The organism is Sphingomonas sp. BL-S-05, from assembly GCF_055521695.1.
Window position 1 is genome coordinate 7501 of record NZ_JBVFVS010000002.1, and the last position, 115343, is coordinate 122843.

At 67.4% G+C, this 115343-nt stretch carries 95 protein-coding genes, 1 pseudogene and 1 riboswitch (2 of these 97 only partly in view); of the genes and pseudogenes, 48 read left to right on the forward strand and 48 right to left on the reverse strand.

What is annotated here, in order from left to right; translation table 11 throughout:
• The 4 genes and pseudogenes from ACZ1JS_RS17575 to ACZ1JS_RS17590 all read left to right on the forward strand — a co-directional run.
• On the forward strand, positions 1 to 2231 hold the 3' portion of the coding sequence (locus tag ACZ1JS_RS17575; RefSeq protein ID WP_465168794.1) for a glycoside hydrolase family 95 protein. It extends 112 nt beyond the left edge of the window; the window shows 2231 of its 2343 coding nt (coding positions 113-2343); the start codon falls outside the window, past its left edge; it ends in the stop codon at positions 2229 to 2231.
• 16 nt (positions 2232 to 2247) lie between these two features.
• A complete protein-coding gene (locus tag ACZ1JS_RS17580) occupies positions 2248 to 3297 on the forward strand; it encodes an alpha/beta hydrolase (RefSeq protein ID WP_465168795.1) in 1050 nt (349 codons plus the stop codon).
• A 54-nt stretch (positions 3298 to 3351) separates the two neighbouring features.
• Positions 3352 to 3540: pseudogene (locus tag ACZ1JS_RS17585) on the forward strand (FAD-dependent monooxygenase); the annotation flags it as partial.
• Between the two features lie 26 nt (positions 3541 to 3566).
• Positions 3567 to 4067 (forward strand): DUF427 domain-containing protein, encoded by a 501-nt coding sequence (locus tag ACZ1JS_RS17590; protein ID WP_465168796.1) that lies wholly within the window; start codon positions 3567 to 3569, stop codon positions 4065 to 4067.
• Positions 4068 to 4082: 15 nt separating this feature from the next.
• On the opposite strand, the gene ACZ1JS_RS17595 is transcribed toward ACZ1JS_RS17590, so the two are convergent.
• From ACZ1JS_RS17595 to ACZ1JS_RS17605, 3 genes are all read right to left on the reverse strand, one after another.
• The gene (locus ACZ1JS_RS17595) at positions 4083 to 5609 is read right to left on the reverse strand and encodes a DHA2 family efflux MFS transporter permease subunit (protein WP_465168797.1); all 1527 of its coding nucleotides are present in this window, start codon (positions 5607 to 5609) and stop codon (positions 4083 to 4085) included.
• A 179-nt stretch (positions 5610 to 5788) separates the two neighbouring features.
• Positions 5789 to 6943: an EmrA/EmrK family multidrug efflux transporter periplasmic adaptor subunit gene (locus ACZ1JS_RS17600; protein WP_465168798.1), complete on the reverse strand. Its 1155-nt coding sequence runs from the start codon at positions 6941 to 6943 to the stop codon at positions 5789 to 5791.
• Positions 6936 to 8399, reverse strand: coding sequence for an efflux transporter outer membrane subunit (locus ACZ1JS_RS17605; protein WP_465168799.1), 1464 nt, complete (start codon positions 8397 to 8399; stop codon positions 6936 to 6938). The genes ACZ1JS_RS17600 and ACZ1JS_RS17605 overlap by 8 nt, the downstream gene beginning before the upstream one ends.
• Before the next feature lie 88 nt (positions 8400 to 8487).
• Here ACZ1JS_RS17605 and ACZ1JS_RS17610 point away from each other — a divergent pair, with 88 nt between their 5' ends.
• Positions 8488 to 9120 (forward strand): TetR/AcrR family transcriptional regulator, encoded by a 633-nt coding sequence (locus ACZ1JS_RS17610; RefSeq protein WP_465168800.1) that lies wholly within the window; start codon positions 8488 to 8490, stop codon positions 9118 to 9120.
• A 67-nt stretch (positions 9121 to 9187) separates the two neighbouring features.
• On the opposite strand, the gene ACZ1JS_RS17615 is transcribed toward ACZ1JS_RS17610, so the two are convergent.
• Complete coding sequence (locus ACZ1JS_RS17615; protein ID WP_465168801.1) at positions 9188 to 10621, reverse strand: sensor histidine kinase; 1434 nt, start codon at positions 10619 to 10621, stop codon at positions 9188 to 9190.
• Between the two features lie 82 nt (positions 10622 to 10703).
• On the reverse strand, positions 10704 to 11369 hold the full coding sequence (locus tag ACZ1JS_RS17620) for a response regulator (RefSeq protein WP_465168802.1): 666 nt from the start codon (positions 11367 to 11369) through the stop codon (positions 10704 to 10706).
• A gap of 97 nt (positions 11370 to 11466) precedes the next feature.
• Here ACZ1JS_RS17620 and ACZ1JS_RS17625 point away from each other — a divergent pair, with 97 nt between their 5' ends.
• From ACZ1JS_RS17625 to ACZ1JS_RS17670, 10 genes are all read left to right on the forward strand, one after another.
• Entirely contained in the window at positions 11467 to 12540 is a 1074-nt protein-coding gene (locus tag ACZ1JS_RS17625; protein ID WP_465168803.1) for an ABC transporter substrate-binding protein, read from the forward strand.
• Entirely contained in the window at positions 12537 to 14015 is a 1479-nt protein-coding gene (locus ACZ1JS_RS17630) for an OprO/OprP family phosphate-selective porin (RefSeq protein WP_465168804.1), read from the forward strand. Before ACZ1JS_RS17625 ends, ACZ1JS_RS17630 begins: the two co-directional genes overlap by 4 nt.
• 21 nt (positions 14016 to 14036) lie before the next feature.
• The gene (locus tag ACZ1JS_RS17635; RefSeq protein WP_465168805.1) at positions 14037 to 15338 is read left to right on the forward strand and encodes a CitMHS family transporter; all 1302 of its coding nucleotides are present in this window, start codon (positions 14037 to 14039) and stop codon (positions 15336 to 15338) included.
• A gap of 4 nt (positions 15339 to 15342) precedes the next feature.
• Complete coding sequence (locus tag ACZ1JS_RS17640; protein WP_465168806.1) at positions 15343 to 15999, forward strand: YjbE family putative metal transport protein; 657 nt, start codon at positions 15343 to 15345, stop codon at positions 15997 to 15999.
• Positions 16000 to 16048: 49 nt separating this feature from the next.
• A complete protein-coding gene (locus tag ACZ1JS_RS17645) occupies positions 16049 to 16714 on the forward strand; it encodes an alpha/beta fold hydrolase (RefSeq protein WP_465168807.1) in 666 nt (221 codons plus the stop codon).
• A gap of 190 nt (positions 16715 to 16904) precedes the next feature.
• Positions 16905 to 17561, forward strand: coding sequence for a LuxR C-terminal-related transcriptional regulator (locus ACZ1JS_RS17650; protein WP_465168808.1), 657 nt, complete (start codon positions 16905 to 16907; stop codon positions 17559 to 17561).
• Entirely contained in the window at positions 17558 to 18775 is a 1218-nt protein-coding gene (locus tag ACZ1JS_RS17655) for a hypothetical protein (protein ID WP_465168809.1), read from the forward strand. The genes ACZ1JS_RS17650 and ACZ1JS_RS17655 overlap by 4 nt, the downstream gene beginning before the upstream one ends.
• Before the next feature lie 6 nt (positions 18776 to 18781).
• A complete protein-coding gene (locus tag ACZ1JS_RS17660) occupies positions 18782 to 19276 on the forward strand; it encodes a sensor histidine kinase (RefSeq protein WP_465168810.1) in 495 nt (164 codons plus the stop codon).
• 139 nt (positions 19277 to 19415) lie between these two features.
• Positions 19416 to 22706, forward strand: a complete 3291-nt coding sequence (locus ACZ1JS_RS17665; protein ID WP_465168811.1) for a hypothetical protein — start codon at positions 19416 to 19418, stop codon at positions 22704 to 22706.
• Positions 22707 to 22885: 179 nt separating this feature from the next.
• On the forward strand, positions 22886 to 23791 hold the full coding sequence (locus tag ACZ1JS_RS17670; protein WP_465168812.1) for a LysR family transcriptional regulator: 906 nt from the start codon (positions 22886 to 22888) through the stop codon (positions 23789 to 23791).
• Between the two features lie 124 nt (positions 23792 to 23915).
• Here the strand turns inward: ACZ1JS_RS17670 and ACZ1JS_RS17675 are convergent, their stop codons facing one another.
• From ACZ1JS_RS17675 to ACZ1JS_RS17730, 12 genes are all read right to left on the reverse strand, one after another.
• A complete protein-coding gene (locus ACZ1JS_RS17675; RefSeq protein WP_465168813.1) occupies positions 23916 to 24890 on the reverse strand; it encodes a bile acid:sodium symporter family protein in 975 nt (324 codons plus the stop codon).
• Between the two features lie 28 nt (positions 24891 to 24918).
• Positions 24919 to 25260, reverse strand: coding sequence for a hydroxyisourate hydrolase (gene uraH / locus ACZ1JS_RS17680; RefSeq protein ID WP_465168814.1), 342 nt, complete (start codon positions 25258 to 25260; stop codon positions 24919 to 24921).
• Complete coding sequence (locus ACZ1JS_RS17685) at positions 25257 to 26666, reverse strand: FAD/NAD(P)-binding protein (protein ID WP_465168852.1); 1410 nt, start codon at positions 26664 to 26666, stop codon at positions 25257 to 25259. The genes uraH and ACZ1JS_RS17685 overlap by 4 nt, the downstream gene beginning before the upstream one ends.
• Positions 26667 to 26674: 8 nt before the next feature.
• Complete coding sequence (uraD, locus tag ACZ1JS_RS17690; protein ID WP_465168853.1) at positions 26675 to 27145, reverse strand: 2-oxo-4-hydroxy-4-carboxy-5-ureidoimidazoline decarboxylase; 471 nt, start codon at positions 27143 to 27145, stop codon at positions 26675 to 26677.
• 11 nt (positions 27146 to 27156) lie between these two features.
• Complete coding sequence (gene hpxZ, locus ACZ1JS_RS17695) at positions 27157 to 27537, reverse strand: oxalurate catabolism protein HpxZ (RefSeq protein ID WP_465168815.1); 381 nt, start codon at positions 27535 to 27537, stop codon at positions 27157 to 27159.
• Entirely contained in the window at positions 27534 to 28436 is a 903-nt protein-coding gene (gene puuE, locus ACZ1JS_RS17700) for an allantoinase PuuE (RefSeq protein WP_465168816.1), read from the reverse strand. The genes hpxZ and puuE overlap by 4 nt, the downstream gene beginning before the upstream one ends.
• Positions 28433 to 29614 (reverse strand): pyridoxal-phosphate-dependent aminotransferase family protein, encoded by a 1182-nt coding sequence (locus tag ACZ1JS_RS17705; RefSeq protein ID WP_465168854.1) that lies wholly within the window; start codon positions 29612 to 29614, stop codon positions 28433 to 28435. The genes puuE and ACZ1JS_RS17705 overlap by 4 nt, the downstream gene beginning before the upstream one ends.
• 37 nt (positions 29615 to 29651) lie before the next feature.
• Entirely contained in the window at positions 29652 to 30908 is a 1257-nt protein-coding gene (locus tag ACZ1JS_RS17710) for an allantoate amidohydrolase (protein ID WP_465168817.1), read from the reverse strand.
• Positions 30902 to 32485: a gamma-glutamyltransferase family protein gene (locus ACZ1JS_RS17715; RefSeq protein WP_465168818.1), complete on the reverse strand. Its 1584-nt coding sequence runs from the start codon at positions 32483 to 32485 to the stop codon at positions 30902 to 30904. Before ACZ1JS_RS17715 ends, ACZ1JS_RS17710 begins: the two co-directional genes overlap by 7 nt.
• On the reverse strand, positions 32482 to 33831 hold the full coding sequence (locus tag ACZ1JS_RS17720; RefSeq protein WP_465168819.1) for an AtzE family amidohydrolase: 1350 nt from the start codon (positions 33829 to 33831) through the stop codon (positions 32482 to 32484). The genes ACZ1JS_RS17715 and ACZ1JS_RS17720 overlap by 4 nt, the downstream gene beginning before the upstream one ends.
• Entirely contained in the window at positions 33828 to 33992 is a 165-nt protein-coding gene (locus ACZ1JS_RS17725; protein WP_465168820.1) for a hypothetical protein, read from the reverse strand. The genes ACZ1JS_RS17720 and ACZ1JS_RS17725 overlap by 4 nt, the downstream gene beginning before the upstream one ends.
• A 107-nt stretch (positions 33993 to 34099) precedes the next feature.
• Positions 34100 to 35647 carry an adenosine deaminase family protein gene (locus ACZ1JS_RS17730; RefSeq protein WP_465168821.1) on the reverse strand — a complete coding sequence of 516 codons (1548 nt, stop codon included), beginning with the start codon at positions 35645 to 35647 and terminating at the stop codon, positions 34100 to 34102.
• A 225-nt stretch (positions 35648 to 35872) separates the two neighbouring features.
• On the opposite strand from ACZ1JS_RS17730, the gene ACZ1JS_RS17735 reads away from it, so the two are divergent.
• Genes ACZ1JS_RS17735 through ACZ1JS_RS17760 form a run of 6 tightly spaced genes read left to right on the forward strand, consistent with a single transcriptional unit; the run spans position 35873 to position 44227 of the window.
• The gene (locus tag ACZ1JS_RS17735; RefSeq protein ID WP_242121767.1) at positions 35873 to 37225 is read left to right on the forward strand and encodes an NCS2 family permease; all 1353 of its coding nucleotides are present in this window, start codon (positions 35873 to 35875) and stop codon (positions 37223 to 37225) included.
• A gap of 4 nt (positions 37226 to 37229) precedes the next feature.
• Positions 37230 to 38636, forward strand: coding sequence for a xanthine dehydrogenase small subunit (gene xdhA / locus ACZ1JS_RS17740; protein WP_465168822.1), 1407 nt, complete (start codon positions 37230 to 37232; stop codon positions 38634 to 38636).
• Complete coding sequence (gene xdhB / locus ACZ1JS_RS17745; RefSeq protein ID WP_465168823.1) at positions 38633 to 40921, forward strand: xanthine dehydrogenase molybdopterin binding subunit; 2289 nt, start codon at positions 38633 to 38635, stop codon at positions 40919 to 40921. The genes xdhA and xdhB overlap by 4 nt, the downstream gene beginning before the upstream one ends.
• Entirely contained in the window at positions 40912 to 41835 is a 924-nt protein-coding gene (xdhC, locus tag ACZ1JS_RS17750; RefSeq protein WP_465168824.1) for a xanthine dehydrogenase accessory protein XdhC, read from the forward strand. The genes xdhB and xdhC overlap by 10 nt, the downstream gene beginning before the upstream one ends.
• Complete coding sequence (gene guaD / locus ACZ1JS_RS17755) at positions 41832 to 43121, forward strand: guanine deaminase (RefSeq protein WP_465168825.1); 1290 nt, start codon at positions 41832 to 41834, stop codon at positions 43119 to 43121. The genes xdhC and guaD overlap by 4 nt, the downstream gene beginning before the upstream one ends.
• Positions 43118 to 44227: a nucleoside hydrolase gene (locus tag ACZ1JS_RS17760; RefSeq protein WP_465168826.1), complete on the forward strand. Its 1110-nt coding sequence runs from the start codon at positions 43118 to 43120 to the stop codon at positions 44225 to 44227. Before guaD ends, ACZ1JS_RS17760 begins: the two co-directional genes overlap by 4 nt.
• On the opposite strand, the gene ACZ1JS_RS17765 is transcribed toward ACZ1JS_RS17760, so the two are convergent.
• Positions 44178 to 45113, reverse strand: coding sequence for a LysR family transcriptional regulator (locus ACZ1JS_RS17765; RefSeq protein WP_465168827.1), 936 nt, complete (start codon positions 45111 to 45113; stop codon positions 44178 to 44180). The genes ACZ1JS_RS17760 and ACZ1JS_RS17765 overlap by 50 nt on opposite strands.
• Before the next feature lie 341 nt (positions 45114 to 45454).
• Here ACZ1JS_RS17765 and ACZ1JS_RS17770 point away from each other — a divergent pair, with 341 nt between their 5' ends.
• From ACZ1JS_RS17770 to ACZ1JS_RS17780, 3 genes are read left to right on the forward strand one after another with little or no spacing between them, the layout of a single operon-like run.
• Entirely contained in the window at positions 45455 to 47830 is a 2376-nt protein-coding gene (locus tag ACZ1JS_RS17770; RefSeq protein ID WP_465168855.1) for a TonB-dependent siderophore receptor, read from the forward strand.
• Between the two features lie 59 nt (positions 47831 to 47889).
• The gene (locus ACZ1JS_RS17775; protein ID WP_465168828.1) at positions 47890 to 48990 is read left to right on the forward strand and encodes a purine nucleoside permease; all 1101 of its coding nucleotides are present in this window, start codon (positions 47890 to 47892) and stop codon (positions 48988 to 48990) included.
• Positions 48987 to 50348 (forward strand): 8-oxoguanine deaminase, encoded by a 1362-nt coding sequence (locus ACZ1JS_RS17780; RefSeq protein WP_465168829.1) that lies wholly within the window; start codon positions 48987 to 48989, stop codon positions 50346 to 50348. The genes ACZ1JS_RS17775 and ACZ1JS_RS17780 overlap by 4 nt, the downstream gene beginning before the upstream one ends.
• A 3-nt stretch (positions 50349 to 50351) precedes the next feature.
• On the opposite strand, the gene ACZ1JS_RS17785 is transcribed toward ACZ1JS_RS17780, so the two are convergent.
• Positions 50352 to 51740, reverse strand: coding sequence for a nucleobase:cation symporter-2 family protein (locus ACZ1JS_RS17785; protein WP_465168830.1), 1389 nt, complete (start codon positions 51738 to 51740; stop codon positions 50352 to 50354).
• A 190-nt stretch (positions 51741 to 51930) separates the two neighbouring features.
• On the opposite strand from ACZ1JS_RS17785, the gene ACZ1JS_RS17790 reads away from it, so the two are divergent.
• Both ACZ1JS_RS17790 and ACZ1JS_RS17795 read left to right on the forward strand, forming a co-directional pair.
• The gene (locus tag ACZ1JS_RS17790) at positions 51931 to 52968 is read left to right on the forward strand and encodes an adenosine deaminase (RefSeq protein ID WP_465168831.1); all 1038 of its coding nucleotides are present in this window, start codon (positions 51931 to 51933) and stop codon (positions 52966 to 52968) included.
• Positions 52969 to 52970: 2 nt separating this feature from the next.
• A complete protein-coding gene (locus tag ACZ1JS_RS17795; RefSeq protein WP_465168832.1) occupies positions 52971 to 53567 on the forward strand; it encodes a phosphoribosyltransferase in 597 nt (198 codons plus the stop codon).
• A 31-nt stretch (positions 53568 to 53598) separates the two neighbouring features.
• Here ACZ1JS_RS17795 and ACZ1JS_RS17800 read toward each other — a convergent pair whose 3' ends face one another.
• Positions 53599 to 54624, reverse strand: a complete 1026-nt coding sequence (locus ACZ1JS_RS17800; RefSeq protein WP_465168833.1) for a class 1 fructose-bisphosphatase — start codon at positions 54622 to 54624, stop codon at positions 53599 to 53601.
• 145 nt (positions 54625 to 54769) lie between these two features.
• Between ACZ1JS_RS17800 and ACZ1JS_RS17805 the strand changes: the two genes are divergently transcribed.
• On the forward strand, positions 54770 to 55024 hold the full coding sequence (locus tag ACZ1JS_RS17805) for a hypothetical protein (protein ID WP_465168834.1): 255 nt from the start codon (positions 54770 to 54772) through the stop codon (positions 55022 to 55024).
• A 46-nt stretch (positions 55025 to 55070) separates the two neighbouring features.
• On the opposite strand, the gene ACZ1JS_RS17810 is transcribed toward ACZ1JS_RS17805, so the two are convergent.
• The gene (locus ACZ1JS_RS17810) at positions 55071 to 56195 is read right to left on the reverse strand and encodes a glycoside hydrolase family 43 protein (protein ID WP_465168835.1); all 1125 of its coding nucleotides are present in this window, start codon (positions 56193 to 56195) and stop codon (positions 55071 to 55073) included.
• Positions 56196 to 56470: 275 nt separating this feature from the next.
• On the opposite strand from ACZ1JS_RS17810, the gene ACZ1JS_RS17815 reads away from it, so the two are divergent.
• Positions 56471 to 59518: a TonB-dependent receptor plug domain-containing protein gene (locus ACZ1JS_RS17815; protein ID WP_465168836.1), complete on the forward strand. Its 3048-nt coding sequence runs from the start codon at positions 56471 to 56473 to the stop codon at positions 59516 to 59518.
• Positions 59519 to 59747: 229 nt separating this feature from the next.
• A complete protein-coding gene (locus ACZ1JS_RS17820) occupies positions 59748 to 62651 on the forward strand; it encodes a TonB-dependent receptor (RefSeq protein WP_465168837.1) in 2904 nt (967 codons plus the stop codon).
• 56 nt (positions 62652 to 62707) lie between these two features.
• Here ACZ1JS_RS17820 and ACZ1JS_RS17825 read toward each other — a convergent pair whose 3' ends face one another.
• From ACZ1JS_RS17825 to ACZ1JS_RS17865, 9 genes are all read right to left on the reverse strand, one after another.
• A complete protein-coding gene (locus ACZ1JS_RS17825) occupies positions 62708 to 63103 on the reverse strand; it encodes a type II toxin-antitoxin system VapC family toxin (protein ID WP_465168838.1) in 396 nt (131 codons plus the stop codon).
• On the reverse strand, positions 63096 to 63344 hold the full coding sequence (locus ACZ1JS_RS17830; RefSeq protein ID WP_242121160.1) for an AbrB/MazE/SpoVT family DNA-binding domain-containing protein: 249 nt from the start codon (positions 63342 to 63344) through the stop codon (positions 63096 to 63098). The genes ACZ1JS_RS17825 and ACZ1JS_RS17830 overlap by 8 nt, the downstream gene beginning before the upstream one ends.
• 74 nt (positions 63345 to 63418) lie before the next feature.
• Positions 63419 to 64312, reverse strand: coding sequence for an aldo/keto reductase (locus ACZ1JS_RS17835; protein ID WP_465168839.1), 894 nt, complete (start codon positions 64310 to 64312; stop codon positions 63419 to 63421).
• Entirely contained in the window at positions 64309 to 65301 is a 993-nt protein-coding gene (locus ACZ1JS_RS17840; RefSeq protein ID WP_465168840.1) for a DUF1861 family protein, read from the reverse strand. Before ACZ1JS_RS17840 ends, ACZ1JS_RS17835 begins: the two co-directional genes overlap by 4 nt.
• 121 nt (positions 65302 to 65422) lie before the next feature.
• The gene (locus tag ACZ1JS_RS17845; protein ID WP_465168856.1) at positions 65423 to 66478 is read right to left on the reverse strand and encodes a glycoside hydrolase family 130 protein; all 1056 of its coding nucleotides are present in this window, start codon (positions 66476 to 66478) and stop codon (positions 65423 to 65425) included.
• Between the two features lie 15 nt (positions 66479 to 66493).
• The gene (locus ACZ1JS_RS17850; protein ID WP_465168841.1) at positions 66494 to 67333 is read right to left on the reverse strand and encodes a carbohydrate ABC transporter permease; all 840 of its coding nucleotides are present in this window, start codon (positions 67331 to 67333) and stop codon (positions 66494 to 66496) included.
• Positions 67330 to 68211 carry a carbohydrate ABC transporter permease gene (locus ACZ1JS_RS17855; protein ID WP_465168842.1) on the reverse strand — a complete coding sequence of 294 codons (882 nt, stop codon included), beginning with the start codon at positions 68209 to 68211 and terminating at the stop codon, positions 67330 to 67332. Before ACZ1JS_RS17855 ends, ACZ1JS_RS17850 begins: the two co-directional genes overlap by 4 nt.
• Positions 68208 to 69491, reverse strand: coding sequence for an ABC transporter substrate-binding protein (locus tag ACZ1JS_RS17860; protein WP_465168843.1), 1284 nt, complete (start codon positions 69489 to 69491; stop codon positions 68208 to 68210). The genes ACZ1JS_RS17855 and ACZ1JS_RS17860 overlap by 4 nt, the downstream gene beginning before the upstream one ends.
• A complete protein-coding gene (locus ACZ1JS_RS17865; RefSeq protein WP_465168844.1) occupies positions 69488 to 70738 on the reverse strand; it encodes a hypothetical protein in 1251 nt (416 codons plus the stop codon). The genes ACZ1JS_RS17860 and ACZ1JS_RS17865 overlap by 4 nt, the downstream gene beginning before the upstream one ends.
• 130 nt (positions 70739 to 70868) lie before the next feature.
• Between ACZ1JS_RS17865 and ACZ1JS_RS17870 the strand changes: the two genes are divergently transcribed.
• The 3 genes from ACZ1JS_RS17870 to ACZ1JS_RS17880 all read left to right on the forward strand — a co-directional run bounded on the left by ACZ1JS_RS17870 (position 70869) and on the right by ACZ1JS_RS17880 (position 73377).
• Positions 70869 to 71951 carry a LacI family DNA-binding transcriptional regulator gene (locus tag ACZ1JS_RS17870; protein ID WP_465168845.1) on the forward strand — a complete coding sequence of 361 codons (1083 nt, stop codon included), beginning with the start codon at positions 70869 to 70871 and terminating at the stop codon, positions 71949 to 71951.
• Entirely contained in the window at positions 71948 to 73018 is a 1071-nt protein-coding gene (locus tag ACZ1JS_RS17875; RefSeq protein WP_465168846.1) for an ABC transporter ATP-binding protein, read from the forward strand. The genes ACZ1JS_RS17870 and ACZ1JS_RS17875 overlap by 4 nt, the downstream gene beginning before the upstream one ends.
• 173 nt (positions 73019 to 73191) lie before the next feature.
• On the forward strand, positions 73192 to 73377 hold the full coding sequence (locus ACZ1JS_RS17880) for a hypothetical protein (RefSeq protein ID WP_465168847.1): 186 nt from the start codon (positions 73192 to 73194) through the stop codon (positions 73375 to 73377).
• 311 nt (positions 73378 to 73688) lie between these two features.
• On the opposite strand, the gene ACZ1JS_RS17885 is transcribed toward ACZ1JS_RS17880, so the two are convergent.
• Positions 73689 to 74516, reverse strand: a complete 828-nt coding sequence (locus ACZ1JS_RS17885) for an IS5 family transposase (protein ID WP_465165962.1) — start codon at positions 74514 to 74516, stop codon at positions 73689 to 73691.
• 168 nt (positions 74517 to 74684) lie between these two features.
• Positions 74685 to 74840, reverse strand: a complete 156-nt coding sequence (locus ACZ1JS_RS17890) for a hypothetical protein (protein WP_465168848.1) — start codon at positions 74838 to 74840, stop codon at positions 74685 to 74687.
• Positions 74841 to 75080: 240 nt separating this feature from the next.
• Here ACZ1JS_RS17890 and ACZ1JS_RS17895 point away from each other — a divergent pair, with 240 nt between their 5' ends.
• Positions 75081 to 77783 (forward strand): TonB-dependent receptor, encoded by a 2703-nt coding sequence (locus tag ACZ1JS_RS17895; RefSeq protein ID WP_465168849.1) that lies wholly within the window; start codon positions 75081 to 75083, stop codon positions 77781 to 77783.
• A gap of 48 nt (positions 77784 to 77831) precedes the next feature.
• Positions 77832 to 78044, forward strand: a complete 213-nt coding sequence (locus tag ACZ1JS_RS17900) for a hypothetical protein (RefSeq protein ID WP_465168850.1) — start codon at positions 77832 to 77834, stop codon at positions 78042 to 78044.
• A gap of 162 nt (positions 78045 to 78206) precedes the next feature.
• Here the strand turns inward: ACZ1JS_RS17900 and pelF are convergent, their stop codons facing one another.
• Genes pelF through ACZ1JS_RS17940 form a run of 8 tightly spaced genes read right to left on the reverse strand, consistent with a single transcriptional unit; the run spans position 78207 to position 91089 of the window.
• Positions 78207 to 79688, reverse strand: a complete 1482-nt coding sequence (pelF, locus tag ACZ1JS_RS17905) for a GT4 family glycosyltransferase PelF (protein WP_465168851.1) — start codon at positions 79686 to 79688, stop codon at positions 78207 to 78209.
• Positions 79685 to 80533, reverse strand: coding sequence for a hypothetical protein (locus tag ACZ1JS_RS17910; RefSeq protein WP_465168732.1), 849 nt, complete (start codon positions 80531 to 80533; stop codon positions 79685 to 79687). The genes pelF and ACZ1JS_RS17910 overlap by 4 nt, the downstream gene beginning before the upstream one ends.
• The gene (locus ACZ1JS_RS17915; protein ID WP_465168733.1) at positions 80530 to 81474 is read right to left on the reverse strand and encodes a hypothetical protein; all 945 of its coding nucleotides are present in this window, start codon (positions 81472 to 81474) and stop codon (positions 80530 to 80532) included. The genes ACZ1JS_RS17910 and ACZ1JS_RS17915 overlap by 4 nt, the downstream gene beginning before the upstream one ends.
• Positions 81471 to 82922, reverse strand: coding sequence for a hypothetical protein (locus ACZ1JS_RS17920; protein ID WP_465168734.1), 1452 nt, complete (start codon positions 82920 to 82922; stop codon positions 81471 to 81473). Before ACZ1JS_RS17920 ends, ACZ1JS_RS17915 begins: the two co-directional genes overlap by 4 nt.
• Positions 82919 to 84625: a hypothetical protein gene (locus tag ACZ1JS_RS17925; protein WP_465168735.1), complete on the reverse strand. Its 1707-nt coding sequence runs from the start codon at positions 84623 to 84625 to the stop codon at positions 82919 to 82921. Before ACZ1JS_RS17925 ends, ACZ1JS_RS17920 begins: the two co-directional genes overlap by 4 nt.
• Positions 84622 to 85503, reverse strand: a complete 882-nt coding sequence (locus ACZ1JS_RS17930; RefSeq protein ID WP_465168736.1) for an endo alpha-1,4 polygalactosaminidase — start codon at positions 85501 to 85503, stop codon at positions 84622 to 84624. The genes ACZ1JS_RS17925 and ACZ1JS_RS17930 overlap by 4 nt, the downstream gene beginning before the upstream one ends.
• Positions 85503 to 86900, reverse strand: coding sequence for an exopolysaccharide Pel transporter PelG (pelG, locus tag ACZ1JS_RS17935; RefSeq protein WP_465168737.1), 1398 nt, complete (start codon positions 86898 to 86900; stop codon positions 85503 to 85505). The genes ACZ1JS_RS17930 and pelG overlap by 1 nt, the downstream gene beginning before the upstream one ends.
• Before the next feature lie 37 nt (positions 86901 to 86937).
• Entirely contained in the window at positions 86938 to 91089 is a 4152-nt protein-coding gene (locus ACZ1JS_RS17940) for a cadherin domain-containing protein (protein ID WP_465168738.1), read from the reverse strand.
• A 408-nt stretch (positions 91090 to 91497) separates the two neighbouring features.
• On the opposite strand from ACZ1JS_RS17940, the gene ACZ1JS_RS17945 reads away from it, so the two are divergent.
• Both ACZ1JS_RS17945 and ACZ1JS_RS17950 read left to right on the forward strand, forming a co-directional pair.
• Positions 91498 to 92721 carry a threonine synthase gene (locus ACZ1JS_RS17945; protein ID WP_465168739.1) on the forward strand — a complete coding sequence of 408 codons (1224 nt, stop codon included), beginning with the start codon at positions 91498 to 91500 and terminating at the stop codon, positions 92719 to 92721.
• A gap of 62 nt (positions 92722 to 92783) precedes the next feature.
• On the forward strand, positions 92784 to 93248 hold the full coding sequence (locus tag ACZ1JS_RS17950) for a hypothetical protein (protein ID WP_465168740.1): 465 nt from the start codon (positions 92784 to 92786) through the stop codon (positions 93246 to 93248).
• Between the two features lie 392 nt (positions 93249 to 93640).
• Here the strand turns inward: ACZ1JS_RS17950 and ACZ1JS_RS17955 are convergent, their stop codons facing one another.
• The 3 genes from ACZ1JS_RS17955 to ACZ1JS_RS17965 form a co-directional block, all read right to left on the reverse strand.
• Positions 93641 to 94831, reverse strand: a complete 1191-nt coding sequence (locus tag ACZ1JS_RS17955; RefSeq protein ID WP_465168741.1) for a replication initiator protein A — start codon at positions 94829 to 94831, stop codon at positions 93641 to 93643.
• A 100-nt stretch (positions 94832 to 94931) separates the two neighbouring features.
• On the reverse strand, positions 94932 to 95975 hold the full coding sequence (locus ACZ1JS_RS17960; protein ID WP_465168742.1) for a ParB/RepB/Spo0J family partition protein: 1044 nt from the start codon (positions 95973 to 95975) through the stop codon (positions 94932 to 94934).
• Positions 95976 to 96118: 143 nt separating this feature from the next.
• Entirely contained in the window at positions 96119 to 97315 is a 1197-nt protein-coding gene (locus tag ACZ1JS_RS17965) for an AAA family ATPase (protein WP_465168743.1), read from the reverse strand.
• A 188-nt stretch (positions 97316 to 97503) separates the two neighbouring features.
• Here ACZ1JS_RS17965 and ACZ1JS_RS17970 point away from each other — a divergent pair, with 188 nt between their 5' ends.
• Positions 97504 to 97833 (forward strand): hypothetical protein, encoded by a 330-nt coding sequence (locus ACZ1JS_RS17970; protein WP_465168744.1) that lies wholly within the window; start codon positions 97504 to 97506, stop codon positions 97831 to 97833.
• A gap of 60 nt (positions 97834 to 97893) precedes the next feature.
• Here the strand turns inward: ACZ1JS_RS17970 and katG are convergent, their stop codons facing one another.
• The 3 genes from katG to ACZ1JS_RS17985 form a co-directional block, all read right to left on the reverse strand.
• The gene (gene katG, locus ACZ1JS_RS17975) at positions 97894 to 100113 is read right to left on the reverse strand and encodes a catalase/peroxidase HPI (protein ID WP_465168745.1); all 2220 of its coding nucleotides are present in this window, start codon (positions 100111 to 100113) and stop codon (positions 97894 to 97896) included.
• Positions 100114 to 100220: 107 nt separating this feature from the next.
• Positions 100221 to 102095: a glycoside hydrolase family 2 protein gene (locus ACZ1JS_RS17980; protein WP_465168746.1), complete on the reverse strand. Its 1875-nt coding sequence runs from the start codon at positions 102093 to 102095 to the stop codon at positions 100221 to 100223.
• A 150-nt stretch (positions 102096 to 102245) separates the two neighbouring features.
• Complete coding sequence (locus ACZ1JS_RS17985; protein WP_465168747.1) at positions 102246 to 103094, reverse strand: exonuclease domain-containing protein; 849 nt, start codon at positions 103092 to 103094, stop codon at positions 102246 to 102248.
• Positions 103095 to 103139: 45 nt separating this feature from the next.
• Between ACZ1JS_RS17985 and ACZ1JS_RS17990 the strand changes: the two genes are divergently transcribed.
• Positions 103140 to 103943 carry a DUF2306 domain-containing protein gene (locus tag ACZ1JS_RS17990; RefSeq protein ID WP_465168748.1) on the forward strand — a complete coding sequence of 268 codons (804 nt, stop codon included), beginning with the start codon at positions 103140 to 103142 and terminating at the stop codon, positions 103941 to 103943.
• Between the two features lie 7 nt (positions 103944 to 103950).
• Here ACZ1JS_RS17990 and ACZ1JS_RS17995 read toward each other — a convergent pair whose 3' ends face one another.
• Positions 103951 to 104553: a hypothetical protein gene (locus tag ACZ1JS_RS17995; RefSeq protein WP_465168749.1), complete on the reverse strand. Its 603-nt coding sequence runs from the start codon at positions 104551 to 104553 to the stop codon at positions 103951 to 103953.
• A gap of 198 nt (positions 104554 to 104751) precedes the next feature.
• On the opposite strand from ACZ1JS_RS17995, the gene ACZ1JS_RS18000 reads away from it, so the two are divergent.
• The 8 genes from ACZ1JS_RS18000 (at position 104752) to ACZ1JS_RS18035 (ending at position 112483) form a co-directional block, all read left to right on the forward strand.
• The gene (locus tag ACZ1JS_RS18000; protein ID WP_465168750.1) at positions 104752 to 105252 is read left to right on the forward strand and encodes a 2Fe-2S iron-sulfur cluster-binding protein; all 501 of its coding nucleotides are present in this window, start codon (positions 104752 to 104754) and stop codon (positions 105250 to 105252) included.
• A complete protein-coding gene (locus ACZ1JS_RS18005) occupies positions 105249 to 106238 on the forward strand; it encodes an FAD binding domain-containing protein (protein ID WP_465168751.1) in 990 nt (329 codons plus the stop codon). Before ACZ1JS_RS18000 ends, ACZ1JS_RS18005 begins: the two co-directional genes overlap by 4 nt.
• Complete coding sequence (locus ACZ1JS_RS18010; RefSeq protein WP_465168752.1) at positions 106235 to 108574, forward strand: xanthine dehydrogenase family protein molybdopterin-binding subunit; 2340 nt, start codon at positions 106235 to 106237, stop codon at positions 108572 to 108574. Before ACZ1JS_RS18005 ends, ACZ1JS_RS18010 begins: the two co-directional genes overlap by 4 nt.
• 119 nt (positions 108575 to 108693) lie before the next feature.
• Positions 108694 to 109995 carry a cation:proton antiporter gene (locus tag ACZ1JS_RS18015; protein WP_465168753.1) on the forward strand — a complete coding sequence of 434 codons (1302 nt, stop codon included), beginning with the start codon at positions 108694 to 108696 and terminating at the stop codon, positions 109993 to 109995.
• A 137-nt stretch (positions 109996 to 110132) separates the two neighbouring features.
• Positions 110133 to 111224, forward strand: a complete 1092-nt coding sequence (locus tag ACZ1JS_RS18020) for a DUF3182 family protein (protein ID WP_465168754.1) — start codon at positions 110133 to 110135, stop codon at positions 111222 to 111224.
• Positions 111221 to 111979, forward strand: a complete 759-nt coding sequence (locus tag ACZ1JS_RS18025; RefSeq protein WP_465168755.1) for an alpha/beta hydrolase family protein — start codon at positions 111221 to 111223, stop codon at positions 111977 to 111979. The genes ACZ1JS_RS18020 and ACZ1JS_RS18025 overlap by 4 nt, the downstream gene beginning before the upstream one ends.
• An 88-nt stretch (positions 111980 to 112067) precedes the next feature.
• The gene (gene rpsU, locus ACZ1JS_RS18030; RefSeq protein WP_055997902.1) at positions 112068 to 112268 is read left to right on the forward strand and encodes a 30S ribosomal protein S21; all 201 of its coding nucleotides are present in this window, start codon (positions 112068 to 112070) and stop codon (positions 112266 to 112268) included.
• An 11-nt stretch (positions 112269 to 112279) separates the two neighbouring features.
• A complete protein-coding gene (locus ACZ1JS_RS18035) occupies positions 112280 to 112483 on the forward strand; it encodes a DUF5818 domain-containing protein (protein WP_242121085.1) in 204 nt (67 codons plus the stop codon).
• 39 nt (positions 112484 to 112522) lie between these two features.
• On the opposite strand, the gene ACZ1JS_RS18040 is transcribed toward ACZ1JS_RS18035, so the two are convergent.
• Positions 112523 to 114112 carry a serralysin family metalloprotease gene (locus ACZ1JS_RS18040; RefSeq protein ID WP_465168756.1) on the reverse strand — a complete coding sequence of 530 codons (1590 nt, stop codon included), beginning with the start codon at positions 114110 to 114112 and terminating at the stop codon, positions 112523 to 112525.
• Between the two features lie 249 nt (positions 114113 to 114361).
• On the opposite strand from ACZ1JS_RS18040, the gene ACZ1JS_RS18045 reads away from it, so the two are divergent.
• Together ACZ1JS_RS18045 and ACZ1JS_RS18050 are read left to right on the forward strand one after the other, a co-directional pair.
• Positions 114362 to 114697 (forward strand): AprI/Inh family metalloprotease inhibitor, encoded by a 336-nt coding sequence (locus ACZ1JS_RS18045; RefSeq protein ID WP_465168757.1) that lies wholly within the window; start codon positions 114362 to 114364, stop codon positions 114695 to 114697.
• Between the two features lie 84 nt (positions 114698 to 114781).
• A riboswitch (cobalamin riboswitch) is annotated at positions 114782 to 115005 on the forward strand.
• A gap of 126 nt (positions 115006 to 115131) precedes the next feature.
• Positions 115132 to 115343, forward strand: partial view of a putative oxygenase MesX gene (locus tag ACZ1JS_RS18050; protein ID WP_465168758.1) — the beginning only. Its footprint extends 772 nt past the window's final position; the window shows 212 of its 984 coding nt (coding positions 1-212); the start codon lies at positions 115132 to 115134; its stop codon lies beyond the right edge, outside the window.

The window sequence follows — 115343 nt, forward strand, 5'->3', positions numbered from 1 at the left end:
CGACGCTATGGTATCGTCAGCCCGCGACTCTATGGACCGAAGCGCTGCCGGTCGGAAACGGCCGCCTGGGTGCCATGGTCTTCGGCGGCGTCGCGCGCGAGCGGTTGCAGTTGAACGAGGCGACCCTGTGGAGCGGTGGTCCCTATGATCCGGTCAATCCGGCGGCGCTCGCGGCCTTGCCTCAAGTTCGCGCCTTGATCGCGGCAGGGCGCTATGCCGAGGCGGAAAAACTGGCGAACGCCAAGGTCATGGCGACGCCCCTTACCCAAATGGCCTATCAGCCGCTCGGCGACCTCATTCTCGAACTGGCTAGGGCAGGGGAGGCGAGCGGTTACCGCCGCTCACTCGATCTCGCGACCGCGACGGCGGAAACGCAGTTCATAGTCGGGGGCACGCGGTTCCGACGCGATGTCTATGCCGCGCCTGACGACGATGTCATCGTGGTGCGGTTACGGGCGGACAAGCCGTTCAGCCTGTCGGTCGGCATGACCTCGCCGCAGGCGGACCTGGCCTTTTCAACGGTTGGCGGCGTCCTGACGATGACCGGTCGCAACGGTGCGCGGACCGGGATTGCGGGGGCGCTGCGCTTTGCGGCGCGGGCGCATGTCGCGGCGGGGCAGGGGCGGGTATCGTCCGGCAGCGACCGGATCGAGGTCACCCATGCCCGCAGCGTGACGATCCTGCTGACCATGGCGACCAGCTTTCGCCGGTTCGACGATGTCGGCGCCGATCCCGAAGCGATTACACACGACATGCTGGAGCGCGCCCGGGCGAAGGGCGAACCGGGCATTCGACGGCAGGCACTGGCATCGCACCGCGCGTTGTTCGATCGCGTGAAGCTCGATCTCGGCGAGACCCCAGCTGCCCGGAGGCCGACCGATGAACGCATCGCGGTCGACCGGATGGCCGACGATCCGGCACTGGCCGCCCTGTACTTCAACTATGGCCGTTATCTGCTGCTCGCTTCGTCGCGGGGAGGGGGGCAACCGGCGAACCTGCAGGGTATCTGGAACGACAAGGTCGATCCGCCGTGGCAGTCGAAATATACCGTCAATATCAACACCGAGATGAACTACTGGCCGGCCGAGGCCACCGCTCTGCCGGAATGCGTCGCGCCGTTCGTCGCAATGATGCGCGAACTGGCGGTCACCGGTGAGCGGACCGCGCGGACCATGTACGGCGCGCGCGGATGGGTTTGCCACCACAATACCGACCTTTGGCGCGCGACGGCGCCCGTCGATGGCGCGCAATGGGGGTTGTGGCCGACCGGCGGCGCCTGGCTGTGCACCCATTTGTGGGACCATTACGACTATGGCCGCGACCTCGATTTCCTGCGGTCGGTCTATCCGATCCTGCGCGGGGCGGCCCTGTTCTTCCTCGATACGTTGCAGGTCGATCCGGCGACCGGCGGATTGCTGACCAGCCCGTCGCTGTCGCCCGAAAACATTCATTCCAAGGGCGCGTCAATCTGCGCCGGGCCGGCGATGGACAACCAGATATTGCGTGACCTGTTCGATCAAGTCGGTCGCGCCGCGAAGCTGCTGAACACCGACGCCACCTTCGCCGCCGAGATCGCCGCCGCCCGCGCGCGCCTCGCCCCCGACCGGATCGGTGCAGCCGGACAGTTGCAGGAATGGCGCGAGGATTGGGACATGGCCGCGCCCGAGCCGAAGCATCGCCACGTTTCGCACCTCTATGCCCTGTTCCCGAGCGACCAGATCAGTCCCGACCGCACCCCCGACCTCGCCGCCGCCGCGCGCCGGTCGCTGGAATTGCGCGGCGACGAATCGACTGGTTGGGCGACGGCGTGGCGCGCGAACCTATGGGCGCGGCTGAAGGATGGCGACCATGCGCACCGCATCCTCGCCTATCTGCTGGGGCCGGCGCGAACCTACCCAAATCTGTTCGATTCGCACCCGCCGTTCCAGATCGACGGCAATTTCGGCGGTACGCGCGCCATCGCCGAGATGCTGATGCAGAGCCGCGACGACGAATTGCTGCTATTGCCGGCGCTGCCGCGCGCCTGGATGCAAGGATCGATCACCGGCCTCCGTGCGCGCGGCGGGTTGGGGGTCGATCTGCGCTGGCGGAGCGGACGACTCGACGAGGCGGTGTTGCGGCCGCGCATCGCCGGGCAGCGACAGGTCCGGCTGAACGACACCCGCATCGATATCAATTTGACCCCCGGCCGCATCGTCCGCCTGCGCGGCGAACGGCTGATCCCTGCCTGACCTTGGAGCTGGACGAATGAAGATCATCCTTGCCGCGTTCGCACTATTGTCGCCCGCCATCGCCACCGCGCAAGTCGCGACACCGGCCCCCGCCGCCGTCGTCGGTGCCAAGCCGATCAGCGTCGAACGCATCACCGTCCATTCGCAAGCGGTCGAAGGCAATCTCGAGGGCAACAGCGCCGACCGGCACGTCATCGTCCTGCTCCCGCCCAGTTACAAGACGTCGCCAAACCGCCGCTATCCGGTCGTCTATGCGCTGCACGGCTATTCGATCGGCGCCGAACAATGGGCGAGCGAGATCCATGTGCCGCAGACGATCGAGGCCGCCTTCGCCAGGGGTGCGCGCGAGATGATCGTGGTGCTGCCCGACACCAAGACCATGCATAACGGCAGCTTCTATTCGCGATCGGCGACGGTCGGCGATTTCGAGAATTTCATCGCCCGCGATCTGGTCACCTATGTCGACGGCCATTACCGCACCGTCGCCGATCGCCAGAGCCGTGGCCTCGCCGGTCATTCGATGGGCGGATATGGCACGACGCGCATCGGCATGCTGCACCCCGACACGTTCGGCGCGATCTATATCATGAGCCCGTGCTGCCTGCTGACCCGCGCGCTGGGCGTCACCGATGCCGAGCAGGAAAAGGTCTTCCGTGCGATGAAATCGCCCGCCGACAGCGAAAAGCTGAACTGGGGCCAGCGCGCCCAACTGGCGACCGCCGCCGCATGGTCGCCCAATCCGAAGGCACCGCCGCTCTATCTCGACCTGCCGATCAAGGACGGGGTGCCGCAGCCCGACGTGCTCGCGCGCTGGAACGCCAACACCCCGATCGCGATGTTCGACCAGCATGCCGGGGACCTGCGCCGCTACCGTGCGATCGGCCTCGACGTCGGCGACCGCGACGGGTTGAAGGAGGGCGCCGAACAACTGCACGCGGCGATGGACCGCTATGGAATCCGGCATCGCTATCAGGTCTATTCGGGCGACCATACCAGCGGCGTCGCGACGCAGATGCAGACGGTCGTGATCCCGTTCTTTTCGGAAGCGCTGGTTTTTCCGAAGTAAGGGCAGGGGACCGGAGCGCCCCTCGACCGTTAAGCGCGGCGAAGGAGAGCCGCCATGTCCCGTTCCGTTTCGATCACCGGCGCCAGCATCGCCGGCGATATCGTCGCGTGGTGGCTTGGCCGAGCCGGGTTCGACGTCACCGTTGCCGAGCGTACGGACGAATTTCGCGACGGCGGACAGAATATCGACGTGCGCGGACCCGGCCGCGAGGTGCTGCGACGCATGGGACGGGAACGCGTCGCGACGCGCATTTGGCAGGACGACAGGCGATGAGCCCCTGGCCGCACCCCGATCCCGCCGCGCCGGGGCAGGAAAGCGTCTGGGACTATCCGCGCCCCGCCATCGCCGTGCCGAGCGACCGCCATGTCCGTATCGAGCATCGCGGCGGCGTCGTCGCCGATAGCCGCTCCGCGATCCGCACCCTCGAAACCAGCCATCCGCCGAGCTGGTACATCCCGCCCGGCGATATCGCCCCCGGCGTGCTGCAACGGTCGCCCCGCCGGTCGCTATGCGAATGGAAGGGGCAGGCGGTCTACTGGCATCTCGTCATCGGCGATGAAATCCTGCGCGACGTCGCATGGAGCTATCCCGATCCGACGCCCGCCTTCGCGATGCTGCGCGATCATGTCGCCTTCTATGCCGCGCCGCTCGACCGGTGCAGCATCGACGGGCAGCGCGTCGTGCCGCAACCGGGTGGCTTCTATGGAGGCTGGATCACCCCCGACCTTGCCGGCCCGTTCAAGGGCGTGGCCGGAAGCATGGGGTGGTGAACGTCGGGGCCGCCGTCAGTGCGCCGCGCCCGGCCCCGCCACCCGTTGCGGCCGCGGCGCCAGCCAGATGATGAGCGCCGCGCCGGCAAAGATGATCGCCGACAACAGGAACATGTGGTTGATCGCCAGCGTGCTGCTTTCCTGCGTCACCGTCATCTCGACCGCCCCGCGCACCTGATCGATCGAGAAGCCTTGCGCGGTCAGCGCCTGCTGCGTCGCATCGGCGTTGAGGCGCGACACCATTTCGCTGCGCGCGACCGTCATGTTGTTGGCATAGAGCGTCATCGATACCGACGTGCCGATCGCGCCGGCCATCGTCCGCAGGAAACTCATGACGCCCGCCGCCGACGCCGTCTCCTTCGGATCGACCGCACCCAGCGCGATGGTGGTCAGCGGAATGAAGAAGAACGGCATGCCGAACCCCTGCAACATCTGCGGGAACGCCAGCGTCCAGAAATCGGAACCCGTCGTCCATCCGACGCGCAACAGGTTGCACCCCGCGATCCAGAAGATGCCGAAACACACCAGCGCACGCGGATCGCGCTTCTTCAGCATCTTCGCGACGAACGGCGACATGATGACCGCGCCCATGCCGTTGAACGCCGTCGCATAGCCGGCATAGGTCGATGTGTAGCCGAGGCTCGCCTGCAACCATTGCGGGATCAGCACGACCGATGCGAAAAAGGTGCCGAAGGCGAAGGATAGCGCCGCGACCGCCACCGTGAACCCCCGATGCCGGAACACCCGCAGGTCGACGATCGGCTGCCGCTCGGTCAGCTCCCATGCGACGAACACCGCCGCCCCGACCGCCGCGACGAGGGCGAGGACGACGATCGTCGGATCCTCGAACCAGTCATGTTCGCGCCCGATATCGAGCATGATCTGCAGCGCCCCGATCCACAGGACCAGCAGCGCGAGGCCGATCTTGTCGACCTTCAGCTTCTCGCGCTTCGTCTCGGCGGGTTTCAGCAGGCGCAGCGCCCCGAACACGCAGAAGATCGCGACCGGCACGTTGATGAAGAAGATCCAGTGCCACGACCAGCTGTCCGAAATCGTCCCGCCGAGGATCGGCCCCAGGATCGGCGCGGTAACGGTGGTCATCGCCCACATGCCCATCGCCTGGCCATGTTGTTCCTTGGGAAAGATGCGCAGCAGCATCGTCTGGGTCAGCGGCATCAGCGGCCCGCCGCATAGCCCCTGTCCGATGCGCGCGACGACGATCATCGCGAGGCTGGTCGACAGCCCGCACAGCACCGAGAAGATGCCGAAGCCGATCATCCCGGCGATGAAGGTGCGGACCGTCCCGAACCGTCCGGCCAGCCACCCGGTCAGCGGCACGCAGATCGCCTCCGCCACCGCATAGGAGGTGATGATCCACGTTCCCTGGCTGGTCGAAATACCCAGCGAGCCGGCGATATGCCCGACCGAAACGTTGGCGATCGTCGTGTCGAGCACGACCATGAAATTGGTCAGCGCCAGCACCATCCCGGCGAACAACAGCTTGCCGCCGGTATAGGGTTTGAAATCGTCCTGGCCGGTCATGCCGACTGCTCCCTTGGGTGGTATGGTTTAGCACCCGACCGTTCGTCGATGCCCGGCTGATCCGGGACGTCGCCCCAGCGCAGGCTGGGGCCTCGGGCGAATCCAGCCCCGTGCTATCACCGGAAGATCCCAGCCTTCGCTGGGATGACGTCCGGTTCGTTCGCGACGGATCATCCGGACTACCGCCCCGAAACATCCACCTCGGCAGTCATCGACAGCCCGACCCTGAGCGGATGCGCCGCCAGTTCCTTCGGGTCCAAGGCGACGCGCACCGGCAGGCGCTGCACCACCTTGATCCAGTTGCCGGTCGCATTCTGTGCCGGAATCAGCGCGAAGGCAGAGCCGGTCCCGCCCGAGAAGCCGACGACCCGGCCATGATATTCGACATCGTCGCCATAAAGGTCGGAGGTCAGCTTCACCGGCTGTCCCGGCTTGACCTTGGTCAGCTGGCCTTCCTTGAAGTTCGCATCGACATAGGCGCTGTTGACCGGCACGATCCGCATCATCGTCGTGCCCGCCGCGACGCGCTGTCCGACCTGAATCGTCCGGTTGGCGACGACGCCGTCGATCGGCGCACGGATGACGGTGCGGTCGAGATCGAGTTGCGCCTGCCGCACCCGTGCCTCCGCCGCCAGCACGTCGGGGGCGCTGTTCGACGTCGCCCCCTGGATCAGCGCCTGATTGGCCGCCAGATTGCCCGCCGCGGCGCTGCGCTGCGACGAAGCCTCGGCCACGGCCGCCCGCGCCTGTTCGAGCGTCGCGCGCGCCGCCGCCAGCGCATTGGTCGCAGCGGTCAATTCGTCACCCGACACCGCACCATTGGGGGCCAGTTTCTGCCGCCGGTTGAAATCGACCTGCGCCTTGTCGAACGACGCCTGCGCCGATGCCAGTTGCGCGCGAGCGCTCACGACCTCCGCGCCCTTGGCCTGCACCTGCGCCGACAGCGCGCCGCTGGTCGCCGACGTCTGCCCGAACTCGCGCCGCGCCTTGGCCAGATCGGCCTGCGCGCTCGCCAGCGCGATGCGCGTGTCGCTGTCGTCGAGCCGGACCAGCACGTCGCCGCGCTTCACGCCCTGCGTTTCCGATGCGCCGATCGCGATCACCTGTCCGGCGACCATCGGCGTGATCTGCGCGGTTTCGGCACCGACATAGGCATTGTCGGTCTCGACATAGTTGCTGCCGACCAGCGCGTACCAGCCACCATAGCCCGCGCCGGCGAGCAGCACGACGGCGGCGATGCCACCCAACAGTTTCTTGCGCTTCGACGGGGCAGGGGTGTCGGCCGCTGCCTTGGCATCGGCGAAGCTGCGGTCGGCGGGATCGGCATCAGCCATGGGTCAGGTCCTTGGTTTGCTGTGCGGTCGCCGGGGCGGTGAACCCGCCGCCCAGCGCGCGGACGAGCGCTACATCGAGAGTGAAGGCACGCGCCTGCAGGTCGGCGACGATCCGCCGCGCCTGCAACACCCGGTCCTGCGCGACCAGCACGTCGGTGAAGCGCGACAGGCCGCCTTCGAACCGTTGCCGCGCGACATCATAGCCGGCCTGCGCGTCAGCCAGCGAGCGTTGCGATTCGGTCAGCCGCGTCGTCAGCGCGCGCTGGCTGGTCACCGCATCGGCGACCGCGCGATAGGCATCGGTGACGGTCCGGTCGTAATCGGCGACCGCCGCGTCGAACGTGCCGCGCGCGACGCGGTACCGCCCCTGCAACGCGCCGCCACGAAAGATCGGCAGGTTGAAGGCCGGACCGACGCTGCCCGCGGTCGATCCGCCGTTGATCAGATTGCTCAGCCCCAGCGATTGCAGGCCGAACACCGCCGACAGGTTGAACGACGGGTAGAAATCGGCGCGTGCGACCTTGATCCGGCTCGCCTCCGCCTCGACCCGGGTGCGCGCCGCGACGATATCGGGGCGGCGCGCGATCAGGTCGGTGGTGACGCCGACCGGCAGCCCGCGCGGAACGATGGTCGCGGCGGGCGGGGCGATCGCCAGCCCCCGGTCCGGCCCCTTGCCGAGCAGCGCGGCGATGCGGTTGCGGGTCAGTGCGATCGCTTCGTCGGTTGCCGCGAGGTCGGCGCGCGCCGCCGGCACCGCCGAGTCCGCCTGTTTCTGTTCGGCGCGCGTATCCAGCCCGCCGGTCACCCGGTCGGCGGTCAGCTTCGCGGTCTGCTGCCGTACGTCGAGTGCCGCCAGCGCTACCGCGCGTTCGGCGAACAGCCGCGCCAGATCGGCATAGGCATCGGCGACATTGGTCGACAGCGTCAGCTGCGCCTGCGCCAGATCGAGCCGTGCGGCCTCGGTATCCGACCGCGCCGCCGCATAGGCCGCCCGGTTGCGGCCCCACAGGTCGAGGTCGAAGCCGAGTTCGCCCTGCACCCGGCCGGTGTCGTTCCAGCCCTTCGGCACGAAATCGGCGGGAATGCCGTTATTGTAGCTCTGCTTGGTCAGGCCGACATTGCCGGTCGCGCCCAGCGTCGGCAGCCGCGCCGCCCCCGCCTGCTGCGCATAGCCTTCGGCCTGTGCGATGCGCGCGGTCGCGGCGGCAAGATCGGGCGACCCCGCCAGCGCTTCTGTAACCAGCGCATCAAGTTGCGCATCGCCATAGCCCTGCCACCAATTCTGTGCCGGCCATGCCGCATCCGGGGTAGCGGCGAGGCTGCGATCGGCGGCGAAGCTGGCCGGGGTACGCGGCGTCGGCGCGTCCGCGAGGTGCGGCACGCTCGCGCACGCGGACAGGAACAGGACCGCAAGCGGCGCCAGGGGGCGGGCTTGCCGGAAGATCTGGCGGGTCATGACGAAAACCGTACTAGTGGGTACGCTTCGTTCCATGATCCGGCCGCTTGCGTCTGTCAACGATTATCTGTACCCGACGGTACAGTTTATGAGTAGCATCGAAGAACCCATTCTCGGCAGGCGCGAAGCCCGCAAACAGGATCGCCGCGACGCGATCGTCGCCGCCGCACGCCGATCGTTTCTCGAGGATGGCTATGCTGCCACGTCGATGTCGGGCCTGCTCAAGACGCTGGGCGGGTCGAAGGCGACGCTGTGGAGCTATTTCCGTTCGAAGGAGGAATTGTTCGCGGCGGTCATCGCCGACGTCACTGCCGGCTTTCGCCAACAGGTAACCGGCGAATTGCTGACGCCCGGCGAGATGGAAGCGACCTTCGTCAATTTCTGCCGCGTGTTCATGAACAAGACCGCGCATCCCGATGCGGTCGCGGCATGGCGTCTGGTCGTCGGCGAAAGCGGTCGTTTTCCCGAAGTCGGGCAGATTTTCTACGACCAGGCGGCGGGCCATATCGAACGTGCGCTCGCCACCTATATCGCCGAACAGATCGCGGCCGGCCGGCTGCGTGACGAAGGGGCGACCGACATGGCACGGGTGCTGATCGGCATGAGCGGCGCGCAGCAGAACCGGCGGCTTTGGGGCGTCGAAGCCGCACCCGCCGATGGCATGGAGGCGGAGGCGCGGCGCTTCGCCGGCTATTTCCTGCGGCTGTTCGCCACGCCCTGACGCCAAGCTGCGATCGTTCGCGTCGCCCACGCAGCAGCGAACCACAGTCCAATGCCGATAAGAAAGATTATGTAAAACCGATTAAGGTGTGCGCTGAGTCGAAGCGGAGCGTTACGCGCAGACCCGGTCGCGTATTGCGGAAATCGATCTGCGCACCGATCCGCCGTGCCGCGGAGCGGACGATCGCAAGGCCGAGGCCGCTGCCTTCCTGCCCGGCGCTGTTCGCCAACCGCACGAAGCGCTGGCCCACCCGGTCGAGGTCCGCGTCGGGCAGGCCGGGGCCGTCATCGGCGACGGCGATCGATACGATGCCGGCGTCCATCCCTATGGTAATCGTGACCATGCCGCCCTTGCGATTGTAGCGGATGGCGTTGTCGACAAGGTTCGAGAGGATTTCGAACAGCAGCGTGCGATGGCTGGCGATGGCGATCTCGCCATCCGGGGCATCGAGGTGGATATCCACCCCCGCCCCTATCACCTGGCCGATCCGGCGATTGATGATCGTCACGGCGACTTCGCGCACGTCCACCCGCTCGAGGGGGGGCGATACGCCCGCCTCCTCGGCGCGGGCAAGCGCGAGAAGTTGCGTCACCAGTCGTTCGAGCCGGTCGGCCGCATCGGCGATTTCGCCCAGTGCGGCCGGATCGCCGCGCCGGGCCAGCGCCACTTGCACCTTCAGCACGGCGAGCGGCGTCCGCATCTGATGCGACGCGTCGGCGGTGAAGCGCCGCATGCCCGCCGTAGCGCTGTCAAGCCGGGCGAGCAGATGGTCGAACGCTTCCGCCAGCGGGCGCAATTCGGCGGGAAGCGGACCGGTCTCCAGCGGCGAGAGGTCGGGCGTCGCCTGCGTATCCCGCGCCGCCACGACCGTGCGCAGCCGGGCGAGCGGACGCAGGCTCCAGCCCAGCGCCGGACGGATCAGCAGCATCGCCACGCCGACCAAGAGAACCTCGCCCAGCAGCAGCGCGACCAGCAACCGGCGTTGCAGCGCGTGACGGCCATCCAGCGTCTCGGCGACCTGTACGATCACCGGCCGATCGATCCGCGGCAGCGACCGGCGTACTTCGGCAATGCGGATCGGCTGATCGCGATAGCTGGCATAGCGGAAGCGCGGAGCGTCGACGGCGAGATCGGCGATGCGCGGCGCGGACAGGTCGGCATAGCCGGTCAGCAGCCGATCACCGACGGCGATGCGGTAATAGACATTGTCGCGTTCGCTATTCTCCAGCATGCCGAAGGCGGCGGCGGGCAGATCCATCGTCACCTCGCCGCGTTCGACCTGCACCGTCTCGGCAATCGCCCCCAGCGCACCGCCCAGCACGCGGTCGTTGGTCCGGCGCACGACATCGGCGATCAGCGTCGCGCCGGCCAGCCCCAGCAGGATGGCGATACCCAGCATCGGCGCGAGCATCGCCGCCAGCAACCGGGTGCGCAGCGCGACCGCCCGGCCACGGGATGGCTGGGTCACGGTGCCGGCCCGCTCCGCCACCCGACCACCCATAGCGTATCCTGATTGGGTAGCCGCGTGGGGGAGCGTGCCGGCACCGCCGAATTCGCCTTTCGGCGAATGCTCGAAAGACGCTTCAGCCGGCATCGAGCAGATAGCCGACGCCGCGCACGGTGCGGATGGCGGGGCCGTCGGGGGCGAGCTTGCCGCGCAGACGGGTGATGTTCACCTCGATCGCATTGGGGCCGACCGGTTCGTCATAGCCGAAGACTTCGGATTGCAGCGTCTCGCGCGGGACGATCTGCCCGGCGCGCGCCGCCAGCGCGTCGAGCACCGCCCATTCGCGTCGCCGCAGGTCGAGCAGGCGGTCGCCGATCCGCGCCTGTGCCCGCGATCGGTCGAGGATCAACGACCCGATCACCAGTTCGGGCGTCGGATCGCCGCCGCGCCGACGCCCCAATGCCCGGATGCGCGCCTCCAGCTCCTCGGGCGCGAACGGCTTGCGCAGATAGTCGTCGGCGCCGAGGTCCAGCCCGCGCACCCGGTCGTCGAGCGCGTCGCGCGCGGTCAGCATCAGCACCGGCACCCGGTCGCCGCGCCGCCGCAGCGCCTGCAACACGGCAAAGCCGTCGAGATCGGGCAGCCCGACATCGAGAACGACCAGCGCATAGGGTTCGTCGGCCAGCACCATCAACGCGTCCTCGCCCCCCGCCACATGGTCGACCGCATGGCCGACCCCGCGCAGCAACGCGACGATGCTGCGCGCCAGCGGCGCGTCGTCCTCGACGATCAATATCCGCATCGATGCCCGGCGCGGTGAAAGGCGGATGACAGGTTCGGTCGGTACGACATGCTGGAGAGCTTACCCGAACCCAGAGGCGGGAAGCGAGAGGATGTGCATGAAACGACTTCTGATCCTGTTCGCATTGCTGATCGGCCCCATGGGTCCGGCGATGGCGCAGCGTCCGGCGGGCTATCCCCGGTCCTATGACGACCTGATCGCGGCGGCGCAGGCAGAGGGCGGCGTGCGCGTCTATGGCAATGCCGATGCCACCGCGATGGCGGAGCTGATCGACGCATTCCGCCGCACCTATCCGCGCGTGCCGGTCCGCTACGACGATCTGGAATCGCGCGAAATCTATCGCCGGGTGGTGTCGGAGGCGCGGACCCGCGGCGCCGGTGCCGATCTGGTGTGGTCGTCGGGCATGGATTTGCAGGCGAAGCTGATCAACGACGGCTATGCCCGGGCCTACCAAAGTCCCGAAAAGCCCGCCCTTCCCGCCGACGCGGTGTGGAAGAATATGGGCTATGGCGTCACCGCCGAACCGGTCGCCTTCGTCTACAACCGCCGGCTGATCCCGCCGGGCCGCGTCCCGCGCACGCACGAGGCGTTCGAGGCGCTGCTCCGCGCCGGCCGGGTGCCGCTGACCGGCAAGGTCGCGACCTATGATCCGGCCCGCTCCAATGTCGGCTATCTCTATCTGACGCAGGATCATGCGATCACCCGCGATACCCGTTCGCTGGTAGAGGCGATGGCGGCCACCCGGCCATGGCTTTCGCCGACGACCGAGCCGATGCTGGAGGCGGTCGCCGACGGACGCATCGCCATCGCCTATAACGTCGTCGGGCCCTATGCGCTGACCGCCGCGCAGCGCGACCGCCGCATCGGCGTGGTATTCCCGCGCGACTATACGCTGATCGCGTCGCGCGTCGCCTTCATCGCCCGCGACGCGCCGCATCCGGCGGCGGCGAAGCTGTTCCTCGACTTCCTCTTGTCGCGGACCGGCCAGACGCTGCTCGCGAAGCAATGGCTGTTGCCGGTGCGGAGCGACGTGCGCGCGCCGCGTCTGTCGGCGCAGCAGCAACGCCCGATCCGCGTCGGCCCCGAACTTCTCGTCAATCTCGATACGATCAAGCGCCGGCGCTTCCTTGCCGAATGGCGCGCGATCCTGACCCAGGGAACCAAGCCATGATGTTGTTTCGTAGCGGCTGCGCGATCGCCGCGCTGATCTGCGCCACGCCGGCCCTCGCCCAGACGCCGACCCAGGAGGAACTGGCCGCGCTGGTCAAGGCGCAGGCGGCGGAGATCGCGGCGCTGCGGACCCGGCTCGACCGTCTGGAGGGCGTGCAGGCCGCTGCCGTTCAGCCGGCACCGGCGCCAGCGACGCCGCCCGTCGTGATGGCGCAAACGCCGTCGCAGACCGGCGGCAACGTCACCAGCCCGTTCGCGCCGCAGCTGGTGCCGCCCGGCCCGGCGGAGCGCGACGTGGCGCAGGCGCGACAGGCGAATGCGGCGGGGGTCACCACCGAATGGGGTGCGGGCCTGCCGGTGTTCCACTCGGCCGACGGCATCTATACCTTCAAACCGCGCGGGCGCATCCTGACCGATGTCAGCTCGACCTTCGGGTCCGATTATGCCGCGCGCAACATCACCACGACCGGCATGCGCGCGCTGCGCCTCGGCCTCGAAGGCGGGGTCGGCACGCATTTTTTCTATCAGTTCGAAACCGATTTTTCGGAGAACGAGGTCGACATCGTCACCGCGTTCATCGGGTGGCGCAACCGGATCGCGCCGGGCATCGATTACGACGTCCGCGCCGGCCACCTGTTCAACGACCGCGGGTTCGAAGGGTCGACGGGGTCGGATTCGACGCCGTTCATGGAACGCACCGTCGTGTCGACCGCGATCATCCCGCAGCGTGGCTTCTACGGCGTCGGGCTGATGCCGCGCCTGTTCTGGAAGACGGGTCACGCGTCGCTGACCGTCACCGGCGACCGGATCGACGGCAACCAGTCGGGCAATGACAGCCGCACCGTGCTGGCGCGGGCGCACTGGAACCCGATCAAGACCGGCAACAGCGTCCTGCACCTGGGGCTGTGGGGATTCGACGAGGGGCTGGCGGCGGGCGCCACGACGCTGACCCGCAACACGGTGATCGGCGGGCGGTTCAACGGTGCGCTGCGGGTGTCGTCGGGCGCACTCACCGGCGGCACCGGCACCACCGGCTATGGCCTGGAAGCGGGCGGCTATGTCGGCCCGGTCTGGCTGATGGGCGAAGCGGGGCAACGCCATGCGCGACTGGACGCCGGTCGCCCCGATTTCGTCAGCAAGGCGTGGAGCCTGTCGGGCGGATGGTTCGTCACCGGCGACCTGCCGCCCTACAACCCGCGTCTCGGCAGCTTCGGACAGCCGCGCGTGCTGCGTCCGATCTTCGATGGCGGTCCCGGCGCGATCGAGCTGACCGCGCGCTACGAGAATCTCGACTATTCGGACCTGCTGACCGGCGGGCAGGGCTGGGCCGCGACGGTCGGGGCCAACTGGTATCTCAACAGCTTCACCCGGTTCCAGTTCAACGTCGTCCACTGGAACACCGACAACCGCGCCGGTGCCTTTGTCGGTCCCGATGACGGGCAGACCGTCATGACCCGCATCGCCGTCACCTTCTGATCCCCCTTTCGGGAGCTTGCCATGAACCTCGCTTTGCTCGGCTTCCTGATGGTGGCCACCTTCATGACGCTCATCATGACCAAGCGGATGACGCCGCTGGTCGCGTTGATCACCGTCCCCACCGCCTTCGCGCTGTTCGCCGGTTTCGCCGGCGGCCTTGGCGACATGATGATCGACGGGATCAAGAACCTCGCGCCGACCGGCGTGATGCTGTTGTTCGCGATCCTGTTCTTTTCGATCATGACCGATACCGGGCTGTTCGATCCGCTGGTCAACCGGTTGCTGAAGGTCGTGCATGGCGACCCGCTGCTGATCCTGATCGGCACGGTCGTGCTGTGCGCGATCGTCAGCCTCGATGGCGACGGCTCCACGACCTACATCATCACCATCGCCGCGCTGCTGCCGCTGTACAAGCGCTACGACATGAACCGGCTGTATCTGTGCTGCCTGTTGATGAGCACCAGCGGCGTCATGAACCTGACGCCATGGGGCGGGCCGACCGCGCGTGCCGCCAGCGCGCTGAAGCTCGATCCCGCCACGCTGTTCCTGCCGCTGATCCCCGGCATGATCGCCGGTCTCGCCTTCCTGATCGGCCTCGCCATCTGGTTCGGGCGCAAGGAACGCCGCCGCATCGGCCATGTGAAGGCGAACGAGCCGACCGCCTTCACCGGCATGGCGGTGTCGCAGTTTCCGGAGGCGCGCCGCTATCACCTGCGCTGGTTCAACGGCCTGCTGACCGTGGCGCTGATCGCCGGGCTGGTGCTGGGCATCCTGCCGCTGTCGGTGCTGATGATGCTGGCCTTCGCGATCGCGATGATCGTCAACTATCCGCAGGTCGCCGAACAGAAGGAACGCATCGCCGCCCATGCCGGCAACGTGCTGTCGGTCGTGTCGCTGATCTTCGCCGCCGGTATCTTCACCGGCATCCTGTCGGGCACCGGCATGGTCGAGGCGATGAGCAAGGAAGTCGTCGGCTTCATCCCGCCCGTCATGGGGCCATATATGGCGCCGATCACCGCGCTGCTCAGCCTGCCCTTCACCTTCTTCATCTCGAACGACGCCTTCTACTTCGGGATGCTCCCGATCCTCGCCGAAGCGGGTGCACATTACGGCGTCTCGCCGATCGCCATCGCGCGGGCGTCGCTGATGGGACAGCCGGTCCATCTGCTCAGCCCGCTGGTGCCCTCGACCTATCTGCTGGTCAGCCTGGCGGGCATCGATCTGGCGGATCACCAGCGCTTCACGCTGATCCCGGCGACGCTGGTCTGCGTGGTGATGACGCTGGTCGGGATGATCGTGCTCGCCTTCCCGTTCGTGAGCTGATCGCGTGACCGAGCTTTGGAACCATATCGTCGCGGACTTCGCCAATATCGGCAGTCCGTCCGCACTCGCCGCCTTTGGGCAGGTCGTGCTGATCGACGTGATGCTCGCCGCCGACAATGCGATCGTCGTCGGTGCGCTCGCTGCTGGCCTGCCCGCCGACATGCGGCGCAAGGTGATCCTGATCGGGGTCGGCGCGGCGCTGCTGCTGCGCGTCGCCTTCGCGCTGGTCGTGACCCAGTTGCTGCAGGTCACCGGCCTCGTCTTCGCCGGCGGCTTGCTGCTGGTGTGGGTCGCGTGGAAGATGTGGCGCGAACTGCGCGACCATGACGATACGCCCGGCGAGGACGGGACGCTCAAGGCCGCCGCGCCGCGCAGCTTCGCCAGCGCCGCATGGGCCGTCGCCGTCGCCGACGTGTCGATGAGCCTCGACAATGTGCTGGCGGTAGCCGGTGCCGCGCGCGATCATCCCGGCATCCTTGCCATCGGCCTGATCCTGTCGGTCGCGCTGATGGGCGTTGCCGCCAATGTGCTGGCGCGGGTGATCGAACGCTATCGCTGGGTCGCCTATATCGGCCTCGCCGTCATCGTCTATGTCGCCTGCAAGATGATCTACGAAGGGCTGACCGACCCGTCGCGCGGGCTGATCGCCCTGTTCGCCTGAACCGGGGCGCCATGGAACGCGCCCCCCAATTTCGTTCGGAGAAGCCGTCATGAACACCAAAGCGATGCCGCTCGTCTTGCTGCCGGCCATGGGTTGCGACGGACAGCTATGGGCGCGACAGGTCGTCGATCTGGGCGATATCGCCCATCCCGAACTCGGCGACCTGAGCGTCGACGACAGCCTGTCGGCGATGGCCGCGCGGGTGCTGGCCCATGCCCCGCCGCGCATCGCGGTCGCGGGGGTCAGTCTCGGCGGCTATGTCGCGCTGGAGATGGTCCGCCAGGCGCCGGAACGGATCGAACGCGTCGCGCTGTTCGCGACGCGGGCGACGATGGCGATGCGGGCGCGCACCGTCGACGAACAGGGACTGCTCGCCACCGCGCCCCACGCCGATCCGATGCTGACGCCGATCGTCAGCGGCCCCGTCCAGGCCATGGCCGAACGCGTCGGCCGGCCGGTGTTCGAACGGCAGCAACGCGCGCTGCTGGCCCGGCCCGACCTCGACGACGCCATCGCTGCGGTGCGCGTGCCGACGCTGGTCGCGGTCGGCGATCGCGATCGCATCTGCCATGTCGAGGACGCCCGGGCGCTGGCCGATCGCATTCCGGGTGCCCGCTTCCACATCATCCGCAATTGCGGCCACCTCTCGCCGATGGAACGATCGGGCGAGGTGACGATGCTGCTGCGGCGCTGGCTCGACGATCGGCCGGACTGAGCGCATCGCGACGGATGCATAATAGCAATCCTGCCAGACAAAGTTGAACCGGAGGATCGCGCCCCCTTCCATTGCCTTTTCGCCGATCGATCAAGGTCTTTGACGGCACCGACCGGCCACTAAACCCTGTCGAATCAATTCAATACTTGGTTTTTGACAGGATCGGACCGCGGCCTGCTATGCTGGCACGATGCCGGAGTCGAGCAAGGTCGTGATCGTCGAGGACGACAGCGTCGTCGCCGCGCATGTCGCGCAGGGGATCGACGCGCATCCCGCGCTGCTGCTGGCGCACCGGGTGGCGAGCATCGCCGCCGCGCGTGCCGTCATCGCCCCCGATATCGCCCTGTTCATCATCGATCTCGGCCTGCCCGACGGCAGCGGCATCGACCTGATCGGCGAGATCCGTGCGCGGTTGGGTGCGACCCCCAGCATCCTCGTGCTGACCATGCTGGGCGATCAGGAATCGGTGATCGCGGCGATCATGGCCGGGGCCGACGGCTATCTGCTCAAGGATCCCGATGCGACCGATATCGCCCAGCGCGCGGCCGACGCGGTCGCGGGCGGCGCGCCGTTGTCGCCCAGCATCGCCTCCTATGTGCTGCGCCATCTGCGTGCCCAGCAGGGCGCGCCGCCCGGTGCGCCGGTCGAGGCGTTGCTGTCGCCGCGCGAGCTGGAACTGTTGCGGTTGTTCGCGCGCGGCTATGGCAACAAACAGGCGGCGGCGGCCCTGTCGCTGTCGCCGCACACGATCGGCGACTATGTGAAGTCGATCTATCGCAAGTTGCGCGTCGGCAATCGCGGCGAGGCGGTGACGCAGGCATTCCGGCAAGGGCTGTTGCGATCGTGAACCGTGAGGCAGGGCGGGCGGTGGCGCTGATCCTCATCCTGCAACTGCTGTTCTGGGGCTGTTACGCATTCGCCACGACGCTGATCCACCCGCCCGGCGTTCCGAACCTGCGCGTCGTCGACGGGCGGTTGTTGCGGATCGGCGACGGACGGCCGATGGCGGTGCTGGTCGCCGGGCTGGTCCGGCCCGCCGAATTGCGGCTGCCGGGGTGGCAGACGGTCCTGGTCGAGCCGCGCCATGCCATGTTGCTGTCGCCCGCCTCGGGCCCCCGCGACACCGGCGTGACGCTGACCTGCGTCGCGCCGGGATGTTCGGCCGATGGCGACATCGTCCTCGGCGCCGCCGCACGGGTCGGACGCGTCGCGCGCTGGGAATCGCTGGTTCGGTTCGACCTGCCGCGCGTCACCATCCTGTGCGCGCTGGTGCTGGGACTGGCGCTGCTCGGGCTGCTGCCGGTCAGCCGCTTTTCGCGGTTGCAGATGCTGACCGGCATGTTCCTGCTGCTGGTCGCGGCGGATGCGTATCTGTCGGGCATGGGGCAGGTCGACCTCTCGATCAACCGGTTCGAACTTCTCCGCTACACGGTCCAATATGGGCCGCTCGCCTTTGCCGCGCTGATGCTCAATGCGTTGGCGGGGTGGCAGGTGCGCAGCGCGCGCTGGATCCTGCTGCTGTGGCTGGCGGCGAGCATCGGCGTCGTCGCCTTGTGGTGGATACGGGCGCTGACCGCGGTACTGCCATGGCTGGACACGGCGGTGCTGCTCGCGCTTGCCGGCTATGGCGTCCATACCCTCCGCCGCCTGTGGAACGTCGCCCCGCAATCGGCGGCACGAGCCATGGCGCTGTTGCTGGTCGGGGTCGCTTCGGTGCTGTTCGACGTGGCCTATAACGCGACGCCCGGATATGTGATGCTCAACGCCAGCAACCTGTCGCCGCTGCTGATCATGATCGGGATCGTCGCCGAACTGGCGATCCAGGGGCACCGGCTGAACCAGGCGTCGGACGAGGCGCGCAGCGAACTGGCGCGGCAATTGTCCGAACAGGACGCGCATCTGCTGCGCTCTTCGACGCTGTTGCGCTATCAGGAGCGGCGGATCGCGATCGACGCCGAACGACAGCGACTGGTGCGCGACATGCACGACGGCATCGGCGCGACGCTGACCCATTTGCTGCTCGACCTGCGCGGCGGGCGGATCGGGCCGGCGGAGCTGTAGACGGGATTGCGCGCCGCGCTCGACGATCTGCGCAACATCGCCGGCGCGATCGACGGCAGCGACGGCCCGGTCGACCTTGCGCTCGCCGCCTTTTGCGAGCGGATGGCACCGCGACTGGAACGGGCCGGTATCGCGTTCGACTATCGCTGTACCCTGCCCGACCAGGCGCCGGTGCTCGATGCACGACGGCTGCTGAGCCTCCACCGGTTGTTGCAGGAAGCGGTCGGCAACGCGCTGCGCCATGCCGCCGCCGGGCGGGTGATGCTGACGCTCGCAGGGGCGGCGGACGATGCGCTGCTGGTAACGGTCGAGGATGATGGTCGCGGCTTCGATCCCGAACGGGCGGAAGGCGCGCCGGGCGAAGGACGCGGCCTCGGCAATATCCGCCGTCGTGCCGAGCAACTGGGCGGCCGCCTGTCGATCGCCAGCATGCCGGGACATGGAACCCGAATCACCCTTCATGTTCCGGTACGGGACGACCGGCGCGGCACGCGGCGCTGAAACCCTGTCAATCCCCCCGGTTTGCGGGGATTGTCGCCCGCCCTGCCCGCCCGGCAAAGCAGTCATATCTTTGGACGAGCGGCGGTGGCGACCCTCGATCGATGGGCGCATCCCGGCTCCATGACGGCAGGGGGTTGGCTTGACGAAATATACCGGAACCAATGGCGACGACGACGTCACGCTGGACGTCTATGACGAAGCCGGCGACGATTATGCGTTCGGAAAGCTCGGCAACGACAAGGGCGTATTTTACGTAAAGGAGAACAGTACCGACTTGATAACTACCGCTCCCGGTGAGGGGGAATTCCTTTCGAACGGTTTCGGGTATTTCCGATATACGAGCTTCGAGGACGTGACCCTCAGGCTCGGCGTTAGCGACGTGCAGGTTCAGGTCTCGGCGGACCAATGGTTCGGCAGCAGCCAGTCGCTCCACATCGAGTCGGGTGTCGCGGTCGGTAGTCCCGGCGGAACCGATGCCCTAACGGACGGGAACCTGCTGTCGATTCTGGGAGGCGTCAAGGCGCTCCGCGTGTCGCTGCTGGGCGGAGGAGCTTTGCCCGGCGACGGAGTGGTCGGCCCACTGGGGATCGAGAATACCAGCGTCACCTTTGATGTGGGGACGTTCCAAAGGTTGCAGATCTCGCATGAAAACTGGGACATCGATCCGGCCGTCCGCGATCCGATCAATTCGGCCGACGATCATATCGTTGGCGGCGACCGCAACGACGTCCTGGGCCTTGGCGGCGGCCAGAATTATGCCGAGGGCAATGGTGGCGACGACCGCATCTCCAGTTTTCCGATCCGTGGCACCTGGTCCGGCCAAAGCTGGATCCCCGTCGCGGGATCGGAGGACTGGAAGAATGAATTCTGGGGTGGCGACGGCAACGACACGCTGATCGCCGGCGGGATCAACGACCGGATCGACGGCGGCGACGGGTTCGATATATGGGACGGCGATTTAGGCTTTGCGTACCCGCAGACGTTCCAACAGAACAGCACCGCTGTTTTCTCGATCACGCAGACGACCGGTACCACGCTGGAGACCAGCGGCACGGGCAAGATCACCGGGATAGAGAGGGCGGTCATCAACGCGCCCTATTACACGGCCCGCAACGACGCCAGCTTCACCACCGGCATCGCCAGCATCGACTATACCGGTTCCTCGTCTGACTTGCGCGATCATCTGACGATCGACTGGTCGACCAAGTCGGCGGCGATCACCGCGACGCTGTTCGACGAAGGGCCGACCAATACACCGACGCAATATTCGGGGACGATAACCGACGGGACCGAGACGATCACGTTCAAATGGATCGAGTTCCCGAAACTGCTGCTGGGCAGCGGCGACGACCGCGTCGACGCGAGTGCCGCAAACCTGCCCTATCAGGGTTGGCAGACGATGGAGGTCGATGGCGGCGCGGGCGATGACGTGCTGATCGGCGGCCCGCGTGTGGTGACGCTGTACGGCGGGGAAGGCGACGACACGCTCAGCGGCCAGGGCGAACTCCATGGCGGCGACGGCAATGACGGGTTGACGGGAGGCTGGTTCCTCAACGCCGGTGCGGGTGACGACCGGCTGACGATCGAAGACCCGATGCCCGAGACGTACGCCTATACTGCCCTTGGCGGCGAGGGGACCGATACGCTGCGCCTCCCCGGCAATCTCCGCGACTATACGATCACCGCCGTCGAAGTCGGCGCCCATTATTATAATGCCTTCAAGGCGGAATGGGCCGATCCGTCGGACGGCTACGTCATCCATCTCGTCCGCAATCAGGGACAGGCGGACGAAAGGACCGTCAACATCAACGCGATCGAACGCCTGATCTTCGATGACGGAACGTACCTGATCGGCGAGAAGACCGAGATGGAATGGGACGGAAATGCATGGATCTGGCTGTACTCCGTCGAACTCGTGCCGGTACTCAGCAAGCCGACCGGGGCCGATGCCACCCTCGCGGTCAGAGAGGACGTGCCCTATGTCTTCACCGCCGCCGATTTCGGCTTCGTCGATCCGCAGGGCGATGCGCTGTCCGCGATAATCATCGACACGCTGCCCGCGGCAGGCAGCCTGACACTGGATGGCGCGGCCATCACCGCCGGCGAGCGCATCGATGCCGCCGACATAGCGGCCGGGTTGCTGCGCTATGCAGCCCCGATCGATGCATATGGCTACGTCATCGTCGGGTTCGCGATCGATTCGATGACGTTTCGGGTCGCCGATGAATTTGACGACACGAGCGAAACGGCGAACACGCTGTCGATCGACGTCGGCGTGACCTATGTCACCGGTACCGAAAGCGATGACGTGATATGGCCGGACTTTGGACCGGCCGGACAACCCCCTATCGACCGTTATCGGCCGAACTATGTCGTGGCGCTGGGTGGCAACGACAACATCCAGACCGGCTATAGTAACGACGTGATCGAGGCTGGCGATGGCAACGATTACATCGCGCCGCTTACCGGCCAAGACCAGATCGACGGCGGCGACGGTACCGACGAACTGGAGGTCATGGGCTACTTCTCGGCATGGGACATTGTCTATGATGCGTCCGGCGTCGTCAGGCTGGTCAGTGACTATTATGGTACGAAGACGTTGACGAGCATCGAAACCCTTCTTTTCTGGGGGGAAGGGGGCGATCGGTATGATTTCGATCCCATATCGGGTACCTACGTCCATCGGGATGGCAATACGCCCCCGATCAGCCCGGTCATCGGCCGCGCCGGTACCCAGACCGCGTCGAGCAGCGGCAGCGACACGCTGACCGGCACCGCCGCCGCCGAAACCTTCGTGATCGATGGCGGGGCGAGCGGCACGACCGGCGCGGACAGCATCACCGGCTTCGGCACGAACGACGTCGTCGTCGTCACCGAGAAGTTCGTCGACCGCAACGAAGACGGGATCATCACCTTCGGCCGCAACCGCAAGTTCGATTTCGACGGGCCGGACACCGGCACCGACAGCGTGGCGATCAACGGCGGGGCGGCAAAGGCGCTGCGTTATCTGGGCGAGGCGACCGACGGCTATTACACCTATGCCCTCGCATCGGTCCGGCCGAAACATGCGAAGGAAGGCTATATCTACAGCGACGACACGCTGTCGGGCGGCGCGGTCGACAACAAGCGTGACATCTTCTTCGCCGACACCGCGCTCGGCATCGATCTCGGCCACGACGTGTTCGCCAATTTCGGCGCGCGCGACCTGCTGGTGACGACCACGGCGCTGGCCGATCCGGATAGCGACGGCACCGTGGCGCTGTCGGGCGGGCTGGACCTTGCCGATGGCGGGTCGATCGCGGTCACCGGCATGAGCGGCGCAAGCGTCGACGCGCTGACCCTGTCGGCCACCGTCACCCGCGCCGGGGTGACCTATTATCTCTACGGCCTGCCCGGAAGTAGCCACAGCGCCGGAGAACTGACCTTCTAGGGGGGCGACGTGCCACCGCTCCCCTCCCCGACACGGGAGGGGAGCGGCAGGACCGTCCCCGCCCGTCGATCGCGCCACGGGGCTTGCCAAGGTCCGGCCGTTCGCGGATGAGCCGGGGAACGCGTGACAGGGGTTCCGGACGGCCCCCGATCGCCGCCGGTCCGCAGCGCAGGGCGACGATGGTCCTTATCAAGACGGGATTGCTTTATTTCGACCGCGCGATCCGCGAAGGGTCGATCCGCAAGGCGGCGGAGTCGCTCAACATCGCGTCGTCGGCGGTCAACCGCCAGTTGTTGCAGCTCGAGGAAGAGCTCGACGTGCAGCTGTTCGTCCGCATGCCGCGCGGCATCCGCCCCACCGCGGCGGGCGAGGCGCTGCTCGGCTATATCCGCCGCTGGAAACGCGAAAGCGTCGCGTTGCGCCACGAGATGCTGCGGCTGCGCGGCGGCGAGCGCGGGCTGATCCGCATCGCCGCCGCCGAAAGCCTTGCCGACGATCTCGTGCCGCGCGCCATCGCCCGCTATCAGCAACGCTATCCGCTGATCGAATTCTCGCTGCTGGCCGCCGACAATCACCGGGTGAAGGCGGAATTGCTGTCGAAGGATGCCGACGTCATCTGCGCCTTCGACCTGACCGGCACCGCGCGCACCGCCACCGTCGCCCATGTCCAGACGCCGATCGGCGTGATCGTGCCGCCGGGCCATCCGCTGGCTGCGCTCGACCGGGTGACGCTGCCCGACTGCATCCCGCATGCGGTGGTGACGCCGACCGACGACTGGCTGAAACAAAGCGTGCTGTTCGATTTGTTCGACCTGAGCGACGTGCCGTTCCGCCGCGTCGCCACCGTCGAGCGCATCGATACGCTCAAACGCCTCGTACGCGCCGGGGTCGGCATCGCCTTCCTCTCGCGCATCGGGCTGGAGCGCGAACTGGCGGCGGGCGAGCTGTGCTGGATTCCGCTCGCCGACGGGATCGTCCGCCCGGCCGGGGTGTCGATCCTGCTGCAACGCGGACGGGTGCTGCCGATTTATCTCAGCAGCTTCGTCGACCTGCTGAAGGAAGAATTCAGCGAACTGGCGGGGTAGACCGTGATCCACTTGCGTGGAAGCGGCACCGGCCCGCTCCCCCACCCGACCACCCACAGCGTATCCTGACTGGGTGGTCGGGTGGGGGAGCGGGCCGGTGCCGCCCTGATCCGGCTTTGCCGGATCAAACTCCGGCCGCGTCGGCCGCGTTGGCGAGCCTGCGCGCGAGGAAGGCGCAGGCGATCAGCTGCAACTGGTGGAACACCATCACCGGCAACAGCACGACCCCGACCTGTGCCGGCGGGAACAGCACGCCCGCCATCGGCACGCCGGTCGCGAGGCTCTTCTTCGATCCGCAGAAGCGCATCACCGCCGCATCGGCGGGGTCGAGCTTCATCGCCCGCGCGATCAGCCCGGTCAGCACCAGCACCACCGCCAGCAGCGCCGCGCACCATCCGACCAGTTCGGCCAGTTCGATCGCTCCGACCTGCGACCACAGCCCCTCGACCACCGCCGCGCCGAACGCGGTATAGACGACCAGCAGGATCGATCCGCGATCGAGCGTGGTGACCAGTCGCTTGCGCGTCACGATCCATTCGCCGATCCACGGACGCAGCAAATGCCCCGCGGCAAAGGGGACCAGCAATTGCAGCACGATCGTGCGCACGCTGTCGAACGACAGGTCGACCCCGCCGGTGCCGGGCAGCAGCAACGCCGCCAGCGCCGGCGTGACAGCGATGCCGAGCAGGTTGGACAGCGACGCGCTGCACACCGCCGCCGCGACATTGCCGCGCGCGATCGCGGTGAACGCGATCGACGACTGCACCGTCGAGGGCAGCAGCGTCAGGAACAACAGCCCCGTCGCGAGGTCGGGCGCGGGCAGGCCGCTGCCGGTAATGGCGAGGCCGAGGATCGGGAACAGCACGAAGCTGACCGCAAGGATGGCGAGGTGCAGCCGCCAGTGCCGCGCCCCCGCCAGCAACGCGCTGCGCGACAATTTCGCGCCATGGACGAAGAACAGCGCGACGATCGCGGTATCGGCGGCGACGTCGAAGATCGGCACCCCGACCCCGCGCGGCGGCAACACCGTCGCGATCAGCACCGTCGCCAGCAACATCAGGATATAGGGCTCGATCGTGGCGAGCAGTCGGCGGATCATCGGGGCACTCCGGTTACGCGAAACAGGATCAGCTGCCCCGGTAGGTCGAATAGCTGTAGGGGGAAACCAGCAACGGCACGTGATAATGGCCACCGTCCCCGGCAATGCCGAAATCGATCGTCACCCGGTCGAGGAACGGCGGATCGGCCAGCGTCACCCCGACAGCGCGGAAATAGTCGGCGACCGCGAAGCACAGCGCATGGCGCCCCGGCGACAGGCGCAGCGCGGCGAGCTCGGGACAGCGGCCATCGCCATTGGTCATGCCGGTGAACAACGGCACGCCCCGCTCGTCGAGCAGCGTGACCGCGATCCCCGCCGCCGGACGGCCATGCGCGGTGTCGAGCACATGCGTCGACAGCGTCGCGCTCATGCCGCCGCCTCGCCGCGCGGCCATGTGCCGACGAATTCGGGTTCGTCATAATCGAGATAGGCGGCGATCATCGCATCACGATCGTCGAGGAACAGCTGGTCCGCCACCCCCGCCACCAGACGCGGCAGCGCATGGCGCAGCCCCGACAGCGCCGATGCCGACAGGCCGAGGCTGATCAGCCCCGAATAGTTGAACGCGAACAGCCCGTGCAGCTTCGCCGACGCATCGGGATCGCGCGGCAGGAACTGGAAATTCGGCCCCAGATAGGGATGGGCGTCGATCAGCGGATTGGCCCCTGCCGCCGGGCGATACCGATCCGACCAGCGGGCGATGTCGTCGGCGACCAGCGTCAGTTCGGGCCTGAGCGCCGGATCGGTGACGAGGCCGGTCGACAGGACCAGAAAATCGAACGTCTCGACCCCGTGCGGCGTGGTGATCGCGACGCCGCCATCGGTCTCGGCGACGTCGAGCCATGGCGTACCGAGATGCAGGTGAAAGCCGGGCAGTGCCGATGCCCGGTCGAACGTGTCGTTGGTGGGTGGCTGGCTGCGATCGAAGAACGCGGCCATCATCCGGTATTTGGCGGCATCGTCCAGCGCGGGGAAGCGGCCGATGATGCCGCTGCGCTCCATATGCCGGATCGGGTTGACGCGGGGCAGTGCCGGACGGCGGACGAAGACATGCGCCTCCGCCACCCCGGCCGACAGCGCGGCATGGGCATTGTCGAACGCCGACGCCCCCGCCCCCAGCAGCGCGATCCGTTTGCCGGCCAGCGCGGCATAGTCGATCGCGGCGGAGGTATGGGCATAGCGGCTTGCCGGCAGCCGGTCGCGCACCAGCGGCGGGACATGCCAATGCCCCCCGCCCTGGATACCGGTCGCCAGCACCACCTTGCGCGCGAGCAGCGGCGCGCCCTCCGCCAGATGGATGCGGAACCGTCCGCCCAGCGGCTCGACCAGCGTGACCCGCGCTTCGTTGCGCACCGGCAGCTTCAGCACCGCCCGGTACCAGCGCAGATACGCCATCCAGTCGCGGCGCGGGATCTTGTCGAGCGCGTCCCAGCCCTCGGCACCATGCTGCGCTTCCCAATAGGCGCGGAAGGTCAGCGACGGGATGCCCATGTCGATCGCGGTCAGATGCTTGGGCGTGCGCAGCGTCATCATCCGCGCATAGGTATCCCACGGCCCTTCATAGCCTGCCGGATTCTCGTCGAGCACGAGGATGTCGGACACCCGTTCGCGCAGCAGCCCGAATGCCGCGCCCAGCCCGCTCTGCCCGCCGCCGACGATGACGACGTCATGGACATGACCGTCCGCCATGTCCTTCGGCATGGTCCAGGCCGGGCCGCCAAAGGCAAGCCGTTCGAGGTCGGTCGCGACCTGTTCCGCCAGCGCGGCAAGGCCGATGGGTCGGGTCATGGCAGCGTCTCCAGTCGCAGGCGGACGATATGGCCGATCTCGTCGATCGCGGTCGCCACTTCGGTCTCGGCATCGTTGGTCAGGCGATCGGCCATCGCCCGCACTATCCCCTCCCGGTCGGTCCGCCGGACGCAGATGACGAAGGGAAAGCCGAACCGCTCGCGATATGCGGCGTTGAGGCTGTGGAAACGTTCGAACGCCTCGGGCGTCATCCGGTCCAGCCCGGCCGATGCCTGTTCGCTCTGCGATGCGGCGGTCAGCGTGCCCGCGATCGCCGCGCGCCCGGCCAGTTCGGGATGCGCGCGGATCACCGACAGCCGTTCCTCGGGCGTCGCATCGGCCAGGACGGCAAGGATGCCCTCGGCCAGGTCGTCGAACGGCCGCCGCGCCGCCGCCCGTTCGACCACCCAGGGCGAATGCTCGACCACGCTTGCGTAGCGCGTGATGAAATCCCCGTCCGACAACATGTTGAAATCGGTCACGATCCGGTCCCCTCGATCGAGACATGCGCGGCGACGACCTTCCAGCCATCGGCGAAGCGGACCCAGCTCTGGCTCTGCCGCCCGCGCCGGGGGTCGCCCTCGCGGAAGAACTCCGCATTGGCAGTGGCGAAGTCGCGGCCGAAGGCATGGATCGCGACCGTGCCGAGCCGGCGTTGCGGCGATCCGCCGCGCCCCTTGCGGAATGCCCGGATCGCGTCGGCCCCATACAGCACCTCGCCCACGCCGTAGCGGATGGTGCTGGGATGGTCGTGGAACAGCCGGTCCATCGCCGCCACGTCATCGGCCATCAGGGCCGCTTCGTAGGCATGGAAGGCCGCCGTCACCTCGGCCACCACCTGCGGATCGTCGATCGTCATGCCGGGTGCACCTGTTGCCAATGTCGGGCGATATCGATGCGGCGCGCGATCCACGCATCGCCGCTGGCGATCACATGGTCGACGAAGCGGGCCAGCGCCGCCGCCCGACCGGGCCGCCCGGCGATACGCCCGTGCAGCCCGACCGACATCATCCGCCCGCCCTCGGCGCGCAACTGTTCGAAGGTATCGCGCAGATAGCGGAAGAACGGTTCGCCATCGGCAAAGCCGTTATAGGCGACGAACTTCATGTCGTTGGCGTCGAGCGTATAGGGCACGATCATCTGCGCCCGCCCGCCATTCGCCGCCGCATGGCGACGATCCCAATAGGGCAGGTCGTCGGCATAGCTGTCGGCATCATAGACGAACCCGCCCTCCGCCGCGACCAGCGCGGCGGTCGCCGGCGAGGTCCGCCCCTGATACCAGCCCAGCGGGCGCGTGCCGGTCAGGCGCCGGTGCAGCGCGATCGCCTCGGCGATATGCGTGCGCTCCACCTCGGGGGGGACATATTGGTAATCGATCCAGCGATAGCCGTGGCTGGCGATTTCCCAATTGGCGGACAGCATCGCGTCGACGCTGGCCGGATTGGCCGCCATGGCGGTCGCGACCGCAAAGGCCGTCACCGGCACCTCCCGCTCGGCGAACAGCCGGTGCAGCCGCCAGAAACCGGCGCGCGCGCCATATTCGTACAGGCTTTCCATCGCCATCGCCCGGGCGGGATGGCTGGCCGCGCCGACCATTTCCGACAGGAACGCCTCCGATCCGGCATCGCCGTTGAGGACGCAATTCTCGGCGCCCTCCTCGACATTGACGACGAACTGGACAGCGACACGCGCCCCACCCGGCCAGCGTGGATCGGGCGGCGTCGCGCCGTATCCGATCAGGTCGCGCGCCGCGGTCATGCGGCATAGCTTTCGAGCGCGGCATCGACCCCGGCCCCGGGCGGCAGCGCCAGCCCTTCGGCGCGCAACACCGCCTCCAGCGCCGCCAGCGTCAGCAGCACCTTGTGCTTCATCGCGTTGTAGCCCATCGCGCCGATCCGCCAGACCTTGCCCTGCAGCGGTCCGAAGGCGGTGCCGATCTCGATCTCGAAATCGTCACGCATCCGCGCGCGGACCCGCTCGCCATCGACGCCGGGCGGGATGACGATGCCGGTGACGTTGGTCATGCGGAAACGATCGTCGCCGAACACTTCCAGCCCCAGCGCGCGAGCCCCCGCGACCACTGCCCGCCCCGCCGCCGCATGGCGCGCGAACCGCGCCGGCAACCCCTCGCCCAGCGCGACGCGGGCGCATTCGCGCGCGCCGTAGAGCATCGTCGTCGCTTCGGTATGATGGTTCAGCCGCTTCTCCGACCAATAATCCATGATCATCGCGAGGTCGAAATAGTTGGTGCCGATCCGCACGCCGGCAGCGTCGGACAGGTCGTCGCGGCGAATGCCCTTCTCGACATGGCGACGGCCGAGGATGCGGTCGGCAGCACGCGGCGAGACGGTGATCGGTGCCGATCCCGATGGCCCGCCCAGACATTTCTGCAGGCCGCCGGTGACGATATCCGCGCCCCAGCGATCGGTGGCGATCTCCATCCCGCCGATCGTCGCGGTCGCATCGACATAGAGATACGCCCCCGCCGCCCGGACCAGCGCCCCCACCCCGTCGAGCGGCTGCGCCATGGTGGTCGAGGTATCGCCATGGACACAGGCGACGACCATCGGTTCGGTGCGCGTAATCGCATCGGCGATGGCATCGATCGGTACCGTTTCCCCCCAGGGCACCGACAGCCGCTCGACCCGCGCCCCGATCCGCTCGCCAATCTCCTGCAGCAGCAGTCCGAACCGGCCGAAATCGATCACCAGCAACCGGTCGCCGGGCGCCAGCAGCGACACGAGCGATGCCTCGATCGCCGCGCGTGCGGTGCCATCGATCAGGAAGGTCCAGTGATTGTCCGTCCCGAACACCGGCCGGTACAGCGCCATCACCTGGTTCATATAGCCGGTCATTTCCGGGTCGAACTGGCCGAGCAGGTCGGCGCTCATCGCGCGCAGCACGCGCGGATGGGCGTTGACCGGCCCCGGCCCCATCAACAGCCGCTGCGGCGGATCGATCTCCCCGAACAGGTCAGGCGTCACGCACTTGCTCTCCCAATCGATCGATGAAACCGCGCATCGCGGCAAAGGCCGCATCGGCGTCGGCCGGATCGACATGCTCGGCCGGATGGTGGCTGATCCCGCCGGCACAGCGCACGAACAGCATCGCCACCGGGCCGAGCGCGACCATCGCCATAGCGTCATGCCCCGCCCCCGACATCAGCCGTCGCGACGGCTGCCCGGTGGCGACGATCGCCGCGTCGAGCAGGTCCATCAGCCGGGGGTCGCACGGACAGGGCGGCAGGTCGTGGATCGTGGTGACGTCGAGCCCGACGCCCCGCTCGGCAGCAATGCCGTCCATCGCCGCGCGGATCGCGGCGGCGGCGCGGTCGCGGCGGTCGGTGGCGCCGGCGCGGATATCGATAGTGAAGCGTACATCGCCGGCAATCACATTGGCGGCACCCGGTGCGACCTCGATCCGGCCGACCGTCGCGACCAGATCGGACGCGGCGGCGACGGCGATATCCTCGACCGCCGCCACCATCCGCGCGGCGGCGGCCAGCGCGTCGCGGCGTAGCGGCATCGTCACCGTGCCGGCATGGCCGGCGACGCCGGTCACCGTCGCTTCGAGCCGCAGCTGCGCGGCGATGCCGGTGACGGTGCCGAGCGCCAGCCCCTCCGCCTCCAGCACCGGCCCCTGTTCGATATGCGCTTCCAGATAGGCGAGCAGGGTGCCAGGCGCACGGGCGGCGCTGGCGAGCGACGCGGCGTCGCTACCGAACTCGCGCAGCGCGGCATCGACGGTTACACCGTCCGCATCGGCCATGTCCGCCGCCTGCGCAGCCAGCGTCCCCGCAACCGCGCGACTGCCGAGCATCGCGGCGGGAAAGCGCGATCCCTCCTCATCGCCAAAGCCGATCACCTCGATCGCAAACGGCAGGCGACGTCCCTCGGCATGGAGCGCCGCGACGCATTCGATGCCGAGCATCACCCCCAGCGGCCCGTCATAGGCACCGCCGTCGCGCACGCTGTCGAGATGACTGCCGATGACCAAAGCGGGCGCAGCGGGCGTCGCCCCCTCGTACCGCCCGATCAGGTTGATAGCGGCGTCGCGGCGCACGGTCATGCCCGCTTCTTCCATCCACGCGCCGACGCGTTCGATCGTGGCGCGATAGGCCGGGGTCAGCCACCCGCGGAACAGCCGGTCCGGCCGGTCGCTATAGGGCGCGCGCGACAATTCGATGCAGCGCGCCGCCGCCCGCGCGCCCGATGCGGTCGCGCTCACCATGTCGCCGCCATCCCGTCGCTGCGCGGATCGGCAGCACCTTCGATCACGCCATCGGGATGACGCAGGATCGCGCCGGCATGGCCCATCGTCGACGACCATGCCGCCACCCGTTCGACCGCATGGCCGGCCGCTTCCAGCCTCGCGTACAGGGCCGGATCGAACCCGTCCTCGATCTTCAGCGTCGTGCTCTGATCGCCCCAGGTCCGCCCGAGCAGCCAGCGCGGGCCATCCACCGCCGCCTGCAACGGCTGCCCGAACCGCGCATGGCGCGTAAAGATCGCCGCCTGCGTCTGTGGCTGCCCCTCGCCGCCCATCGTGCCATAGGCCATGACCCGGCCATCGTCGAAGCAGGCGAGCGCGGGATTGAGCGTATGGAACGGCCGCGCCCCGGGCCGCAGCCGGTTCGGGCCATCGCCGCCAAGCGCGAACGAACAGCCGCGATTCTGCCAGGTGATCCCGGTCTGCGGCAGGACGATGCCCGATCCGAATTCGAAATAGGTGCTCTGGATACAGCTTACGACCTGCCCACGCGCATCGGCCGCGCCGAACCAGGTCGTGTCGCCCAGCGCGGGCGGATGCGGCCATGGCGCGGCGCGCGTCGGATCGACGGCACCTGCCATATGGTCGAGCGCGGCGGCATCGTCGAGCAGCGCCTGCGCATCCTGCGTCATCGTCGCCGGATCGCCGACATGCGCGTCGCGCCAGCGGAACGCCTGCTTGGTGGCCTCGACCAGATGATGGACATGGTCGAACCCGTCGCAGGTCGTGGCGCCGAGCCGGTCGAACAGCGCGAGGATCATCAGCGAAGCGATCCCCTGGGTCGGCGGCGGCAGGTTGAACAGGCGCGCCCCGGCGATCGTGACGGTCAGCGGGTCGACCGGTCGCGCGGCAAAGGCGGCGAGGTCGCCCGCCGCGACCGGACTGCCAAGCCGGGCAAGGTCGTCGGCGATCGCCTGCGCCAGCGCGCCGCGATAGAAGCCGTCCAGCCCGTCCGCTGCCAGTCGTTCCAGCGTTGTCGCCAGCGCCGGCTGTCGCAGCACATCGCCTTCGACCAGCGGGCGCCCTTCGGGTTCGAAGATGCGGGCATAGTCGCCGGGCAGGTCGCGCAACGCGGCCGAGACGGTGGCGGCGACCTGCGCCCCGCCGGGGGTGACGACCACGCCGCTTCGGCCATGATGGATCGCATCGCGCAGCAACCGGTCGAGCGGCAGCGTCGATCCACTCCGCGTCAACGCCGCCTGCCATCCGCCAACGGTGCCCGCGACCGTATTCGCCGCCAGCGCCCCGCGCCACGGGATCGTCGCATGGTCGCGGTACAGGCCGGGTTCGGCCGCCATCGCCGCCGCGCCGCAGCCGTCGATCGCCCAATTGCCGCCATCGGGTTCGGCGACCAGCCAGAAACCGTCGCCGCCGATCCCGGTCATGTGCGGATAGACGACGGCGAGGCACGCGGCGGTCGCCACCGCCGCCTCCACCGCCGAACCGCCATCGGCCAGCACGTCGCGCCCCGCCTGTGCCGCGAGGTGGTGCGGCGCGGTGACCATGCCGCGCAACGCACGGGGCGTCGCCCGCGTCATGCCGCCACCGCCGCTATCGGCGCGACCGGACAGGCGATCAGCCCCGCCGCCGCCAGTGCCGCCGCCGTCTCGAACAACAGCGCCTCCCGCCCCGGCGCGGCGATCAGCTGCACGCCGATCGGCATCGCGCCCGTGGCCTGGGCCAGCGGCACCGACAGGATCGGCACCCCGGCGAGGCTGAGGGGCTGGGTATGCAGGCCCAGGTCGGCACGCGCCGACAGCGACTGGCCGTCGATCACGATCGTCGTCGCATCGATGCGCGGCGCGGCCATCGGCGTCGCCGGGGCCAGCAACAGGTCGTGTGTGGCCAGCGCGTCGATCAGTTCGGCGGTGAAGCGTTCGGCGACCGCCTCCGCCTCGCGCACCGCCGCGACCGGCTGCAACGCCCCGGCGATCAACCGGTCGCGCGTTCCGGCATCGAACGCCATCGCATCGCGGCGCAGCGCGGGCAGATGGCGATGCCCGCCCTCGGCGCCGGTCAGCATGAATCCGGCCGATCGCGCCGCCGCCGCCCAGCGCAGCACGACCGGCGGCCCGGCGTGCAGATGCCGGGCGATGCGATCGATCCCGGTCAGCACCGCGTCCTCGGCGCGCTCGGCGAACCACCCGCCAAGCGGTGCCACCCGCACGATGGCGCTACCACCCGGCGACAGCGGGGCGCCGGTCATCACCGCATGGGCGATCGCCATGTCCTCGCTCGACCGGGTGAAGCAGCCCACCGTGTCGAGCCGCTCGACAAAGGGATAGGTTCCGGCGACCGGCACCGCGCCGAAGCTCGGCCGCAATCCATAGATGCCGCACAGGCTGGCCGGCACGCGGATCGATCCGTTGGTATCCGATCCCAGCGCCAGCGGCACCAGCCCGGCCCCGACCAGCGCCGCCGACCCGCCCGACGATCCGCCCGCCAGTCGGTCGGGATCATGCGGGTTGCGGGTGGTGCCGTAATGCGCGTTCTCGGTCGAAAAGCCATAGGCGAATTCGTCCATGTTGGTCGTCGCGACCAGTACCGCGCCCGCCGCGCACAGCCGGGCCACGACCTTGGCATCGCGCGGTGCGGGTGGCGCCGACGCCAATTGCCGCGCCCCGGCCGTGGTCGCCTCCCCCGCCACGTCGAACAGGTCCTTGACCGCAAAGGGCACCCCGGCCAGCGGCCCCGGATCGCGCCCGGCGGCGACCGTCGCATCGACCCGTGCGGCATCGGCCAGCGCCCGGTCGCGCAACAGCCGGGTGGCGGCGTTGAGCGAGCCGTGCGCCGCGATGCGATCGATCGTCTCGACCGCGATCGCCTGTGCCGGGCGGCGTCCGGCGCGAACATCGGCGGCGATGGCGCTTGCCGACAGGGTCATCGCGCATCCTCGGCCAGCGCGGCACGCACCGCCTCGTGATGGCGCGCCAGCAACCGCTGGTTGGCGACCACGCCCGCGACCGCTGCCGTCGGCACGGCCAGCGCGATGCGATCGGCCAGCAGCAATACGAGCCGCCGTTCGTCTTCCGTCGCCTGTGTCATGCCATGGTCTCCCCGCTCGCACTGCGCGAATTGGGTAGCGCCTCCGAACCATGCGGCAGAAGCGCAATATTGCGCTTCGAGCGAACGCATTTTTCGCGCACTCCCGATCAGTCGAACCGTTGCCGCTCGAACGTGGCGAAGTCGTGCTCGAGCCGGGCTTCAAGCCGGGCCTTGTCGTTGGCGGTCAGGAAGGCGCGGCACGCTGCGGCGTCGAGCACGCGACAGGCGGCGATGCGCGGACCGCCGGCGCGGTCCTGCCAGATGCTGGCGCCGGGCAGGAACGCATAGTGCAGCGAATCGCGCGCGATCTGCTTCAGATCGCGGTAGCGCAGGCGCTGTTCGGTCACCGCGCGCAGATATTCGTTGGTCATGTCGCTGCGCGCGACGCCTTCGTCATCGGTCGACAGCACGACCGGCACCCCCGCCTGCCGATACAGCGACAGCGGATGGTCGCGGCCCTTCACCCCCAGGATGACGGCGTTGCTGGTCAGGTTGATCTCGACCGCCACCCGCTCGCGCGCCATCTTCGCCAGCAGCGCGCGGGCGTCGGTTTCGTAGGAAATGTCGATGCCGTGCCCGATGCGGCGCGCCCCGGCGACCGCCACCGCATCGCGGATATGAAACGCCAGATCGCGCGGCGGCACCAGCCCGAGCGTCAGTTCGCCCGCATGCAGCGACAGCGGCACGGCGGGAAAGCGTTCCTTCAGAAACCGGAACATCCGCATGTGCAGCCGGTAATCGCGCAGCGCCACCGGATCATGTTCGGGTGCGACGATATTGACGCCGACGAAGCGCGGATCGGCCCCGACCATCGCGAAGCCCAGCGCCAGTTCGGCAAAGACCTGTGCCGGCGGCCGGGTGCGGATCGCGGCGATCTGATAGCGGATCTCGGTCGCGCAGGCAGGTTTGGCCGCGGGCGTGGTGCAGCCGTCGATCGCTGCCATCTCCGCTTCATACCCGTCATAGCGCGCGCGCATCGCCCGTACCGCGGCCGGCAGTTCGGGGGCGATCCGCGCATAGAGCGCCGCCAGATCGCCGACATCCCCCTCGGCGACCTTCGCCAGTTCGGGCGTCAGGCCGGCGCCGGTGCTGAGTTCGGCATAGGACACGCCATCGGCCGCCGCCTGTTGCCGCGTCAGCGCCAAGACCTTGCCCGCATGGCGCGCCGCGATCGGCCAGAAGGCGTCGAACGTCGCGAAGAAACGATCATAGCCCGACACGCGCGGATCGCCGGTGCCGCTTTCGAACCCGCGCGTCGAAAAGGCATCGATAAAGCCGGCATAGCGGCGATAATCGCGCGTCAGGTCCGCCGCCGCGACCCGCCCCGGTGCGTCGCATGGCGGCGGCGCCAGTCCCGGCGGATCGATCGACAGGCACAGCCCGTCCGCCGCCGCCCAGGCAAGGATATCCTCGGCATAGACCGCGCCGCCGGCATGATTGTGCAGGTCGCCGCCCTTGGGCATCGCTTGCAGGAACATGCGCAGCCGCGGCGGACTGTCGGCGATCGCGTCGAGATACGCCGCCGTCCGCGCTTCGGGGGTCGGCGGATCAGGCGGCGGTGCGGCACCGCCCAGCAATGCCGCCGCCAGCGTCAATATCATTCCCGCCACGCTCGCACGCATGGCGGTGCGGCCGTTGCTGCAACGGTCGTGCATCGCTGTCCCCCTTCAAGCCGGTCGCGCCCTACGGCGCCGACGCCCTCGGCCGATGGTCTAGGGACGGTGTTTGCCCGCGCCCATCGCAATATCCGGCACGTCGCGTTGCCGGAAAGCGCGCGGACGACCCGCGCTCTTTTTTGCAACACGGAATGCCGTTCATTGCGGTAGATCGCGCGCATGGCTGCTGGCATGACGGTGGCAGGGCGGGTTCCGGGGGACGGCATGACAGACACGATATCGGCACGACCGGCGACGACGATGCTGGAGCGCCGGTTCCAGCTGACCGAGCGCGGCACGTCGGCACGCACCGAGATCCTCGGCGGTGTCACGACCTTCCTGACCATGGCCTATATCGTGCTGGTCAATCCCGCGATCCTGGGACAGGCCGGCATGCCGGTCGCGGCGGTCGCCGCCGCCACCTGCTTCGCCGCCGCCTTCGCCTCGATCCTGATGGGGCTGGTCGCCAATGTGCCGCTGGCACTGGCGCCGGGCATGGGCCTCAACGCCTATTTCAGCTTCACCGTCGTGCAGCAGATGGGCATTCCGTGGCCCGTCGCGCTCGGCTGCGTGTTCATTTCGGGCGTGTGTTTCCTGATCCTGACGCTGACCGGGGTGCGACAGCTGATCGTGTCGGTGATCCCGCCGCACCTGTTCGCGGCGGTGGCGGGCGGGATCGGGCTGTTCATCGGCTTTATCGGCCTGCGCAATGCCGGGATCGTCGTCGCCAGCCCCGCCACGCTGGTCGCGCTCGGGCCGCTGACCGCGCCGGGCGCCGCGCTGGCGCTGCTCGGGCTGTTGCTGATCGCGGGCCTGAGCATCTGGAACGTGCGCGGCGCGATGCTGATCGGCATCGTCGCCACGACCATCGTCGCATGGCTGACCGGACAGGTCACGATGACCCCCGAACCCTATAGCCTGACGATGTTGACGCAGACCGCGTTCCGCATCGACCTGCCCGGCGTGTTCGGCGCGGGCGGGCGACATGGCCTCGGCCTGTTCGAGATCCTGTTCGTGTTCCTGTTCGTCGACCTGTTCGACAATATCGGCACGCTGGTCGCGGTGACCAAGCGCGCCGGGCTGATCGACGCCGCCGGCCGCATTCCCCGACTGAACCGCATCCTGCTGACCGATGCGGTCGCGACCATGGTCGGCGCGGTGGCGGGGACCAGCACCGTCACCAGCTATGTCGAAAGCGCGGCGGGCGTGCAGGCGGGCGGGCGCACCGGGCTGACCGCGATCGTCACCGGACTTCTGTTCCTGTTGACCATGTTCGTCGCCCCCTATGCGCAGCTGGTGCCGCTGGCCGCGACCGCCCCGGCGCTGATCGTCGTCGGCGGGCTGATGCTGTTGCCGCTGGTCGAGGTGCAGTGGGACGATCCGCTGGCGGCGATCCCGGCATTCCTCACCGTCGCGCTGATCCCGCTGACCTTCTCGATCGCCAATGGCCTCGCCTTCGGCATCACCGCCCATGCCGTGCTGAAGGCGATGCGCGGACAGGCGACGCGCGCCGACTGGTTCCTGTTCCTGCTCGCCGCGCTGTTCATCGCCCGCTTCGCGTGGATGGGGGCGGCGTAAGGCCATGACGATCCGCTTCCTGCTCGACGATGCGGTCGTAGAGGTCGCCGACGCCGCACCGACCGCGACGCTGCTCGACCATCTACGCTATCGCCTGCGCCGCACCGGCACCAAGGAAGGCTGTGCCGAGGGCGATTGCGGCGCCTGTACCGTGCTGGTCGGCGACGCCGAAGGCGACGGCATCGCCTGGCGCGCGGTCAATGCCTGCATCCTGTTCCTGCCGATGGTCGATGGCAAGGCGGTGCTGACCGTCGAAAGCCTGTCGCAGGGCGGCGCGCCGACCCCGTTGCAGACGTGCATGGCGCGCAACGGGAGCTCGCAATGCGGCTTCTGCACGCCGGGCTTCGTCATGTCGCTCTATGGCCGCGCGGTGGGGGCGGCGGGCCATGACCTGCCCGTCGCCGACGTGATCGCCGGCAATCTGTGCCGCTGCACCGGCTATGGCCCGATCCTCGAAGCGGCGGAGCAGGTGTCGCGGATCGAACGCGACGACCGGCGGACGGCGGCGGCGCTGCGCGAGCTACGGGCGAACCACGCCCCCGAACCGCCGACCTGGTTCGCGCCGCGCTCGGCCGACGAACTGGCGGCATTGCTGATCGAGCACCCCCATGCCCGGCTGATCGCGGGAGCGACCGATGTCGGGCTATGGGTGACGAAGGGGCTGCGCGACCTCGATTTGCCGATATTCATCGGCGACGTCCCCGAATTGCGCACGATCGGCGAGGACGCGAGCGGCGTCACGCTGGGCGCGGCGGTGCGCTATGCCGAGGCGCATGACGCGCTCGCCCGGTTGCATCCCGATCTGGGCGAACTGGTCCGGCGGATCGGCGGGTTGCAGGTGCGCAATGCCGGCACGATCGGCGGCAATATCGCCAATGGCTCACCGATCGGCGACGGCCCGCCGGCACTGATCGCGCTCGGCGCGTCGCTGGTGCTGCGCCGTGGCGACCAGCGGCGGACGCTGGCGCTGGAGGATTATTTCCTCGCTTATGGCAAGCAGGATCGCGCACCCGGCGAGTTCGTCGAGCGTGTCCACATCCCCCGCCCCGCCCCCGATGCGATCGTCCATATCGCGAAACTGTCGCGCCGCTTCGACAGCGATATTTCGGCGGTATGCGGTGCGTTCCATCTGACCATGCGCGACGGCACCATCGTCGAGGTGCGCGTTGCGTTCGGCGGGATGGCCGCGACTCCCCGCCGCGCCGCGGCATGCGAGGCGGCACTGACCGGCGCCCCCTTTACCGAAGCGACGATCGCCCGCGCCGTCGAAGCGCTGCGCGACGATTTCGACCCGCTTACCGACGTGCGCGGCAGCGCCGCCTATCGCCAGCAGGCGGCGGGCAATCTCTTGTGGCGCCTGTGGCACCGCGAACAGGGCGAACCGGTGTCGGTCCAAGAGCTTTGCCGATGACGGCCCCCAAAGCCTCGCTGCCGCACGACAGCGCGCTGCTGCACGTGACCGGCACGGCACGCTATATCGACGACGAAGCCGAGCCTGCCGACCTGCTCCACCTCGCCTTCGGCCAGTCGACCGAAACCCATGCCGCGATCACCGGCATCGACCTGTCGGCGGTGCGCGCCGCGCCGGGCGTCGTCGCGGTCTTCACCGCCGCCGACATTCCCGGCCATAACGATGTCAGCCCGGTCGCGCATGACGACCGGCTGCTTGCCGATGGCGAGGTGCTGTATCGCGGGCAGCCGATATTCCTCGTCGCCGCAACCAGTCGCGGTGCGGCGCGGCGGGCGGCGCGACTGGGTCGGATCGACTATGCCCCCCGTCCCGCGTTGCTGACCATCGCCGATGCGCGCGATGCCGATTCACGGATCGAACCGACCCAGCGCATGGCGCGCGGCGACGCCGCCGCTGCGCTCGCGACCGCGCCGCATCGCCACTCGGGCGGTTTCGCGATGGGCGGGCAGGATCACTTCTATCTGGAGGGACAGGTCGCGCTCGCCCGGCCCGGCGAGGACGGACAGGTCCATCTCGCCAGTTCGACCCAGCATCCCAGCGAAGTGCAGCATCTGGTCGCCGACCTGCTCGGCATATCCTCCGCCGACGTGACGGTCGAGGTCCGGCGCATGGGCGGCGCGTTCGGCGGCAAGGAGACGCAGGCCGCCCCCTTCGCCGCCGCCGCCGCCCTGGTCGCCGCCAAGACCGGCCGCCCCGCCAAATTCTGCTGCGACCGCGACGACGACATGGTGCTGACCGGCAAGCGCCACGACTTCTCCGTCGACTATGATGTCGGCTTCGACGACGACGGGCATATCCTCGGCCTGATCCTGCGGCTCGCCTCGCGCTGCGGGGCGACGGTCGACCTGTCGCCGGCGATCAACGACCGGGCGATGTTCCATGCCGACAACAGCTATTGGCTGCCTGCGGTCGAGATCCTGTCCGAACGGCTGAAGACCCACACCGTCTCCGCCACCGCCTTTCGCGGATTCGGCGGGCCGCAGGGGATGCTGGCGATCGAGCGGGTCATCGACGTCGTCGCCGCTGCGTTGGGGCGCGATCCGCTCGATATCCGCACCGCCAATCTCTACGGGCCGGGCCGCGACGTCACCCCCTATGGCATGACGATCGCCGACAATATCGCGCCCGCACTGATCGCCCGGTTGCGCCATGACAGCGACTATGACGCGCGCCGCGCCGCCATCGGCGACTTCAACGCGCGGCATCGCGTGCTGAAAAAGGGGATCGCGCTCGCGCCCGTCAAGTTCGGGATCAGCTTCACCACCACCCATCTCAATCAGGCCGGGGCACTGGTGCATGTCTATGCCGATGGCAGCATCCAGCTGAACCATGGCGGCACCGAAATGGGACAGGGCCTGTATATCAAGGTCGCCCAGGTCGTCGCCGACGTGTTCGCCGTGCCCGCCAGCACGGTGCGCATCACCGCGACCCGTACCGACAAGGTGCCCAACACCTCCGCCACCGCCGCATCGTCCGGCGCCGACCTGAACGGCATGGCCGCGTTCGAGGCGGCGAGCACCATCCGCGACCGACTGGCGGGCGTCGCCGCCTCGATCGGCGGCTGCGAACCGGATGCCGTCCGCTTCACCCCGGCGGGCGTCGTCGCCGGTGCGGAGACGATCCCCTTCGCCACCCTGTGCCGCAAGGCCCATCTGGCGCGGGTGTCGCTGTCCTCGACCGGCTTCTACGCCACGCCCGACATCGCCTATGACCGCGCGGCGCATCGCGGGCGGCCCTTCTATTATTTCGCCTATGGCGCCGCCTGTGCCGAAGTGGTGGTCGACACGCTGACCGGCGAGCACCGCGTGCTGGCGGTCGATATCCTTCACGATGTCGGCCGCTCGCTCAACCCGGCGATCGACCTCGGCCAGATCGAGGGCGGCTTCGTCCAGGGGCAGGGCTGGCTGACGACCGAGGAGCTGGTCTTCGCCGACGACGGCCGGCTGCTGACCCATTCGCCCGCGACCTACAAGATCCCGACCGCCGCCGACCGGCCGCAGCGCCTGTCGATCGCACTGTGGGACGGGGAGAATGTCGAACCGACCATCCACCGGTCGAAAGCGGTCGGCGAACCGCCGTTCATGCTCGCCCAATGCGTGCTGTCGGCGCTGGGCGAAGCGATCGCCGCCACCGTCCCCGACCGCCGTGCCTTCCCCCCGCTCGACGCCCCCGCGACGCCTGAGGCGATCCTGCGCGCGATCGCCGCGCATCGCGCATGCGGGTAGCGTGGCGCGAACGGCTGCGCGGCGTCGCGCCCGACGACCGCATCGCCTTGGTCACCATCCTCGCGACCGAAGGCTCGGCGCCGCGTGGGCCGGGCACGCGCATGGCGGTCGACGATACCGCCTCGTTCGACACGATCGGCGGCGGCGCGCTGGAGCATCAGGCGATCGAACAGGCCCGGGCGATCCTCTCCCATCCGCCGGGCATATGGCGGGTGCAGGATTATCCGCTCGGCCCCCTGCTCGGCCAATGCTGCGGCGGGCGGGTGCGGCTGTTGATCGAGCGGGTCGACCCGGCGGCGCTCGACTGGATCGATGCCACGACCCTGACGACCACGCTGCATTCGACGCAGGTCGCGCGCCACGCTGATCCGCTGGCCGCTATCGTGCCGCTACCGGCGCGGGGCGAGCGCCCGGCGGCCGGCGCGACATGGTCCGAACGGCTCGGCCAGTGGCAGCGGCCGGTCTATCTGTTCGGCGCGGGCCATGTCGGACAGGCGATCGCCCGCCGGACAGCCGGCCTGCCGCTGCGCCTCGCCTGGTTCGACAGCCGTCCCGAACTGGCGGAGATGCCGGGCGTGACGATCGTCGACGCGGATCGCCTGCCCGCCTGCCTTGGCGATGCCCCCGCCGACGCGGCGGTGCTGATCCTGACGCATGACCACGGCCTCGACTATCGGCTGACCCATGCCGCACTGACGCGCGCGCCGCTCGCCTATGTCGGGCTGATCGGCTCGGCGACCAAGCGCGCCCGCTTCCTCGCCCGCCTGACTCGCGAGGACGTGTCGGCCGACGCCCGTGCCCGGCTGACCTGCCCGATCGGGCTGGCGACGATCCCCGGCAAGGAGCCGGACGTCATCGCTTTGTCGGTGCTTGCCCAACTCCTGACCTTCGACGCAACGCCCGAGCCGATATGACCCTATGCCTGTTCCGCGCCGAACTTCTGTCGGTTGCGACCGACCCGCGCGACGCGCCCGATGCGATCCGCCACGAAGCCGATGGCCTGCTGGTCGTCGAGGACGGGCTGGTCGTCGCGCGCGGCGACTATGCGACCCTTGCCCCGCGCTACGCCGGCCTGCCGGTCGAGCGGCTCCCCGGCATCGTCGTCCCCGGCTTCGTCGACGCGCATGTCCATTATCCGCAGATGGACCGCATCGCCTCGCATGGCGAACAGCTGCTCGACTGGCTGGAGCGGCATATCTTCCCGGCCGAAATGGCCTTCGCCGATCCGGTCCATGCCGCCAGTGTCGCCGATGCCTTCCTGACCGAGCTGCTGCGCAACGGCACCACCAGCGCGCTGGTGTTCCCGACCGTCCACCCCGGATCGGTCGACGCGCTGTTCGCCGCCGCGCTCGACCGGCGGATGCGGATCGTGTCGGGCAAGGTGCTGATGGACCTCGGCCCCGACGACTTGCGCGACACGCCCGATGCGGCGCGCGCCGACAGCGAGCAACTGATCCGTCGTTGGCGCGGGCGCGGGCGGCTCGGCTATGCAGTGACGCCGCGCTTCGCGCTGACCTCGTCCGACGAACAGCTTCGCCAGGCCGGCGCGTTGCTCGACGCGCATCCCGACGTGCTGCTCCACACCCATCTGGCGGAGAACAAGTACGAATGCGCCGCCGTGGCCGAGCGCTTCCCGCACGCGCACGACTATCTCGACGTCTATGACCGGTTCGGACTAGTCGGCCCCCGTTCGGTCTTCGCGCACGGCATCCACCTGCCCGGCCGCAGCTGCGCCCGGCTTGCCGAGGCTGGCGCGGGGATCGCGGTCTGTCCGACCTCCAACCTGTTCCTCGGATCGGGCTTCTTCGATTTCGGACAGGCCGATGCGCATCGGCTGCGCCTCGGGCTGGGCAGCGATATCGGCGCGGGCACGTCCTTTTCGTTGCTGCACACCGCCGGCGTCGCCTATCAGGCAGCACTCGCCCGCGAAGTGCGGCTCGACCCGTTCCGCGCGCTGTATCTGGCGACCGGGGGCAGCGCGGCGCTGCTCGGCATCGCCGACCGGGTGGGCGGTCTGCTGCCGGGGCAGGAAGCCGATTTCGTCCTGCTCGACGACGCGGCGACGCCGCTGCTCGCGCGGCGGACGGCGGGGGCCGATCTGGCGACGCGGCTGTTCGCGATGCAGGTGCTGGGCGACGACCGCACCGTGCGCCGCACCTATGTGATGGGCGAATGCGCCTGGGATCGGGGGATCGGATGAAGCGGATAGGATTGTGGCTGCTGGCATTGCTGGCGGCGACGATGCCGGCACAGGCGCAGCAGGCCAGACGCCTCGTCATCATCGATGACGAAGGCTTCGGCCTCGCCCATGTCATGCTGCTCGACGCGCCCGATGTCGAGGTGCTGGGCATCACCACCGTCAGCGGCAATGTCTGGGCCAATCGCGCCACCGCCATGGCGCTGAAGGGCGTCGAGCGCATGGAGCGGAACGTGCCCGTCGTGCAGGGTGCGACCTATCCGCTGGTCAATTCGGAGGTGCTGACCGAACGCTGGGAAGCGCTTTACGGCAAGCTGACGTGGAAGGGCGCGTGGATGAAGCAATGGGTCGAACCGACCCAGCAGAGCACCCCGCCCTATCACGGCCCCGACGATCCCGTCGACCTGCCCGGCGGCAACCCGACGACCCGCCCCTCCCCCGAGATCGCCGCCAATTTCATGCTGCGCATGGTCCGCGAGCATCCGGGACAGGTGACGATCATCGCCATGGGACCACTCACCAACCTCGCGCTGGCGCAGCGGCTCGATCCCGCCTTTGCGGGACTGGCTAAGGAGCTGGTCTATATGGGCGGCAGCCTCAATCCGCGCCAGGTGCTGGACAGCGTATCGGCCACGCAGTTCGCCCGCGAATTCGTCCATTCGCCGCGCCGCGAATTCAATGCGCGCTTCGATCCCGAAGCCGCCAGCATCGTCTCGCGCAGCCCGTGGCGGCGGATCACCGTGGTCCCGACCGACCCGTCGACCGCGACCGAACGGACGCCCGCGCTGATCGCGCGGTTGCGCGCCGTGTCGCCGCCCGCCGTCGCCGCATGGATCGGCGCGATGGAACCGGGCTTTCCGCTATGGGACGAAATCGCCGTCGGCATCTGGCTCGACCCGTCGCTCGTCACGTCGCGCGACACCGCCTTCGTCGATTACGATACGCAGTTCGGCCCGAATTACGGCGACATGCTGTCGTGGAGCGCGGGCTATCAGCCCGGCATCGGCGAACAGCGCGCCGAGATCGTCCGCACGATCGATCCCGCCGGCCTCGAGGCGCTCATGCTTCGGCTGCTGGCGCGCCGGGCGGCAGATAGGCGAAGCCGGTAAAGCACGCCTCGATCTCGCGCAGCACCATCGCCGCGGCATAGGACGGGGTGCGCGCGGTCGCGGTACACAGCGCCAGCGTCATCGGCCGCAGCACCTTGTCGACGATCCGGGTAAAGGCGAGCGTACCTGCGCGCACCTCGGTCGATACGTCGAGCGAGGTCAGGATGCCGATACTGTCGCCCGCCTCGATCAGCGACGCGATCATCTGGATATTGTCCGACGTCACCCGCCGGTGGAGCGAGACCCCCGACGTCGCCTCCAGCACCGCGACCTGCTGATGCACCGCCAGCGGTGCCGCAGGCAGGATCACCGATTGGCCGTCGCAATCCGAAAACCGCACCTCCGCCTTGCGCGCCAGCGGATGCGAGGGCGGCGACACGATGCCCAGCACCACGTCGACGAACGCGCGCACCGTCAGGTCCTGATAGGATTGCGGGTCGAACAGGATGCCGAAATCGACGTCGTTGGCGGCGATCGCGCGGCGGACCTGTTCGTTGCCCAGCACATGCACCCCCATGGTGATGCCGAGATGGCTTTGCTGGATCGCATGGATCGCGGCGGGCATCACGCCCTTTGCCAGCGCGTCGATGACCGCGATATCGACATGGCCGCGCTTCAATCCGCGCAGATCCTCGATCTGCGACAGCGTATCGCCCAGCTGCTTCTGCCAGCGGCCGCCCGCCGCCATCATCACCTCGCCCGCCGCCGTCAGCCTCAGCCCGGTCGGCAGCCGTTCGAACAGCTGCACGCCCAGTCGCGCCTCGGCATTCAGTATCTGTCGATCGATCGCCGATGCCGATACCGACAGTTCATCGGCGGCGCGGCGGATCGAGCCGAGGCGCCCGACCGCCATGAAATAGCGGATGAACCGTGACAGCGCAGGCATGCGCTAATTTTTGCAACGGATCGTCGTCATCATTGCGTTTGAATGCAACGATCGCGCCCCGTACGTCAACGTCCAAGTCGGAGAAGGCAGGCGGCCACGCAGCGATGGCCGCACCGGACGGACTGGCGTGACGACGACGGACATGCACCGGCGCGGCTGCGAACAGGAGAGGCGGGGACATTAGCGACGACCCGGACGTGGGGAACCGGTCGGGCGTCACAGGGGGGCTGACCATGACGATGCTTGCGCGCTCGAACTCCATCGACCTGCACCGATCGAAACCGGGTCGCCGCACCGGCTACGCCCTGTTCGCGGCGCTGCTGTGCGGAACGGCGCTGGCCATGCCCGCGCAGGCGCAGGAAGCGGCCGCCACGGCCGAGGCCGATGCGCCGGACGGCAACGACATCGTCGTCACCGGCTCGCTCAACGCCCTGCCGGTCAAGGACGTCGGCTCGGTCTTCGGCTTCGACAAGACGCTGGTGGAAACGCCGCGCTCGGCCTCGACGGTCAGCGACGAACAGATCGAACGCTTCGGCATCACCGAAATCTACGATCTCGTCGCCCAGTCGCCGGGTACCTTCACCAACTCCTTCTTCGGGGTCGGCGGCGCGCTCGATATCCGCGGCACGCCGGGCGAGACCTATTTCCGCGGCGTCCGCCGGCTCGACAATGCCGGCAACTATCCGACGCCGATCGCCGCCGCCGACCGGATCGACATCGTGCGCGGCCCCGCCTCGCCGATCTACGGCCCGTCCAAGACCGGCGGCTATATGAACTTCGTGCCGAAATCGGCGCGCGTCGCGGGCGGCGCGCTGCTGAGCGCCCCGCGCGGCGAGGTCAGCTATACCGGCGGCAGCTGGGACCGGAATAATCTGCGCGCCGAGGTGCGTGGGCCGGTGCGCGTGCTCGGCGCCGATCTCGGCTACAGCCTCTATGCCGAGATCGAGGATTCGGGCAGCTATTACCGCAACATGTCGACCAAGCAGACGATCCTGCAGGGTTCGTTCGACCATCAACTGACCGACCGCATCCGCATCGAATTCGGCGGCCAGTACCAGAATTTCAAAGGGCAGCAAAATGGTGGCTGGAACCGCCTGACCCAGCAGCTGGTCGACGACGGCACCTATATCACCGGCACCGCCAAGCCGCTCGACACCGATGGCGACGGACAGATCTCGCAGGGCGAAGTACGGGCGTCGATCCCCGGCGGCCTGTCGATCTTCGGCAATTTCACCTGCCCGAACAGCAGCTTCAGCCCGTTTGCCAGCGGCTTCACCGACGCCTGCTTTACCCAGACCTATCCGCAGCTCAACCTCGTCAACACCGGCACCGCCAAGCTCAGCCGCCGCGACGTGCTGACCGGCACCGAGGACAAGCTGACCAACAAGCAGACGACGCTCTATTACGACGTCACCTATGACGGGCCGGGCGAGCTGACGCTGAAGAACCAGCTGTTCTTCGACAATACGCAGAATATCAACAATAACGATTACGGCTTTTCGCAGCGCGTCAATTCCTATGTCATCGAAGACAAGATCGTCGTCGCGAAATCGATCGACACCGGCATCGGCAAGTTCTCGGGCCAGTTCTCGCCATCGATCCGCTATGTCAATTTCAACTATGGCGACGATTTCGATTTCGAATATTTCCATCGCGTCGACCTGACCCAGGGCTATACCCCGGCATCGAACCGGCTGCTCGCCAACGAATGCAATTGCGGCTATACCGACCGGGTGTTCGGGCACACGACCGACTATGGTCTCGCCGCGCTGGTCGACCTCGACTTCACCTTCGGCCTCGATCTGCTGCTGGGCGGCCGGTATGACAAGGTCGACGCCTCGTCGCGCTACGATCCGACCGTCATGGACCGCGTGCCGGTGCGCAATTCGGCCAAGGGCAGCGACGATGGCTGGTCGTGGACCGCCAGCGCGTCGTACAAGCTGCCCTTCGGCATCATCCCCTATGCGACCGCATCGCAGCAATCGACGATCGTCGTCGGACAGGGGGCGGAGGTGCTGCCCGAAGCGGTCGCGTCGGGCTTCATGTCGACCTCGCGCCTGTACGAAGGCGGGGTGAAGGGTAGCTGGCTCAACGACACCCTCTATGCCGCATTGTCGGTGTACAAACAGAACCGGACCGACTTCAATATCCAGTCGATCACCGTCAACCAGGCGGTCGAGACCAAGGGCGTCGAAGCCGAAGCACGCTGGGCGGTCGATCGCCACCTGCTCGTGACCGGTGCCTATACCCATACCGAGGTCGTGAACCTGACCGGGCTTCAGGCCGGAACGCTGTTCAGCTTCTTCGGGATCGAGGATCTGGTCAACGTCACCGACCCGACGCTGCATCTGGGCGGACAGCCGATCGGCCTCGTCCCGATCAACAGCCGCAGCGACGCGCGCCGCGCCGGCATCCCCGCCAACCTCTATTCCGCCACCGCCACCTATGGCTTCGACAACGGCCTGTCGTTCAGCGGCAGCGTGGTGAAGGTCGACTCGGTCTTCTCGGGCCAGTCGCAGGCGGTGCGCCTGCCGGGCTATACGCTGGTCGACCTGTCCAGCTCGTACCAGACCGGCCCGTGGCTGTTCCGCGGCGTCGTCAAGAACGCGACCAATGCGCGCTATTTCCGCGCCAACTTCACCGAATTGTTCGGCAGCACCATCGTGCTTCCCGAACGGCCGCGCAGCTTCCTCGCCTCTGCCGTCTATAAATTCTGATGGTGCGCGCGGGGGGAGTGCCGGCGAACGGCACCCCCCGCCCCGCCGGAGTATCGATCATGCGTCCTTTCGTCACCGGCCTGCTGCTCGCCGCCGCCGCGCCCGCCCTGTCGGCCCATGCCGCGCCGGCGTCCACCCCGCCCGCCGCACCGCTCTGCGCGATCGCCGCGCCCTGCGCCAAACCGCTTCCGGTACGGATGGTGGTCGTCACCATGTTCGAAATCGGCAAGGACGAAGGCGACACCGCCGGCGAGTTCCAGCTGTGGAAGACGCGGCGCAACCTGTATCAGCGCATCCCCTTCCCGCACGGCTATCACGACCTCTATTACAACCCCGAAACCCAGATACTGGGCGTGGTCACCGGCGTCGGATCGGTCCGCGCAGCAGCGGCGATCACCGCGATCGGCCTCGACACCCGGCTCGACCTGACGCACGCCTATTGGCTGGTGGCGGGGATCGCCGGCATCGATCCGGAGGACGCCTCGATCGGTTCGGCGGCATGGGCGCGCTATGTCGTCGACGGCGATCTGGCGCATGAGATCGACGCGCGCGAAATTCCGGCCGACTGGAAAAGCGGCTATTTCCCGCTCGATCGCCAGGGGCCGAACGATCCCGCCCCGCCCCGCCAGGACGGCGGCGAGATCTTCGCGCTCAACCCCCGGCTGACGGAATGGGCCTATCGCCTGACCCGCGACACCGCGCTGCCCGACGATCCGGGCATCGCCCGCGAACGCGCGCGCTATACCGACCATCCCAATGCGCGAAAGCCGCCCTTCGTGCTGATCGGCGACCAGTTTTCGGCCATGACCTTCTGGCACGGGAGCCTGCTCAACCGCTGGGCCAACAACCACATGCGCTATTTCACGCAGGGCAAGGGCAGCTTCGTCACCAGCGCGATGGAGGAGACCGGCACGCTGCAGGCGATCGACTATCTCTCGAAGATCGGCCGCGTCGACAAGGACCGCGTCCTCGTCCTGCGCACCGGCAGCAACTATACGCTGCCGCCGCCGGGCGTCACCGCCGTCGACTATCTGCTGCGCGAGAATGAAGGCTATGCCGGGCTGAACGCCTCCGTCGAAAGCCTGTACCGCGTCGGCAACCGGGTGGTCGACGAACTGCTCACCCATTGGGACCGCTACCGCACCACGCCGCCCCAATGATGCTGACCGTCCTCCATTCGGCGACCGTACTCGTTACCATGGACGATGACGGGCGCGAGATCGCCGATGGCGCGATCGCATGGCGTAACGGGGTGATCACCGCGATCGGCACGACCGAGGCGCTGGCCCCGTTGCGGCAGGTCGCCGACCGGACGATCGACGCGCGCGGCTGCGTGGTGACGCCGGGGCTGGTCAACACCCATCACCACCTGTTCCAGTCGCTGACCCGTGCGGTGCCGGGCGCGACCGATGCCTCGCTGTTCGGTTGGCTCAAGCGGCTCTATCCGATCTGGGCGCGCTATCGCCCCGACGACATCCATGCCGCCACGCGCCTGGGGCTGGCCGAACTGGCGCTGTCGGGCTGCTCGCTCAGCACCGATCATCTCTATCTCTACCCGAACGGCGTCACCCTCGACGACACGATCGCCGCCGCCGCCGATATCGGCCTGCGCTTCCACGCCACCCGGGGCAGCATGAGCGTCGGCGAAAGTGCGGGCGGCCTGCCCCCCGATACGCTGGTCGAGCGCGAGCCGGCGATCCTCGCCGACACGATCCGCGTGATCGACCGGTTCCATGACTCCGCCCCCGGCGCGATGGTCCGCATCGCCGTCGCCCCCTGCTCGCCCTTTTCGGTCAGCGAGGGGCTGATGCGCGACGCGGCGCTGCTCGCCCGCGACAAGGGCGTGATGCTGCACACCCATCTGGCCGAGGATGACGACGACGTCGCCTTCTCGCTCGAACGGTTCGGTTGCCGGCCGGGCGTCTATGCCGAACGCCTGGGCTGGACCGGGCCGGACGTGTGGATGGCCCATTGCGTCAAGCTCGACGCCGACGAGATCGCGCTGTTCGCGGCGACCGGCACCGGCGTGGCGCACTGCCCCTGCTCGAACTGCCGCCTCGGCGCCGGCATCGCGCCGGTCGCCGCGATGCTCGCCGCCGGGGTGCCGCTCGGCCTCGGCGTCGACGGATCGGCATCGAACGACAGCGGCAATTTATTGCTGGAGGCGCGTCAGGCAATGCTGCTACAGCGTGTCACAAGCGGCGCGGAGGCGCTGTCGCCGCGCGCCGCACTGCGGTTGGCGACGCGTGGCGGGGCGGAAATGCTCGGGCGCGACGATTGCGGTGCGTTGACCGTCGGGCGCCGTGCCGATCTGGCGGTATGGGACGTGGCGACCGCCGCCAATAGCGGCGCGTGGGATGCAGTGGCGGGTCTGGTGCTGTGCCCGCCGGCGGGCGTGCGCGACCTGTTCGTCGAGGGGCGGGCGGTGGTCGCGGGCGGCGTGCTTGTCGGCGTGCCGCTGGCGACGATCCTCGACGATGCCCGCCGCTCGGTAGCGCGACTGCGCGACGCCGCCTGATCGTTACGCCATCGCATCCTCCGCCGTCGACCGCGCGCTGAAAAAGGCGTTGAGGCCGACCGCGCTGATCGATGCCAGCACGATCCCCGAATGGAGCAGCGGGGCGAGTGCCGCCGGCATCGCCTGGAAGAACCGGTCGGACAGCACCGGGATCAGCCCGATGGCGATCGATACCGCGATCGTGACCAACCGTTCGAAGGTCAGCTCGACCGACCCGAGGATGCGGATGCCGGTCGCCGCGATCATCCCGAACATGACCAGCGCCGCCCCGCCCAGCACCGGCAGCGGCACCGCCGCGACCAGTGCCGCCAGCTTCGGACAGAAGCCGAGCGCCAGCAACACGCCCCCCGCCCCCGCGCAGACGAAGCGCGACCGGACGCCGGTGATGCTCAACAGCCCGATATTCTGTGCGAAGGAGGTATAAGGAAAGGTGTTGAACACTCCGCCCAACACCGTCCCCGCCGCATCGCCGCGCAGCCCGCGCACCATCTGTCGCCGGTCGACCGGGCGGCCGACCATCTGCCCGGCGGCCATGAACATGCCGAACGATTCGATCATCACCGTCATCATGACGAGGCACATCGCGATCGACGCCGGCAGTTCGAAGGTCGGCATGCCGAACTGGAACGGCCGCACCAATGCAAACCATGGCGCCTCGCGCACCGGACCCAGGTCGACCTGCCCCATCGCGCCGGCAATCACCGTGCCGGCGACGGTCCCGACCAGCACCGCGCCGCTGCGCAGCAACCCATGGCCGAACCGCATCAGGCACAGCACCACGCCAAGCGTCAGCAATGCCAGCAACAGATGCGCCGGCGCGCCATAGCCGGGATCGGTCGGCTGCCCGCCCGCGGTCCAATTGATGCCGACCCGCATCAGGCTGAGCCCGATCGACAGGATCACCGTGCCGGTCACCGCCGGCGGGAACAGTCGCGACACTCGCCCGACGAACGGCGCGATCAGGAATCCGAACAGCCCGGCGACGATCACCGCGCCATAGATGCCGCGCAGCACCATTTCGGGCGGCGTGCCCGCGGCGTTGCCGGTCGCGATCATCGCCAGCATCGGGCTGATCGATGCGAAGGTCACGCCCATCACGATCGGCAGGCGGATGCCGACCTTCGGCAGGCCCAGCGTCTGGATCAGCGTTGCAAAGCCGCACGCTACCAGATCGGCGCTGATCAGCAGCCCCAGTTGCGCCGGCGGCAGGTTCAGCGCGCGCCCGACCACCAGCGGCACCGCCACCGCCCCGGCATACATTACCAGCACATGCTGACACGCCAGCGGCAACAGCCGCCGCGCGGGCAGCATCGCATCGACGTCGTCCGCGATCGCGGCGACCGGTGCGGGTCCCTGCCCGGCGAGGGGCAACTGCGTCGTCGCCGATTGCATGGGGCCGGTCTCCGTCTGTCGATTGCGTGCTGCGGCGCAACCTATCGACAGCGGACCGGTCGCCACCAGCGCCGTTTCTGGAACGAAGCGATCGAGAAAAGGCATCGCTCCCTGGCCACGCCAAGGCTATCGCCCGCGCCTGCGATTGCGCATGATGCGCGCCATGCCCGACCCGAGGGAAGCTGCCCGCATGACCGACGACGACTTCATCACCGCCCTGCCCAAGGCCGAACTGCACCTACATATCGAAGGCAGCCTCGAACCCGAACTGATGTTCGATCTCGCCCGCCGCAACCGCGTCGCCATCCCCTTCGCATCGGTCGAGGCGGTGCGCGCCGCCTATGCCTTTTCCAACCTGCAGGACTTTCTCGACATCTATTATGCCGGCGCCGACGTGCTGCGGACGGCGGAGGATTTCCACGATCTGGCGGTCGCCTATTTCGACCGGGCGGCGGCGGACGGCGTGGTCCATGCCGAAATCTTCTTCGATCCGCAGACCCATACCGATCGCGGCATTCCGTTCGACACGGTGATGGAGGGGTTGGTTTCGGGCATGGCAGCCGCCGGGGAGCGGCACGGGCTGACGTCGAAGCTGATCCTCTGCTTCCTGCGCCATCTCGACGAGGACGCCGCCTTCGCGACCTTTAAACAGGCCGAGAAATGGCTCGACCGCATCGATGGCGTCGGCCTCGATTCCTCCGAAGTCGGCCACCCGCCCTCCAAATTCGCGCGCGTCTTCGCGGCGGCGGGTGATGCGGGGTTGAAGCGCGTCGCCCATGCCGGCGAGGAAGGGCCGCCCGCCTATGTCCATGAGGCGCTCGACCTGTTGCGCATCGACCGGCTCGACCATGGCAATCGCGCGCTTGAGGATCCGCTGCTCACCGCACGTCTCGCGCGCGAGGCGATGACGCTGACCGTCTGTCCACTGTCCAACCACAAGCTGTGCGTGGTCCCGGACATGGCCGATCACCCGATCGACCGGATGCTGGCGCTGGGCCTGCGCGCGACGATCAATTCGGACGATCCGGCCTATTTCGGCGGCTATGTCGGCGACAATTACCGCGCGGTCGCGCAGGCGCGTGGCCTGTCGCGCGGCGATCTCGTCACGCTCGCGCGCAACAGCTTCCTCGGATCGTTCCTCGGCGACGCCGACATTGCCGGGCATCTCGCCCGACTGGATGGCTTCGCCCGATCGGCAGGCGATGGACAAGCCGGACGCGCCTTGTAGGAATGCGGCGGTCCTGCCGCCCGTTCAACCCATGTGATGGAAAAGCCGTGGTACCCAAAATCTATCTGTCCGCCGACCGCCTGCTCGAAGATTCGTTCCGCCTCGCCAACCGCGTCTTCGATTCGGGATTCCGCCCGACGCATATCGTCGGCATCTGGCGCGGCGGCGCGCCGGTCGGCATCGCCGTGCAGGAACTGCTCGAATATCGCGGGGTACAGAGCGACCATATCGCGATCCGCACCGCCTCCTATAGCGGCATCGACCAGCAGGAACCACAGGTCCGCATCTACGGCCTCGGCCATCTGGTCGATGTGCTCAATCCCGAGGACCGGCTGCTGCTGATCGACGACGTGTTCGATTCGGGCCGCTCGATCCGGGCGCTGCTGAAGGAATTGAAGGATCGCTGCCGCAACAACCTGCCCGACGAGGTGAAGGTTGCGACCGTCTATTACAAACCGTCGCGCAACGTCACCGACCTGAAGCCCGACTTCTTCGTGCACCAGACAAACGACTGGCTGATCTTCCCGCACGAGATCAACGGCCTGACCGCCGACGAAATCCGCGCGCACAAGCACGGCGCCGACATCATCCTGCGCTGACGGGCAGCGGGGGCGTTCGCGCGCCCCGCCCCTATTCTCCCGCGCTCGCGATCGCCACTTCCTGCACGTCGCCGATCACCACCCCGACCCGCTGGTGCAGGCCGTGCGGCGCGATGTCGAGGATGCGGTCATGGCCGTCGGTCGCGCTGCCACCGGCCTGTTCGATCAACATCGCCATGGGATTGGCTTCATAGAGCAGCCGCAGCCGAGCCTTGCCCGCCTGCCGGTGGTCGGCGGGATAGAGGAACACGCCGCCGCGCTTCAGGATGCGATGGATGTCCGCCACCATCGATGCGGTCCAGCGCATATTGTAATCGATGCCGAGCGGCCCTTCGCTGCCGAGGATGCGTTCCTCGATATAGCGGCTTACTCCCGGCGACCATTGGCGGCGGCGCGCCATGTTGATCGCGAATTCGCGGGTGCCGGCGGGAATGCGCATCGGCCCGTCGGTCAGCCGCCACGACCCGACCTCGCGGTCGAGCGTGAATTCATACACCCCGTCGCCGACCGTCAGCACCAGCAGCGTCTGCGGACCGTAGATCGCATAGCCCGCCGCGACCTGATCGCGGCCGGGTTGCAGGAAGTCGCCCTCGGTCACGTCGCGGCCGGCGCAGTCCTCGGGCGCGCGCAGCACCGAAAAGATCGTGCCGACCGACAGATCGACATCGACATTACTCGACCCGTCGATCGGATCGAACAGCAGCAGATATTCGCCCTTGGGATAGCGATTGGGAATGCGGTGGATCGTCTCCATCTCCTCCGACGCCATGCCCCCCAGATGGCCGCCCCATTCATTGGCATCGAGCAGCAGTTCGTTGGCGATCACGTCCAGCTTCTTCTGGACCTCGCCCTGCACATTCTCGCTGCCCAGCGCCCCGAGCACGTCGCCCAGTGCGCCCTTCGAGATCGCATGGCCGATCGTCTTGCACGCCCGCGCGACGGTCTCGATCAGCAGACGCAGTTCGGCGGGGCAGCTCTCCGCATCCCGGCGCTGCTGCTCGATCAGGAATCGCGACAGGGTGATCGCGCCTTGCGCCGCCGGTTGGGAATTCGTCATTCGCTGTCCTTTCGTCGGCCTGCCGGCGCTCGCGCCTGTATGCGATGCATTCGTTTCGCACGGAAGACAGGAACGACGACGCCGGCAACCCGTTCGGGCGGCAGCGAAAACCGCAAGCGTAGCCACAGGAAAGCGGAGGAACATCATGGATGTAGCGGTAACGACGCTGGTCGAGCGCATCGCGCGCACCCTGGCCGGGCTCGATCACAGCGCCAATGGCGCGGGAAGCGAGACGTCGGCGGCGACCAGCGTCGACGAAACCTGGCGCGCCTATCTGGCGCAGGCCGATGCGGTGCTGCGGACGATCCGCGAACCGTCCGGGGCCATGTCGGCGGCCGGCGACCCGGCGATCTGGTCGGCGATGCTCGACGCCGCGATCGCCGAGTCCGAGACGGTCTGACAGGATCGGGGCGGATCGCGTGGGAAAGCGCGATCCGCCGCCGACCTCAGTCCCTGAACGGGTTGAGCGTCTCGATCGTGCCGTCGGGACGGAAGGTCAGTTCGGTGATCTTGGCCGAGCGCAGATGGTTTTTGTTCGAAAGCTGCGTGTCGTGATACGCTAGATACCATTTGCCGCCGAATTCGAACACCGACCCATGGCTGGTCCAGCCCTGTACCGGATCGAGGATGCGGCCGGTATATTTGAACGGGCCATAGGGCGTAGTGCCGACCGCATAGGCAAGGTAATGCGTGTCCCCGGTCGAATACATGTAATAATATTTGCCGCCGCGCTTGAAGACCCACGACCCTTCGAAGAAGCGCCGGTCATGGTCGCCGCCCAGCACCGGCTTGCCCTTCTCGTCGACGATCGTCGCGTCGCGTAGCGGTTCGGCGAGCTGCTTCATGTCGGGGCCGAGGCGCGCGACCTTGCCCGACAGCGCGGGCTTGTCGTCCTGCTTCAGGTCGGTATCGCCGGCATTGGGATCATATTTGCCGGTCGCCCAGCGCTGCAACTGCCCGCCCCAGATGCCACCGAGATAGAGATAGCTCTGCCCGTCATCGTCGGTGAACACCGCCGGGTCCATCGAATAGGCGCCCTGGATCGGCTGCGGCTCCGCCTTGAACGGCCCCACCGGCGAGGACGAGGTGGCGACGCCGATGCGGAACACGCCCTGTTTGTCCTTGGCCGGGAAATACAGATAATAGGTGCCGTTCTTGTATGCGGCGTCGGGTGCCCACGCCTTTTCGGACGCCCATGGTATCTGCTTCAGGTCGAGCGCGACCGGATGCACCGTCACCGGCCCGCCCGGCCGATCCATGCTCAGCACCTGATAGTCGTGCATCGCGTACTGGCTGCCCAGGTCGTCGTCGGGAATGCCGGCATCGACGTCATGGCTGGGATAGACATAGATCTTGCCATCGAAGACATGCGCCGACGGATCGGCGAAATACAGATCCTTGACCAGCGGCTGCGCCAGATAGCGCTTGCCCTCGGGACTGCGCGCCTCGTCGCTCGCATTGCCCGGCGCGGCGGCGTTGGCGGCGCTGTCGTTCTGCACGGCATTGTCGGCGGAACACCACGCCAGCGCCAGCGCGGCCGCAGCCGCCGAAAATTTGATCGAAAGACGCAACAGTCCATCCTCTCATCTTGGTCCGGCGCGGCTTATGCCGCTGCTGCGATAGCGCTACCATTCGCGGCACGCCGGCGGCAAGAGGCTGGGCGTCGGGCGCTGTCGCTGCCGCCGCCGCTGCCGCCGCCCGCGGATCGCGCCGAACGACGGCACCCGTGATATTAATGGCACATTCAACGAATTAGTAGGTCGCGCCTACATTTCCCCCTTGCCGCTGCCGCATACGAATATTCTTATATCGATATGCCCGACGGGCTATAAAACGGGGAAACATCGTGAAACTGTCACATCTGTATGTGGCCACGGCATTGACGCCGCTGGCCATCGCACTTGCTTTGCCTGCCGCCGCGCAGACGATCGCCACCGATACGCAGACCAGCCCGGTGCCCGACCCGACCCAGGTGCCAAGCGATGCCGAGAATCCGCAGTCGCCGAATGCCGACAGCGCCACGGCAACGACCGGCGCGGACATCGTCGTCACCGGTTCGCGCATCCGTCGCGACGAATTCTCGGTCGCAGAGCCGATCACCGTCATCGGTCGCGGCGAAATCACCCAGGCCGGCTTCGCCAGCATCGGCGACGCCCTGCAAAGCAACGCGGTGGCGCAGGGCGCGTCGCAGATCAACAGCGCCTATGGCGGCTTCGTCACCGATGGCGGCGGCGGCGCGAACACGCTGGGCCTGCGCGGCCTCGGCCCCAACCGCACGCTGATCCTGCTCAACGGCCGCCGCCTGGCGCCGGGCGGCACGCGCGGATCGCTGCTCGCTGCCGACCTGAACGTCCTGCCCAACGCGATCGTCGAACGGATCGAGGTGCTGAAAGCCGGCGCGTCGTCGGTCTATGGTTCGGACGCGGTCGCCGGCGTCGTCAACATCATCACCGACCAGAAGCTGACCGGTCTCCAGCTCAATTTCCAGATGAACGTGCCCGAGGTCGGCGCCGGCATCGATCGCCGCGCAAGCGCCAGCTTCGGCTTCAACAACGATCGCCTGAGCGTCATCGGCTCGGCCGAATATCGCAAGCGTGACCTGCTGTCGCGCAACGACGTGCCGTTCTTCAACTGCCCGATCGGCGGCTTCCTCGACGGCGAAGGCTCGGCCTTCGGTTCGGGCGACAATTTCTCGCCCGACGATCCCCGCGCCTGCTTCACGCTCGACAATGGCGGCGTGACGATCAACACGCTCGGCCTGCCCGCGCGGCAGGCGCTCGGGCGGACCAGCGGCGTCGCCGGCTCGTTCAACCGGTTCGTCCCTGCACCCGGCGTCACGACCGGACCGTTCCCCGGCTATCTGGGCGTCGGCTATTACGACCGCGACACCTTCGATCCGCGGCAGCAGGAAGAGCCGCTCATCAACGAAGCGGAAATCTATACCGGCTATCTCTCGGCCACCTACAAGCTCGACTTCCTCGGCAATGCCGAGGTGTATGGCGAATTGCTGGCGACGCGGCGCAAATCGTCGACCGACCTCTATCGCCAGTTGTCGCTCGACTATCTGCAGGGCAGCCCGCTGCTTCCCGAATCGATCCGCGACGGCCTGTTCGCCAACCCGACCAACACGTCGAGCGGCAGCAACGTCGCGGCGCGCGCGTTCATCGGCTATGGCATGACCTCGTCGGCGCAGACCGTGGACTATGTCCGCGCCTCGGGCGGCGTGCGCGGCGACTTCTTCTTCCCCGACTGGCGCTATGACGCCTATGTCGGCAAGTCGTTCAACGACGGCACCTACGAAGCCGAATCGTTCCTGATCGATCGCCTCGCCAATTCGCTGAACGTCACCGCCAACGCCAATGGCACGTTCAGCTGCGCCAGCATCGCCTCGAACGCCAATTGCGTCGCCGCGCCGTTCCTGACCGCGGCGGTGATCGGCGGCCAGCTGCCGACCGATTTCCGCAACTACATCGTCCAGAACACGATCGGGAAGACCCGCTTCCGGGAAACGACCTATGCGTTCAACATCGACGGTCCGCTGGTCCACCTGCCCGCGGGCGACGTGCAGCTCGCACTGGGCGTCGAGCATCGCCGCCAGAGCATCGACGACCAGCCCGACCTGAATTCGGTCAACGGCAACCTCTACGGCCTCACGGCGGCGACGCCGACGGTCGGCAAGGATAATGTGAAGGAAGGCTTCGGCGAAATCTTCGTGCCGATCTTCGAGGATCAGCCCTTCTTCTACCGCCTGAACCTGACCGGATCAGCGCGCTATACCGACTATGCCTCCTATGGTTCGGACGTGACCTACAAGATCGCGGGCGAATGGGAACCGGTCCGCGGGATCGGCATTCGCGGCAGCTATGGCACCTCCTACCGCGCACCGGCGCTGGCCGAACAGTTCCTCGGCGCGACCAGCGGCTTCCTCGGCGCGAACAGCGATCCGTGCAGCGCGCTGCCGGTCGCGGGCGAGCAGTCACCGAACCAGCAGATCGTCGCGCGCAACTGCGCCTCGATCGGCCTGCCGGCGGACTTCGAACAGCGTAGCGGCATCACCTCGTTCCGCGTCGGCGGTGCCGAGGCGGGGTTGAGCGCCGAAACCTCGACCAACTGGACGATCGGCGCCGTCGTGCGTCCGCCCCTGCCCGAATCGATCGGCCAGCTTTCGCTCTCGCTCGACTATTTCGACGTGAAGGTCGACAATGGCGTGTCGGACCTCAGCGGCACCACGATCCTCCAGCGCTGCTACGGCAATGCCAACTTCAACCCGACCGAAGGCTTCTGCCGCTTCGTCCAGCGCGATACCAATCAGGCGCTGACCGTCACCAGCAGCTTCGTCAACCTGTCGGAAAACATCGTCAAGGGCTTCGAGTTCAACGGCCGCTACGCCCGCGAAGTGCTCGGCGGGCGTTTCATCCTCAACGCCAACGTCACAAAATATACCGAACAGTCGACGCGCCTGTTCCCCGAAGAGTTCCTGACCGACTCCAACGGGATCCTGACCGCGCCGGACTGGGTCGGCAATTTCGATGCGACGTTCAACATCGATCCGGTCACCATCCGCTACGGTCTCGACTGGACCGGGGGCGACCGCAACCGGACCTATAGCTATTTCGCGTTCGACAATCTGACCGGCGAAGTCGACGCCGATCTGGAACAGCAATATCGCGACAGCTATTTTCTGGAGGCAGACAGCTACTTCCTGCATTCGCTGTCGCTGCAGTTCAACGTCCAGAAACAATACCAATTCACCATCGGCGTCCGCAATCTGCTCGACACCAAACCGCCGCGGATCAGTGCGGTCGGGTTCACGACCATCGCCAATGCCCCGCTCTATTCGGGCTATGACTTGGTCGGGCGACAATTCTTCGCCAACGCCAACGTCAAATTCTGACGACCCGGAAAGGCCCCGAGCGATCGGGGCCTTTTTCGATCCGGCCCATCCCTTCGGCTGGTTTCACAAAATACAAATGACACGCTTCCCGACTCCGCCTAATATGTGACTCGTTGTATCACATAATGGAACAGCCTGCGTAGATGGGCGGTCCGGTACAGGGAGAGGGCATTTGGTCGTATTTCGTGCTGCGTCATTTCATGGGGCATCGATCGCCGCGCTCGCGTTCATGCTCGGGACGCTATCCCCGGCAATGGCGCAGGACGTGCCCGCCGACACCGGCGGCGACACCGCGACCCCGCAACAAGTCGACGAAGGCGAGATCATCGTCACCGGCTTCCGCGCCTCGCTGAACAGCGCGCTGGGGCAGAAGCGGCGCGAGACGGCAGCGGTCGACAGCATCGTCGCCGAGGATATCGGCAAATTCCCCGACGCGAACCTCGCCGAATCGATGCAGCGTGTGCCGGGCGTGGCACTGGCCCGCGGTGACGGTGGCGAGGGGCGCAACATCTCGGTCCGCGGGCTCGGCGCCGGCTTCACCCGTGTGCGCATCAACGGCATGGAGGGGACCGCCCAGACGGGATCGTCCGACATTTACGGCGCGGGCAACAACGGCCGCAGCTTCGACTTCAACGTCTTCCCGACCGAGATTTTCTCCGCGCTGTCGGTGCGCAAGACGCCCTCGGCCGATGTCGAGGAAGGATCGCTCGGCGCGACTGTCGACCTGACCGCACCCAAGCCGCTCGACTCGCGCGAGGATTTCGTGCTGACCGCGACCGCGCGGGGCATCTGGAACGAATTGTCGAAGCAAGTCGACCCGCGCGCATCGATGCTGGTGTCGAAGAAGTTCGCCGACGGCACCTTCGGCGTGCTCGCCTCGGTCGCCTATCAGAAGCGGCACCTGCGCGAAGTCGGTTATTCGGCGGTCGACATCCTGTCGGCCAACACCAACGGCCTGTTCTGTTCGCCGCTCGGGGTAACGCCCATCTATCCGGCGGTCGGGACGAAGGGCGCGACCGCGACCGACTGTTCGACGAACAACCCGCGCACCGGATCGGCCGCTGCCTACAACACCATCCTCGGCCTGCGCCGCGCCGACCTGCCCAACACCCCGGGCAGCGGTGCCTTCTTCCCGCGCCTGCCGCGCTACCTCAATTCGCAGCAGGATCAGGAACGGATCGGCGGGACCTTCACCGTCCAGTTCAAGCCCGACGACGATACCGACATCTCGGTCGACCTGCTCTATTCGCGTTTCGACGTCACCCGCCGCGACAATTACATCGCCGGCATCTCGTTCGGCCGCTCGATCGCCAATAACGGGCAACCGATGGTGTCGGTGCGTGACGCGCAGTTCAGCGACAAGGGCTCGCTGCTCTACGGCCTGTTCGACGGCGTCGACGTCCGTTCCGAAGGGCTGGTCGACCATTTCGTCTCGACCTTCAAACAGGCGAATTTCAACCTGAAACACCGCTTCAACGACGCGCTCGAACTGACCATGCTGGTCGGGCGCAACCAGTCGGTGTGGGACGGGCGCAAGCGGTTGCAGACGTTCATGGACGTCATCGACAGCGACAATTTCTCGATCGATTTCCGGGGCAAGGGCAGCACGCCGACGATCGGCTTCGGCTTCGACGTCGCCGACCCGACGAACTTCAGCTACGCGCCGGGCCTGTCCGACGGCACCGTGCTCGGCGGCTTCAGTTTTCAGGGCAAGCCGTCGAAGAACACCACCGACAACATGACCGGCGAGGTCAATCTGGGCTGGACCGTGGCCGAAGGCTTCACGGTCAAGACCGGCGGCCAGTATCGCGAAAGCGATTTCATATCCTCATTCCTCCGCCCCTATAACGCCGACACGCTAGTCCGTGCGCTGCCCGCCGGCACGAGTCTCGCCAGCATCACCCGCCAGATCGAGGGCGTGGGCGACCTGTTCGGATCGGGTGCGCCCAATGCATGGGCGGCGATCGATGCCGACAAATGGGCGTCGACCTTCGGCTACGACGCCGTCCGTTATTGCGGCGTCGAATGCGGCGCGGGCCGCAGCCGGGTGAAGGAAGAGGTCAAGGGTGCCTATCTGATGGGCAATTTCGACCTGACCGACATGGTCGGGCTGGGCCTGCGCGGCGATGTCGGGGTACGCTACGTCAAGACCGACCTGTTCACCTCGGGCTATATCGCGGTCGCGCCGCCCGCCGGACAGACTTCGCCGACCGGCCTGATCGGCCAATATGCGCAGGCACGGCGCGGCTATCAGGACTGGCTGCCCTCGGCCAACATCGTCGTCGAACCGGTCCGCGACCTGCTGGTCCGCCTGTCGGGGGCGAAGGTGATGACCCGCCCCGAACTCGGCATCCTGACGCCGACCAGCGGCGTCAACCCGGTGACCCGCGTCGGCAACGTCAACAACCCGTTCCTCGAACCGATCCGCGCCAATACCTTCGACGCGGCGGTCGAATGGTATTTCAAGCCCGGATCGCTGCTGTCGGTCGCCTATTTCTACAAGGATATCAAAAGCTACATCCAGAACGTCAACAGCCAGATCCCGTTCAACGAACTGGGCCTGCCCAACGCACTGCTGGAAAACAGCCAGACCTCGCCGACCGAATTGTTCACCGTGTCGCAGCCGTTCAACACGCCCGGCGGCCCCTTGAAGGGCTTCGAGGTCAACGCACAGTTCCGCCTCGACTTCCTGCCCGGATTCCTCGGCAATTTCGGCGTGCTCGGCAATTACACGCGGGTGACGTCGGAGATCGAATATATCCTCGCCAGCGTCGGCGGGGTGCCGACCGTCACCACCACCAACGATCTCGTCGGCCTGTCGAAGAACACCGCCTCGGGCACGCTCTATTATGAGGATGACCGGTTCAGCATCCGCTCCACCGCCAATTATCGCGACCGGTTCATTCGCGGCATTCCGGCCTCGCCCGGTAGCGACCTGCAGGGCAACAAGCCGACGCTCTATGTCGACGCGTCGGCATCCTATGGCATCACCGACAATATCAAGCTGATCGTCGAGGCGACCAACCTGACCGACGAACGCAACGTCCTCTACACCGACAGCGCTCGGCAGGACACGCTGTTCGAAACGCGCATCGGCCGCACCGTCACGGCGGGCATCAACGTGCGCTTCTGACTTCCCCCCTGCCCCCGCCCATCCCGGGCGGGGGATTTCTTTAGGGTCCGGCTGCGTTACCGGATCGCCACGACCTCGACCTTCAACGGTTCGGCCAGCGCCAGCCATGCCCGATCCCCGGTCAGCGCCACCGCCCTGCGCTCGATCGCCAGCGCCAGACAGGCGCGGTCGCCCAGCGACAGCCCCGACGACCGCGTTTCCCGGCGCAGCAACCCGGCGGTCATCGCCTGCGCGCCGTCATGCGACACGATCTCGATATCGAGCTGCGCGATGATCTCGGTGATCTGCTCGCGTGCCGCTCCCCGGTCGGTCAGCTTGGCGACGACCTCGGACAGGTTCACCGCACTCATCAGCGCGCCGTTCATCCGTTCGGCCACGACCTCGGCACCCGGTTCGTCGAAGAACGCCGCCAGCAATGCCGATGCGTCGAGGACGGTGACCGGCTCAGCCACGCTCGGCTTCGGCGCGGCGTTCGGCGATCAGTTCGTCGACGACCGGCGCGTCGCCCAGCGCATAGGGTTTGAGCATCGCCTGTATCCGCTTCAGCACGTCGCGACGCGGGCGGATATGCAGTTCGCCGTCGACGACGCGCATCACGACCTGATCGCCATCGGCCAGCCCCAGCTCGCGACGAACGTCGGACGGCAGCTGCAACCGCCCCCCGCTCACCAACCGGCCATTATGCGCGTTCATCGACTGCCGCCTCGCAATGCTACAGACATGCGATCAATATACAGATGGTCAGGCCGTCCGACAACAAGCTGTCATCAGGGCAGGCCAGCCCCCATCCCGGCCTGCAACACCGCATACCATTCCGCCGGCGTCCACTCGACCAGCAGCGCGCCGGCCGCCGCCCGGATGCGTTCGGGATTCTGCGACCCGATGATCGGAATGATCCGCGCCGGATGGACCATCGCCCAGGACAGAGCGGCCGTCGCGGCATCGACCCCGAAGCGCGCGCCCTGTTCGGCCAGCAGCGCACCTGCCGGATGCACGCCATCGCTCAACCGTCCGCCGCCGAGCGGCGACCAGGCGAGCACCGCCATGTCGCGCGCCATCGCCTGATCCAGCGTCCCGTCGAACAGCGGCGCGCTATGCAGCGGGGAGAATTCGGGCTGGGTCGACAGGATCGGCAGGCTCAGGAACGCCTGCAACGCATCGACTTCCGCCGGGCTGTGGTTCGATACGCCGATCCCGCGCACCTTGCCCGCTTCGACCATCGCGGTCAGGCTGCGTGCCACCTCCTGCGGATGGGTCAGGAAATCGCGGCGATGGATCTGGTACAGGTCGATCCGCTCGATCCCCATCCGCGACAGCGATGCGTCGACGGCGTCGCTCAGATAGGCGCGATCCGATCGATAGGGGATGCCGGGCCGGATACCGCCCTTGGTCGCGATTACCATCCGCTCGCGCAGATAGGGTGCGTCGGCCAGCACCTGCCCGAACAGCACCTCGGCCGACCCGAACCCGGCGGGTGTGTCGGCCCCATAGATATCGGCGGTATCGAACAGGGTGATGCCGGTTTCCAGTGCGGCCTCGACCAGCGCCCGCGCCGCCGCGACCTCGCCGGTAAAGCGCCACATGCCCCAAGCCATTGGGGAAACGACGATATCGCTCTTGCCGAGCGGGCGGGGGGTAGGATCGATGCGCAACATGGTCATGCCTGTAACCGCTGTGGCGCGGCGATCAATTGCGATACATCGGCAGGCGCGCTTTCCCGCGCCAGCGGCACGTCGAACGGATAGGCGATCTCGACCCAATGCGCCTCGGCATCCGACGTGCCGGCATAGAGCCGGGTGACATCGCCGATCCGCTCGATCCCGGAAGAAAACACCACGTCGGTCAGGTCGGGCCGCTTGGCCGCACCCGGCCCGAACTGATCGCGCCCGGCCAGGATCTTCAGGTCACGCCACGCCCGGTTCGCCGGATCGAAGGTGAACGCAACCGCATAATAATGCCGCGCGCTGTACATGGTATCGTCCTCGAAATAGGCGATGTGCGCGATCAGCCCGATTTCGCCATCGGCCAGCAGATGCGCCTCGTTCACCCCGCCCCAGTCGAGCGGATGGAACATCCCCTCCAGCATCGGCGCGGCATCGATCGCCTCGACGGTCAGCGCATCGAGCGAGGGCACCTCGGTATAGCCGATCGTCCCGCGCCCACCCTTGGCCCCGCGCGGCCGGGTGAACACCGCGACCCGCCCATCGGCCAGTTCGCACAACCGGATATCCTTCATCCCCAGCGGCCCTGCGAAGAAGGGTTTGAGGTCGAACAGGTCGCTGCCGCGATAGAAGACCGTCCACCATTCGGGCTCGCCCGCGCCGAAGCGGACCTCGACCCCGCCGAACACCAGCTCGCCGCCGATGAAGGCGACGAACGGGTCCTGCAACGCGAAGCGCGGCGCGCCGTCGACCGGGTGCCACACGCCCCCCGCTTCCTCGAAAAAGACCGCGGTGGCATGTTCGCTGTCGCGCGCCTCGACCCGCCCGGCGATGACGGTGCGCCCGCCGACGCGGAACGGCGCGGAGATGTTGTAGACGTCGAGCCCCTCGACCCCGGTAAAGGTCAGCCTTCCCGTGCGCCCACGCGGCGGATCGGCGGCGAAGGCGGCATGGCGGGTTTTGACGCGGGGAATGTGGTCGTGGTGCATCGAACGAATCCTGTACCTGTATCCGTACCCCCGCGCAGGCGGGGGGCCAGGGTCCCAAACGGGACGCTGCGTTGCTTGGCCCTGGACTCCCGCCTGCGCGGGAGTACGGTCGGGCCCGAAATCACACCCCCATCGCCCGCCACAACGCGGCAAGCGACACCGTGCCCAGCGCCATCACCCGGTCGGCCGCACCATAATAGACGCGCAGGTCGTCGCCCTCGATTAGCGCCCCGCAACTGAACAGCACATTGTCGAAAAAGCCGCTGCGTTCATAGGCTTCGTCCGGTACCGCCAGCGCGTGCGACAACCGCGCCCGCACGATGCGCGGGTCGTCGCGGTCGAGCAGCAGCGCGCCCAGACTGTAGCGCTGATCGGCATCGACCCCGTGATAGATTTGCAGCCATCCGCGTGTCGTCTCGATCATCTGCGCGCCGCCGCCGATCTTCATCGTCTCCCATGCCGCGCTGGTCCGCCCCGCCAGATGGCGATGGTCGCCCCAGTGCAGCAGGTCGGGCGACTTCGCGATCCAGATTTCGGGTGTGCCGAGATGCAGCGGCGCGGGCCGGTGCAAGCACCAATAATGGCCGCCGACCTTGCGCGGGAACAGGCACACGTCGCGATTGTCGGGCGCATGGATGATGCCGAGCCGCTCGACGGTCACGAAATCGTCGGTCACCGCCAGCGCGGTCGCGATGCCGAGGTCGGAGACCGCAGTGTAATTAATGTACCAGCGGCCCTCGATCGCGGTGATCCGCGCATCCTCGCACCCGAAGCGTTCGCTGCGGTTCGCCGGGAACAGGAACGGCGCATCGTCGACCGCGAAGGTCACCCCGTCGCGACTGCGCGCGAGGCGCAGGTGCGACAGCGAGGTCAGGAACACATGGCGCGGATCGGCGCGCGACCGCACCATGCGCGGGTCGGAAAAATCCCATGCCGGATCGTCGCGGGCGAAACTGCGGGTGGTACAGCGCCACTCGCCCGCGACCTCCTCCAGCAACGGCACGCGCACCTCGCCTTCGCCGACGTCCGCCACGCTCTCAGCGATGCGCACCAGCAGGATCGTCTCCCCGCCGAAGCGGGTGACGCCCGCGTTGAAACTGCCATCCACCCGCCATTCGGGACGGCTCGGCCGGACCATTTCGGGCGCGACGACGGGATTGCGTGGGTCACGCTGCAACATCGGAAACCCTTCTCATTTGAGCGACAGCGACATGCCCTGCAGGAAATGACGGCGGAACAGCAGGAACAGCAGCACCAGCGGCAGCGTCTGCAACACCGCGCCCGCCATCACCGGCCCGGCATAGCCGCCATATTGCTTGCTGAACGTCGCCAACAGCACCGACAACGGCATCCGGTCGGTGTCCGAAATCACGATCAGCGGCCAGAGGAAATTGTCCCACGTGCCGGTAAAGGTGAACAGCGCGACGATCGCCATGATCGATTTGTTCAGCGGCAGGACGATCTTCGTCACCGTCTGCCACAGGCTGGCCCGGTCGAGCCGCGCCGCATCGAAATATTCCTCGGGCATCGTCCGGAACGACTGCGACATCATGTAGATGCCCCAGCCCGACATCATCGACGGCAGAATCAGCGCGCCGAGCGTATTGAGCAGCCCCATTTGCTGGACCAGCACGAACAGCGGCAGGATGAACATGCTGGTCGGGATGACCATCTGCAGCAGCAGGAAATCGCCGAACAGCTTCCGCCCCGGAAACCGCATCCGGGCCAGCGCGAAGGCGATGAACGCCGACGTCAACAGCACCGATGCGGTGACGGTCAGCGTCACCACTGCCGACACGCCCAGCGCCCCCAGGAACGGCCGGTCGAGCTTGTCGGCGGTCGCGAACAGGAAGGCGAAATTGTCGAGTGTGAAGTCGCCCTCGAACAGCCCCGTATTATAGATTTGCGCCGCGGGTTTGAGCGACGCGGCGACCATCCAGGCGAACGGGTAGAGCCATGTCAGCGCCAGCGCATAGATGGCGATCGTCGCCGCCCATCCACCGATACTGCGCTTGGCAAGAAACGTCTTCATGCCAGCACCACCTTCCGTTCGAACAGCCGCCGGGCGATCTGCACCAGCGCATAGGTGACCAGCGCGACGAGGATGCTCATCATCGCCGCATGGCTGGGTTGCAGGCGGCGGAACGCGGTTTCGTAGATCATCATCTGCGGCGTCGCCGTGCTGTCGCTGGGGCCGCCGCCGGTAATGATGAACGGTTCGGTGAACAGCCCGAACGATACGAGGATCGCGAAGGTCAGCACCATCATCAGCTGCGGGTTCATCATCGGCAGCGTGATCCGCGTCAGCCGCGTCCATGGCCCCGCATGGTCGAGCCGCGCCGCATCCTGGATCTCCTTCGGGATCGCCAGCAGCCCCGAATAGAGGATCAGCCCGTAATAGCCGACGAACTTCCATGCCACGACCAGCGCGATCGCCAGCATCGCCAGCGTCGGGTCGTTGGTCCATGGCACCCGCACGCCCGTCCATGCGAACAGCATCGTGTTGAGCGGACCGGTCGAGCTGAACACCTTGGCGAACACCAGCGACAGCGCAACGCCCGACGACACGTTCGACAGCAGGAAGCACAGCGCCACGAACGCCTTGCCCCGTCCGACATGCTGCAACCCGAAGGCGACGATCAGCGCGCCCCCGAACGCGATCGGCAGATAGAAACCAAGGAAGCGCACGACATTCCACAGCGCCTGCAGGAATTGCGGGTCCTGCACACTCAGCAACAGGTTGCGCGTCCCCGTGAACACCGGTTCGTCGAAGAAGCGCCACTGCGTCACCGACAGCTTGGCCAGCCAGTAGAAGGGATAGGCCCAGAAGACGGCGGTAAAGAGCAGATAGGCGCCGGCCAGCGACAGCCCGATCACCGCTTCCCGCGACAAGGCGGTTGGTTGCTTCATCCCTGCACCTCCAGCATCCGGTCCGTCCGCGCGACCGCATCGGCGAGTGCGGCGGCGGGGCTGGTCGTGCCGAGCATCAGCGGTTCGACCAGACGCGCGCTCATGATCTTCTGGATATCGATGGTATGTTCGGACAGCGCGGGCGGCCGCGCGGTCGCGACATGATCGGCATAGGCGCGGGCGATGGCGTTGCCGCGATAATAATCGGCAAAGGCGGGGTTGGTCAGCAGGTCGTCGCGCGCGGGCGACAGGCCGGTGCGCTGCAGCCAGAGGAGGTTCAACGCCTCCTCGCCCAATACCCAGGTGAGGAACGCGAACGCCTCGTGCTGGACGCGGCTGTTGCGGAAAATGACAACGCCCTTGCTGTCCGAAAAGGTCGATCGGGTACCGGTCGGCGCGCTTTCGGCGATCATCGGGCCGACGGCGATGCGGGCGAGCGTGTCGGGATAGATGTTCGCGAACCGCTCGACATCCCACGGCCCGCGCACCGCGCCGGCGGCAAGACCCGACACCAGCGGCTCTTCGGCATCGAAATCGAGCGCGGTCCAGCCCCGCCGGTACATGCGGTCGATGAACCCCGCCGCCTCGCGACCGGGAGGATTGTCGTACAGCGCCTTACTTCCCGACAGATAGGGCTGTCCCCCCGAGGCCGCGTAATAATAGGAGATGAAGTCGAACCAGCGGTCCTGCCACGCGCGCCCGGCCACGACCTGCATCCCGTAGCGCGTGCCCCGCACCGCATAGCGTTCGCAGAAGCGATAGACGTCGGCATAGGTCGCGGGCGGCGCGGACAGGCCATTCGCTTCGAGCAGGTCGGCACGCCACCAGATCAGCGTCGGGCTGGAATAGATGGGCAGCGCCACGACCTGTCCGCCCTGTTCCCATCCCGCCATGATCGACCGCATGCGCCGCCGGTCGAGCAGCGCGTCATAGCCCGGCATCGCCGCAAGGTTCGCGACCTGTCCGAGGGCGGCGAGCTGCACCGCGAACCCCGAAAACACGTTGGTGCAGATATCGGGTTCGGTGCCGGCGACCAGCGCGGAAAGCACCGTATCCTCCGAATTGCCGGCAGTCGGGATCGTCGTGAACTGGACCGGCAGGCCGAGGCGCGCGGCGTTCCATCTGGCCACCGCGATCTTCCAGAAACTCTCCTCCGCCGCATTGGGCGCGACCCAGAGCTGGATGCGGTCGGTGCGCTTCTCGACCCGCTGCCGTCCACAGCCGGCAAGCGTCGCCGCGCCGCCCAGCGCCAGCAACAGGGCGTCGCGCCTGCTGGTCATGGCAGCGGGGTGCCGGCAAGCGCGGTCGCGGCGAACAGCCCCTCGATCGTCGATTCCGCGCCCGCATTGGGATTGATCCGGCCCGGCGCGATGATCCCGTCATAGCCGCGCCCGGTGGCGGGATCGAGCATCGCCCGGCGCGCCGGATTGCTGCCGGTGAACCAGTTGCCGAACTGCTCCGCCAACGCCCGATAGCGGGGCTGGCCGGTCTGGCGGTGCGCCTCGGTCGCGGCGAGGACCATCGGCGCGATACCATAGGCGATCTGGGGGAAGCGTTGCGCGTCGAAGGCCTTATACCCCTGCCCGTCGCGGCGGACGGCGAAGGCGGAGCGCATGCCCGTCCGCAGCAGATAGGGGTAGAAATGGTCGACTTCGCGCAGGGCGCTGGCGGTAAAGTCGGGGCGGCCCAGCAGCTTGCCGGCGCGCAGCAGCGCATAGGCCTGCGCATTGCCCCAGGCGTGCCAGCGATTTTCCCAGCTGAGGAACGCGCCGTGCGGGAAGCGTTTGGCATCGCCCGCCTGCATCGCGACCAGCCCGTCACCGATCCGTCCGATCAGCGTGGCGGTCGCAGGATCCTGCGTGCGTTGCCAATTGGGTAGCAGGCCGAGCAGCGCGGTCGATCCAGCATCGGCCCCGGACTCGAGCGGCAGCCAGGTCGGGACGGTCAGCCCCTCGACCGTCTTCGTGCCCTTGGCAGTGACGGGCAGGTCGCGTTTGAGGTTCGCGACCAGACGGTCGGCGGCAGCGCGGGCGCGGTTAGCCGTGTCGGGCGAGAGATACGGCAGGGCCGCCTCCAGCCCCCACAAAGCGCGCAGCGACCACCAGTTCAGTTCGGCCAGCGAGGTGCGGTATTCGCGGTTGATGCGACCATCGCCCCACAGGAAATTATGGAAATAGCCGTTATCCGCCTGCATTTGCAGGACAAAGCGGGTCAGCATCTCGATCTGGCGGCGGCGTTTCGCATCGGGATTGCCGGCGGCGAGCAGGACGATGGCGCGGGCGACGTCGTCGACGCAGGTATAGCCTTCGCGGGGCTCGATGGCGAAGCGATAGTCGGGGGCTTCGCTATAGATATGGACGATGCCGACGCGTTCGCCGTTCAGGTCGCGCTCGGCATAGAGGTGGTCGAAGTGGACAAAGGTGCCACGTACGGCAACGTTCGACGCGGCTGCAATCGATTGCGCCGACGTCATGACCGGCAGGGGGATGGCGAGGGCGAGCAGCGCGGCGATGCGCAGGGTCTTCACGGGCGGCCGATCCTCTCCGATCGCTCCCTGTTGGGATGCAGGTTTATCGTTAAACTTTCGCGGTTGCGGCTGTCAAGGCGGCACGGTAGGCAGGGACCGACCGGCGAAACGGCCGATATGAGAGGAAGCCATGGTCCGCGCCAAACGCGCCACGCTGAAATCGATCGCGGCCGATCTGGGCATCACCCATACATCGGTGTCCAACGCCTATAACAACCCGGCCAAGGTGTCGAAGGAGCTACGCGACCGCATCTTCGCCCACGCCCGAAGTTTACACTATGAGGGGCCGAACCCCGCCGCGCGCTCGCTCAGGACCGGGCGGTGCGGCGCGATCGGGGTGCTGTTCAACGACCAGTTGAGCTATGCCTTCACCGATCCGCACGACATCGCGTTCCTGCGCGGCATATCGTCGGTGTGCGAGGAGGAAGGCGCCAACATCGTCCTGATCCCGCTGAAGGACAAACATCCCGAACGGCTCGACACGCTGACTGCCATCGTCGACGGCTATATCCTGAACGCGCCGTACAAGAGCAATCCGACGATCCGCAAGGCGCTGGCGCGGGGGTTGCCGACCGTCGTCGTCGATTTCGACGCGCCGGGGCTGCCCAGCGTGCTGGCCAACGACCGGGCGATGATGCGGCAGGTGGTGTCGCACCTGCTGACGCTCGGCCATCAGCGGATCGCGATCGTCACCTTTCCCTGGACCGAGAATCACGGCGAGATCTATGGGCTGGACCGCGATTTCAGCGACGAGAATTACGTCGTCCACGAACGTATCCTCGGTTGCCGCGACGCGTTCGACGCCGCCGGCATCGCACAGGGCGGCGTGCTGGTGTGCGAGACGCTCAATTCGGAGGAAGGGGGCGCGCATGCGGTCGACCGGCTGTTGCAGCGGCAACGCGACCTGACCGCGATCGTCTGCTTCTCCGACCGGTTGGCGCATGGCGTGATCGCGGCCTGCGAAGCGGTCGGACGGCCGGTGCCGGGGCGGATGTCGGTGACCGGCTATGACGGGATCGATCCGCCCGGCCGCATTCCCAACGGACCGCGCCTGACCACGGTGCGGCAGAACGCGTTCGACAAGGGGCGCAAGGCCGCCGAACGGCTGCTGTGCGACCGCGACAGCGACCGCGGCGCGGCCCCGATCGGCATCGATGCCGAATTCATCGTCGGCGACAGCAGCGCGGCGGCATGGGAAGGAACACGGGCATGACGGCGCTGGTGCTCGAAGGACTCGGCAAATCCTATGAGGGTACCGAGACGATCCGCGGCATCGACCTGCACGTGCGGTCGGGCGAGTTCGTCGTGCTGGTCGGGTCGTCGGGCTGCGGCAAGTCGACGGTGCTGCGGATGATCGCCGGACTCGAACGCGTCGACCATGGCACGATCCGCATCGGCGGGCGCGACGTGACCCATGCCCCGGCGGCGGATCGCGGGGTGGCGATGGTGTTCCAGTCCTACGCGCTCTATCCGCACATGACCGTTCGCGAAAATCTGGCCTTCGGACTGAAGAACATGCGCACGCCCAAGCCGGCGATCGCGCAGGCGGTCGAGCATGCGGCGACGATCCTCGAACTGGACGCGCTGCTCGACCGGATGCCGGCGCAACTGTCGGGCGGACAGCGCCAGCGCGTCGCGATCGGCCGGGCGATCGTGCGCGATCCGGCGATCTTCCTGTTCGACGAACCGCTGTCCAATCTCGACGCCGACCTGCGCGTGCGGATGCGGCACGAACTGGCGGCGCTGCACCGGCGGCTCGGCAGCACGATGCTCTATGTGACGCATGACCAGGTCGAGGCGATGACGCTGGCCGACCGGCTCGTCATCCTAGACAAAGGGCGGATCGCACAGGTCGGCACCCCGCTGGAAATCTACGACCGGCCCGCCAATGTCTTCACCGCCGGGTTCATCGGCAGTCCGCGCATCAACCTGCTCGACGCGGTGGTGGTGGCACGCGATGGCGCGGCGACGCTGTTCGAACTGGCGGGCGGCATGCGGATCGCGCGCGAATGCGGGTCGCTGGCGGTGGGCGAGCGGGTGACGCTGGGGCTGCGGCCCGAGCATCTGCGACTGGCGGCGGGTGCGGACGGCGTCGCGCTGCCGATGATCGTCGAGGCGGTCGAGGCGCTGGGGCATTCGACCTATCTCTATGGCGAATTGGCGGCGGGCGGCGCGTTTCGCGCGAAGCTGGACGGGCATCACGCAGTGACCGGCGCGGTGACTTTGTATGCCGATCCGGCGCGGGTGCTGGTGTTCGGTGCGGACGGGGTGGCGATTTAGCAAGCGACGCCCGGGTACCCGGCTTGCCCTGCATCAAACGAACGCGACAAAACGCCTTATCCAAGCGTTCGGTTCCATCTTAACCCTTTGTCAGCCCGCGCGCGCTATGATTTAGGCAGAGACGCGGCGAGCCGGGGGGCCGATCCGCACGGATAGCGAGGAATCGGACGGCGATGGTCGAGACGGCGGTGTTCACCTATGGGTTGTTGGCGAGCTTCGTGCTGTCGGGCGCGGCGCGCAACAAGCGGATGGAGCGGCCCAACCCCGCACTGCTGACCTATATCGGATATCTGCTGGTCGGCATGTCGGCGGCGGCGTCGGTGCTGCTGGCGGGCTATGCGGTGTGGCAGTCGATCTGACGACGGGCGACGCCTTGCGATCATGGCGGTCGGGAAGCTGCGCAAGCGATACCTGATCCCGAGGCACGTCGTGCCCCCGTGCCGGCGGGGGTCCAGTGCCAAGTAAAACCATCCGTTGCGACTCCGGCTCTGAACCGACCTGCATAAGACGTCGGCCAACGTCGCGGCTCTCGAGCATGATGACAAGAGGCAGAACCGTTCGTGCTGAGTAGGGGCTGAGCTTGTCGAAGACCCGTATCGAAGCACCTGCCACCAACGGTCCTTCGATACGCCATTTCGACAAGCTCAATGGCTACTCAGAGTCTGACTCGTTATTGAGATCTGGCGATTTGTCTGGTGAGGGTTTTGACGGAAGCGAGGTTGCACCAGGCTTCCTGCGACTGTTCGGAGGCTTCATAGTCCCTGGCGAGACGCCGGTTTCGACCGAGCCATGCGAACGTCCTCTCGACGACCCATCGTCGCGGTTCCTGGACGAAGTGTCCGACGCGTTGCGAGCGGGTGATGATCTCGATGGTCCATGGCCGCGGATCGGCGACCGCGTCGAGCAGCTTGTTGCCGCGATAGGCGCGGTCGGCATAGGCATGGCGCAGGCCGGGAAACCGGGCGGCCAGCGCCTTGAGCAACGGCACGGCGCCATGGCTGTCCTGCACGTTTGCCGGAGTGATCCGCGCCTCGATCAATCGGCCTGACGTATCGGTCGCGATGTGGCGCTTGCGACCCTTGACCTTCTTGGCAGCATCGAACCCGCGCGGACCGCCGCTCTCGGTGGTACGCGCGCTCTGGCTGTCGATCACCACGGCCGATGGTTCGGGATCGCGCCCCTCGAGCATCCGCGAACGTGCCACCAGCAACGCATTGATCCGGGGCCACCAGCCCTGATCGCGCCAGCGGTAGAAATGATACTGTACGGTCGTGAACGGCGGAAAATCACGCGGCAGACCACGCCACGGACATCCCGACCATAGCAGATACAGCAACGCGTTCACGATCCGCCGCAGCGGCGTCCGCCGCCGTCGGCCACGAACCGACGGCGGCGGCAGAAGCGGACCCAATACCCGCCACTCCGCCGCACTCAAATCGCTTGCATACCGACCCTCGGCCCGGCGATACCGCTCCCGGGTGGCCTCATTCCAAACCATCGTCGATCCTTTCGTAGCTTCGCAACCACGATCGAATCATACATGGCGAGGTCATCCAACCTTTTCCCGGTCAGCCTCTCAGGACGAACGGGTCTGACTCATCTCATCATGCTCTGATCCTGAATCCATCGTACCCGGCGAAGGCCGGGGCCCAGTTGGTGCGTCTGTTCAGCGATCGCCGACTGGATCGTCACGCAACGGCAGCAAGCCCGCATCGAGATCGTCCGGCAGCGCGTCCGCCGGATCGAGCGGCGTTAGCGCGCGCAGCGTCTCGATCAGGTCCGGACGCGGTCCGGTGGTCGGTTGATCCACTTGGGTCGTCATCGGCCTGAACTCCTTCCAAACCAGCAATGCTACGCAGTGGCGATCGGGGTGCGCGGTGCCGCCACCTTCCTGCCCCGCCGATCGCTACGACGCTGAAATCCCCGCCAATAGGCGTCCGTACGCTGCCGCACGTACCCGCTTGCCGCCGATCAGGTTGATCGTTAAACTAAACCCTGTTCCCGGATCGGCGACCGCATGAACGGCGCGGCGACAAGGGACGCGACAGGGAGAGGATTCGGCATGAAATCCGATACGCGGTTCCGCTTGCTTGCCATGGCCGGGATGGCCACGGTGCTGACCATCACCCCCGCCACGGCGCAGACGCAGGGGGCGGACAATCCCGCGCCGCCCGCCGGCACGGTGCAGGATGCGACCAACGCCGCCGAGGATGGCGAGATCATCGTCACGGGCCTGCGTGAGAGCCTGCGCCGCGCGACCGATATCAAGCGCAATGCCGACAATATCCTCGATTCGATCGTCGCCGACGATATCGGCAAGCTGCCCGACCAGAATATCGCCGAGGCGATCCAGCGCATTCCCGGCGTCACCATCTCGCGCGACAATGGCGAGGGGCAGTTCATCACCGTGCGCGGGCTGGGGCCGGCGTTCAGCAGCGCGTTGTATAATGGCCGCATCCTCGCAACCGAGAATCAGGGGCGCGAGTTCAGCTTCGACATATTGCCCGCCGAACTGATCAACCGCGTCGATGTGTCGAAGACGCCGACCGCGGCGCAGATCGAGGGCGGCATCGCCGCGACGGTCGACATGTACACCGCGCGGCCGTTCGACTTTTCGGGGACCAAGGTCTCGCTGTCGGGACAGGCCAATTACGACAAGATTCGCGGGCAATTCTCGCCGCAGGCCTCGGGGCTGTTCAGCACGACCTTCGGCGATGGCGATTTCGGCATCCTCGGCGCCTTTTCGTACATCGACCGCAAGATCGAAGGGAAGCGCATCTTCACCGACGGGTGGGAGGCGAACCAGTCGCTCGACCTGAACAAGGACGGGACCGCCGAGTTCACCGGCGTGTCGCTGCCGACCTATGTCGAATGGGGCACCAACCGCACCAGTCGCAAGCGGCTGTCGGGGCTGCTGACCGCGCAGTGGCGGGCGAGCGACACGTTGCTGTTCACGCTCGACGGCCTCTATTCGAAGCTCGACGTCAATGACGATAACAAGGTGTTCTTCGTCTATGGCGGCCCCGGCGACATCACCGCCGCGACGGTCGACGGCAACAATACCATCACCAGCTATACCGGCATCGCGTCCGGCCCCAACATCACCAACCAGGTGCGCCCGCGCCTTGCCACCACCTATCAGGCGGGGGCCAATCTGGCGTGGAACCCGTCCGACCGGTTGAGCGGCACGGTCGATTTCTCTTGGTCGAAAGCGACCGACGATACCGGCGGCAATCAGGCATGGTTCGAAAGCAATCTCGCCACGCCCAGCTATTCGCCGGCCGGGGTGCGTTTCACCATCGGGCCGACGGGGATGCCGGTCTATACGGGCCTTGGCAACATCCTCGACGTATCGAACGCCAAGGCGGGGTTCCTGACGTACGAGGGCGTCAGCGTCGAGGACGAAATCTATCAGGGCAATGCGAACCTGAAATGGGATGCCGATATGGGGATCCTGACGCGGATTTCGGGCGGTTACAACTTTTCCGACCGCAAGAAATCGCGCTTCTCGTTCAAGACGCCCGATGCGCTGCAATGCCTGTACTGCGGGGCGGGGGTCGGCGTGCCGCAAAGCGTGTTCGGCCGGCCGGCGGAGGCGACGAACTTCCTCGGTACCGGCATGTTCGACAGCGCCTATCCGACCTATGCCGCGGCCGATCTCGCGAGCTATTTGCTGAGCGATGCGGCGATCAACCAGCTCGCCAATCCGGCGGCGGCGCGCGCGGCGCTGGCGGCCAATGGCGGCGGCTTCGGCGTCATCCCGGTGCCGGGCAATAGCGGGTCGGCACAGGAGCGGACGATCGGCGGCTATGTCCAGGCGACGTTCGGCGGCGATTTCGGATCGCGGGCATGGTCGGGCAATATCGGGGTGCGCTATACCCGCACCGACGTGACCTCGCGCGGGTTCGGGCAGGAGATCGTCAGCATCACCCCCGCCCCGCCCGGCGGCGATCCGATCGTCAACCTGTCGGCGCCGCAGCCGATCAGCGAGACCGGATCCTATGCGCAGTGGCTGCCGAGCGCGAACTTCAAGATCGACGTGTTCGAGGACGTGGTGCTGCAGGCGGCGGTCGCCAAGACGCTGACCCGCGCGACGCTGTCCGACCTGCTGCTCATCCGCAACATCAACCCGCGTCCGCGCGAACGGGCGATCACCGACGGCAATCCGGGTCTGGAGCCGATGATCGGGTGGAATTACGACGCGGCGCTGACCTGGTATCTCGACCGGGCGAGCTTCGTGAGCGTCGCGCTGTTCGCCAAGGATCTGAACAACATCTCGGAATCGGTCACGTCGACGATCCAGTTGCTCGGCCTCGATTTCCGGCGGACGCGGCCGGAGAATATCGGCAGCCGCAGCTATCGCGGCATCGAGTTTTCGGGGCAATATACCTTTACCGGCCTGCCGGCACCACTCGACGGGCTGGGGGTACAGGCCAATATCAGTCTCGTCGAACCCGATGCGACGACCTACAATGCCGTCGCCTTTTATGAAAAGGGGCCGTTGCAGGCGCGTATCGCCTATAATTACCGCAATGCCTATGAACAGACACAGCAGGGCAATCGCGGACAGCCGGTCAATGTCGACGCCTATGGCATCTGGGACGCGAGCATCAACTATGCGCTGAACGATCAGGTGACGTTGTTCGCGCAGGGCCTCAATCTGTTCAACGAAAAGACGTTCCTCTATTCGGTGTATAAGGAACGGGTGATCACGTTCGAAACCTATGGTCCGCGCTATGCGCTGGGCGTGCGGCTGAACTTCTGATGGGGACGCGCGTTACGACCGCCGAACCCCAGCATCAGGAGTAGTTTCATGACCGATACGCTCGTCAACAACCGCGACGTCAAGGTGTCGAACGGCAAGACCAAGCTGACCGACGCGTTCAAGAAGCATTTCGGTGGCGATGCGCCGATCGCCGACAAGGCGAAGGGTTTCGCCAAGGAACGTCCGTGGACCAGCGCGGCGCTGGCCGGCGTGGCGGCGATTGCGGTGCTGAATACGTTGCGCGGCAAGAAGCTGTCGTAAGACCTTTCTTCCTCTCCCCCGTTCGCTTCGAGCGGAGGTTCGAGCCTGTCGAGAACCGAAGTCGAGAAGGAGTTGCCCTAAGCAGGGCGTTCTCGACTGACGCTTCTCGACAAGCTCGAAGCTGCTCGAACCGAACGGGTTTGGTTGGTGGAGGCTTGTCCCCTACCGCCCGATCAATTCCCCATATAGCTGTCGATACGACCCGATGATCGTCGGGTGATCGTAATCGCGCAGCACCCGGCGGCGCATCGCCTCGCCCATTTCCCAGCGGACCGCCGGTTCGCCGGCGATGGCGCAGATGCCCGCCGCCGTCGCCTGCGGATTGACCAGCGGGGTGACGATGCCGCCATGGCCGGGATCATGCGGCCCCCGCCCCTCGATCATCTCGCGGCAACTGCCGACATCGGGCGCGACGACCGGGATACCGCAGGCGCCCCCTTCCAATATCACCAGCGGCTGCGCTTCGGACAGGCTGGTCAGCACCAGCAGGTCGATGCGGTTCATCCAGTCCTCGATCCGCACCCGCCCGGCGAAATGCAGCACGGCGTTCAGGCCGAGGTCGCTGACCAGCTGGTTGCATTCGGCGGCATATTCGGGATCCTCGTCCCCCGGCCCCAGCACGACGAAGCGCAGATGCGGCTTTTGGGCGTGGGCGATGGCGCAGGCGCGGACGAAGGTCTTGATATCCTTGATCGGCACCACCCGCCCGAGCAGCGCGACCAGCGGATGGTCGGGGTCGCGCGCGTCGGCGAGGTGCGAGAAACGACGCGCGTCGATGCCGTTGGGGATCACCCGCACCCGGTCGGGCGCGGCCCCCAGTCGCCGCTGCACCGCATTGTTGTCGCCATAGAGCGCGACGATCGGATCGCAGGCATCGTAACAGGCACCGGCATAGCTGGTGAAGGCCCGCACCCACAGATCGCGCAGGTCGTTGACGCTGCGATCCATGGCAAGGCCGGTATCGACCTGGTCGCCGATCCATTCGGCCATCATCACCTCGATCTGCCGCTCCAGCAGATAGATGCCATGTTCGGTGATGAAGGCGGGCCGCCCGCTGACCTGTGCCGCGCGCGCCGCGAGCAGCCCGGCGAACCCGGTCGAGATGGTGTGATAGGCGCGCGCCTTGGGCAGCGGCGCGGTCAGCACCGCCAGCAGCCCGCCCAGCAACACGCGCATCGCCCAGAAATAATGGTGGAACGACGCCTTGGGCAGCAGCGCCTGATAATGGCGGCGCAACCGGGCGAAGGTCGCGGGATGGGCGAGGATGTCGCCCGGCGTCAGCGGGTGGCCGACCCCGTCGATCAGTGCGATCAGCTTGCCCAGCGTCCCCGCCCCGCCCCCGCCGACGAAATCGATCAGCGCATCGGCGATCGCCTGCGCCGGTTCCGCCGGATAGCGCCGCGGCATGGTCGCTTCGGGGGCCAGCGCGATCTCGACCAGTTCGACGACGTTGTCGGGCGGGGTAAGCTGCATCGCCAGCGGCGCCGAGGACGGCTTGATCGCGACGATCGCGAAGCGGATTTCGGGCAGATGGGTGATGAGGTCCTGCAACCATCCCGATACGCCGCCGACGACATAAGGATATGCCCCCTCGACGATCAGGCAGATATCGGCGGGCGGCCCGGTGTTGATCCGCGCGTTCACGGGCGATGCTCGATCGTCTGTCCCCGCCACCAGCGCGTCGCCTGGGCGAAGGGATCGTGCGGGCTTTCCACCACCGGCAATTGTTCGACGATCGCATCGATCGCCGCATAATCGCCCGCCGCCCATAATGCCTCGATCCGGGTCGGGTCGAGCGGGTCGTCGCCGATCAGGCCCAGCGCCTCGGCCCGCAGATGCGCGCGCTGCGTATCGGACAGCAGCACATTGCCGCGCGCATGGTCGGCAAGCATCGCCGCCAGCGCCGCATCGCGCTCCGGCCCGCCCGCCGACTCCAGCGCGGCGCGGCCGGTCGCCAGATTCTGCACCACGCGCGCCGAGGCGGCGGCGGCAAGCGCGCGGATCGTCTGATCGCCATCGGTCAGCGCCAGCGCGATCAGCGGCGCCAGCGACGGTTCGAACGAGCGGACCACCGTTTCCAGCGCGCGGCGACGCTCGGCAACCTGGCCGTGGCGCATGACCGTGACCAGCGAATGCAGCGCATTGGCATCGGCATGCAGCACGCGCCCGTCGAGCATCCGGGCGACGGTCAGCTTCGCGCCGCGCTGGGGACGGTGCGACCGCACCACCGGTTCGGGAAGCGGTGCCGGCGCGCGATCCTCCTCGGGCAGCGCGCGGCTGACCCATTCGCCGAGCAGCAGCAGCGCCGGGGCGATCATCCCGCCGACGACCGCGCTGAAGCGGAGCGCGCGTCCGTCGCGCAGGCGCAGCACGATCGCCGCGATCGAACAGCCACCATGGCCGAGCAACAGCAGCGCGCAGGGCAGCAACGGCGTGCAAGCCAGTATCGCCCCGTCCGCCAGCGCCAGCGCGACGAGCGCGCGCGTCACGCCACCAACCCCGGCGAGCGTAGCGCCAGCGGCGCGGCGCGGCGCGGCTCCTCGGCCAGCAGCGGGCCGAGCCAGCGGCAGATTTCGGTCAGTTCGGCCAGAAGATGCGCACCCATCGCGGCAAAGGGCAGGTCGTGCAGCACCAGCACGCCCAGCAGTCGCGCCGGATCGCCCTCGGTCAGCGGCAGCGCCACCGCGCCGATTCCGTCGAGCGCGCCCCGATCGTCGGCATTCCCGACATGGATCGCGTCGGCCCGCCGCTGGGCGAGCAGCAGCAGCGGCGCGGGCAGCGTGTCGGGCCGCGCCTGTGCCCCCGCGCCCCGCAGCCACGCGCGCCCCTCCCCGCCGGTCACGCGGTAACAGGTGAAGTCGCGGGTCTGCGCCGCCAGTGCGATCAGCGCGACCATCGCCGCGCGGCGTTCGGCCGGATCGGCGTCGCCCAGACGCGCGGCGGTGGCGATGACATGACCGATACTGCGTTCGTCGGTCGCGAGCTGCACCTGCAATGCGCGGTTGGTGTGGACGAGCTGGTGAAACGCCTCGGTCAGCCGTTCGACATTGCGCCGGGCGCTGTTCTTGGTCCGGCCGAGCCGCGCGAGCCGCTGTATGCGAACCATGGTCACCTCGCCGATCGCCACCGCCGCCATGAACCACAGCAGCGGCGGCAGCGACAGATGGAGCAGATGGTCGAGATAGTCGCGCTCGTTCGCCGGTTCCTGCCCCAGCGCCAGCCACAGGATGCTGGCGATGGCCGCCGCCGCCAGCGCGGGGAAGGTGCCATAGGCGAGCGCCATCACCACCACCGGCAACCACAGCGGATTCGGGTTGATGCCGGTAAAGGCGGTGCCGTCGAGCAACAGCCGGTCGAAGGCGAGCAGCACCCCGAACGCCGCCGCCAGTTCCATCGCGATGCGCAGCGCCCGCCGCCATGCCGCGTTCATCGCCCGCTCCCCAGCCCGCGCGTCACGCCCGCGCGGGCGAACAATTGTTGCCCGGCAAAGCCCGGCCGGGTGACCGAGCTGATCCCGCCGCTGCCCTCGACACGCCACGCATCGCCGACCGGCAGCACGAGGCCGAGGCTGGCATTGGGACCGTCGCCGCCGAAGCGGTCGACCGTCCATCCGGCGAGGCCGGTCAGCTGCGCCTCGCCGATCGAGCCGCTCAGCAACCCTTGCAGCGTGTGGTTCTCGCGCGTCGCGAAATCGATGCCGCCGCGACGGTGCTGCACATATTCGGCCTCGAGCCGGTAGGTCAGGCCGAAGGCGACGCCGCCGCGACGCCGGATATAGTCGATGCCGCCGGCAAGGGTGAGCGTGTCGACCGCCCCTTCCCCGCCCGCCAGCCCGTAGCGGTTGCCGCCGATATCGACCTGCCCGACCAGCCCCGGCGCGATGCGATAGGTGGCACCGGCGGACAGGCGCGACAGCCAGCCATCGTACAGCGCCTGTTCGCGCGTCGAATAATCGGGCTGGTGCAGCGTCACGCCGACGCGCCACTGTCCCTCGACCGACCCCGATGCATAGCGCACGCCGCCGCCGGTCACGCCACTGTCGAGCGCGCCGGCGAGCACCGCCTGCATCCGCGCCTCGTCGCCGATACGGACGGTGGCGCCCGCCTCGACCACCGGCGATCCGCGCCGTTCGTCGCCGATGCTGCTGGCGACATGGCGGACGCCGCCGCCGATGATGGTGCGGTCGGTGACGGCGATATCGACGCGCGCGCTGCTTTCGACCTGCGACAGGTCGCTGCCGTCGCGCAGCGTCACGACCGCCGATGCCGCACCGGGGGCGAAGGCCGCCGCACGGCGCGCGCTACGGTCGGTCGCGCCGAGCCGGCGGTAGAGGCGGTTCGCCCCGGCGGCGTCGCCATCGGCGTTGCGCGCGTCGGCAAGGATGCGGGTGACGCGTTCGTCCTTCGGGTGCCGTGCGGCGAGTAGTTCGGCCCGGCGGCGGCCCTCGCCCGGATAGCCGGCGGCGACATCGGCCTCGATCGCGAGCAATTGCGGGTCGAGATCGGCGGTCGCCTCGGCCACCGGCGTCGCCGGCGCGGCGGCCGGCGGCGTGAAGCCGATCGTCACCCGGTTGCCGTCGAGGCGCCAGCGCAGGTCGCGGCCCGCGGCGGGGCGCAGCACGAGACTGTCGTCGTTCCAGCGCAGGTCACCGATCGCGGTGCCCGCCGCATCGCGGAACGCGTCGATCGCCCGGTCGTCGATCGCCCGGTCGGCGCGCACGACGATCTCGCCGCCATCGCCTTCGACCGTCAGCGTCGTGCCGATGGGCCAGACCAGTTGCGGATCGCCGCCCGCGACCTCGCCATCGGCAAGGATCGCCGGGGGCACGTGCAGCACCGGCCCCGCTTCGACCGAAATGAGGAGCAGCGCCGCGATCATTGCTGCGACAACAGCATCCGCGCGCGGCCGGGCTGACCGTCGGCGATCAGCAGCCGGGCTTGCAGCGCGACCAGTTGCCGGTCGGCGGGCGTGGTCCGGCGCAGCCGTTCGACCAGCGCCACCGCCTCGCGCCGGCGGCCCAGGCGATCGAGCAGTTCGGCATAGGCGCGGCTGTCGGCCGGCGTCTCCGCCAAAGCCTTTTCCAGCCATGGCCGCGCGGCGCGGTCGCCGCCGATCCTCGCCTGCGCATCGGCCATCAACCGCAGCGCGGGCAGGTCGTCGCCATCGCTGGCCAGATAGTCGCGCAGAATCTGTACCGTGCGCGGCGCATCGCCGGCATTCCACGCGCTCCACGCCAGATCCATGCGATCGCGCGGCGCGGCAATGCCCGTCGCGACGCGGGCGCGCAGCAATGCCGCGAGCTGCGCCGGATCGGGCTTGCGCGGCATCGCATCGCCCGCCGCGCGCACCGCATCGGCTGTCAGCGCCCGCCCGTCGAGCAGCCGCGCCAGCACCGTCCGGGCCGCGCCGTCATCGCCCACCGCCTGCGCAAGCCGCAGCCGGGTCAACAGCACCGGCGTCCGATCGGCGAGCGGATGGCGGGCGAGGAACGTCGCCGCCTCGCCCGGCCGGTCGCGATCGGCATAGGCGGCGATCCAGTCGAGCTGTTGCGCGGGCGTCCCGGCCAGCGTCCGCTGCCGCAGCCACGCCACATCGCGCGCGCCCGGGCGGGGGCCGAGCAGATAGAGCAGCCGCCGCGCCGCCGGACCATCCGGCCCCCCCTGCCCCACCGCCGTCGCCAGCACGCCCACCGCATCGTCGCGCGCGCCCGTCGCCAGAAGCTGTTCGGCGATCGGCAATATGTCCGCGCCGGGTAGCTGGGCACGGGCGAGCAGCATGTGCCGCAGCCCCGCCCGGTCGCCGGCCCGGGTCAGGATCGCCTCGCGCGCGGCGTCGCGCTGATCAACCGGCAACAGCCCCGCCGCCGCCAGCGCGCCCTGCTGGTCGCCCGCCGCCTGCGCGACGCGGATCGCCAGCCATGGGTCGCGCGCGCGCCACGCGCTGCCGACCCGGTCGAGCCGCGCGATCATCGCCCCCTGCCCCGCCCGCTCGAGCCGCCGGGCGAGGTCCAGCGACAGCGCCGCATCAGGCCGGGGGATCGTGCCGCGCTCGGCGGCGGCGACCAGCAGGTCGGGCCGGTCGAGCGCATAGGCGGCGGCGACGATCGCCGGTCCCGGCACGCCCTTTGCCCGGTCGAACAGCGCCACCGCCGCGTCGCGCCGTCCCCCCTCCGCCAGCAGGTCGATGCGCAGCGGCCATGTCTCCGCCGCCTGCCCGTCGGGCCGTGCCGCGAGATAGGCGAGCGCCACCGGCCCGCGCCCGGCGGCCTTCAGGTCATAGGCGACCTGTAGCGTGGTGACCGCCTGTCCCGCCGCCTGCAACCGCGCGGTCAGTGCGGCCAGCTCGCCCGCATCGTCACGGGCGATCGCGTCCGCCAGCACCGGCAGCCGCGGCCCGGTGGACGGCGCCGCGACCGGCAGTGGCGGCGGCACCGCGATCGATGCCGCTACCGGCTGCGCGCGGCGTTCGACATGCAGCACCTCGGTCCGCCCGGGGAGCAGCAGGAACGCTGCCAGCAGCACGCCGCCCCCCGCCACCATCGGCACGCCGATCGCCAGCCAGCGTTGGTCCCCGCCGCTCATCCCGCCGGCTCCGGCCATAACCGGTCGAGCGCGAGCGTCGACACATAGGGCGCGAACCCCGCCGCGCGTTCGCGGGCATAGAGGGCGGCGACCTGCCGCGTATCGGCCATGTCCCAGTAATCGAGCGTGGTGACGACCATCGCCGGGTTGATCGCCTTCGCCGCGCGCAGCCGGTCGGCCTGCCACGCCCAGTCGCTGTCGGACAGCAGGTCGTAGCGCTTGGTCGAAAAATTCCAGCGCGACGCCATCGATTCGCCCAGCACATAGTCGATCGACGGCGCGACCCGGTCGAGCAGCGCGTAACCGCGGTTGAGCATGATGCGGATCGCGGGGAAGCGCGCACGGATCGCCGCGATCAGGCGCGCGCCCGCCGCCACCATCTCCTTCGCGCCCAGGGGATCCTGCCGTTCCATCGCCTCGGCATTATCCATCGTATCGATGAAGATTCCGTCATAGCCAAGGTGCAGAATTTGCGGGACGATCCGGTCGAGCACCGCCGCGGTCCATGCCGGATGGCGCAGGTCCGCCCGCCGCGCATCGGGCCAGTCGGGATTGGCGGCGCCGAGCGCCCCGGCGGCATCCAGTCCGGCGAAATAGGGGCGGCGCTTCTCGACCTCGCCAAGGCTGACATAGCCGAGCAGCGTCGCGCCCTCGCCGCGCAGTGGCGCGATCGGGCGCTGGTGATGCGGTTCGAGCACCAGCAGTTCATATTGCCGCGCCAGCACCGGGTCGGTCGCCGCGCCGTAATCGACCGCCCAGCGCAGCTTCGCATCCCCCTTCCCCCCGCGGCCCGACGTGACGGTGCCCAGCGCGAAGGTCATGCCGACCGCGCCCGCGCCGAGCATCATCGCGTGCCGCCGCCCGATCGCCGACCCCATCACAGCCAGCGCCCGCCATGGCCGACCACCGCCGGGTTGTTGCCGACGAACAACAGATACGTCATGTCCATGCTTGCCTCCGCGACCAGCGCGAGGCCAACGAACGCCCCCACGACTGCGCCGGCCATATAGCCCCACCCGAACGCCGCGAAACCGGCGTCGAACTGGACCCATGTCGCCAGCGCGCTGGCCAGCGCGAAGCTGGCCCAGGTGAACAGGATGCGCCCGAACAGGTCGTAATAGGCGAGCACGACGGTGGACGCGATCACGACCAGATGGAACACCACCCCGGCCGACGTCTGGCGAAAGGCGAAGATCGCGCGGACATCGGCCCCGATCGCGTCGAACAGCGGCACCGCCAGCACCCAGGCAAAGGCCGCGACCAGCAACTGGGCCAGCACCAGCAGGCGCAGGCTGTTGCCCAGCACCTTGATGACCTCGCCGCGCGCCTCCTCGATCCGCTCCAGCGTCGACGTACCGGTACAGCGCGCCAGCATGCTGCCGAACGCGCGGTCGAACCGGGTTTCGGTGACGATCAGCAGCAGCGTCAGCCCCGGCACGATCGTCAGCAGGCCAAGGAAACTGCCCTCGTCGTTGATCGGGTTCAGCCGCAGCGCGCCGACCGCCGCCCGGCTCGCCGGACCGACCCACAATATCCATTTGTCGATCCAGATCGCGGCCACCCCGGCAATCCCCGCCAGCGCGATGATGCGGGCAAGGCGCGGATGGATCGCGTCGCGTGGCGGCAGCACCACGTCGCCGCTGAAATAGCGGCGCAGCACCAGCAGGATCGCCGCCAGCGTCAGGCCGATCCCGCCGGCGATGACCAGCAGGACACCGAGCAGGTCGCCATGCGGCCACAGCCACAGCGCGCCCGCCGCCGCCGCTATCCCGGCCAGATAGGCGAACGGCACCACCCGGTAGCGGTCGAGGGCGGTCAGCATCGGCGCGGCGATCCAGATTTGCGCCAGCCATGCGAGCGCGACGGTGGCGGTCAGCGCCTGCGCGAACGGCAACCCGCCCAGCACGCCGAAGACGACCGTGCCGATCGCGAGCGCGATCACCCCCCCGGCCGCCAGCGCCAGCAGTACGATGCCGGGGATGCCGGCGCCGTCACGGGCGAAGATGCGGTCGGCGACCATGCGGATGGCGACGATGCCGATCGGCGCGGCGGCCAGCGCCGACAGGCTGAACGCATAGATCAGCACCGTCTGTACGACCAGCGAGTCCGCAGCGCTCAGATGGACCGCCGCCCAGCGTTCGAGCAGCCCCATCGAGACCGCGGTCAGCAGCCACGGCCCGGCGCTGATGACCGCGCCATGGGCCCCGGCGCCGACGATCCCGCCGACGCCGCCCTCGCGTGCCACTTGCGCCAGTTTGAATCCGATTCCGGCCATCCGCCCCCCTGCCTACGCAGTGATACGGTTGAATTCCTTACAAAAAGAAATCGCCCGAATTGAGGACATGATGGCCGGTCAACGCGATCGCGAAGCTGGCGGAGGAACCGAAGGTGGTTCCTTCGACGACGGTATATTCGCGGCCGCCCGACATTTCGTAGCGATAGCGCAGCTGGCCCGAACCGGTGAAACGGGCATTCTCGCCGATCAGGGTGAAGGCCTGGTCGCCCCATGCGAACAGCGATGCGTTGGCGTCGATCGCCGACAGGTCGATCTTGTCCTCGCCGGGGCGGAAATCGGTGATGACGTCGCGCAGGCTGCTGTGCGTCAGCGTGTCGCCGGTCCGTTCGAAACGGAACACGTCGCGCCCTGCCCCGCCGGTCATCTCGTCGCGATCGTCGCCGCCGATCAGGATGTCGTCGCCATCGCCACCGTTCAGCATGTCCTTGCCGTCACCGCCGATCAGCGTGTCGTTGCCGCTGCCGCCGTTCAGCACGTCCTTGCCATCGCCGCCGTCCAGCGTGTCGTTGCCGTCGCCGCCGTTCAGCGTGTCGTCGCCATTATTCCCGATCAGCCAGTCATTGCCGCCAAACCCGTTCAGCAGGTCGTCGTCCCGACCGCCGTCGAGCGTATCGCCCTCGCCGGTACCGTTCATCACGTCTTCGCGCGAGGTGCCGGTCTGGTTCACCCCGGCGACGTCCTTCACATAGACCCACAATAGCTGGCTGTCGCTCTTGCCAAAGGAATCGGTCGCGACGACGGTCACGTCATAGATATTGTCGCGGTTCGAATCCTGCGCATTCTCGAAGTCGGGTGCGGTCTTGAAGCTCAGCGCGCCGGTTACGGGATCGATGGTGAACAGCGAACCCTCACCGCCCGGGGCGATCGAATAGCGGACGAAATCGCCGTCGCGCGTGTCGGGATCGGTCGCGGCGACCGTGCCGACGCTCGTGCTGTTTTCGAGGATCGACATCGACCCGCGATCGCCGCCGCCCGACGAGGTGATGGTCGGACCGCCGGTCTGTTCCTTCACATTGCCGACGGTGACGTACAGCATCTGCCGGTCGACCACGCCGAACGAATCGGTGGCGACGACCTGTACGTCATAGATGTTGTTGCGGTCGCTATCCTGCGGATTCTCGAAATCGGGCGCCTTGATGAAGCTCAGCACCCCGGTCACCGGATCGATCTGGAAGAAGCGGCCCTCGCGGACCGGGTCGATCGAATAGCGCACGGTGTCGCCGTCGCGCAGGTCGGGATCGGTCGCGGTGATGTTGGCGACGAACGACGTGTTCTCCGCGACGGCGGGAACCCATGCCGCATCCTGGCCAGCGAACGAGGTGATGGTCGGTCCACCGGTCTGTTCGACCGCGTTCTTGACCGTGACGTACAGCATCTGCTTGTCGACCACGCCGCGCGCATCGGTGGCGACGACCTGTACGTCATAGATGTTGTTGCGGTCGCTGTCCTGCGGGTTCTCGAAATCGGGTGCCTTGATGAAGCTCAGCACCCCGGTCACCGGATCGATCTGGAAGAAGCGGCCCTCGCGGACCGGATCGATCGAATAGCGGATCTGGTCGCCCTGCGCGACATTGGGATCGGTCGCGGTGATCGTGCCGACCGTGGCGACATTCTCGGTCACCGCGGGCACCCATGCCGCGTCGCCGCCGCCATAGCTGGTGATGGTCGGGCCGGCATTGACGACCTGCGCGACCTTCACCGCATGGGTGCCGATCGCACCGATATCGATCGTCGCGATCTCGCCGATCAGCGAATTGAGCGTGGCGCCCTCCACGGTCAGCCAGTTGGTGCCCGGCGCCTTCAGGTCGATGACGACCTTGCCCTCGCCCGTTACCGTGAACGACAGGTCGCGGCCGTCGCCCGACAGCGTCTCCAGCGACGCGCGCATCGGCAGCGCGGTGATGTGGGTGACGTCGTCGGCCTTGTCGCCCATCGTGATTTCGAAACTGCCGCCGGTGGTCGGCAGGAACACCTTGTCGTCGCCATAGGCGTACCAGCCCTTGACGCTCTGGATGACCTGTCCGGTCTTCTGACCGTCGACGTCGAGCGCGAACAGCCCGGTTCCCATTGCCGAGGTGACGGTCGCGGTGATGGTGTTGCCGACGACGCTGCTGACGATCTGCGCCTTGTCGAACGCGTTCACCCGGTTCGCGAGATCGGCGAGGGTGACGAATTCGAGGCCCTTGCCTGCTGCCGCCGCGATGAAATTGTCGAACATCGACCGGACATAGGGGCTGCCGTTGCTGACGGGATTGCCGTCATCGTCGAGCGCCCATTCGGTCGGGCCGTAATCGTGCCACGGCCATACGACGATCGGCGCATCGGCATTGCCGGTCAGGTTCGCCAGCTCCTTCGCCCACACCGCCTCGGCCTCGGCGACGGTCTTCTTCTGGAATTCGATCAGCGAGAAGTCGAACGAGGTGTTCGGCGCGATATAGACCTGGTCCGTCGCGGCATTGGCCAGGTTCATATAGCCGATGGCGTTGGGATAGCCCGCGCCGACGCCCGAATAGCCGCCCGAGAGATACTGGACGTATTTCAGGATTTCCTGCGACGTCGCGATCTGTTCGGGCGCGCCGGGTACCGCGGCGCCCGCGATGGTCACGGTGCGGCCGAGATAGTTGCTCAGCTGCTGTTCCAGCTCGGCGCGGCTCTGCCCGAATTCGAACTTGATCTGTTCGTCGGTCAGGATGTTGGTGTCGTGCGGATGGGTATAGCTGTGGGTGCCGATCTCGTTGCCCATGTCGATCAGCTGCTTGTAATAGGGCAGCGACACCGCCCAGTTCGTCGCCTGGCCATTGGCCGGATCGTTGCCGATATTGACGTAATAGCTGCCGACGAAATTATACTTGGCTTTCCATTCGGCGAGGATCGGCAGCATCTTGTCATAGATGCCGGGCGCGCCATCCTCGATCTTGACCTCGTCGCGTTCCTGGCTCTGGTCCATGTCGGTGCGCGACGCGAACATGCCGGTGTTGCGGGTCATCTGCAGCCCGACCGACAGTCCGCCGCCATGCACCGAATAGTCGATCGCCTTTTGCAGCAGGTTTTCGTCGGCCATCACCGCTTCGGACGAGAAGATGACGTTGCGCCCGCCGGTCTGGGTCGCGATCGCCGCGGCATAGGTTTCGCCGTTCACGGTCGAGGTCGCGATGGTCTGTCCGGTGCCGCTGACGCTGGTGAAGGCGTTCCAGCCAACGCCCTTATAGTCGTGGACGACCTGTCCGTCGGCATAGCCGTCGAACACCAGCCCCGCCGCGTCGGTCGCCTTGACCGTCACGTCGGCGGGCCAGCCACCGGTCACGCGCGTCGCATCGAACAGCAGCTTCATGCGTGAATAGCTGTCGCCGGCCAGCGCATTGCCCGCCGCGTCGTTGGTCATGAATTCGCCCGCCGCGACCAGCCCGATGCCGAATTCCTTGGTCGCCTGCACCAGCGTCTTGGTGATCGCGTCGACCTTGCTCGCATCGACGTTGCGGAACGAAGGGAAGACGATCGTGTCATATTTGGCGACCGTGGCGAGGTCGGTCAGGTCGTTCTCGCTCAGCACGTCGAACGGGACGCCGGCCTGCATCGCCTGTGCCTGCGCCGACATGAACAGCTGCGAATAGGCGGTCTTGCTGAAATAGGCGTTGGCGGTGGCTTCCGACCACACGATCGCGATGCGATGCGCCGGATCGGGGGTGATGCCGCTATCGTTATAGACGGTGAAGGGCGTGTCCGAATAGCTGCCGGGCAGAAATACCTGGTCGTTGACGTCGTACAGCGTGTCGATGCCCTGCGGGTTGCCGATCGCCGCCTTGTCGACGCGGAATTCGACGGTCGAACGGTCGTCCGACCATGCCGCCTGCAGCGTCGCGATCGCCGGGCTGGAACCCGGTGCGCCGTTGTACAGCGACACCTTGCCGTCGGCGTCGAAATTGATGCTGTATTCGGCGCCGCCGGCAAAGCCGAAAATCTGGTAGCCGGTCTGGGCGTCGCGATCGGTGTTCAGCCACACGGTGGTGTTGGTGCCGACCGTCCCCGGAACCTTCAGCGCAAAGGCGAAGGCGTCCCCGTCGCTCTTGGCATAAATGGCATAGCCGTCGTCCAGCCCGCGATCGATCCGGTCCCGCACCGTCCAGTCGCCCAGATTGCCATCCACCATGATCGGGGTCGCGTTCGCCATTTCATTCCATCCCTGTATCGTCACCGACGCCACACCCTCGTCCCCGGTGGTTCGGTCGCTGCGCGCTTCGCACCTTGGCACGGTTCCCGCAAGTCACCGGTCCGCGACAATTGCTGGCAATCATCCTTAATTCGTATCAAGGCGAAACGGACTGTCCGGTATCGGGACGATGGCGTCGAATTCGGCAATAAACGTCGCGAAATTAACTATGTAGCTACTGGCCGACACCGGCATGCGACCTGCACTATACTATGTATTGGCGTCAGCCCGGCTTCGTATACTGCGACTTGACGCCAGCGCACGACGAACCGTGGCTGACGGGGCGCGACCACTTGTCCCTATGCTTGCGGCAAAGGGTTAACGAACGGCGGCATGGACCCGCGCGAAAGCGCGGTTACACTGTTGGTCATGCACGATAATCTCACCGCAACCCGCCCGACCTTCGTCACCCGTCTCGAATGTTCGATGACCGGCGAAATCTATCCCGCCGATATGCTCCACAACCTCTCGCGCGCCGGACGACCGTTACTGGTCCGTTACGATCTGGCGGCGGTGGGCGCGGCGCTGTCACGCGATACGCTGGCGGCGCGCGACACCGACCTGTGGCGCTGGCGCGAATTGCTGCCGGTGCGCGATACGGCCAATATCGTCAGCCTCGGCGAAATCGAGACGCCGCTGATCCCCATTCCCCGGTCGGGCGGCGACAAGGTGCTGGTCAAGGACGAGGGCCGCCTGCCGACCGGCAGTTTCAAGGCGCGCGGGCTGGTGATGGCGGTCGCGATGGCGAAGGAACTCGGCGTTCGTCGCATCGCCATGCCCACCAACGGCAATGCCGGCGCCGCCCTCGCCGCCTATGCCACGCGCGCCGGGATCGAGACGATCGTCTTCTGCCCCGAAGACACGCCCGAGGTGAATGTGCGCGAGATCGCCGCGCAGGGCAGCCGGGTGTGGCGGGTCAACGGCCTGATCGACGATTGCGGCGCGATCGTCGCGAAGGGCGCGGCGGAAGGACGCTGGTTCGACTTCTCGACGCTCAAGGAACCCTATCGGATCGAGGGCAAGAAGACGATGGGCCTCGAACTCGCCGCGCAGCTTGGCTGGCGCCTGCCGCACGCCATCTTCTATCCTACCGGCGGCGGGACCGGGCTGATCGGCATGTGGAAGGCGTTCGACGAACTGGAGGCGCTGGGCTGGATCGGATCGGAACGCCCCCGCATGTATGCGGTGCAGGCCGCCGGCTGCGCCCCGATCGTCCGCGCGTTCGAGGCGGGCGAGGAACATGCCGAACGCTGGGAGGATGCGCACACCGTCGCCGCCGGCATCCGCGTGCCGCGCGCGGTCGGCGACTTCCTGATCCTGCGCGCGGTGCGGGAGTCGGGCGGCAAGGCGCTGGCGGTGGGCGACCCGGCGATCCTGAAGGCCGTGGACGACTGCGCGCGCCGCGACGGGTTGCTGCTCTGCCCCGAAGGCGGGGCGACGCTGGCCGCCTATCGACAGGCACTGCGCGACGGTGAGGTCGATGCGGAGGAGGAGGTCGTCTTGTTCAACTGCGCGATCGGGCTGAAATACCCCCTGCCCCCGGCCGATGCGACGCTCGACCGGTTCGGCGAGATCGATTTCGACCGGCTATAGGATGCGGTCGCCCGCCATCCTTTTCGCTTCCCTTTCCGGTTCGGCCGACTCATAGAATCGTCATGCCGATCCGTGCCGAAAACCGCTGGCTCTATCCGATCGACTGGACGCAATTGTCCGCCGCGATCCGGTTCGACCGCGCGGGCGGTTGCTGCGAGCGCTGTGGCCGTCCGCATCTGCAGCGGGTGGCGCATCTGGGTGACGGGCGCTGGTGGGACGGCAAAAGGCGATGCTGGCGATCGGCGGAGGGCCGCCGGATCGCGGCGCTTAGGGTCCCGCTGGCGAAGGTGCGGATGACGCGGGTCGTGCTGGCCTGTGCGCATCTCGATCACGATCCCGGCAACAACGCGCCGGCGAACCTCGCGGCGCTGTGCCAGCGGTGCCACATGCTGCACGACGCGGCCGAACATCGCTGGCAACGCTGGTGGAATCGCTTTCGCTACCGGGCGTTGCGCGACCTGTACGAACACCCTCCCCTCACCCGCAAACGTCTTGCCCGGGCGCGGCCTTCCTCTTCCAGAAACTGAAATTCAACCATCCGAACCGGTTAGACGGTTTATAGAAAGGTTAGCAGGTTAAGGGGCGCGCCAACCGCCGCAATCCCGCCCGCAACCACGATTCGCGGGCGGCACGGCGTTCCCGAAGGATCGGCGCTTCGTTCCCGAAGGATCGAGACCGGCGTTCCCGAAGTGTCGGAGGAGCGTTCCGAAAGGGTCGAAGGACGTTCCCGGAGTGTCGATGATCCCCCGCCTCGCATCGATCATTGATGCCGATTGAATCAATAATGGAATGGCCGGGGTCGAGGAGGTTCAAATTGCCGCTCGATCTTCAACTTCATGCACAACCGGATCGGGGGAGCGGCGGGGCGGACGACACTTCGGGAACGGAAACTTGTTTCCCCTGACGCGACCAGGTCGGTTCAGCGCCCCAGTTCGTGACGGTGCTGCGCGTCCCAGCGGCGGACATAGCCGATGAACGCGGCCTGATAGTTGACCGGCGTCCGTGTCGCGTCGCCGTCGATCCACGCGCGGAATTCGGCGTGCAGCGTCTGATAATCCCAGCCCGGACATTCGGCACGTAACAGCGCCAGCGTCTGCGGCGTGATCTCGCCCTCGGTCGCGCGACTGGCCAGCCCCTTGACCGAGCGGCGGATTATCGCCGCGGCATCGACCAGTTCCTCCGTCCGCTCGGGCGACGGGGCAGGGGTCGGAGCGGGGGCAGAGGCAGGGGCAGGGGCAGGGGGTGCGCTCACAACCGTGGTCCGCGCCGCGCCGCCGGCGCGCTTGCGCATCCGTAACAGCGGTTCACGCTTGTCGGCGGGCTGTTCGAGCGTCAGCGTATAGCCGGGCAGTTCGTCGCGTTCGACGATCTTGGCGATTTCGAACTTGAAGCGGCGATATTGCCCCTCCGCACCCGATTTCTCGAACAATGTCGGCATCGATATCGCAAAACCGGCCTCCCCGGCGCCCCCGGCATGTTTGCGCGCGACGCGGTACAGCCAGCGTTCGCGGCCCCCCGTCAGGTCGAAATAGGCGCGGTCGATCGACAGCACGCCGCCGGTCATCATCACCCCTTCCCAGAACCAGTTCGACAGCTCGATCGTCATGCCGCGCGATCGTTCGGTCCTCTCATCGACCAGCTGTGTCCAGCCATCGAGCCAGCTGAACGTTGCTTCGCGCCGGTTTTCGGCGCGGATGTTGGTCTTGATCGTCGTCGCCACCAACCGGTCGAGCGCCTGGCCGAGCAACTCATATGCCCGCCCGGTCGTTGGTCGCCCGATCGCACGCAGCAAATCGTACGGCATCAGGTGCAGCTTACGCGGCACGTCGTTGACCCCCCGCCGCGCCATGTCGGCCAGCACGCTGGCGCAATAGATCAGGATGTCGGCGTCCCAGATCGTCGCCATGCCGTAATCGGCATTGGCCGAGACATGGACCCACAGCTTCCCATCGGGGCTGCGATAGTCGATCGGCTTGATGCGCTTGTTCTTGGCTAGGCTGAAGAACGGCCGCTCCATCATCTCGCGCTGGTCGCGCAGCGGCATGTCGGCGAGATAGGGGAGGAACAGGTCGAACTGTTCGGGGATTTTTTCGGGTGTCGGGCGGGTCATGTCGTCGGGTCCGCAGGCAGGTTTCCCCGGGGAAACTTCGGGGAGAAAGGGGTGGGGGACGGGCGATGTTTCCCCGGGGAAACTCGGGGCGCCCGCCCGGTCACCGCTGCAATCCGCGGCCGTCGCCGTAGAGCTCGATCAGCGCCTTGCGCACCATCTCGACCATATCGTCGTTGCTGAGGCCCGATCCGGCATGGAGGCGCAGCGTCACCCCCTGCCGGTTGATCGTCTGCGCGGTGACGGCGACGCGGCCGTGCGGCGTGGTCCACACGAACCGGTCCTTCGATTCCTGTCCGCGTTTGGGCGCATCGATCAGCCGGCGCAGCACGTCGGCGGCGGGGATGGGGGGCAGCCCCTTGTCGCGACGATGCTGCTGCTCGCGGACCAGCGCTTTGGCCTCGCCGCCGATCACCGCCGCATCGGCGCGGTCGTCGAGCGCCTGTGCCAGTGCATAGCCGCCCTTCAACTGGACATCGCCGGGCGACGCGAAGGCGGCGACGATCGCGTCGGGCAGCGCGGCGACGCGTAGCATCTTCGACAGCCAGCCCTTCGACAATTTCAGCCGTTCGGCCATGCGCGATGCGTGATTGCCATAATGGGTCTTGAGCGCCGCCGCATAGTTGCGCGCGCGTTCGAGGTCGGACACGTCGGCGCGTGCCCGGTTTTCCAGATCGGCGAGGCGGAAGGCGGCTTCGTCGTCGAGCGTGGCGACCTGCGCCACGAACATCATGTCGGGATAGCTGTGCGCGCGCAGCCACGAGATCGACCAGTGACGGCGGGTGCCGGCGATCACCTCATAGTCATGCGCGGCGTCGCCTTCGACCCGGCGGACGACGGCGGGGACTTTCTGCCCACCCTCGGCGATGATCGAATCGATCAGTTCGCGGCAGCTCGCCTCGGTCAGATGCGCATAGGAGCGCGCATTGCCCGGCCAGATGCGGACCCGCGCCGGGTCGAGCAGCAGTTGCGTGACCTGGCGAACCTCGCCCGAGGCGACCCGGGCAAGCGCCGATTCACGGCCGAGCAGGGTGGTACCGCGCAGCCGGTCGGAGCCGCGCTCGGGTGGGGCAGGGGGGGCTTCGGTGGCCTGCGGAGCCTCGTCGGAGAGCAGCGCGGCGAGATAGTCGGATTGTTTACGCGCCATGGGGGGTGGGCCTGTGGGTAAGGTGGGGGACTACAAGCGCCGCATTGGCCTGCGCCAACGCGTCGGACGGGCTGCTGGCCCGCCGGCCGGGCGGTTTGTGCAGGCTGGGCGCTTCGCGCCTCGCCGTGCCGCGCTTTGCGCTGTCAAACCGCCGCATACAACGCCTCCTCCCCCGCTGGTGCGACGCGGCCCCAACCCTGTCGCACCAGCTGCTCGATCTGCCCCAATGCCTCGTCGAGATTGGCGCGGCAGCGTTTGTGCGTCTTGGGCGTGCCGATCGGCTTTTCGAGTTCGTAGACGGTCATCATCCGCATCGCCGCATGGCTGATCTCGGCGGATTCGAGGATCGGCACGGGCAGCAGCGCGGGACCGAAACTCTGTTCCATGATCGCCCGCACCATCGCGTGGCTCGGATCGTTGCCGTCGAACTTCGAACAGATCAGCCGGACGAAGCTGTAATCGACCTCGATCCCCGCGCCGCTCAGTTGCTGCAATACCTGATCCATCATCGACAGGAATTGCACCGTCGAACAGAAGTCGGGCGTGGTTGCCGCCAGCGGCACCAGCAGCGCATTCGCCGCCTGCATCACCGCAAGGCTGATCGTGCCGAGCGCGGGCGGCGGGTCGAGCAGAACGATGTCATAATGCCGCGCCAGATCGATAAGCCCTTGTTTAAGCTTACGAAACCGCGCTGCCAACACCGATTGCCCGTCCGACCCGGATGCCGCCAACTCATATTCAACATCGAACAGCTCGAGGTTCGATGGGATCAGGTCGACATTCGGCCATGACGTGGATTTGACCGCATAGGACAGGTCGTTCTGCGTAGGATCGATCGACAGATAGGGGTAAAGCGTCTCTTCGCGGGTAATGTTGAAATGCGGATTGAACCCGAACAGGGTGGTCGTCGTCGCCTGGCTGTCGCAATCGACCACCAGCACCCGGTATCCCTGCACCGCGAAATAATGGGCGAGGTGGGTGGTGACGGTCGACTTGCCGACGCCGCCCTTGAAATTCTGCACCGCGATCACCGCCGGCACGTCGAGCGGTGCGCGGGCAGGGGAGGCGCCCAGCACCTGCCGCATGTGCAGCAGTTCCTCGACGCTATAGCCGAGACGCCGGCCATTCTCGGCCGCCGGGGCGGGGGGCAGGCGGCCGTCATCCTCGGCCATGCGGATGCGGTTGGTCGAACAGCCGAGCAGTTGCGCCGCCTCGGCAATGCCGAAGCGGACGTTGAGTGCCTTGCGGCTTTCGGGCAGAAACGCCTTGCGCCGCAGCCGCTCGATCATCCGCTCGCCAGCTTCGGCAAGATCGCCGATCTGCGCGACGATTGCATTCATGTTTGGGTCCGATCCGCTGATTGAAGCTTGTCGGCTCTTATATGACATCGAAAGCTTCAATCGGGCAAGTTCTATCGGTGCGAAATGCAACACGCGGCCGCGACGCTGCGGATATTGACGATGGGTGGGCGGCGATGGACAGTAGTAGGCGCGTATCTGTCCCCGACCCTTCGTTCGGAGAAGTGCCGATGAAAAGCCTGACCTATGCGGTCGCGCCCGAACAGTTGATCCAGGCGATCAACCCGTGGCGACTCTATCAGCAGGGAGCCCAGATCGGGTTCGTGAACATCCAGCTGGGCAGCACGCCGGCACCCGAAGTCGAAGAACGGATTTTGGAAGATGTCGGCAGCTATGGCCGCCAGATCGGTCGGATCGGCGATGCGTTGGAGGTCCTGTTGCGGCATATATCGCTGACCGGGCTGAGCCGGCAGGAAGAGGATGCGCTGGCGATATTGCAGGGGCAACTTGCCCAGGTGCGCAAGATCAAGCGCGAACGGCGTTCACCCGCAGACGAATAGCGCGACAGGCGCCAAAAAGGCGGGCGGGACGCACCATGATGCGCCCCGCCCCGACAGTCGTTACGCGCGGCCGAGGTCGAAACGGTCGGCCATCATCACCTTGGTCCATGCCGCGACGAAGTCCTGCACGAACTTCTCGCCGGCATCGTCACACGCATAGACTTCGGCGATCGCGCGCAGCTGCGAGTTCGACCCATAGACGAGGTCGGTCCGCGACGCCGTCCACTTCTGCTCCTTGGTATGGCGATCGGTGCCGACGAACTCCTGGTCGCTTTCGTCGCTGATCTGCTTCCACGCCGTGCCCATGTCGAGCAGGTTGACGAAGAAGTCGTTGGTCAACTGGCCCGGACGCGTGGTGAACACGCCGTGTTCCTTCGCCTTGCTGTGGTTCGCCCCCAGCACGCGCAACCCCGCGACCAGCACCGCCATTTCGGGTGCCGACAGACCCAGCAGCTGCGCCCGGTCGATCATCAGCTCCTCGGTCGGAACGTTGAACTGCACCTGCAGATAGTTGCGGAACGCATCGGCCTTGGGTTCGAGCACCGCGAAGCTCTCGACATCGGTCCATTCCTGCGTCGCGTCGGTCCGGCCCGGGGTGAACGGCACGGCGACATGATGGCCGGTCGGCGCGATCGCCTGTTCCAGCCCGACGACACCGCCCAGCACGATCAGGTCGGCGATCGACACGGTCTTGCCGCCCTTGCCGTCGAAATCGGCCTTGATGCCCTCATACACGCCCAGCACCTTGGCGAGTTGTTCCGGCTCGTTGACGTCCCAGTCCTTTTGCGGGGCGAGGCGGATGCGGCCGCCATTGGCGCCGCCGCGCTTGTCCGACCCGCGATAGGTCGAGGCCGAGGCCCAGGCGGTCGTCACCAGTTCGGCGATCGACAGGCCCGATGCGGCGATCGCCTGCTTCAGCGTCGCGACATCGCCTTCGCCCAGCGGCTCGCCTTCCAGCTTCGGGACCGGATCCTGCCAGATCAGGTCTTCCTTCGGCACTTCCGGGCCGATCAGGCGGACGTTCGGCCCCATGTCGCGATGGGTCAGCTTGAACCATGCCCGCGCCCAGACATCGGCGAAATAATCGGGATCGGCACGGAATTTCTGACAGATCGCGTTGTACGCCGGGTCGACCTTCAACGCCATGTCGGCGGTCGACATCATCGTCGGCACCTTCTTTTCCGGGGTATGCGCGGCCGGGGCCAGCGTATCCTCGGGGCTGCCGACCGGCTGCCACTGATGCGCGCCCGCCGGGCTCTTCACCAGTTCATATTCATGGTCGAACAGCATGTCGAAATAGGTCATGTCCCATTTCGTTGGCGTCGGCGTCCAAGCCCCCTCGAGACCCGAAGTGATGGTATGGTCGCCCATGCCGGTCTCGTGGGTCGATGCCCAGCCCAGACCCTGTGCGGCGATATCGGCGCCCTCCGGCTCCTTCCCCACATGCTTGGGATCGCCCGCGCCATGCGCCTTGCCGAAGGTATGGCCGCCGGCGGTCAGCGCGACGGTTTCCTCGTCGTTCATGCCCATGCGCGCAAAGGTTTCGCGCATGTCGCGTGCCGACCCCTTGGGCATCGGGCAGCCGCCCGGACCTTCGGGATTGACGTAGATCAGCCCGTGCTGGATCGCGGCGAGCGGGCTTTCGAGCGCGAGGCCGGCTTCCTCATCAATGCGGGTCTGGCCGAGCCATTCCTCCTCGGTGCCCCAATAGACATCCTTTTCCGGCTCGAACACGTCCTCGCGTCCGCCGCCGAAGCCGAAGGTCGGGCCGCCCATCGATTCGATCGCGACATTGCCCGCCAGGATGAACAGGTCGGCCCAGCTCAGCTGACGGCCGTACTTCTGCTTGATCGGCCAGAGCAGGCGACGCGCCTTGTCGAGATTGCCGTTGTCCGGCCACGAATTGAGCGGGGCGAAGCGCTGCTGCCCCGCCGACGATCCGCCGCGGCCGTCGCCGGTGCGGTACGTGCCGGCCGAGTGCCACGCCATGCGGATGAAGAACGGGCCGTAATGACCGTAATCGGCCGGCCACCAGGGCTGGCTGTCGGTCATCAGCGCGGTCAGGTCGGCCTTGAGCGCGGCATAATCGATTGCTTCGAATTCCTTGCGGTAATCGAAATCGTTGCCCATCGGATTCCCGCTGACACCCTTTTGATGCAGGATGTCGATCGACAGCGCTTCGGGCCACCAGTCGCGCGCGGTCTGGCCCAGCAGGCGGCGCATCGCGGCGGGCTGTTTCTTGGGATCGTTGATCGGGCTGCCTTCGGTAATGGCGTCCATCGGTAAATTCCTCTCGACCGTCTACTGGCGGCAGGATGAACCAGCGGCTTGGGTAAGGCTAATGACTTGAACCAATGCCATTGATCGTTTTTTTCGATCGATCGCGCCTATTTCGCCTCGCGCTGTGCCTGTTCCGTATAAAATCCCGCCAGCACGTCGAACGCCAGCTTGCGCTGTCCGGTTTCCGATACCAGCCCCTTGCGATTATAGCCCTGCTGCCAACCGTTCTGGCGGCGCGGCGAGCGGAAATCCTTGAGCAGCCATGGCGACATGCCGCTGAGCGTCGGGATCTTCGCCGCCATGGCCAGCGTCGCGCGATAATAGTCGCGCTGATATTCCTCGGAGAATTTTTGCGGGGCAGGGCGGTCGTCGTGAAAGCCGGCCTTCGCCCCCGCGCCGAATTCGGACAGGATCAGCGGCTTGTTCGTCGGCACCTGCCACGCGATTCCGGGCAGATCAGCCAGGAGGTCGGGCGAATACCAGCCATTATAGGTGTTGACCCCCATCACATCGAGCCGTTCCGCCAGCGGGTCGTTGATCGTCATCAGCGGGTGGCCGTCCTGTGTCGACCGGTCGGTGAGCAGCGCCGCACCCAGCAGTCGCGTATCGTCGAGCCGCCGGACATCGTCGGCCAGCGTGCCGAGAAACGCGTTGCGCGCGGGCGAATTGGGGGTTTCGTTGGCGATGCTCCAGATCGCGATCGACGCGCGGTTGCGGTCGCGCACGATATTGTCGGCCAGCATCGCGCGGGCGGTCTTGAGCGTCGCGGGATTGTCCCACGCGATCAGCCAATAGACCGGCACCTCGCTCCACACGAGCAGCCCCAGTTCGTCGGCGAGCCGCGTCGTCACCTCGCCATGCGGATAATGGGCGAGGCGGACGAAATTGGCATGCAGTCCGTCCTTCGCCTCGGCCAGCAGCGCGCGGGCCGCGGCGGGCGTGATGCTGCGCGCGGGATTGTTGCCGAATTCCTCCTCATGCACGCTGATCCCGCGCAGGAAGACCGGGCGGCCGTTGAGCAGGATCTGCGCCCCGCGCCGCTCGATCGTGCGGAACCCGATCCGGTCGCGCCAGCGATCCTCGCCCGCGTCGAGCGTCACGTCATAGAGGGTCGGCGTCTCGGGCGACCAGCGGCGCATGCGCTTCGGGGCGGCGATCTCGCCATGCCAGCGGCCCTCGCCATCGGTGCGACCCGACAGCGTGACCCCCAGCGCCGGAATGGTCAGCCGCAACAGCGCATTGGCGGCGGTGCTGCCGTTCAGCTTCGCATCGATCGCGAGTCGGCCGGTGCGGGTCAGCCGCACCCAGGCGTCGTCGACAAAGGTCGCGGGCGTTTCAATCAGGCGGATGTCGCGGGTGATGCCGCCATAATTCTCCCAATCGGTGACCGGGGGCGGCACGCTGCTGGCGTCGACGGCGGAATCGACCGCGACGGTAATCTGGTTGTCGCCGGCCCGGACGCGGTCGGTGACCTCGATCGCAAAGGGGGTGAAGCCGCCTTCATGCTCGCCGACGAACTGGCCGTTCAGGAACACGCGCGCCCGGTAATTGACCGCGCCGAAGCGCAGGAAGCGGCGTTTGCCGGCGGTCGGTTGCGCGCTGAAATGCCGCTGATACCAGACCAGCCCCTGATAGTGGCGCATCTCCGCCGCATGCGTCATCCACCCGCCGGGCAGCGTCGCAACGGGGGCGGCGGCCATGTCATATTCGAACAGCGACTGCTGGTTGCGGCGCAGTTCCGCCTGAACATCGACGTCCGCCCAACGGCGTTCGGTGACGTTCGCATCCTCGCCGTGAAAGCCGCGCATCCCGGCGCGATACGGGTCGATCGAATAATGCCATTGCCCGGTCAGGTCGCTGCCCGGCCGCAGGTCGCCCGCGACCATCGCGACGGGTGGCGGCGGCGTCTGGGCCAGAACCGGGCGGGCGGGGAGCAGGAGCGCGAACGCGCCGAGCAGGGCGAGGGGCAGGCGGGCGATCATCGTCGCATCATTGCCGTTGGCGGGATGGGGTACAAGGGGTTAGCGTGCGACCGGCCGGCTTCCCGGTCGACCGCCCTTGCCGTCGTCCCGCCTGCGCGGGAATGACGAAGAGGGTAGCGCGGCGAAGACCCGAGGGACGGGTGCTGCCGGTCAATCCGCCATTGCGGCCAACCGTGCCAGCAACCCATCCTCCTCGACGATCTCGATCGCAGCGCCGGCCCGGTTCAGTTCCTCCGCGCGGCGATAATCGGCATGGGCATGGACGAAGCGGCCGAAGGTCTGGGCGTTGCCGATGACCAGCATCGTCGTGGTCGTCCCGACTCCGGCGACGATTCGCGCGCCGAGCGCGGCGAGCCGGTGCGCGAGCGGGCCGTCGCGGGTCGCGCCGATCAGGGCGATACGCTGCCCCTTCAGCGGGCCGTCGGTTGCGGCCTTGGGCGCCGACCCGCGTTTGGGGGCGGGGGAGAGCAGGGCGGCGAGGTCGTGGCCGGTATGCGCCATGGCGCGGACGACGACCATGCCCGCCGCGCGCGCGTCGCTCAGCGCGTCGTGATGCTTGTGGCGCAGCTTCAGGAACTTGGTCAGGATGTTGAGCCGGTGGCTCGGCAGTTCGGGCCATGCCCGCCGCGCGACGCCGACGCTGTCGAGCCAGCGCGTCTCGATCGGCGGCAGGCCATGCTGGGCACAGGCGGCGGCCAGCGCGCTCTTGTCGAACGACGAATGCGCCACCGTCACCCGGCCGGTCAGATAGGATCCGACCGTCGCATGGATATCGGCGAAATTGGGCTTGCCGAAGACATGGTCGCTGGTGATGCCATGGATGCGGATGTTCGATGCGAAGAATTCGTCGCAGGGGTCGAGCAGCGTTTCATAGGCGAAGACTTCGGCCCCGGCATGAAAGCCGACGATGCCGATCTGGCAGATGCTGCTGACGCGCGAACAGGCGGTTTCGACATCGATGACGACGAAATCGACGGGCGGAACGGATGGCACGGACACCGCGTCGCCATAGCATGAGCGCACGCGCCCGCGTAAGATGGCGCGATGGAACGGACGGTGCGCGGGGCGGCGGGCTTGCTGGTCGTGGTGACCTGGATCAGCGCGGCGCTGTTCGGGGCCTATATCGTCGCATTTTTCGGCGGGGCGGCGCTGCGCGGTACGCCCGAACAGTGGAACGCGTCGCTGCCTGCGCTGTTCGATCGCGCCGGCCCGATCGGCACTGCGGCGATCGGTGCGCATTTCGTCGCGGGTGGCGTGCTGCTGCTGCTGGGGCCGATCCAGTTGATCGCACGGTTGCGGACGGGCTGGCCGGGGCTGCACCGCTGGCTGGGGCGCGTCTATGTCATGGCGGCGGCGGTGACCGGGGCTGGGGGGCTGGGGTTCATCGTCACGCGCGGCACGATCGGCGGTCCGGTGATGGATATCGGTTTCGGCCTGTACGGGCTGCTCACCTGCGCCGCCGCGGTGCTGGCGTGGCAGCGGGCATGGACCGGGCGGATCGCGGCGCATCGGGCCTGGGCGATCCGCCTGTTCGCGCTGGTCATCGGCTCATGGCTGTACCGGATGGAATATGGGCTGTGGTTCCTGACCATGGGCCGGGCGGGGCATAGCAGCGATTTTCGCGGCGGTTTCGATGCGGTGATGGCCTTCGCCTTCTACCTGCCCAATCTGGCGGTCGCCGAACTGTTCATCCGCGCCCGCCACCGCCCGGCCGCGATGGCACTGACCGGGGGCGCGGTCGTGGCGTTGATCGCCGCCAGCCTGTTCGTCATGCTGGCGACCTGGGTGTTCGTCACCCGTTTCTGGGGCCCGGGGTTCGTCAGCGGGGTCACCGGCGCGCCGCTGTGACGCGCGATCAGTCGACCGGGGTGATCCGCGCCTCGAAAAACGCCCAGTTGCCGTCGCGGTCCCAGAATTTCTCGCCCGTGGCCCAGGCCGACTGGATCGAGGCGAAGTCGTGCATCAGGAACATGATGGTCTCACGATGCCCTTCGGAAATGGTCATCACCTGCTTGTTCGCCGCCTGAATCTCGAATTCGGGATCGCCGGGCGGAAAGTCGTAGCAATGGATATCGACCTCGATCAGCATCGTCGCCGCCGGCGGATCGACCAACTGGATCATCACCTGCGGCCGCTCGACCGAATAGGAGGAGGGCATGTCCTTCTGAAAGATCAGGTCGAACGCGGCATACATATAGCTGCCGTCCGCGAACTGCCCCATGCCGACCGAACTGGGGCTGACATATTCGACCCATCCCCTGCCGGCCACCATCGGCTGATCGGGGCGCAGCGTCAGCCACGGCGTGTCGAGCGTATAGGGTTTCTGCGTGCCCAGCAGCGCCGCGATCCGCGCGGCGCGCGTGTCGCGCAGCATGGCGAGGCGGGCGGGATCGATCCGCATCCGCGCCGGATCGAAGCGCTTGCGGGTGAAGCTACGCAACAGCCTGGCATCGGGCATGGCGGCTCTCCTCTGGCGGTGCGGTGCGGCGTTGGCCAGCCCGATCGTACCGCGCCGATCATGCCGGGGAAGCGGCACGCCGGAAATACGCCATATCGGGTAGCGCATATCGGTGCTGGCCGGACCAAAAATGCCGGCTTTTCAAACATTCGCGTTGTGATAGCCTGACGCGATCCAGTCATTGGACGGAGACCCGGCATGTCGCTCATCATCAACGGGGTGGCGGTTGCGCCGCCGGCCGATCCCCGCGTGTCGCTGCTCGACCATCTGCGCGAGACGCTGCACCTGACCGGCACCAAGAAGGGCTGCAATCAGGGGGCGTGCGGGGCATGTACCGTGCTGGCCGATGGCGAGCGTATCCTGTCGTGCCTCGCCCTCGCCGTGCAATATGACGGCCGGTCGATCACCACGATCGAGGGGGTGGGGCAGGCGGGTGGACTCCATCCGCTGCAACAGGCGTTCATCGACCATGACGGGTTCCAGTGCGGCTATTGCACGCCCGGCCAGATATGTTCGGCGCTGGGGATGCTGGCGGAGGCAAAGCGGGGCGTGCCGAGCAACGTCACGTCCGACCTGACCGCCGCCGTCATCCTCGACCGCGCCGAGGTGCAGGAGCGGATGAGCGGCAATCTGTGCCGGTGCGGCGCGCATAACGGGATCGTCGACGCGATCCGCCAGAGCGTGGAGACGGTGGCATGATCCCGTTCGACTATGCCCGTGCGGGCGATGTCGCGGATGCGCTGCGCATGGGGGCGGGGCAGGGCGCCGCGTTTCTGGGCGGCGGCACCAATCTGGTCGACCTGATGCGCGAGACGGTGGCGCGGCCGGCGCGGCTGATCGACGTGAGCGGCCTGTCCGACCGGATCGAGGAGACACCGGATGGCGGCCTGCGCATCGGCGCGGGGGTGCGCAATACCGCGCTGGCCGAACATGCGGTCGTGCGCAGCCGCTATCCGGTGCTGGCGCGGGCGATATTGGCGGGGGCGTCGGCGCAGATCCGCAATATGGCGACGGTCGGCGGCAACCTGCTGCAACGGACGCGCTGCACCTATTTCTACGACACCGAGGGATCGCGCTGTAACAAGCGGGTGGTCGGATCGGGCTGCGACGCACGCGGCGGGTTCAACCGCATCCATGCGGTGCTCGGCGCGTCGGAGGCGTGCGTCGCGACGCATCCCTCCGACATGTGCGTGGCGCTCGCCGCGCTCGATGCGGTGGTGCACGTCGAAGGGCCGGCCGGCACGCGCACGATCGCGTTCGATGCGTTTCACCGCCTGCTCGGCGACCGGCCCGATCTCGACACGGTATTGGCGCCGGGCGAGCTGATCGTCGCGGTCGAGCTGCCCGCCAACCCGCTTGCGGCGCATTCGACCTATCGCAAGGTGCGCGACCGGGCGAGCTATGCCTTTGCCCTGATCTCGGTCGCGGCGGCGCTGTCGATCGAGGAGGGTCGCATCGCCGATATCCGCATCGCGTTCGGCGGGGTGGCGCACAAGCCATGGCGCGCGGTGAAGGCGGAGGCGGCGCTTAAGGGACAGGTGCCGGACGACGCACTGTTCCGCGCGGCGGCGGCGGCCGAGTTCGCCGATGCGCAACCGCTGCGCGACAACGGATTCAAGCCGCTGCTGGCGCAGCGCACGCTGGCGGCGGTGCTGGGCGAATTGGCGACGGGAGCAGCGGCATGAGCATCATCGACAGCGCCAAACAGACCGCACAGGGGCTGGTGATGGGCGCGCTCCAGAAACTGGTGCCGCTGGCCCCCGATAGCTGGATCCCGGGCGGGGTGCCCGACCCGCTGATCGCGCGCAAGCACGGGCTGATCGGGACGCCGGTGTCGCGGCTCGACGGACCGTTGAAGGTCAGCGGCGGCGCGGCCTTCTCCGCCGAATACCGGTTCGAGAACATGGCCTATGCCGCGCTCGCCTATGCCACGATCGCGCGCGGGCGGGTCACCGCGATCGACAGCGCGGCGGCGGAAGCATCGCCGGGCGTGGTGCTGGTGATGACCCATCGCAACGCGCCGCGGATGAAGACGCCGGCGATGTTCGGCACGTCGGGCAGCGCGGTCGGGCCGGACACGGTGCCGATCCTGCAGGACGATCAGGTTCATTGGAACGGACAGCCGATCGCCTGCGTGCTCGCCGAGACGCAGGAACAGGCCGACCATGCCGCGTCGCTGCTGCGCTTCACCTATGCCGAACTGCCGGCGGTGACGACGCTGGCGGCGGCGAAGGCCAAGGGGGTCGAGCAGGGCCTGTTCATGGGACAGCCGCTGCGCAACGAAATCGGCGATGCCGAGGCGGCGCTGGCTGCCGCCCCGCACAAGGTCGACCGCCGCTATACGACGCCGCGCCACAACCATAACCCGATCGAGCCGCACGCCGCGACGCTGGCATGGATCGACGGCGCACTGGTGATTCACGACGCCAGCCAGATGGTCGCGCAACAGGCGCAGACCATGGCCGAGGTGTTCGGGCTGAAGGCCGACAAGGTCCGGCTGACCTCCCCCTATGTCGGTGGCGGCTTCGGGTCGAAGGGGCTGTGGGAGCATCAGGTGATCGCCGCCGCCGCCGCGAAGCTGGCCGGGCGCCCGGTGCGCATCGCCCTGTCCCGCGAGGGGGTGTACCGGGTGGTCGGCGGACGCACGCTGACCGAACAGCGCGTGGCGATCGGCGCGGCGGCGGACGGGCGCTTCACCGCACTGATCCATACCGGCCTGTCGGTAATGACCCCGCACAATGCGATGCCCGAGCCGTTCATCCTCGGCACGAGGTCGGCCTATGCCGTGCCCAACATCGCGCTGAACGTCGAAGTGACGCGGATGCAGACGCTCGCCAACACCTTCATGCGCGCGCCGGGCGAAGCGGTCGGCACCTTCGCGCTCGAATCGGCGATCGACGAACTGGCGGGCGATCTCGGCATCGATCCGGTCGAGCTGCGCATCCTGAACGAGCCGGACAAGGACCCGACCTCGGGCCTGCCCTTTTCCTCGCGCCATATCGTCACCGCATGGCGGCAGGGGGCGGAACGCTTCGGATGGCGCGACCGGCCCGAAGTAGCGACGCGGCGCGACGGCGAATGGCGGATCGGCATGGGCTGTGCGACCGGCACCTATCCCTATTACCGGATGCCGGGGGCCAAGGCGCGGCTGACGCTGACGCGCGACGGCGACGCGGTGCGCGCTTATGTCGAGGTCGCGGCGGCGGAGATGGGCATGGGCACCGGCACGACGACCGCGATCGTCGCCGCCGAACGCCTCGGCCTGCCGCTCGACCGGGTCGAGGTCGGCTATGGCGACAGCACCATTCCCGGCGCGATCATGGCCGGGGGATCGCAACAGACCGCCGCGATCGGCGCGGCGGTGATCGCCGCGCACAATGCGCTGACCGCGAAGCTGCTGAAACTGGCGGGCAACGATTCCCCGCTCGCCGGCCTGTCGGCGAAGGAGGTCGGCAGCGATAGCGGCGGCCTCGCCAGTCTCGACGATCCGACGCGGCACGAAAGCTATGCCTCGATCCTCAAGCGCGCCGGGCGCGACAGCATCGAAGTGACCGAGGCGGGGTCGCCGCCGCTCGAATTCATGCACTGGTCGATGCATTCGCACAGCGCGCTGTTCTGCGAAGTCGGGGTCAATGACGTGACCGGCGAAGTGCGGGTGCGCCGCTTCCTCGGGTCGTTCGACTGCGGGCGCATTCTCAACCCGCGTACCGCCGCCAGCCAGTTTCGCGGCGGCATCGTCATGGGGCTGGGCATGGCGTTGATGGAAGAGACGCAGTTCGACGAACGCAGCGGCCGGATCATGAACCCCAGCCTCGCCGAATATCATGTGCCGGTGCATCTCGACGTGCCCGAGATCGACGTGATCTGGACCGACATTCCCGACCCGCACACGCCGATGGGCGCGCACGGCATCGGCGAGATCGGCATTACCGGCGTCGCCGCGGCGGTGGCCAATGCGGTCCACAACGCGACCGGCCGCCGCATCCGCGACCTGCCGATCACGCTCGACAAGCTGTTGTAGCGGGCGAGAAACTGGAGCGATTTTAAGGCTGTATGCCGGCCGGTCGCCGAAACCCGCTTGCCAGCGTGATCGAGTCCGGCGATGCATGCCGGACAGAACGAAATGGGCGGGAGGGGCCGATGGCGTTACCGGAATTGAGCGTGGCATTCTTCCTGCAGATCTTCGTCATCGTCGGCGCGTGCCGGGTGACGGGATGGTTCGGGAAACGCTTTCTCGATCAGCCGCAGGTGGTGGGGGAGATGATCGCCGGGGTCCTGCTCGGCCCGTCGCTGCTCGGGCTGTTCGCGCCCGATCTGCAGGCGGCGATCTTTCCCAAGGATGCCAAGCCGATCCTCTATGTCTGCGCGCAACTGGGCGTCGGGCTGTACATGTTCCTCGTCGGGCTGGGGTTTCGCACCGACCATTTCCGGCTGAACGCGAAGAGCGCGGTCGCGGTGTCGCTGTCGGGCATGGCGGCGCCGTTCCTCGTCGCGCTGGCGCTGACGCCGTGGCTGCTGGGGATGGACCTGTTCGGAAAGGGGATTACCAGCCTGCAGGTGACGCTGTTCATGGGCGCGTGCATCTCGATCACCGCCTTTCCGATGCTGGCGCGCATCATCCATGAGCGCGGGCTGACCGGCACGCCGCTCGGGTCGCTGTCGCTGTCGGCGGGCGCGATCGACGATGCCGGGGCATGGGTCGTGCTCGCGATCGTGCTGGCCAGCTTCGGCGGCGGCAGCGAGGTCGCGGTCAAGGCGATCGTCGGCGGCGGCGCGTTCGCGGCATTCATGATCCTGCTCGGGCCAAGGGTGCTCGCGCCGCTGACCCGCTGGGCCGATCGCGAGGGGCGGGTGACGCAGCCGATGCTGGCGGTCGTCGTGATGCTGTTCGGCCTCAGCGCATGGGCGATGGACGCGGCGGGAATGCATTCGGTGTTCGGCGGCTTCCTGCTCGGCTGCGTCATGCCGCGCGGGGTGCTGACGCGCGAGGTGCGCAAACAGGTCGAACCGTTCACGACCGCTTTGTTGGTGCCGATGTTCTTCGCCTATTCGGGGCTGAACACGCAACTGACCATGGTCAACAGCGTCGACCTGATCGCGGTCGCGTCCGTGATCCTGATCGGATCGGTCGCGGCGAAGGGCGTGGCATGCTGGGCGGCGGCGCGTGCGACCGGACAGGACAATGCGACGGCGATGGCGGTCGGCACGCTGATGAACGCGCGCGGGCTGATGGAACTGATCATCATCAATATCGGCCTGCAAAAGGGCATTATCGGCCCGGCGCTGTTCTCGATGCTGGTCGTCATGGCGATCGTGACGACGCTGATGGCCTCCCCGCTGTTCGAGATCGTCTATGGCCGCAAGGCGCGGGCGGCAGGCGCGCTGGGCCAACTGAACGAGGAGGAAGCGGCGGAGGGCGCCGCGCGACCGTCGCCGGTCTGACGGGCGGCGCCTGCAAGTCGTTACGGTTCCCGAAGTTGCGGGGAGCGCTGAACCGGTCGGCATCGCGGCGCGTTGGCGCGACATTCCTCTGATGCAGGCGAACCGGCATGCTCCACGCTAACGCTGTCGACCCGACCATGACGATCCCGCCGATCCCGACGGTCCGGGTCGTCGCCGCACTGACGCAAGCCGATCTGGCGACCGGCAACGTCCATGACCATGCGTCGCGCGCGGTGCTGCTGCAACGGATCGCCGCGCTGCTCGACATCGCCGTCGGCGAGTCCGTCGACGGTGCGACGCTGCATGTCCCGGGCGACGCAATCGAGGTGTCGGCGGCGGCGGCGGCCGGGATCCGCCACGCCGACCAAATATTGGGCGGCGTCGTCCCGGCCGCCTTCGTCGCGACCAAGGCGATTACCCACGGCCTGCTCCATGCCGATGCGCAATGTCCGCCCTTATGGTCGCCGGCGATGGTCGGGCTGATGGGCGATGCTGCACTGACCGGCTATACCGCGTTCAACCGCGAGGATGCGCTGGCGGCGGGGCGGCGGTTGCTGGCGCGCGGGCCGGTGCGGATCAAGGACGTCTGTGCGAAGGCCGGGCTGGGCCAGATCGTCGTCCATGACGCCGCCGCGCTCGCCTATGCCCTGTCGCGCGAGGACGACGCGACGCTCGCCCGCCACGGTATCGTGCTGGAGGAAAATCTTACCGAAGTCGTCACCTATAGCGTAGGCATCATCGAGTTGGGCGGCCGAACGATCAGCTATTGGGGCAGCCAGAACCTGACCCGCGATCATCTGGGCCGCGACGTTTATGGCGGGTCGGACCTCTATGTCGTGCGCGGCGGGATCGACGCGCTTGCCGCCGAGCCATTGCCACCGGCGATCGCGCGCGCGGTGGCGTGCGCGGGGACGTTCGACCGAGCGGCGCGGCTCTCCTATCCCGATCTGCTGCTGACCCGGCGCAATTATGACGTGATCGAGGGGACCGATGCGGCGGGCGATCGGCGGATCGGCGTGCTCGAACAATCATGGCGCGTCGGCGGGGCGAGCGGCGCGGAGATCGCCGCGTTCGAGGCGCTGCGCGACGAACCCGATACCCATGCCGTGCGCTGCTCGACCGTCGAGGTCTATGGCGAGATCGATCCGCCGACCGGCGCGACGCTCTATTACCGGGGCGTCGATCCGAAGGTGGGGGCGATGACCAAATATGCGGTGAGGCTGGCGTGAGCGATCCGACGACACTCGACGAAGGGCGCGTGACGCTCAGCGTCGATGGGCAGAAGCTGACCGGTACGCTGATCGAGCCGGAGGCGCCGGTGCCGGGGTTCCTGTTCGTCCATGGCTGGGGCGGCGACCAGGCCGAGGATTTCGGGCAGGCGGAGGAGCTGGCGCGGCTCGGCTGCGTCTGCTTCACCTTCGACCTGCGCGGCCATGCCGGCAGCGACGCCGACCGGAACGAGGTGACGCGGCAGAACAGCCTCGACGATGTCGTCGCCGCCTACGACTATCTTGCGGCGCATCCGTTGATCGACGGGCAGGCGATCGGCGTGATCGGGACCAGCTATGGCGGCTATCTGTCGGCGCTGCTCACCGCCGAACGGCCGATCCGCTGGATGGCGTTGCGCGTCCCCGCCCTCTACCCCGACGAGCATTGGGACACGCCCAAGGCGCTGCTCGACAAGGAGGCGGTGCGTGCCTATCGCCAGCAGCCGCAGGACGAGCGGCACGACCGGGCGCTCGCCGCCTGTGCCGCGTTTCGCGGCGACGTGCTGATCGTCGAATCCGAAAAGGACGAACAGATCCCGCGCGAGGCGATGCTGTCCTACCAGTCGGCCTTCCGCAACGCCAACTCGCTCAGCCACCGCATCCTGCACGGCGCGAGCCATGCGATGCGCGACCCGCGGCACCAGCGGACCTATACGACATTATTGCTGCACTGGATCGATGAAATGGTCCGTGCGAGCCGCAGGACCGATCGATGATTGCCAAATGCAAGGCAATCGTAATAGGCGATGCCGGATAGGCCGGCCGAATCCTGCCGAATCGAATCAACCTGGGACGTCGTACATCATGCAGATCATCGTTCGCGATAACAATGTCGATCAGGCGCTGCGCGCGCTCAAGAAGAAGCTTCAGCGCGAAGGCGTGTATCGCGAGATGAAGCTGCGCCGCCATTACGAGAAGCCGTCGGAAAAGCGCGCCCGCGAACGCGCCGCCGCGATCAGCCGCGCACGCAAGGCCGACCGCAAGCGCGCCGAACGCGACCGCTGAGCCGGGCGGCGATGCCGACGATCGGCACCCGGATCGACGAAAGCGGAACGTTGATCCGCGAAGGCGGTGCCTTTTACCTGCGGCGCGATCTGGGCGGGCGCTATCAGCTCGAACTGCACCGCACGCCGGTCGATGAGGTCGAAAAGCGGGTCCGACTGGTCGGCACGCTGGTCGGCGCCGATCTGGTCAACGCCGACAGCGTCACGCTCGCGTGACCCTGCCGGGGCCGGCGCGATGCCGGCCCCGGTGGTCGCTCACCAATACAGGTCGCTGCCCGACAGCGTCCCCGTCACCGACAGCACGAAGTCGGCAACACCGTCGCCATTCTGGTCGAGGGACAGCAACGCCGTGCCGTTGCTGTTGCTGATCACCGCCTGCCCGGCGCGGCCGGTGAACTGCGACACCTGCGTAAACGCCTGATCGCCCGACACCGACAGATTGGCATCGATCGCCGACACGTCGACCTTGTCGACGCCGGTGGCGAAGTCGGTGATCCGATCGCGGACGTTCGACGTCGAATCGCCGATCGCGGTGAAGACGAACACGTCCGCCCCGCTGCCCCCGGTCAGCACATCGGCACCGCCGCCGCCGATCAGCACGTCGTTGCCGGCATTGCCGAACAACTGGTTGGCGACCTCGTTGCCGATGATGCGGTCGGCGCCCGACCCGCCGCGCGCATTTTCGATCGTCGCGCCCTGTGCGATGGCGACATTGCCCTTCAACCCGCCGACGTCGGAGAAATTGCCGTCGTTCAGGTCGATGACCTGCGCGCTGCCATAGCCCGAAAAGTCGAACGTGTCGTTGCCGCCGGCATCCCATGCGGCAAAGATCAGCGCCGAACTGCCCGAGGTCGCGGTGTAATAGTCACGGCCGGTATTGGAATTGAAGCCATAGACGGTGTCGCCGGTGCGCGTCGCGTTGTTCGCGCCATAGAGCCGCTGGATCGCGGCGATATCGTCGAGCAGCGGCGCCGCGGCATAATAGCCGCCATTGTCGCCGCCGGTATTGGTCTCGGACCAATAGCTCATCACCGAATATTGGCGGGTATCCTCGTAATAGGAGGCGCTGTTGGCATAGGTCGGCGATCCGTTGCCGGCATTATAGTCGCCGGGATGGCCGAGGCCGAGCGCATGCCCGATCTCGTGAATCAGCACCTGCCCGCCATAGTTGAGATTGTCGGGCGCGCGATTGTAGCTGAGCGTGCTGTTGTACCAGCTGTCGCCGCCGACGCCGCTGCCGGGATAATAAGCGAAGGCCGCCGCCCCCGACGCACCGCTCGAATAATTGGCAAGCAACATCTGCGCATTGTTGCTGTAGCCATTGCCGCTGTCGACCCGGCGGAAGGTGACGCGCGCGACATCGGCCCATGCCTGGAACGCGATCTGCGCCTGTTCGATCTGCGCGTCGTTGAAGCGCGAAAAGCCCGACGTGCCGTTGGGCATCGACGTCGGCGCGCTGGCGCGGAAGGCATAGGTGACCTCCGCCGCCTGTCCCAGCGTCGATCCGTTCCATGTCTGGTTGGCGCGGCCGATCTGCGCCCCGGCCTCGCTGATCGTCAGCGACTGCTTGCCGTTCGGACCGGCCTCGCCGCGCTGATCGCCGTTCAGCGCCGCCTGTGGTCCCGAACCGGTCCCCTGATCGGGCGTGCCGCCGTTCATGCAGCCCCAGCACTGGCAACCCTCGGCCGCCGCCGCGGTCTGCGACGACGCGTGCGACTGCCATGCGTCCCAACCGAAGCCGAACGAGGCACCGGTGACCGGCATCGGCAGCACGGCCGACAGGGTCGGCGCCGCCATAATAGCGGGCAAGTCCACGCCGCCATTCGCGGCGTTGCTATCGTTCATCAGCCGATGCAATATCGATGTCGCATCGGGGCCTGTCGGACCATCGAAATATTGGTCGGAAAGCTTTTGGAATAAGGGAGTTGTGGGATGCGCTACTGCCACGGATATTCTCCACGCAATCGCCCCCCGATCGCATGGATCGGACGCGTATTTCGGTACGTTCGGGGAATGACTGTCGTCACGGCCCCGTTGGTATTCTTTATCAATACAGCTGGCTGCGCAACGCTTGGTACGAAGGAAGACATTCAAATGGCCAAAACGCACGACGAACCGGCGCAATCGAACGGCAGCTTGAGGCTGGAGGAGCCCGAACCGCTTGCCGGGCGCTGGGTGATCGCGACCGCGACAGGGGAATGCGCGGTCGTCTTCACCGACCGGCGGATCGAATCCGCCAATGCCTGGGCGATCGAGGACGCGGCCGGTTGCTTGCCCGGAATGGCGCCGGGCGTGGTCGGATGGCGGCCCGTACCCGACGGGATCGCGCTGGCGTCGGCCGACCGCCGGACCGTGGCGCTGTTTGCGAACGGTGCCGATGGATGGACCGCGACGCTGCCGAACGGACCGGCGCGGCTGCGGCGGGGCTGAGCGCGACGCCTTCAAACGCCGGCTCCGCCTGAAACAAGATATAAAGATATCTTTATATCACGGTTGACAGCTTTGCCCGGATGGTGTTGAACGCCCCCGTCGAGGTTCCCCATCCCAGGCATGGCGATGGGGCTAAGACGGGAAGCCGGTGATGTCCGTCAGGGCAGAGTCCGGCGCTGCCCCCGCAACTGTAAGCGGCGAGCGGCGGCTCCATTTCGTGTCACTGGGTGCCCGCAAGGCGCCTGGGAAGGCCGGAGCCACCGCGTTGACCCGTAAGCCAGGAGACCTGCCTTTCGACGCCATAACGTTCCTCGGACGGGGGTTCCTCCGGTGGATCGCGCTTGATGCGACGGTCCGCGGCTCGATGCCTTCCGGGGCCGTCCGTCCCTTGCGCGCTTTCGCCTGACCTTCCGCCCGCAAAGCCTTGGTGAGTCATGACGAATAGCAGGTTCACATTCACGATCAGCAGCGTGCCCTTCGACGAGGAATATCGTCCGGCCGACGGCACCCGCGTCACCACGAACTTCGCCAATCTGGCGCGGGGGGAGCGTCGCCGCGAAAATCTGCGCAACACGCTGGTGATGATCGACCGTCGCTTCAACGCGCTGATGCACTGGGACAATCCGACCGGCGATCGCTACACGCT

Bases quoted from the DNA above. Each gene is read 5' to 3' on its own strand.
- ACZ1JS_RS17730 (WP_465168821.1), bottom strand. From the start codon at position 35,647: ATGCACGACCGTTGCAGCAACGGCCGCACCGCCATGCGTGCGAGCGTG.
- ACZ1JS_RS17625 (WP_465168803.1), top strand. From the start codon at position 11,467: ATGAAACGACTTCTGATCCTGTTCGCATTGCTGATCGGCCCCATGGGT.
- ACZ1JS_RS17785 (WP_465168830.1), bottom strand. From the start codon at position 51,740: ATGCAATCGGCGACGACGCAGTTGCCCCTCGCCGGGCAGGGACCCGCA.
- ACZ1JS_RS17960 (WP_465168742.1), bottom strand. From the start codon at position 95,975: ATGGCGCGTAAACAATCCGACTATCTCGCCGCGCTGCTCTCCGACGAG.
- ACZ1JS_RS17970 (WP_465168744.1), top strand. From the start codon at position 97,504: ATGAAAAGCCTGACCTATGCGGTCGCGCCCGAACAGTTGATCCAGGCG.
- ACZ1JS_RS17920 (WP_465168734.1), bottom strand. From the start codon at position 82,922: ATGATCGCGGCGCTGCTCCTCATTTCGGTCGAAGCGGGGCCGGTGCTG.
- uraD (WP_465168853.1), bottom strand. From the start codon at position 27,145: ATGTTGTCGGACGGGGATTTCATCACGCGCTACGCAAGCGTGGTCGAG.
- ACZ1JS_RS17880 (WP_465168847.1), top strand. From the start codon at position 73,192: ATGGTCGAGACGGCGGTGTTCACCTATGGGTTGTTGGCGAGCTTCGTG.
- ACZ1JS_RS17630 (WP_465168804.1), top strand. From the start codon at position 12,537: ATGATGTTGTTTCGTAGCGGCTGCGCGATCGCCGCGCTGATCTGCGCC.
- ACZ1JS_RS17715 (WP_465168818.1), bottom strand. From the start codon at position 32,485: ATGACGCGGGCGACGCCCCGTGCGTTGCGCGGCATGGTCACCGCGCCG.
- ACZ1JS_RS17805 (WP_465168834.1), top strand. From the start codon at position 54,770: ATGGATGTAGCGGTAACGACGCTGGTCGAGCGCATCGCGCGCACCCTG.
- puuE (WP_465168816.1), bottom strand. From the start codon at position 28,436: ATGACCGCGGCGCGCGACCTGATCGGATACGGCGCGACGCCGCCCGAT.
- ACZ1JS_RS17710 (WP_465168817.1), bottom strand. From the start codon at position 30,908: ATGGTGAGCGCGACCGCATCGGGCGCGCGGGCGGCGGCGCGCTGCATC.
- ACZ1JS_RS17580 (WP_465168795.1), top strand. From the start codon at position 2,248: ATGAAGATCATCCTTGCCGCGTTCGCACTATTGTCGCCCGCCATCGCC.
- ACZ1JS_RS17940 (WP_465168738.1), bottom strand. From the start codon at position 91,089: ATGGCGAACGCGACCCCGATCATGGTGGATGGCAATCTGGGCGACTGG.
- ACZ1JS_RS17950 (WP_465168740.1), top strand. From the start codon at position 92,784: ATGCCGATCCGTGCCGAAAACCGCTGGCTCTATCCGATCGACTGGACG.
- ACZ1JS_RS17885 (WP_465165962.1), bottom strand. From the start codon at position 74,516: ATGGTTTGGAATGAGGCCACCCGGGAGCGGTATCGCCGGGCCGAGGGT.
- uraH (WP_465168814.1), bottom strand. From the start codon at position 25,260: ATGAGCGCGACGCTGTCGACGCATGTGCTCGACACCGCGCATGGCCGT.
- ACZ1JS_RS17860 (WP_465168843.1), bottom strand. From the start codon at position 69,491: ATGACCAGCAGGCGCGACGCCCTGTTGCTGGCGCTGGGCGGCGCGGCG.
- ACZ1JS_RS17770 (WP_465168855.1), top strand. From the start codon at position 45,455: ATGCCCGCGCAGGCGCAGGAAGCGGCCGCCACGGCCGAGGCCGATGCG.
- ACZ1JS_RS17870 (WP_465168845.1), top strand. From the start codon at position 70,869: ATGGTCCGCGCCAAACGCGCCACGCTGAAATCGATCGCGGCCGATCTG.
- ACZ1JS_RS18005 (WP_465168751.1), top strand. From the start codon at position 105,249: ATGATCCCGTTCGACTATGCCCGTGCGGGCGATGTCGCGGATGCGCTG.
- ACZ1JS_RS17670 (WP_465168812.1), top strand. From the start codon at position 22,886: ATGGTCCTTATCAAGACGGGATTGCTTTATTTCGACCGCGCGATCCGC.
- ACZ1JS_RS18010 (WP_465168752.1), top strand. From the start codon at position 106,235: ATGAGCATCATCGACAGCGCCAAACAGACCGCACAGGGGCTGGTGATG.
- ACZ1JS_RS17605 (WP_465168799.1), bottom strand. From the start codon at position 8,399: ATGACCCGCCAGATCTTCCGGCAAGCCCGCCCCCTGGCGCCGCTTGCG.
- ACZ1JS_RS17820 (WP_465168837.1), top strand. From the start codon at position 59,748: ATGCTCGGGACGCTATCCCCGGCAATGGCGCAGGACGTGCCCGCCGAC.
- ACZ1JS_RS17850 (WP_465168841.1), bottom strand. From the start codon at position 67,333: ATGAAGACGTTTCTTGCCAAGCGCAGTATCGGTGGATGGGCGGCGACG.
- ACZ1JS_RS18020 (WP_465168754.1), top strand. From the start codon at position 110,133: ATGACGATCCCGCCGATCCCGACGGTCCGGGTCGTCGCCGCACTGACG.
- hpxZ (WP_465168815.1), bottom strand. From the start codon at position 27,537: ATGACGATCGACGATCCGCAGGTGGTGGCCGAGGTGACGGCGGCCTTC.
- ACZ1JS_RS17590 (WP_465168796.1), top strand. From the start codon at position 3,567: ATGAGCCCCTGGCCGCACCCCGATCCCGCCGCGCCGGGGCAGGAAAGC.
- ACZ1JS_RS17840 (WP_465168840.1), bottom strand. From the start codon at position 65,301: ATGCACCACGACCACATTCCCCGCGTCAAAACCCGCCATGCCGCCTTC.
- ACZ1JS_RS17800 (WP_465168833.1), bottom strand. From the start codon at position 54,624: ATGACGAATTCCCAACCGGCGGCGCAAGGCGCGATCACCCTGTCGCGA.
- ACZ1JS_RS17875 (WP_465168846.1), top strand. From the start codon at position 71,948: ATGACGGCGCTGGTGCTCGAAGGACTCGGCAAATCCTATGAGGGTACC.
- guaD (WP_465168825.1), top strand. From the start codon at position 41,832: ATGACCCTATGCCTGTTCCGCGCCGAACTTCTGTCGGTTGCGACCGAC.
- ACZ1JS_RS17610 (WP_465168800.1), top strand. From the start codon at position 8,488: ATGAGTAGCATCGAAGAACCCATTCTCGGCAGGCGCGAAGCCCGCAAA.
- ACZ1JS_RS17830 (WP_242121160.1), bottom strand. From the start codon at position 63,344: ATGAACGCGCATAATGGCCGGTTGGTGAGCGGGGGGCGGTTGCAGCTG.
- ACZ1JS_RS17635 (WP_465168805.1), top strand. From the start codon at position 14,037: ATGAACCTCGCTTTGCTCGGCTTCCTGATGGTGGCCACCTTCATGACG.
- ACZ1JS_RS17645 (WP_465168807.1), top strand. From the start codon at position 16,049: ATGAACACCAAAGCGATGCCGCTCGTCTTGCTGCCGGCCATGGGTTGC.
- ACZ1JS_RS17930 (WP_465168736.1), bottom strand. From the start codon at position 85,503: ATGGGGTCGGCGATCGGGCGGCGGCACGCGATGATGCTCGGCGCGGGC.
- ACZ1JS_RS17990 (WP_465168748.1), top strand. From the start codon at position 103,140: ATGGAACGGACGGTGCGCGGGGCGGCGGGCTTGCTGGTCGTGGTGACC.
- ACZ1JS_RS17720 (WP_465168819.1), bottom strand. From the start codon at position 33,831: ATGACCCTGTCGGCAAGCGCCATCGCCGCCGATGTTCGCGCCGGACGC.
- ACZ1JS_RS17915 (WP_465168733.1), bottom strand. From the start codon at position 81,474: ATGAACGCGGCATGGCGGCGGGCGCTGCGCATCGCGATGGAACTGGCG.
- ACZ1JS_RS17995 (WP_465168749.1), bottom strand. From the start codon at position 104,553: ATGCCCGATGCCAGGCTGTTGCGTAGCTTCACCCGCAAGCGCTTCGAT.
- rpsU (WP_055997902.1), top strand. From the start codon at position 112,068: ATGCAGATCATCGTTCGCGATAACAATGTCGATCAGGCGCTGCGCGCG.
- ACZ1JS_RS17980 (WP_465168746.1), bottom strand. From the start codon at position 102,095: ATGATCGCCCGCCTGCCCCTCGCCCTGCTCGGCGCGTTCGCGCTCCTG.
- ACZ1JS_RS17705 (WP_465168854.1), bottom strand. From the start codon at position 29,614: ATGGGGCCGGGGCCGGTCAACGCCCATCCGCGCGTGCTGCGCGCGATG.
- ACZ1JS_RS17965 (WP_465168743.1), bottom strand. From the start codon at position 97,315: ATGAATGCAATCGTCGCGCAGATCGGCGATCTTGCCGAAGCTGGCGAG.
- ACZ1JS_RS17955 (WP_465168741.1), bottom strand. From the start codon at position 94,831: ATGACCCGCCCGACACCCGAAAAAATCCCCGAACAGTTCGACCTGTTC.
- ACZ1JS_RS17615 (WP_465168801.1), bottom strand. From the start codon at position 10,621: ATGGGTGGTCGGGTGGCGGAGCGGGCCGGCACCGTGACCCAGCCATCC.
- ACZ1JS_RS17600 (WP_465168798.1), bottom strand. From the start codon at position 6,943: ATGGCTGATGCCGATCCCGCCGACCGCAGCTTCGCCGATGCCAAGGCA.
- katG (WP_465168745.1), bottom strand. From the start codon at position 100,113: ATGGACGCCATTACCGAAGGCAGCCCGATCAACGATCCCAAGAAACAG.
- ACZ1JS_RS17765 (WP_465168827.1), bottom strand. From the start codon at position 45,113: ATGCCTGCGCTGTCACGGTTCATCCGCTATTTCATGGCGGTCGGGCGC.
- ACZ1JS_RS17620 (WP_465168802.1), bottom strand. From the start codon at position 11,369: ATGCGGATATTGATCGTCGAGGACGACGCGCCGCTGGCGCGCAGCATC.
- ACZ1JS_RS17675 (WP_465168813.1), bottom strand. From the start codon at position 24,890: ATGATCCGCCGACTGCTCGCCACGATCGAGCCCTATATCCTGATGTTG.
- ACZ1JS_RS18045 (WP_465168757.1), top strand. From the start codon at position 114,362: ATGGCCAAAACGCACGACGAACCGGCGCAATCGAACGGCAGCTTGAGG.
- ACZ1JS_RS17790 (WP_465168831.1), top strand. From the start codon at position 51,931: ATGACCGACGACGACTTCATCACCGCCCTGCCCAAGGCCGAACTGCAC.
- xdhC (WP_465168824.1), top strand. From the start codon at position 40,912: ATGCGGGTAGCGTGGCGCGAACGGCTGCGCGGCGTCGCGCCCGACGAC.
- ACZ1JS_RS17925 (WP_465168735.1), bottom strand. From the start codon at position 84,625: ATGAGCGGCGGGGACCAACGCTGGCTGGCGATCGGCGTGCCGATGGTG.
- xdhB (WP_465168823.1), top strand. From the start codon at position 38,633: ATGACGGCCCCCAAAGCCTCGCTGCCGCACGACAGCGCGCTGCTGCAC.
- ACZ1JS_RS18000 (WP_465168750.1), top strand. From the start codon at position 104,752: ATGTCGCTCATCATCAACGGGGTGGCGGTTGCGCCGCCGGCCGATCCC.
- pelG (WP_465168737.1), bottom strand. From the start codon at position 86,900: ATGGCCGGAATCGGATTCAAACTGGCGCAAGTGGCACGCGAGGGCGGC.
- ACZ1JS_RS17895 (WP_465168849.1), top strand. From the start codon at position 75,081: ATGAAATCCGATACGCGGTTCCGCTTGCTTGCCATGGCCGGGATGGCC.
- ACZ1JS_RS17890 (WP_465168848.1), bottom strand. From the start codon at position 74,840: ATGACGACCCAAGTGGATCAACCGACCACCGGACCGCGTCCGGACCTG.
- ACZ1JS_RS17835 (WP_465168839.1), bottom strand. From the start codon at position 64,312: ATGACCATGTTGCGCATCGATCCTACCCCCCGCCCGCTCGGCAAGAGC.
- ACZ1JS_RS17650 (WP_465168808.1), top strand. From the start codon at position 16,905: ATGCCGGAGTCGAGCAAGGTCGTGATCGTCGAGGACGACAGCGTCGTC.
- ACZ1JS_RS17595 (WP_465168797.1), bottom strand. From the start codon at position 5,609: ATGACCGGCCAGGACGATTTCAAACCCTATACCGGCGGCAAGCTGTTG.
- ACZ1JS_RS18015 (WP_465168753.1), top strand. From the start codon at position 108,694: ATGGCGTTACCGGAATTGAGCGTGGCATTCTTCCTGCAGATCTTCGTC.
- ACZ1JS_RS17855 (WP_465168842.1), bottom strand. From the start codon at position 68,211: ATGAAGCAACCAACCGCCTTGTCGCGGGAAGCGGTGATCGGGCTGTCG.
- ACZ1JS_RS17775 (WP_465168828.1), top strand. From the start codon at position 47,890: ATGCGTCCTTTCGTCACCGGCCTGCTGCTCGCCGCCGCCGCGCCCGCC.
- ACZ1JS_RS17725 (WP_465168820.1), bottom strand. From the start codon at position 33,992: ATGACACAGGCGACGGAAGACGAACGGCGGCTCGTATTGCTGCTGGCC.
- ACZ1JS_RS17945 (WP_465168739.1), top strand. From the start codon at position 91,498: ATGCACGATAATCTCACCGCAACCCGCCCGACCTTCGTCACCCGTCTC.
- ACZ1JS_RS18035 (WP_242121085.1), top strand. From the start codon at position 112,280: ATGCCGACGATCGGCACCCGGATCGACGAAAGCGGAACGTTGATCCGC.
- ACZ1JS_RS17795 (WP_465168832.1), top strand. From the start codon at position 52,971: ATGCGGCGGTCCTGCCGCCCGTTCAACCCATGTGATGGAAAAGCCGTG.
- ACZ1JS_RS17735 (WP_242121767.1), top strand. From the start codon at position 35,873: ATGACAGACACGATATCGGCACGACCGGCGACGACGATGCTGGAGCGC.
- ACZ1JS_RS18040 (WP_465168756.1), bottom strand. From the start codon at position 114,112: ATGAACGATAGCAACGCCGCGAATGGCGGCGTGGACTTGCCCGCTATT.
- ACZ1JS_RS17780 (WP_465168829.1), top strand. From the start codon at position 48,987: ATGATGCTGACCGTCCTCCATTCGGCGACCGTACTCGTTACCATGGAC.
- xdhA (WP_465168822.1), top strand. From the start codon at position 37,230: ATGACGATCCGCTTCCTGCTCGACGATGCGGTCGTAGAGGTCGCCGAC.
- ACZ1JS_RS17760 (WP_465168826.1), top strand. From the start codon at position 43,118: ATGAAGCGGATAGGATTGTGGCTGCTGGCATTGCTGGCGGCGACGATG.
- ACZ1JS_RS17900 (WP_465168850.1), top strand. From the start codon at position 77,832: ATGACCGATACGCTCGTCAACAACCGCGACGTCAAGGTGTCGAACGGC.